The 115,343-nt window shown below is 40.7% G+C and carries 108 protein-coding genes, 4 tRNA genes and 3 rRNA genes (1 of these 115 running past the window's edge); 63 read left to right on the forward strand and 52 right to left on the reverse strand.

Annotated elements, in window-relative coordinates:
• Positions 1-42: 42 nt before the first annotated feature.
• The 7 genes from dnaA (at position 43) to FLM47_RS00035 (ending at position 9,736) form a co-directional block, all read left to right on the forward strand.
• Positions 43-1,431, forward strand: a complete 1,389-nt coding sequence (gene dnaA, locus FLM47_RS00005; RefSeq protein ID WP_024601489.1) for a chromosomal replication initiator protein DnaA — start codon at positions 43-45, stop codon at positions 1,429-1,431.
• A gap of 13 nt (positions 1,432-1,444) precedes the next feature.
• Positions 1,445-2,548 carry a DNA polymerase III subunit beta gene (gene dnaN / locus FLM47_RS00010; protein ID WP_008112965.1) on the forward strand — a complete coding sequence of 368 codons (1,104 nt, stop codon included), beginning with the start codon at positions 1,445-1,447 and terminating at the stop codon, positions 2,546-2,548.
• Positions 2,549-2,563: 15 nt separating this feature from the next.
• Positions 2,564-3,658 (forward strand): DNA replication/repair protein RecF, encoded by a 1,095-nt coding sequence (gene recF, locus FLM47_RS00015; protein WP_055013149.1) that lies wholly within the window; start codon positions 2,564-2,566, stop codon positions 3,656-3,658.
• Between the two features lie 12 nt (positions 3,659-3,670).
• Complete coding sequence (gyrB, locus tag FLM47_RS00020) at positions 3,671-6,097, forward strand: DNA topoisomerase (ATP-hydrolyzing) subunit B (RefSeq protein WP_178954438.1); 2,427 nt, start codon at positions 3,671-3,673, stop codon at positions 6,095-6,097.
• Positions 6,098-6,238: 141 nt separating this feature from the next.
• The gene (glyQ, locus tag FLM47_RS00025) at positions 6,239-7,141 is read left to right on the forward strand and encodes a glycine--tRNA ligase subunit alpha (protein ID WP_010392717.1); all 903 of its coding nucleotides are present in this window, start codon (positions 6,239-6,241) and stop codon (positions 7,139-7,141) included.
• Positions 7,142-7,143: 2 nt separating this feature from the next.
• Complete coding sequence (gene glyS, locus FLM47_RS00030; protein ID WP_178954440.1) at positions 7,144-9,213, forward strand: glycine--tRNA ligase subunit beta; 2,070 nt, start codon at positions 7,144-7,146, stop codon at positions 9,211-9,213.
• Between the two features lie 73 nt (positions 9,214-9,286).
• Positions 9,287-9,736, forward strand: a complete 450-nt coding sequence (locus tag FLM47_RS00035) for a hypothetical protein (RefSeq protein ID WP_138571045.1) — start codon at positions 9,287-9,289, stop codon at positions 9,734-9,736.
• Positions 9,737-9,970: 234 nt separating this feature from the next.
• Here FLM47_RS00035 and tusA read toward each other — a convergent pair whose 3' ends face one another.
• From tusA to fadB, 3 genes are all read right to left on the reverse strand, one after another.
• Entirely contained in the window at positions 9,971-10,210 is a 240-nt protein-coding gene (gene tusA, locus FLM47_RS00040) for a sulfurtransferase TusA (protein WP_008112953.1), read from the reverse strand.
• Between the two features lie 249 nt (positions 10,211-10,459).
• Positions 10,460-11,629 (reverse strand): acetyl-CoA C-acyltransferase FadA, encoded by a 1,170-nt coding sequence (fadA, locus tag FLM47_RS00045; RefSeq protein ID WP_178954442.1) that lies wholly within the window; start codon positions 11,627-11,629, stop codon positions 10,460-10,462.
• A 4-nt stretch (positions 11,630-11,633) separates the two neighbouring features.
• Positions 11,634-13,793 (reverse strand): fatty acid oxidation complex subunit alpha FadB, encoded by a 2,160-nt coding sequence (gene fadB / locus FLM47_RS00050; RefSeq protein WP_178954444.1) that lies wholly within the window; start codon positions 13,791-13,793, stop codon positions 11,634-11,636.
• A 303-nt stretch (positions 13,794-14,096) separates the two neighbouring features.
• Here fadB and FLM47_RS00055 point away from each other — a divergent pair, with 303 nt between their 5' ends.
• The 9 genes from FLM47_RS00055 to FLM47_RS00095 all read left to right on the forward strand — a co-directional run bounded on the left by FLM47_RS00055 (position 14,097) and on the right by FLM47_RS00095 (position 21,972).
• On the forward strand, positions 14,097-15,983 hold the full coding sequence (locus FLM47_RS00055) for a transglycosylase SLT domain-containing protein (protein ID WP_178954446.1): 1,887 nt from the start codon (positions 14,097-14,099) through the stop codon (positions 15,981-15,983).
• Between the two features lie 117 nt (positions 15,984-16,100).
• Positions 16,101-17,423, forward strand: coding sequence for a Xaa-Pro dipeptidase (gene pepQ, locus FLM47_RS00060; RefSeq protein WP_010392729.1), 1,323 nt, complete (start codon positions 16,101-16,103; stop codon positions 17,421-17,423).
• 80 nt (positions 17,424-17,503) lie between these two features.
• Positions 17,504-18,118 (forward strand): YigZ family protein, encoded by a 615-nt coding sequence (locus FLM47_RS00065; RefSeq protein ID WP_076920146.1) that lies wholly within the window; start codon positions 17,504-17,506, stop codon positions 18,116-18,118.
• 94 nt (positions 18,119-18,212) lie between these two features.
• Positions 18,213-19,664 carry a TrkH family potassium uptake protein gene (locus FLM47_RS00070; protein ID WP_178954447.1) on the forward strand — a complete coding sequence of 484 codons (1,452 nt, stop codon included), beginning with the start codon at positions 18,213-18,215 and terminating at the stop codon, positions 19,662-19,664.
• 24 nt (positions 19,665-19,688) lie between these two features.
• Positions 19,689-20,351: a flagellar brake protein gene (locus FLM47_RS00075; RefSeq protein ID WP_178954449.1), complete on the forward strand. Its 663-nt coding sequence runs from the start codon at positions 19,689-19,691 to the stop codon at positions 20,349-20,351.
• Positions 20,352-20,854: 503 nt separating this feature from the next.
• The gene (locus FLM47_RS00080) at positions 20,855-21,067 is read left to right on the forward strand and encodes a calmodulin (RefSeq protein ID WP_178954451.1); all 213 of its coding nucleotides are present in this window, start codon (positions 20,855-20,857) and stop codon (positions 21,065-21,067) included.
• A 68-nt stretch (positions 21,068-21,135) separates the two neighbouring features.
• A complete protein-coding gene (locus tag FLM47_RS00085) occupies positions 21,136-21,348 on the forward strand; it encodes an EF-hand domain-containing protein (RefSeq protein WP_008112939.1) in 213 nt (70 codons plus the stop codon).
• Positions 21,349-21,482: 134 nt separating this feature from the next.
• Positions 21,483-21,695, forward strand: a complete 213-nt coding sequence (locus FLM47_RS00090) for an EF-hand domain-containing protein (protein WP_178954453.1) — start codon at positions 21,483-21,485, stop codon at positions 21,693-21,695.
• Positions 21,696-21,759: 64 nt separating this feature from the next.
• A complete protein-coding gene (locus tag FLM47_RS00095) occupies positions 21,760-21,972 on the forward strand; it encodes an EF-hand domain-containing protein (RefSeq protein WP_178954455.1) in 213 nt (70 codons plus the stop codon).
• A gap of 85 nt (positions 21,973-22,057) precedes the next feature.
• On the opposite strand, the gene trkA is transcribed toward FLM47_RS00095, so the two are convergent.
• The 4 genes from trkA to def form a co-directional block, all read right to left on the reverse strand.
• Positions 22,058-23,434, reverse strand: coding sequence for a Trk system potassium transporter TrkA (trkA, locus tag FLM47_RS00100; RefSeq protein ID WP_054202928.1), 1,377 nt, complete (start codon positions 23,432-23,434; stop codon positions 22,058-22,060).
• An 83-nt stretch (positions 23,435-23,517) separates the two neighbouring features.
• Positions 23,518-24,813: a 16S rRNA (cytosine(967)-C(5))-methyltransferase RsmB gene (gene rsmB, locus FLM47_RS00105; RefSeq protein WP_075169469.1), complete on the reverse strand. Its 1,296-nt coding sequence runs from the start codon at positions 24,811-24,813 to the stop codon at positions 23,518-23,520.
• Complete coding sequence (fmt, locus tag FLM47_RS00110) at positions 24,806-25,759, reverse strand: methionyl-tRNA formyltransferase (RefSeq protein WP_178954457.1); 954 nt, start codon at positions 25,757-25,759, stop codon at positions 24,806-24,808. The genes rsmB and fmt overlap by 8 nt, the downstream gene beginning before the upstream one ends.
• 31 nt (positions 25,760-25,790) lie before the next feature.
• Positions 25,791-26,297, reverse strand: coding sequence for a peptide deformylase (gene def, locus FLM47_RS00115; protein ID WP_138609096.1), 507 nt, complete (start codon positions 26,295-26,297; stop codon positions 25,791-25,793).
• A gap of 119 nt (positions 26,298-26,416) precedes the next feature.
• On the opposite strand from def, the gene FLM47_RS00120 reads away from it, so the two are divergent.
• The 6 genes from FLM47_RS00120 (at position 26,417) to hemF (ending at position 31,327) form a co-directional block, all read left to right on the forward strand.
• Entirely contained in the window at positions 26,417-27,538 is a 1,122-nt protein-coding gene (locus FLM47_RS00120; RefSeq protein ID WP_138609094.1) for a LysM peptidoglycan-binding domain-containing protein, read from the forward strand.
• 28 nt (positions 27,539-27,566) lie between these two features.
• Positions 27,567-28,658: a DNA-processing protein DprA gene (dprA, locus tag FLM47_RS00125; RefSeq protein WP_178954459.1), complete on the forward strand. Its 1,092-nt coding sequence runs from the start codon at positions 27,567-27,569 to the stop codon at positions 28,656-28,658.
• 1 nt (position 28,659) lies between these two features.
• On the forward strand, positions 28,660-29,133 hold the full coding sequence (locus FLM47_RS00130; protein ID WP_010392756.1) for a DUF494 family protein: 474 nt from the start codon (positions 28,660-28,662) through the stop codon (positions 29,131-29,133).
• A 111-nt stretch (positions 29,134-29,244) separates the two neighbouring features.
• Positions 29,245-29,820, forward strand: a complete 576-nt coding sequence (locus FLM47_RS00135) for a type I DNA topoisomerase (protein WP_178954461.1) — start codon at positions 29,245-29,247, stop codon at positions 29,818-29,820.
• A 23-nt stretch (positions 29,821-29,843) separates the two neighbouring features.
• Positions 29,844-30,407, forward strand: coding sequence for an L-threonylcarbamoyladenylate synthase (locus FLM47_RS00140; protein ID WP_178954462.1), 564 nt, complete (start codon positions 29,844-29,846; stop codon positions 30,405-30,407).
• A gap of 2 nt (positions 30,408-30,409) precedes the next feature.
• Positions 30,410-31,327 (forward strand): oxygen-dependent coproporphyrinogen oxidase, encoded by a 918-nt coding sequence (gene hemF / locus FLM47_RS00145; protein WP_178954464.1) that lies wholly within the window; start codon positions 30,410-30,412, stop codon positions 31,325-31,327.
• 46 nt (positions 31,328-31,373) lie between these two features.
• Here the strand turns inward: hemF and FLM47_RS00150 are convergent, their stop codons facing one another.
• Positions 31,374-32,978, reverse strand: coding sequence for a methyl-accepting chemotaxis protein (locus FLM47_RS00150; protein WP_178954466.1), 1,605 nt, complete (start codon positions 32,976-32,978; stop codon positions 31,374-31,376).
• Between the two features lie 102 nt (positions 32,979-33,080).
• Complete coding sequence (locus tag FLM47_RS00155) at positions 33,081-33,518, reverse strand: group II truncated hemoglobin (protein WP_010392770.1); 438 nt, start codon at positions 33,516-33,518, stop codon at positions 33,081-33,083.
• A gap of 52 nt (positions 33,519-33,570) precedes the next feature.
• On the opposite strand from FLM47_RS00155, the gene aroE reads away from it, so the two are divergent.
• Together aroE and FLM47_RS00165 are read left to right on the forward strand one after the other, a co-directional pair.
• On the forward strand, positions 33,571-34,395 hold the full coding sequence (aroE, locus tag FLM47_RS00160) for a shikimate dehydrogenase (RefSeq protein ID WP_010392772.1): 825 nt from the start codon (positions 33,571-33,573) through the stop codon (positions 34,393-34,395).
• A complete protein-coding gene (locus FLM47_RS00165) occupies positions 34,392-34,646 on the forward strand; it encodes a DUF1488 domain-containing protein (protein WP_008467093.1) in 255 nt (84 codons plus the stop codon). The genes aroE and FLM47_RS00165 overlap by 4 nt, the downstream gene beginning before the upstream one ends.
• 1 nt (position 34,647) lies before the next feature.
• On the opposite strand, the gene FLM47_RS00170 is transcribed toward FLM47_RS00165, so the two are convergent.
• Entirely contained in the window at positions 34,648-35,187 is a 540-nt protein-coding gene (locus FLM47_RS00170; RefSeq protein WP_138609086.1) for a gamma carbonic anhydrase family protein, read from the reverse strand.
• A 580-nt stretch (positions 35,188-35,767) separates the two neighbouring features.
• Between FLM47_RS00170 and FLM47_RS00175 the strand changes: the two genes are divergently transcribed.
• From FLM47_RS00175 to FLM47_RS00235, 13 genes are all read left to right on the forward strand, one after another.
• Positions 35,768-37,303 (forward strand): 16S ribosomal RNA (locus FLM47_RS00175).
• Between the two features lie 76 nt (positions 37,304-37,379).
• Positions 37,380-37,456 (forward strand) — tRNA-Ile (locus FLM47_RS00180).
• Positions 37,457-37,567: 111 nt separating this feature from the next.
• A tRNA-Ala gene (locus FLM47_RS00185) sits at positions 37,568-37,643 on the forward strand.
• A gap of 304 nt (positions 37,644-37,947) precedes the next feature.
• A 23S ribosomal RNA gene (locus FLM47_RS00190) occupies positions 37,948-40,832 on the forward strand.
• Between the two features lie 137 nt (positions 40,833-40,969).
• Positions 40,970-41,084, forward strand: a 5S ribosomal RNA gene (gene rrf, locus FLM47_RS00195).
• The 16S, 23S and 5S rRNA genes sit together here with 2 tRNA genes alongside, the layout of an rRNA operon.
• 492 nt (positions 41,085-41,576) lie before the next feature.
• A complete protein-coding gene (locus FLM47_RS00200; RefSeq protein ID WP_008113289.1) occupies positions 41,577-42,509 on the forward strand; it encodes a hypothetical protein in 933 nt (310 codons plus the stop codon).
• Positions 42,510-42,534: 25 nt separating this feature from the next.
• Complete coding sequence (locus tag FLM47_RS00205) at positions 42,535-43,434, forward strand: DUF350 domain-containing protein (RefSeq protein ID WP_041709155.1); 900 nt, start codon at positions 42,535-42,537, stop codon at positions 43,432-43,434.
• Positions 43,435-43,438: 4 nt separating this feature from the next.
• Positions 43,439-45,160, forward strand: coding sequence for a polyamine aminopropyltransferase (locus FLM47_RS00210; protein WP_178954468.1), 1,722 nt, complete (start codon positions 43,439-43,441; stop codon positions 45,158-45,160).
• 80 nt (positions 45,161-45,240) lie between these two features.
• Positions 45,241-45,654, forward strand: a complete 414-nt coding sequence (locus tag FLM47_RS00215) for a YjfI family protein (RefSeq protein ID WP_008113284.1) — start codon at positions 45,241-45,243, stop codon at positions 45,652-45,654.
• Positions 45,655-45,743: 89 nt separating this feature from the next.
• Entirely contained in the window at positions 45,744-46,436 is a 693-nt protein-coding gene (locus FLM47_RS00220; RefSeq protein ID WP_055013441.1) for a PspA/IM30 family protein, read from the forward strand.
• A gap of 71 nt (positions 46,437-46,507) precedes the next feature.
• Positions 46,508-47,146: a DUF4178 domain-containing protein gene (locus FLM47_RS00225; protein ID WP_138609634.1), complete on the forward strand. Its 639-nt coding sequence runs from the start codon at positions 46,508-46,510 to the stop codon at positions 47,144-47,146.
• Positions 47,143-47,463: a hypothetical protein gene (locus FLM47_RS00230; RefSeq protein ID WP_010392540.1), complete on the forward strand. Its 321-nt coding sequence runs from the start codon at positions 47,143-47,145 to the stop codon at positions 47,461-47,463. Before FLM47_RS00225 ends, FLM47_RS00230 begins: the two co-directional genes overlap by 4 nt.
• Positions 47,464-47,526: 63 nt before the next feature.
• Entirely contained in the window at positions 47,527-47,712 is a 186-nt protein-coding gene (locus tag FLM47_RS00235; RefSeq protein ID WP_021033113.1) for a hypothetical protein, read from the forward strand.
• A gap of 15 nt (positions 47,713-47,727) precedes the next feature.
• Here FLM47_RS00235 and FLM47_RS00240 read toward each other — a convergent pair whose 3' ends face one another.
• From FLM47_RS00240 to FLM47_RS00255, 4 genes are all read right to left on the reverse strand, one after another.
• Positions 47,728-48,129, reverse strand: a complete 402-nt coding sequence (locus FLM47_RS00240; protein ID WP_010392543.1) for a hypothetical protein — start codon at positions 48,127-48,129, stop codon at positions 47,728-47,730.
• Between the two features lie 10 nt (positions 48,130-48,139).
• On the reverse strand, positions 48,140-48,658 hold the full coding sequence (locus FLM47_RS00245) for a hypothetical protein (RefSeq protein ID WP_178954470.1): 519 nt from the start codon (positions 48,656-48,658) through the stop codon (positions 48,140-48,142).
• 108 nt (positions 48,659-48,766) lie between these two features.
• Entirely contained in the window at positions 48,767-50,146 is a 1,380-nt protein-coding gene (locus FLM47_RS00250; protein WP_178954472.1) for a lyase family protein, read from the reverse strand.
• A 213-nt stretch (positions 50,147-50,359) separates the two neighbouring features.
• Positions 50,360-50,545, reverse strand: coding sequence for a hypothetical protein (locus FLM47_RS00255; protein WP_008113269.1), 186 nt, complete (start codon positions 50,543-50,545; stop codon positions 50,360-50,362).
• Positions 50,546-50,738: 193 nt separating this feature from the next.
• Between FLM47_RS00255 and FLM47_RS00260 the strand changes: the two genes are divergently transcribed.
• Positions 50,739-51,329: a DUF938 domain-containing protein gene (locus FLM47_RS00260; RefSeq protein WP_010392551.1), complete on the forward strand. Its 591-nt coding sequence runs from the start codon at positions 50,739-50,741 to the stop codon at positions 51,327-51,329.
• On the opposite strand, the gene FLM47_RS00265 is transcribed toward FLM47_RS00260, so the two are convergent.
• Positions 51,306-52,445, reverse strand: a complete 1,140-nt coding sequence (locus tag FLM47_RS00265) for a GNAT family N-acetyltransferase (protein ID WP_138609626.1) — start codon at positions 52,443-52,445, stop codon at positions 51,306-51,308. The two genes, FLM47_RS00260 and FLM47_RS00265, sit on opposite strands and share 24 nt — an antisense overlap.
• 381 nt (positions 52,446-52,826) lie before the next feature.
• Positions 52,827-53,282 (reverse strand): Lrp/AsnC family transcriptional regulator, encoded by a 456-nt coding sequence (locus FLM47_RS00270; RefSeq protein WP_010392556.1) that lies wholly within the window; start codon positions 53,280-53,282, stop codon positions 52,827-52,829.
• Positions 53,283-53,418: 136 nt separating this feature from the next.
• On the opposite strand from FLM47_RS00270, the gene FLM47_RS00275 reads away from it, so the two are divergent.
• Both FLM47_RS00275 and FLM47_RS00280 read left to right on the forward strand, forming a co-directional pair.
• A complete protein-coding gene (locus tag FLM47_RS00275; protein ID WP_178954474.1) occupies positions 53,419-54,588 on the forward strand; it encodes a monodechloroaminopyrrolnitrin synthase PrnB family protein in 1,170 nt (389 codons plus the stop codon).
• Between the two features lies 1 nt (position 54,589).
• Positions 54,590-55,714 (forward strand): aminotransferase class V-fold PLP-dependent enzyme, encoded by a 1,125-nt coding sequence (locus tag FLM47_RS00280; protein ID WP_178954475.1) that lies wholly within the window; start codon positions 54,590-54,592, stop codon positions 55,712-55,714.
• Here FLM47_RS00280 and FLM47_RS00285 read toward each other — a convergent pair.
• The 5 genes from FLM47_RS00285 to FLM47_RS00305 form a co-directional block, all read right to left on the reverse strand.
• Complete coding sequence (locus tag FLM47_RS00285; protein ID WP_178954477.1) at positions 55,698-56,186, reverse strand: RNA-binding protein; 489 nt, start codon at positions 56,184-56,186, stop codon at positions 55,698-55,700. The two genes, FLM47_RS00280 and FLM47_RS00285, sit on opposite strands and share 17 nt — an antisense overlap.
• Positions 56,187-56,727: 541 nt before the next feature.
• Positions 56,728-56,820 (reverse strand) — tRNA-Ser (locus FLM47_RS00290).
• 54 nt (positions 56,821-56,874) lie between these two features.
• A tRNA-Ser gene (locus tag FLM47_RS00295) sits at positions 56,875-56,965 on the reverse strand.
• Positions 56,966-57,187: 222 nt separating this feature from the next.
• The gene (locus tag FLM47_RS00300; RefSeq protein WP_010392563.1) at positions 57,188-57,328 is read right to left on the reverse strand and encodes a hypothetical protein; all 141 of its coding nucleotides are present in this window, start codon (positions 57,326-57,328) and stop codon (positions 57,188-57,190) included.
• A gap of 761 nt (positions 57,329-58,089) precedes the next feature.
• Positions 58,090-58,884: a YggN family protein gene (locus FLM47_RS00305; protein WP_178954479.1), complete on the reverse strand. Its 795-nt coding sequence runs from the start codon at positions 58,882-58,884 to the stop codon at positions 58,090-58,092.
• 387 nt (positions 58,885-59,271) lie between these two features.
• Between FLM47_RS00305 and FLM47_RS00310 the strand changes: the two genes are divergently transcribed.
• A complete protein-coding gene (locus FLM47_RS00310) occupies positions 59,272-59,457 on the forward strand; it encodes a PA3496 family putative envelope integrity protein (protein ID WP_008108975.1) in 186 nt (61 codons plus the stop codon).
• Between the two features lie 72 nt (positions 59,458-59,529).
• On the opposite strand, the gene FLM47_RS00315 is transcribed toward FLM47_RS00310, so the two are convergent.
• The 3 genes from FLM47_RS00315 to FLM47_RS00325 all read right to left on the reverse strand — a co-directional run bounded on the left by FLM47_RS00315 (position 59,530) and on the right by FLM47_RS00325 (position 61,111).
• On the reverse strand, positions 59,530-60,021 hold the full coding sequence (locus tag FLM47_RS00315; protein ID WP_178954481.1) for a glutathione peroxidase: 492 nt from the start codon (positions 60,019-60,021) through the stop codon (positions 59,530-59,532).
• Between the two features lie 89 nt (positions 60,022-60,110).
• On the reverse strand, positions 60,111-60,410 hold the full coding sequence (locus FLM47_RS00320) for an AzlD domain-containing protein (RefSeq protein ID WP_178954483.1): 300 nt from the start codon (positions 60,408-60,410) through the stop codon (positions 60,111-60,113).
• A complete protein-coding gene (locus tag FLM47_RS00325; protein WP_178954485.1) occupies positions 60,407-61,111 on the reverse strand; it encodes an AzlC family ABC transporter permease in 705 nt (234 codons plus the stop codon). Before FLM47_RS00325 ends, FLM47_RS00320 begins: the two co-directional genes overlap by 4 nt.
• 105 nt (positions 61,112-61,216) lie before the next feature.
• Here FLM47_RS00325 and FLM47_RS00330 point away from each other — a divergent pair, with 105 nt between their 5' ends.
• Positions 61,217-61,873, forward strand: a complete 657-nt coding sequence (locus FLM47_RS00330; protein WP_178954487.1) for a cytochrome b/b6 domain-containing protein — start codon at positions 61,217-61,219, stop codon at positions 61,871-61,873.
• A 51-nt stretch (positions 61,874-61,924) separates the two neighbouring features.
• On the opposite strand, the gene FLM47_RS00335 is transcribed toward FLM47_RS00330, so the two are convergent.
• On the reverse strand, positions 61,925-62,377 hold the full coding sequence (locus tag FLM47_RS00335; RefSeq protein WP_010392576.1) for a cytochrome c: 453 nt from the start codon (positions 62,375-62,377) through the stop codon (positions 61,925-61,927).
• A 221-nt stretch (positions 62,378-62,598) separates the two neighbouring features.
• Here FLM47_RS00335 and FLM47_RS00340 point away from each other — a divergent pair, with 221 nt between their 5' ends.
• Together FLM47_RS00340 and FLM47_RS00345 are read left to right on the forward strand one after the other, a co-directional pair.
• Complete coding sequence (locus FLM47_RS00340) at positions 62,599-64,932, forward strand: S8 family serine peptidase (RefSeq protein ID WP_178954489.1); 2,334 nt, start codon at positions 62,599-62,601, stop codon at positions 64,930-64,932.
• An 11-nt stretch (positions 64,933-64,943) separates the two neighbouring features.
• Positions 64,944-65,477 (forward strand): hypothetical protein, encoded by a 534-nt coding sequence (locus tag FLM47_RS00345; RefSeq protein ID WP_178954491.1) that lies wholly within the window; start codon positions 64,944-64,946, stop codon positions 65,475-65,477.
• A gap of 58 nt (positions 65,478-65,535) precedes the next feature.
• Here the strand turns inward: FLM47_RS00345 and FLM47_RS00350 are convergent, their stop codons facing one another.
• A complete protein-coding gene (locus FLM47_RS00350; RefSeq protein ID WP_178954493.1) occupies positions 65,536-66,006 on the reverse strand; it encodes a DUF2721 domain-containing protein in 471 nt (156 codons plus the stop codon).
• Between the two features lie 256 nt (positions 66,007-66,262).
• On the opposite strand from FLM47_RS00350, the gene FLM47_RS00355 reads away from it, so the two are divergent.
• Together FLM47_RS00355 and FLM47_RS00360 are read left to right on the forward strand one after the other, a co-directional pair.
• Entirely contained in the window at positions 66,263-69,727 is a 3,465-nt protein-coding gene (locus FLM47_RS00355) for a S8 family serine peptidase (protein WP_178954495.1), read from the forward strand.
• A gap of 128 nt (positions 69,728-69,855) precedes the next feature.
• The gene (locus FLM47_RS00360) at positions 69,856-72,027 is read left to right on the forward strand and encodes a S9 family peptidase (protein ID WP_178954497.1); all 2,172 of its coding nucleotides are present in this window, start codon (positions 69,856-69,858) and stop codon (positions 72,025-72,027) included.
• Between the two features lie 41 nt (positions 72,028-72,068).
• Here the strand turns inward: FLM47_RS00360 and FLM47_RS00365 are convergent, their stop codons facing one another.
• From FLM47_RS00365 to FLM47_RS00380, 4 genes are all read right to left on the reverse strand, one after another.
• Positions 72,069-73,556: a cell wall metabolism sensor histidine kinase WalK gene (locus FLM47_RS00365; RefSeq protein ID WP_178954499.1), complete on the reverse strand. Its 1,488-nt coding sequence runs from the start codon at positions 73,554-73,556 to the stop codon at positions 72,069-72,071.
• A 10-nt stretch (positions 73,557-73,566) separates the two neighbouring features.
• On the reverse strand, positions 73,567-74,292 hold the full coding sequence (locus FLM47_RS00370; protein WP_138605474.1) for a response regulator transcription factor: 726 nt from the start codon (positions 74,290-74,292) through the stop codon (positions 73,567-73,569).
• 89 nt (positions 74,293-74,381) lie between these two features.
• Complete coding sequence (locus FLM47_RS00375; RefSeq protein WP_178954501.1) at positions 74,382-75,104, reverse strand: spondin domain-containing protein; 723 nt, start codon at positions 75,102-75,104, stop codon at positions 74,382-74,384.
• Between the two features lie 10 nt (positions 75,105-75,114).
• Positions 75,115-75,816: a spondin domain-containing protein gene (locus FLM47_RS00380; protein ID WP_178954503.1), complete on the reverse strand. Its 702-nt coding sequence runs from the start codon at positions 75,814-75,816 to the stop codon at positions 75,115-75,117.
• Between the two features lie 183 nt (positions 75,817-75,999).
• Between FLM47_RS00380 and FLM47_RS00385 the strand changes: the two genes are divergently transcribed.
• Positions 76,000-76,365, forward strand: a complete 366-nt coding sequence (locus tag FLM47_RS00385; RefSeq protein ID WP_178954505.1) for a DUF4870 domain-containing protein — start codon at positions 76,000-76,002, stop codon at positions 76,363-76,365.
• A 75-nt stretch (positions 76,366-76,440) separates the two neighbouring features.
• Positions 76,441-76,881: a YqaA family protein gene (locus FLM47_RS00390; protein ID WP_010392588.1), complete on the forward strand. Its 441-nt coding sequence runs from the start codon at positions 76,441-76,443 to the stop codon at positions 76,879-76,881.
• Here the strand turns inward: FLM47_RS00390 and folX are convergent.
• From folX to ycaO, 7 genes are all read right to left on the reverse strand, one after another.
• Positions 76,858-77,214, reverse strand: a complete 357-nt coding sequence (folX, locus tag FLM47_RS00395) for a dihydroneopterin triphosphate 2'-epimerase (RefSeq protein ID WP_008108994.1) — start codon at positions 77,212-77,214, stop codon at positions 76,858-76,860. The genes FLM47_RS00390 and folX overlap by 24 nt on opposite strands.
• 3 nt (positions 77,215-77,217) lie before the next feature.
• Positions 77,218-77,772 (reverse strand): GTP cyclohydrolase I FolE, encoded by a 555-nt coding sequence (gene folE / locus FLM47_RS00400; RefSeq protein ID WP_008108996.1) that lies wholly within the window; start codon positions 77,770-77,772, stop codon positions 77,218-77,220.
• A gap of 24 nt (positions 77,773-77,796) precedes the next feature.
• Positions 77,797-78,516, reverse strand: a complete 720-nt coding sequence (gene folM / locus FLM47_RS00405; protein WP_178954507.1) for a dihydromonapterin reductase — start codon at positions 78,514-78,516, stop codon at positions 77,797-77,799.
• Between the two features lie 127 nt (positions 78,517-78,643).
• A complete protein-coding gene (gene nadE, locus FLM47_RS00410) occupies positions 78,644-79,480 on the reverse strand; it encodes an ammonia-dependent NAD(+) synthetase (protein WP_178954509.1) in 837 nt (278 codons plus the stop codon).
• Positions 79,481-79,553: 73 nt separating this feature from the next.
• Positions 79,554-80,186, reverse strand: a complete 633-nt coding sequence (locus FLM47_RS00415; RefSeq protein WP_075170877.1) for a YceH family protein — start codon at positions 80,184-80,186, stop codon at positions 79,554-79,556.
• A 41-nt stretch (positions 80,187-80,227) separates the two neighbouring features.
• A complete protein-coding gene (locus FLM47_RS00420; protein WP_178954511.1) occupies positions 80,228-83,566 on the reverse strand; it encodes an ATP-binding protein in 3,339 nt (1,112 codons plus the stop codon).
• A gap of 117 nt (positions 83,567-83,683) precedes the next feature.
• A complete protein-coding gene (gene ycaO / locus FLM47_RS00425; RefSeq protein WP_178954513.1) occupies positions 83,684-85,444 on the reverse strand; it encodes a 30S ribosomal protein S12 methylthiotransferase accessory factor YcaO in 1,761 nt (586 codons plus the stop codon).
• Between the two features lie 156 nt (positions 85,445-85,600).
• Between ycaO and FLM47_RS00430 the strand changes: the two genes are divergently transcribed.
• The 4 genes from FLM47_RS00430 to FLM47_RS00445 all read left to right on the forward strand — a co-directional run bounded on the left by FLM47_RS00430 (position 85,601) and on the right by FLM47_RS00445 (position 90,751).
• Positions 85,601-87,889: a penicillin acylase family protein gene (locus FLM47_RS00430; protein WP_178954515.1), complete on the forward strand. Its 2,289-nt coding sequence runs from the start codon at positions 85,601-85,603 to the stop codon at positions 87,887-87,889.
• Positions 87,890-87,964: 75 nt separating this feature from the next.
• Positions 87,965-88,813 (forward strand): MBL fold metallo-hydrolase, encoded by an 849-nt coding sequence (locus tag FLM47_RS00435; protein ID WP_178954517.1) that lies wholly within the window; start codon positions 87,965-87,967, stop codon positions 88,811-88,813.
• Positions 88,814-88,901: 88 nt separating this feature from the next.
• Entirely contained in the window at positions 88,902-90,434 is a 1,533-nt protein-coding gene (locus FLM47_RS00440; RefSeq protein WP_010392609.1) for a bifunctional GNAT family N-acetyltransferase/carbon-nitrogen hydrolase family protein, read from the forward strand.
• Positions 90,434-90,751, forward strand: a complete 318-nt coding sequence (locus tag FLM47_RS00445) for a multidrug efflux SMR transporter (RefSeq protein ID WP_178954519.1) — start codon at positions 90,434-90,436, stop codon at positions 90,749-90,751. Before FLM47_RS00440 ends, FLM47_RS00445 begins: the two co-directional genes overlap by 1 nt.
• 38 nt (positions 90,752-90,789) lie before the next feature.
• Here FLM47_RS00445 and FLM47_RS00450 read toward each other — a convergent pair whose 3' ends face one another.
• A complete protein-coding gene (locus FLM47_RS00450; RefSeq protein ID WP_178954521.1) occupies positions 90,790-91,671 on the reverse strand; it encodes a DMT family transporter in 882 nt (293 codons plus the stop codon).
• A 242-nt stretch (positions 91,672-91,913) separates the two neighbouring features.
• On the opposite strand from FLM47_RS00450, the gene FLM47_RS00455 reads away from it, so the two are divergent.
• A complete protein-coding gene (locus FLM47_RS00455; protein WP_178954523.1) occupies positions 91,914-92,297 on the forward strand; it encodes an MAPEG family protein in 384 nt (127 codons plus the stop codon).
• A gap of 75 nt (positions 92,298-92,372) precedes the next feature.
• On the opposite strand, the gene FLM47_RS00460 is transcribed toward FLM47_RS00455, so the two are convergent.
• From FLM47_RS00460 to FLM47_RS00470, 3 genes are all read right to left on the reverse strand, one after another.
• Positions 92,373-93,584 (reverse strand): TonB family protein, encoded by a 1,212-nt coding sequence (locus tag FLM47_RS00460; RefSeq protein WP_178954525.1) that lies wholly within the window; start codon positions 93,582-93,584, stop codon positions 92,373-92,375.
• Between the two features lie 9 nt (positions 93,585-93,593).
• Complete coding sequence (locus FLM47_RS00465; RefSeq protein ID WP_054202882.1) at positions 93,594-93,968, reverse strand: BlaI/MecI/CopY family transcriptional regulator; 375 nt, start codon at positions 93,966-93,968, stop codon at positions 93,594-93,596.
• 111 nt (positions 93,969-94,079) lie between these two features.
• Entirely contained in the window at positions 94,080-94,769 is a 690-nt protein-coding gene (locus FLM47_RS00470; protein WP_178954527.1) for a pseudouridine synthase, read from the reverse strand.
• A gap of 91 nt (positions 94,770-94,860) precedes the next feature.
• Here FLM47_RS00470 and FLM47_RS00475 point away from each other — a divergent pair, with 91 nt between their 5' ends.
• Entirely contained in the window at positions 94,861-95,166 is a 306-nt protein-coding gene (locus FLM47_RS00475; RefSeq protein WP_008109023.1) for a DUF6482 family protein, read from the forward strand.
• A gap of 40 nt (positions 95,167-95,206) precedes the next feature.
• Entirely contained in the window at positions 95,207-95,626 is a 420-nt protein-coding gene (locus FLM47_RS00480; protein ID WP_178954529.1) for an N-acetyltransferase, read from the forward strand.
• A gap of 38 nt (positions 95,627-95,664) precedes the next feature.
• Here FLM47_RS00480 and FLM47_RS00485 read toward each other — a convergent pair whose 3' ends face one another.
• From FLM47_RS00485 to FLM47_RS00520, 8 genes are all read right to left on the reverse strand, one after another.
• The gene (locus FLM47_RS00485) at positions 95,665-96,024 is read right to left on the reverse strand and encodes a HopJ type III effector protein (protein WP_178954530.1); all 360 of its coding nucleotides are present in this window, start codon (positions 96,022-96,024) and stop codon (positions 95,665-95,667) included.
• Positions 96,025-96,057: 33 nt separating this feature from the next.
• Entirely contained in the window at positions 96,058-97,353 is a 1,296-nt protein-coding gene (locus tag FLM47_RS00490) for a hypothetical protein (RefSeq protein WP_178954532.1), read from the reverse strand.
• Between the two features lie 1,062 nt (positions 97,354-98,415).
• Complete coding sequence (locus FLM47_RS00495) at positions 98,416-99,123, reverse strand: HAD-IA family hydrolase (protein ID WP_178954534.1); 708 nt, start codon at positions 99,121-99,123, stop codon at positions 98,416-98,418.
• Positions 99,124-99,133: 10 nt separating this feature from the next.
• Positions 99,134-100,078, reverse strand: coding sequence for a tyrosine recombinase XerC (locus FLM47_RS00500; protein ID WP_075170870.1), 945 nt, complete (start codon positions 100,076-100,078; stop codon positions 99,134-99,136).
• Positions 100,075-100,686, reverse strand: coding sequence for a DUF484 family protein (locus FLM47_RS00505; RefSeq protein WP_010392634.1), 612 nt, complete (start codon positions 100,684-100,686; stop codon positions 100,075-100,077). The genes FLM47_RS00500 and FLM47_RS00505 overlap by 4 nt, the downstream gene beginning before the upstream one ends.
• Complete coding sequence (gene dapF, locus FLM47_RS00510) at positions 100,683-101,513, reverse strand: diaminopimelate epimerase (RefSeq protein WP_008109029.1); 831 nt, start codon at positions 101,511-101,513, stop codon at positions 100,683-100,685. The genes FLM47_RS00505 and dapF overlap by 4 nt, the downstream gene beginning before the upstream one ends.
• A gap of 64 nt (positions 101,514-101,577) precedes the next feature.
• On the reverse strand, positions 101,578-102,831 hold the full coding sequence (gene lysA / locus FLM47_RS00515) for a diaminopimelate decarboxylase (protein WP_054202878.1): 1,254 nt from the start codon (positions 102,829-102,831) through the stop codon (positions 101,578-101,580).
• Entirely contained in the window at positions 102,832-103,011 is a 180-nt protein-coding gene (locus tag FLM47_RS00520) for a lipoprotein (RefSeq protein WP_010392638.1), read from the reverse strand. It abuts the gene before it with no gap.
• Between the two features lie 148 nt (positions 103,012-103,159).
• On the opposite strand from FLM47_RS00520, the gene cyaY reads away from it, so the two are divergent.
• The 8 genes from cyaY to add all read left to right on the forward strand — a co-directional run bounded on the left by cyaY (position 103,160) and on the right by add (position 112,838).
• Complete coding sequence (gene cyaY / locus FLM47_RS00525) at positions 103,160-103,483, forward strand: iron donor protein CyaY (protein WP_008109036.1); 324 nt, start codon at positions 103,160-103,162, stop codon at positions 103,481-103,483.
• A complete protein-coding gene (locus tag FLM47_RS00530) occupies positions 103,480-104,136 on the forward strand; it encodes an alpha/beta hydrolase (RefSeq protein ID WP_008109038.1) in 657 nt (218 codons plus the stop codon). Before cyaY ends, FLM47_RS00530 begins: the two co-directional genes overlap by 4 nt.
• A 23-nt stretch (positions 104,137-104,159) precedes the next feature.
• Positions 104,160-105,065 (forward strand): DUF2914 domain-containing protein, encoded by a 906-nt coding sequence (locus FLM47_RS00535; protein WP_178954536.1) that lies wholly within the window; start codon positions 104,160-104,162, stop codon positions 105,063-105,065.
• 59 nt (positions 105,066-105,124) lie between these two features.
• On the forward strand, positions 105,125-106,063 hold the full coding sequence (hemC, locus tag FLM47_RS00540; protein WP_178954538.1) for a hydroxymethylbilane synthase: 939 nt from the start codon (positions 105,125-105,127) through the stop codon (positions 106,061-106,063).
• Positions 106,063-107,901 carry a uroporphyrinogen-III synthase gene (locus FLM47_RS00545; protein WP_178954540.1) on the forward strand — a complete coding sequence of 613 codons (1,839 nt, stop codon included), beginning with the start codon at positions 106,063-106,065 and terminating at the stop codon, positions 107,899-107,901. Before hemC ends, FLM47_RS00545 begins: the two co-directional genes overlap by 1 nt.
• Positions 107,898-109,004, forward strand: coding sequence for a heme biosynthesis HemY N-terminal domain-containing protein (locus FLM47_RS00550; RefSeq protein WP_178954542.1), 1,107 nt, complete (start codon positions 107,898-107,900; stop codon positions 109,002-109,004). The genes FLM47_RS00545 and FLM47_RS00550 overlap by 4 nt, the downstream gene beginning before the upstream one ends.
• Positions 109,005-109,050: 46 nt before the next feature.
• Positions 109,051-111,717 (forward strand): ATP-binding protein, encoded by a 2,667-nt coding sequence (locus tag FLM47_RS00555; protein WP_138605425.1) that lies wholly within the window; start codon positions 109,051-109,053, stop codon positions 111,715-111,717.
• A gap of 119 nt (positions 111,718-111,836) precedes the next feature.
• Positions 111,837-112,838, forward strand: a complete 1,002-nt coding sequence (add, locus tag FLM47_RS00560) for an adenosine deaminase (RefSeq protein ID WP_010392653.1) — start codon at positions 111,837-111,839, stop codon at positions 112,836-112,838.
• 45 nt (positions 112,839-112,883) lie between these two features.
• On the opposite strand, the gene FLM47_RS00565 is transcribed toward add, so the two are convergent.
• The 3 genes from FLM47_RS00565 to ubiD all read right to left on the reverse strand — a co-directional run.
• Positions 112,884-113,297 (reverse strand): CBS domain-containing protein, encoded by a 414-nt coding sequence (locus FLM47_RS00565; RefSeq protein ID WP_054202871.1) that lies wholly within the window; start codon positions 113,295-113,297, stop codon positions 112,884-112,886.
• Positions 113,298-113,448: 151 nt separating this feature from the next.
• Positions 113,449-114,162, reverse strand: coding sequence for an NAD(P)H-flavin reductase (gene fre, locus FLM47_RS00570; RefSeq protein ID WP_178954544.1), 714 nt, complete (start codon positions 114,160-114,162; stop codon positions 113,449-113,451).
• A gap of 94 nt (positions 114,163-114,256) precedes the next feature.
• Positions 114,257-115,343, reverse strand: the 3' portion of a protein-coding gene (gene ubiD / locus FLM47_RS00575; protein ID WP_010392659.1) for a 4-hydroxy-3-polyprenylbenzoate decarboxylase. Its footprint extends 380 nt past the window's final position; only the last 1,087 of its 1,467 coding nucleotides appear in the window; its start codon lies beyond the right edge, outside the window; the stop codon is at positions 114,257-114,259.

Below are 115,343 nucleotides of genomic sequence, written 5' to 3' on the forward strand. Positions count from 1 at the left end.
TTGATGTGCGGGAATAAAAATTATATCTCTGGGAGTTTTACTGTGTATCTGTCGGTTTGGCAAAGTTGTTTATATGTATTGCAAGATGAGTTGCCTTCGCAGCAATTCAGTATGTGGGTCAGACCACTTCAAGCAGAAAGTACCGAAGATACCTTGACGATTTATGCGCCTAATCGTTTCGTACTTGATTGGGTGAGAGAGAAGTACTTAAATAGAATAAATGAATTATTGGTAGAAATTTGTGGTGTAGAAGCACCCGAGTTACGTTTTGATGTAGGTAGTAAGCCGCTATTAAATGCACAAGCTGCACCGGTGGTTGAAACACAATCAGCGCCAAGCACGCAATCAACGGCAAAACAACAACCTCGAGAACAAAAACCGGTTGTAGAACCAGCTCCTAAATCTGGTTATAAATCAAACATTAAAGAAAACTACACCTTTGATAGCTTTGTTGAGGGTAAATCTAACCAATTAGCAAAAGCGGCTGCCACTCAGGTAGCAGACAACCCTGGCTCTGCATTTAACCCTGTATTTATTTACGGTGGTACAGGCTTAGGTAAGACGCATTTATTACATGCGGTAGGCAACGGTATTATGGCCAATAAGCCCGATGCTAAAATTGTTTACATGCATTCAGAACGTTTCGTTCAAGACATGGTTAAAGCACTGCAAAATAATGCGATCGAAGAGTTTAAGCGTTATTACCGTAGTGTTGACGCATTAATGATTGATGACATTCAATTTTTTGCTAATAAAGAACGTTCTCAAGAAGAATTCTTTCATACCTTTAATGCATTATTAGAAGGTAACCAACAAATTATTTTAACCTCTGACCGTTACCCTAAAGAGATTGAAGGGGTTGAAGATCGCCTTAAATCTCGTTTTGGTTGGGGATTAACCATCGCGATTGAGCCGCCAGAGCTTGAAACTCGCGTTGCTATTTTGATGAAAAAAGCCCAGCAAAGTAAAATTAACTTACCGCATGAAGTGGCATTTTTTATTGCTAAAAAATTACGCTCAAACGTACGTGAGCTTGAAGGGGCATTAAACCGTGTAATTGCTAACGCAAACTTTACCGGTCGCCCAATTTCTATCGACTTTGTAAAAGAAGCACTGCGTGATTTATTAGCGCTGCAAGACAAACTAGTCACCATAGACAACATTCAACGTACGGTTGCTGAATACTATAGAATACGTGTATCTGATTTACTGTCTAAGCGCCGTAGCCGCTCTATAGCAAGGCCTCGCCAAGTTGCCATGGCATTATCTAAAGAACTCACTAATCACAGTTTACCTGAGATTGGGGATGCTTTTGGTGGGCGTGACCATACAACAGTACTGCACGCGTGTCGCAAAGTTAAATCATTACGTGACGAAAGCCACGAGATTAAAGAAGATTACCAAAACTTAATAAGAACATTGTCATCTTAGGGCTGACTTTATTATGCAAATAACAATATCAAGAGAACAATTTTTAAAACCATTGGTACAAGTATCGGGTGCCATTGAGCGTAAGCATACGTTACCTATTTTATCTAACGTATTGCTCGTGGTAGAAAATGGCCAGCTTTCAATGACAGGGACCGACCTTGAAATTGAATTAGTGGCGAGTGTATTTGTGGGTGACGATGTTGCCGATACTAAACTTACATTGCCGGCTAAAAAATTACTCGATATTTGTAAAAGTTTACCGGATGGCTCTGATCTTACTTTAAGCTTGCAAGACCATCAGCTACTTTTAACCAGTGGTAAAAGTCGTTTTTCATTGACCACTTTAGCTGCTGAAGATTTTCCTAATTTAGAGCAGTGGGATGGTGAGGTTGAGTTTCAACTAACGCGTTTAGAGTTGCGTAAATTACTTGAAAGCACACACTTTTCAATGGCAAACCAAGATGTGCGTTATTACTTAAACGGCATGTCGTTTGAAGTTGATAACAGCGATATAAAAACAGTTGCCACTGATGGGCACCGTTTAGCTATTGCACAAAAACAACTAGGTCAGTCGTTAAATACACAGCGCCAATTAATTATACCGCGCAAAGGCGTGCAAGAAATTATGCGTCTAATGGTTGCTGATCAAGAGCTGGTAACTATTCAGTTTGGTGCCAACCACATTCGTATTATTGATATTGAATTTACCTTTACGAGTAAATTAGTTGATGGTCGATTCCCTGATTACCGTCGTGTTTTGCCGCGCGGTGGCGATAAGGTAATTACCGCGAATCGTGAATGGCTTCGTAATGCGTTTCAGCGTGTGTCGATTTTATCGAACGAAAAGTTTCGTGGTGTACGCTTAAATTTATCAAACGGTTTATTAAAAATTACAGCCAACAACCCAGAGCAAGAGCAAGCTGAAGAAGTGGTTGAAGTAATGTACGAGGGTGATGACCTAGAAATAGGCTTTAATGTCTCTTATGTATTAGATGTATTAAATACATTAAAAACCGAAGATGTATTATTTACCCTTGCCGATTCAAACAGTAGTGCACTTATAGAAGGTGCTGGCGATGAAGAAGCTATGTACGTTGTTATGCCAATGCGTTTATAAGATCATAAATACATAATGAGCTTAAGTCATTTGAGCCTCAAATATTTTCGTAATATTGAGGCACTGACGCTAGAACCAGTTAATGGCGTTAATATAATTTATGGTGAAAACGGCAGCGGAAAAACCAGCCTTTTAGAGGCTATTTATTACCTTTCTCACGGCAAATCTTTCCGAACCTCTAAACATAAAAGCATCATCGCTCATCAACAAGATCAGTTTGTTATTCATGGCCGAAAAGCGTTACACGATTTATCTATTCCAATAGGGATAAGTAAAACCCAAACGGGTGAAACCAATTTAAAAATACAGGGTAAGGCGAGTCGAAAAGTATCTGAACTTGCTCAACTTATGCCTGTGCAAGTTATCACACCAGAAAGCTATTCATTATTTTTTGGTGGCCCTAAAGAGCGCAGAAAGTTTTTAGACTTAGGTTTGTTCCACGTGGAACATGAGTTTTTTTTCTTGTGGCAATCGTTTAATAAAGTGCTAAAACAGCGCAATGCATTGTTGAAATCTAAGCCTAAGAATTATTTTGACCAAATCAAGTTTTGGGATAAAGAATTTGTTAGACTGGCTGAACAAATAAATAAATTAAGAATCGCGTATATAACTAGGTTTAAGCAGCAGTTTTTTGATAAAATGTGTGCAGAATTAACGCTAATACGCGATCTAGAAATTAGCTTTAATGCAGGCTGGAAAGAGGCCGAATCTCTTTCTGATGCGTTAGAGCAAAGCTTTGAGCGAGATGCTCGCCAAGGCTTTACTAGTAAAGGCCCTCATAAGGCTGATTTTAGTTTTAGTGTCGCTGGCAGCAGTGTTGAGAATGTATTCTCACGCGGGCAGTTAAAGCTATTGTTGTATGCGTTAAAAGTAACGCAAAATAGTTTGATTGAGTCAGAGACAGATAAGCAATCTATATTGCTAATAGATGATTTACCTTCAGAGCTAAGCGAAGATACAAAAGAGAAAGTGGGTCAGTTATTGACACATTGCAGTTCTCAAATATTTATTTCTTCAATTTTATCTGAAAGTATTTCTGCTGTGGTGGAACCCATGAAACGAGAACTAAAAATGTTCCACGTGAAACATGGCAACCTAATAACAAGATAAGTGGGATTAACCATGTCTGAGAATTATGATTCGTCGAGTATTAAAGTACTTAAAGGATTAGATGCAGTAAGAAAGCGTCCTGGTATGTATATAGGGGACACCGATGATGGTACGGGCTTACACCACATGGTGTTTGAGGTCGTTGATAACTCTATCGATGAGGCCTTAGCAGGTCACTGTGATGATATATTTGTCACAATTCACTTAGACGGTTCGGTATCTGTAAGAGATAACGGCCGTGGTATTCCTACTTCTATACATGAAGAAGAAGGTGTATCTGCAGCTGAAGTTATTATGACGGTATTACATGCTGGTGGTAAGTTTGATGATAACTCTTATAAAGTATCAGGTGGCTTACACGGTGTTGGTGTATCGGTAGTAAATGCATTATCAGAAAAGTTAAAACTAACTATTCGTCGTGAAGGTAAACTTTACGAGCAGTTTTACACTATGGGTGTTCCAGATGCACCACTTGCAGCTATTGGTGATTCTGAAACAACCGGTACTGAGTTACGTTTTTGGCCAAGTGCAGAAACGTTTACTAACCTAGATTTCCATTACGATATTTTAGCTAAGCGTTTACGCGAGTTATCGTTTTTGAACTCAGGTGTAAGCATCATTTTAAATGATGAGCGCGAAGAAAATAAGAGTGACCATTTTAAATACGAAGGTGGTATTAGAGCGTTCGTTGAATACTTAAACCGTAATAAAACGCCTGTACACAAAGGGGTATTCCACTTTACTCACGAACGTGAAGAAGACGGTATTAGTGTAGAAGTATCAATGCAGTGGAATGATGCGTTCCAAGAAAACATTTACTGTTTTACTAATAACATTCCACAACGTGATGGTGGTACTCACTTAGCTGGTTTTAGATCTGCGCTAACACGTACGCTGAATAACTACATGGAAAAAGAAGGCTTTAACAAAAAAGCTAAAACAACCAGTAACGCAACGGGCGATGATGCTCGTGAAGGCTTAACGGCTGTTGTTAGTGTTAAAGTACCTGATCCTAAATTCTCATCACAGACAAAAGACAAGCTAGTATCTAGTGAAGTTAAGTCTGCGGTTGAGCAAGCAATGGCTGAAAAATTCACTGAGTTTTTATTAGAAAACCCAATGGATGCAAAAATTGTTGTTGGCAAAATTATTGATGCAGCACGCGCGCGTGAAGCAGCCCGTAAAGCACGTGAAATGACCCGCCGTAAAGGTGCTATGGATTTAGCTGGTTTACCGGGTAAACTAGCGGATTGCCAAGAAAAAGATCCAGCCCAATCTGAACTATACATAGTGGAGGGTGACTCAGCTGGCGGTTCAGCCAAGCAGGGTCGTAACCGTAAGAATCAAGCGATTCTTCCGCTTAAAGGTAAAATCTTAAACGTAGAAAAAGCACGTTTTGATAAAATGTTATCTTCGCAAGAAGTGGCAACGCTAATTACTGCATTAGGTTGTGGTATTGGCCGTGACGAGTATGACCCTGAAAAATTACGTTATCATCGCATCATTATCATGACCGATGCCGACGTGGATGGTTCTCACATTCGTACTTTGCTACTAACATTTTTCTACCGTCAAATGCCGGAAATTGTTGAACGTGGTTACATTTATATTGCTCAGCCTCCACTTTATAAAGTGAAAAAAGGTAAGCAAGAGCGTTATATTAAAGATGATCCAGCATTAGTTGATTACCTTACATCTTTAGCGCTAAGCAATGCAGCACTGTACACTAGTGATAGTGCTGAAGCAGTTGATGGTGAAGCATTAGAGTCAATTGTTCACGATTATCAAAACACGGTTAAAGTTATCGAGCGCTTAAAGCGTAAGTATCCGAACACAGTTATGAACCGTTTGATTTACCAAAGTGAGCTGAAAAAAGAACACCTTTCAGACGAAGCTAAGGTAGTTGCTTGGACTAAAGAGCTGGTTGATGACTTAATTGAACGTGATGAAGATGCAACTATTTTCCATGCGGGAACTGAGCACGATACAGAGCGTAACTTGTATTATCCAGTTGTGAATATTCGTCAGCATGGTGTGGATAAAGCACACGTACTTCATTATGACTTTATTACATCAAGAGACTACCAACGTATTGCTGTAACTGGTAAAAACATTGCTAATATCATCACTGAGGGTGCATATATCCAACGTGGTGAGAAAACAAAACCTGTTGATAACTTTGTGGATGCATTGGAATGGTTGATCGCAGAGTCTAAGCGTGGGATCTACATTCAACGCTACAAAGGACTAGGTGAAATGAACCCAAGTCAGCTTTGGGAAACCACCATGGATCCTAGCGCACGCCGTATGTTGCAAGTAACAATTGAAGATGCTGTTGCAGCGGATCAATTATTTGCCACATTAATGGGCGATCAAGTTGAGCCGCGTCGTGAGTTTATTGAAACGAACGCACTGCGTGTGGTTAACTTAGACGTATAAAACATTATCGTAATCACAAAAAAGGAGCCTTAGGCTCCTTTTTTATTTTTTCAAACGCACAAACTGCTTAAAACCTGAGTGTGCACAAGGTATACTGAGGGTAATTTTCACGCTACTTCTCAGATAGTAAAAAGCCAAAATATGCAAAAATATGACGTTAAAACCTTTCAAGGTTTGATCCTGGCTTTACAGGATTATTGGGCACAGCAAGGCTGTGTCATTATTCAACCACTTGACATGGAAGTGGGCGCAGGGACATTTCACCCGCAAACATTTTTAAAATCAATTGGCCCAGAGCCAATGTCGAGCGCATACGTTCAACCGTGTCGTCGTCCTACCGATGGTCGTTACGGTGAAAACCCAAACCGCTTACAACATTACTACCAATTCCAAGTTGTGTTAAAACCATCACCAGACAATATTCAAGAGCTTTACTTAGGTTCTTTAGCTGCTGTAGGTATTGATACCTTAACTGACGAAGTTCGCTTTGTAGAAGATAACTGGGAATCACCTACATTAGGTGCGTGGGGCCTAGGTTGGGAAATTTGGTTAAATGGTATGGAAGTAACGCAGTTTACTTACTTCCAGCAGGTGGGCGGTTTAGAATGCTCACCGGTAACGGGTGAGATTACTTACGGCCTAGAGCGTTTAGCAATGTACATTCAAGGCGTAGATAGCATTTACGACCTAGTATGGGCAGACGGTCCATTTGGGCGCGTAACTTACGGTGATGTGTTCCATCAAAATGAAGTTGAGCAATCAACCTATAACTTTGAACATGCAAACGTAGCCGACTTATTTGAACAGTTTGATAAATGTGAAGCTGAGAGCCAAAAGCTAATTGAAGCAAGCCTACCATTACCAGCCTACGAGCAAGTAATGAAAGCATCGCACGCATTTAACTTATTAGACGCACGTCATGCTATTTCAGTAACTGAGCGTCAACGTTATATTTTACGCGTTCGTGCGTTATCAAAAGCGTGTGCACAAAGTTATTACGATGCACGTGAAGCACTTGGTTTCCCGCTGTGTAAGGATAAGTAAGCATGTCAGCAGAAAATTTATTAGTAGAAATTGGCACCGAAGAGTTGCCACCAAAAGCACTTCGTAAATTAGCCGAAGCCTTTGCTGCAAACTTAACAGCAGAATTAGAAAGTCTAGAACTAGGTCACCAAGGTGTGAACTGGTATGCATCGCCACGTCGTTTAGGTTTACAAGTAAAAGCACTTGAAGCTAAACAACAGGACAAAGAAGTTGAAAAACGTGGCCCTGCAACTAAAGCCGCTTTTGATGCTGAGGGTAACCCAACTAAAGCAGCCATGGGTTGGGCTCGTGGTTGTGGTATTGAAGTAAAAGATGCGCAAACACTAGAAACAGATAAGGGCGCATGGTTATTGCACATAGCTAAAGTAGCAGGGCAAGAAACCAAAACGTTAATGACCGACGCTATAAGCAAAGCGCTAGCTAAACTACCTATCCCTAAACCAATGCGTTGGGGTGCGAATAAAACACAATTTATTCGTCCTGTGCATACGGTAACTATTTTATTCGGTAGTGAACTGGTTGAGGGTGAAATTCTTGGTAAGCAAGTGAGTAATCAATTGCAAGGCCATCGTTTTCATCACCCTGAAAAAATTAGCATTGATCATGCTGATGATGTGTTTGATGTACTTAAATCAGCTTACGTTGTTGCTGACTACGAACAGCGTAAAGCACAGATTCGCGCGCAAATAGAAGATGCAGCCAAAGCAGTTAATGCCGTTGTTGCTATGGATGAAGACTTACTTGAAGAAGTTACTTCATTGGTAGAATGGCCAGTAACGCTAACAGCCACATTTGAAGAAGCATTTTTAGATGTACCTGCTGAAGCGCTTATTTACACCATGAAAGACGATCAGAAATACTTTCCGTTATTAGATCAAGACGGCAAACTTTTAAATAAGTTTTTGTTTGTCTCTAACATCGAAAGTAAAGATCCTAGTGTAGTTATTTCTGGTAACGAAAAAGTAGTGCGCCCGCGTTTAGCTGATGCACAGTTCTTCTTTGAAACAGATAAAAAGAAAACATTAGAAAGCCGTTTAGAGTCTCTTGATAGCGTATTGTTCCAAAAACAACTTGGTACGCTTAAAGACAAGTCACAGCGTATTAGTGAACTAGCTGGTTACATTGCCGAGCAACTTGGTGCCGACAAAGAGCTAGCAGCGCGTGCAGGCTTATTAAGTAAAACAGACTTAATGACCGAAATGGTAATGGAATTTACCGACGTACAAGGTGTAATGGGAATGCATTACGCGCGTCACGATGGTGAAGCAGAAGAAGTTGCAGTGGCACAAAACGAACAATACATGCCACGTTTTGCCGGTGATAACTTACCAACTAATTTGATCAGCTGTGCAGTCGCCATTGCCGATAAGTTTGATACGCTGGTGGGTATTTTTGGTATAGGCCAAGCACCAAAAGGTGATAAAGACCCATTTGCACTTCGTCGTGCTGCTATTGGTGCATTACGTATCATGGTAGAAAAACAGCTACCGCTTGATATTTTAGACCTGGTTGCTAAATCACAAACTCTGTTTGGTGAAAAGCTAACTAACCTAAATGTATCAACAGATGTGTTTGACTTTATGCTAGGGCGTTTCCGTGCTTGGTATCAAGATGAAGGTATTGAAGTAGATGTGATTCAAGCCGTACTGGCGCGTCGTCCAACCAAGCCTGTTGATTTTGATCGCCGAGTTAAAGCCGTAAGTCATTTCCGTACATTAGACGCCGCAGAATCGCTTGCAGCGGCTAATAAGCGTGTAAGTAATATTCTGGCTAAAAATAACATTACAACGCAAGGTGATGTTGATCAGAGCTTATTAAGTGATGATGCTGAAAAAGTGCTTGCTTCGCAAGTTGCAAAATTTGCCACTGATTTAGCACCACTGTACAGCGATGGAAACTACCAAGAGGCATTGAGCCAATTAGCAGGCATTCGTGAGAGTGTTGATAACTTTTTTGACAATGTCATGGTAATGGCTGACGATGAAGCAGTTAAGCAAAACCGTCTTGCGCTTTTAAGCCAGCTTAGCGGGTTATTTTTAGAAATTGCAGATATTTCTGTGTTACAAAAATAACAGCTTATAGCTATTTAAAAAGCCAGCATTATGCTGGCTTTTTAGTATTCACTGTATGCAAAGGATACAAATGATGATCTCTATAAAACGAATTTTAACGTTAGCAATGGCTGGTTTACTTACGGCCTGTACCAGCCAAATTTCGATTAACGACGTGTTGCCGCAGCAAGAATTGGATCGCAGTATTTATTTAAGAGGGGATTTCACATTATGGGATGCAGAACCTCAATATCAATTTAAACAAGTCGGCCCTTCGCTTTACCAAGCCCAAGTTAAATTTTCGACCCCAGGTAAAGTGTACGAGTTTAAAATAGCCGATGCAGATTTTAGTGAAGGTTTTAACTGTGGCTACAGCGATTCACAGCCATCAGGACAAAGCCTAACACTTGGCCAATCAACGCGCGCCGATTGTAATACCATTTATAATTACTTTAGCTACACACCCGCAATCAAAGGGTCGTACATAGTCAGCATTGATTTTAGTGACTACGATAAGCCGCAAGTAACGATAACTAAGAAGTAAGAGCAGTAAGCTATAAGCAGTCAGTCGTTAGCTTAAATATAAAATAAAAAACCGTGCTTGATTTAACAAACACGGTTTTTTAATTTTTAGCTGATAGCTGATAGCTGATAGCTGATAGCTGATAGCTGATAGCTGATAGCTGATAGCTGATAGCTGATAGCTGATAGCTGATAGCTGATAGCTGATAGCTGATAGCTGATAGCTGATAGCTGATAGCTGATAGCTGATAGCTGATTACAACCCTTTCTTCACCACATATCTATACGGTGATTCTTCAACTTCTTTAGCCACTAGCGTGTGATCCATAAAGGTACAAAAGCTGGGGATGTCGCGGGTGGTTGAAGGGTCGTCGGCAATAATAAGCAGTGTTTCACCATCGCTCATTTTACGAATCGCAGCGCGTACCATCATCACCGGCTCTGGGCAACGAAGGCCGATGGCATCTAATTGGTGATCGGGGTTATCAAAGCTCATAAAAATTACCTGTAAAAATAGTCGCGGCTTGGTTAGGTCGGGTAGTTTAGCGTAAATAAAGCTGTTGGTTAACTATTTTACGTATAACAAAACAGCTCAACTTATTAATAGATAATCTGAAATAAGTTTAATGCACCCGATCATATTATTCATTTTAAACCTGCAAAAGCTGGTGGCATAAAAAAGGCGAACTAACTTGCGCTAGTTCGCCTTTTAATCACCAAGATGGTTTTACATGTTAAAAACTAATTAGTCTTGAACACGTTCAAATACAGTGGCAATGCCTTGGCCTAAACCAATACACATAGTTGCCAAACCGTATTTTGCGTTTTTGTCTTCCATTAAGTGAATAAGCGAGGTGCTAATACGTGAACCCGAACAACCCAGAGGGTGACCAAGTGCGATAGCGCCGCCGTTTAAATTCACTTTTTCGTCAACCACGTCTGCTAAACCTAGATCTTTAAGTACAGGCAGTGATTGTGCTGCGAATGCTTCGTTAAGCTCAGCTACGTCAATGTCATCAATGGTAATACCGGCTTGTGCTAATGCTTTTTTACTTGCAGGTACTGGACCGTAACCCATGATTGATGGATCGCAACCGGCAACAGCCATAGCACGAATACGTGCACGAATTGGTAAGCCCAATTCTTTTGCTTTTTCTTCGCTCATTACTAACATGGCTGATGCGCCGTCAGAAAGTGCAGAAGATGTGCCCGCAGTAACAGAGCCCGTAGCAGGGTTAAATACTGGACGCAGCTGCGATAAACCTTCAACTGTTGTCTCTGGACGAATTACTTCATCATCTTCAACAAGAATAAGTGAACCGTCAGCATCGTGACCTTCCATTGCTAAAATTTCGCGGCGGAAACGGCCTTCAACTGTTGCAGCATGTGCACGTTGATGCGAGCGGTAAGCAAACTCATCTTGTTGCTCACGGCTAATACCGTGAAGCGTTGCAAGGTACTCAGCGGTTAAACCCATAGAGCCAGATGCTTGTGCAATTGATGTAGCTAGGCCAGGGTGAAAGTCGTTACCGTGAGTCATAGGTACGTGACCCATGTGCTCAACACCACCAATTAGGTATGTGTCGCCAGCGCCAGTCATAATTGCGCGAACAGCGTCATGCAATGCTTGCATTGATGAGCCACATAAACGGTTAACTGTGGTTGCTGGCACTGAATGTGGAATGCCTGCAAGTAGAGATGCGTTACGTGCAACGTTAAAGCCTTGCTCTAATGTTTGCTGTACACAGCCCCAATAAATATCGTCAATTGACGCAGGGTCAACTGCCGGATTACGTTCTAATAAGCCTTTCATTAAATGAGCGCTTAAGTCTTCCGCACGTTTGTTTTTAAATACGCCGCCTTTTGAGCGACCCATTGGTGTGCGGATACAATCTACAATTACTGGATTATTCATGATATTAACCTTCCACCTTATAGAAAACACGGCCTTCTTCAGCCCACTTGCGAGTTTGCTCTGATACTTGGTAAATCGCACCTAGGTGAGCGTATTTGTCAGCAGTTGCTACAAAGTTAGCTAAACCTGTTTGATCTAAGTAACGGAACGCGCCGCCTCTAAATGGAGGGAAACCAACACCGTATACAAGTGCCATATCAGCTTCTTGAGGAGAAGCAACAATGCCTTCTTGTAAACAAAGTAGCACTTCGTTGATCATTGGGATCATACAACGGTCAATGATTTCTTGTTTATCAAATTCTTTTGGTGCGTCTGTAATTGGTGCAAGTAGTTCAATCGCTGTTTGGTCATGTGACTTTTTAAGACGACCGCGACGATCTGTTTCGTACTTATAGAAACCTGCTTTGTTCTTTTGACCAAAACGTTTTTCGTTAGCAAAAACAGTCACTGGGTCTTTATCTGCACGTGCCATACGCTCAGGGAAACCGTCTGCCATTACGCCAGTACAATGATAAGCCGTATCAATACCTACAACATCAAGTAGGTAAGCCGGGCCCATTGGCCAGCCAAACACGTTTTCCATTACTTTATCTACTTTTGCAAAGTTAGCGCCTTCAACCACTAGTTTGCTAAAGCCAGCAAAGTAAGGGAATAAAACACGGTTTACAAAAAAGCCTGGGCAATCGTTAACAACAATCGGTGATTTACCTAGTTTGAGGGCATAATCAACCACGGCATTAATCGTTTTATCTGAGGTTTTTGCACCACGGATAATTTCTACTAATGGCATTTTTGGTACTGGGTTGAAAAAGTGCATACCACAGAAGTTTTCTGGCTTATCAAGCGCTTCTGCAAGTAGGTCGATACAAATAGTCGATGTATTTGACGTAAGTACCGTGCCTTCTGGCATATTCTTTTCAAGATCAGCAAGTACGGCTTGCTTCACTTTAGGGTTTTCTACTACGGCTTCAACAATAATGTTGGCGTTTTGTAGGTCTGCATCGTTAAGCGTTGGCTTGATTTTGCTAAGCGTTGCTAGCATTTTTTCCATCGGCATGTGGCCGCGCTTCACTTTTGCACCTAATAGTTTAGATGCTTCACCCATACCTAAATCTAGCGCATCCTGTTGGATGTCTTTCATTATGATTGGTGTGCCTTTATAAGCAGACTGGTATGCAATACCGCCACCCATAATACCTGCGCCTAATACTGCCGCTTGTTTAATTTCTACATCGCTGTGTTTAGCAAACTTACGTGCTTTACCTTTAATGTATTGGTCTGCTAAAAAGATACCCGTTTGAGCAGCAGCTTCACTAGTACGTGCTAGTTTTGCAAAGTTGGCATTTTCAATCGCCATTGCTTCGGCGCGTGAGCTGTTTGCTGCTGCTTTAATAGTGCGAACTGCCATAACTGGAGCAGGATAGTGGCCTTTGGTTTTACCCATTACCATACCTTCTGCCATTGCAAAGCTCATGCCTTGCTCAACACGGTTTAATTTAAGCGGTTGTAATTTTACAGCGCGTTTTGCTTGCCAATCTAGCTTGCCAGCAATCGCTAATTCTAGTGTTGCTAAACTTGACTCTTGTAGTTTGTTGGCACTAACTACCGCGTCAAATGCACCTACTTTAAGGGCGTCAGCAGCGCGATTTTCGTTACCTGTGGTGATCCACATCATCGCGTTATCGGCACCAATAATGCGCGGAAGGCGCACTGTACCGCCAAAACCAGGCATTATGCCTAATTTAACTTCTGGTAAGCCCATTTTTGCTGAGTCACTTGCAACACGATAATCGGTAGCAAGTGCCCACTCACAGCCGCCGCCAAGCGCCAAGCCGTTTACAACACTGAGTGTTGGGAATGGTAAGTCTTCAATTGCATCAAAAACGTCAGTTGCATCTTTGATCCACGTTACTAATTCTGCTTCAGGCTTAGTAAAAGTAGGTAAAAATTCGAAGATATCGGCACCAATAATAAAGTGGTCTTTATCACTGGTAAAAATCATGCCTTTAATATCAGTGTTAGCGGCTAATTCTTTTAATGCTGCCGCGCAATCTGAAAGAGTTTGTTGAGATAATGTGTTTACAGAACCTGTAGCACAAAACTTAAACTCGGCGATGTTTTCCTTCACGAAGCTAACTTCAAAGGAATCGCTTTTATATAACATTATTATTCTCCCTAGTTGATGAACTAAGACTGGTACGATGAGTTCATATTCAGACCAGTGTGCTTGCTTTAAATTAAAAATGCAACGAAAAATTTATCTTGGTTACAAACGTCTGGTTAAAATATAGCTGGTTTGGTGCTAAGGTGGGTTTGAAAGTTTTCTTTATTCATTTTATTGCGCTGTCTTAGTGTTCATAGCTTGGGTTTTATTAGAATAAATAGTACAGCTGTGTATGTGCTGTTGTTTACTTACTCTTCGCCACACTTCGTCAGCCTTGAAGGTTACTATGCCCTAAAGGACATTATGAAAAAATACTTATTAAGCGTAGCGGCAGCGACTCTATTTTTCTCTTTCCCCTCTGCCAACGCAAATACCGAACTTGATGCATTTTTAGATGCAGAAAAACAAGCCCGCTATGGCGATTACAATAGCTTTAAAGAAGCGGTAGACTCATTGTCTTACCCACTTAAGCCCTATGTAGAAAAAGCCTATTGGCAGCGCTACCCCAGTTTAAAACACCAAACAGAAATAGAAAACTTCCTCACTATTTATGAACACACTCCATTAGAGTGGCCAGTGCGCAAAGCATGGTTAAATTATTTAAAGCGCAGAAATAAAAAAGCAGCATTTATTAAAAACTACCGTGAAACCTCTGACACTGAGCTTAGTTGTACCCACCTTAGTTATCAGCTTGATCTTGGTGCGCCTAAAAAAGCAATACTCTCGCAGGTAACCGATATTTGGACGGTTGGCGAGTCACAGCCCAGTGAATGTGACGGGCTTTTTAAGCGTTGGCGACAAAATGGTTATTTAACCCCTGATGTTGTGTGGCAGCGTGTTACTTTAGCGGCACAAGGGGGCTCTTATCGTTTATTGCCTTATTTAAAAACCTTATTGCCAGCCAAGGAGCGTTATTTAGCTGATTTATATTCCAAGGTAAGGCGCGATCCTAGTGCTGCTGCAGGCCTTTACCGCTATAAACGTAAAACAGCCAAAGAAGGGGAAATAGCGCTTTATGGTATTAAGCGTTTAATTTGGCGTGATAAAGAGCTGGCATTAAAGGCGTGGCAAAAAATTGAAGGCATGTTTGATTTTGCTGATGATGAAAAGGCGGATGTATATTATACCTTTGCGCTGTCGTTGGCGTCGAGCGGCCATAGCCAGGCGAGCTTTTATTTAAATAAAGTCCCTAAAGCGCGTCAAGATCGTAAATTAATGCAATGGCAACTAGCCAATATGCTTAAAACTCAAGATTGGGAAGGCATTGCTGCATTTTTTACCGGTAAAGAAAATCTTAGTTTAGGGCAACAGTATTGGCTTGCTTATAGTTATGACAAACGCGCAGAGCATGAAAAAGCTAAGGCAATTTGGAGCAAGGTAGCCGCTAACCGTGATTATTACGGTTTTTTAGCCGCTGCTCGCTTAGGGTTACCGGTTGATTTAAATGAGCTACCAGTCAATGTAAATCAAGCCTTAGTGACAAAAGTCAGTAATGCACCAGGCTTTAAGCGTGCTAAGGCACTATATGAACTTGAGCGATTTACAGCGGCCAGACGTGAATGGAATTATTTAACCAACACTTCTGAAGATGATGAAAAGCTAGCAGCGTCAGTGCTTGCGGCAGAACTTGATTGGTTTGATAGTACAATATTTACCCTAGCAAAAATAAAAGCATGGGATTATGTTGATTTGCGTTTTCCATTTGCGTTTCAAGACATGTTTGAGCGCTACAGTAAGCGTAGCAAAATAGATTTAACTTGGAGTATCGCTATTGCGCGTCGAGAAAGCTCATTTGCACCCGATGCCCGTTCTCATGCAAATGCACGCGGGTTAATGCAGTTATTACCAAGCACCGCAAAATATATTAACAAAGGCGATGTATCTAACCATCGGTTGTATCAGCCAAAAACCAATATTCGACTTGGCACCCGTTATTTACAGTATTTAAAAATGAAAAATCACGGTAATGAGGTATTGGCAACAGCATCCTATAACGCCGGGTATCATCGAATTAAGCGTTGGTTACCAGAAGAAGCGATGCCTGCAGAGTTATGGGTTGAGCTTATTCCATATAGAGAAACTCGAGACTACGTAAAAAACGTATTTGCGTATCGGCAGGTTTACCATACTCGCCTTGGCCGAGAGGGGAATTTACTCGCGCCACTATTAGAGATGACCATGGGCGGGTAGTAAAAATAAATCTACAACAGCAGAGGGATATTTACACGGTAACTATCCCTCTTTTTTGAGCGCTTTGTTTATAAGTGATAGACTCAGAGCAAGTTAAATTTAACAGATGGGTTTATTATGGAAAAATTAGCCGTATTATACGCCGAACATATTGCAACATTGCAGCAGCGTACACGTACTATTTGTGAGCAAGAAGGGTTAGAAGGATTAGTCATTCATTCAGGCCAAGCTAAGCGCCAATTTTTAGATGATATGTATTACCCGTTTAAAGTTAACCCCCATTTTAAAGCGTGGTTACCGGTTATTGATAATCCGCATTGCTGGATTGTGGTAAATGGTAGCGATAAGCCAAAGCTTATTTTTTATCGTCCAATTGACTTTTGGCACAAGGTACCTGATGAACCAAGAGATTTTTGGGCAGAGTACTTCGATATTGAATTGCTACTAAAGCCTGATCAGGTTGAAAAGCTACTTCCTTACGATAAAGCTAAATTTGCCTACATTGGCGAATACCTAGAAGTGGCCCAAGCACTTGGTTTTAGCATTATGAATCCTGAGCCAGTACTTAACTATATTCATTATCACCGCGCTTATAAAACGCAATATGAACTTGAATGTTTACGTAATGCGAACCGTATTGCGGTAGATGGCCACAAAGCGGCGCGTGATGCGTTTTTTAATGGTGGTAGCGAGTTTGATATTCAGCAGGCGTACTTAATGGCAACGCGTCAGAGCGAAAATGAAATGCCATATGGCAACATTGTGGCCCTTAACGAAAACTGCGCTATTTTGCACTACACCCATTTTGAGCCAAAAGCACCGCAAACACATAACTCATTTTTAATTGATGCGGGGGCTAACTTTAATGGTTATGCTGCAGATATTACCCGTACCTACGACTTTAAAAAGCAAGGCGAGTTTGCTGATCTAGTTAAAGCAATGACGGCGCATCAGATTGAGTTAGGCAAAAGCTTAAAACCAGGTGTACTGTATGGCGAGCTACATATTGACTGCCATAACCGCATTGCACAGTTACTAAGTGACTTTGATATTGTTAAGTTACCTGCAGCTGAAATTGTTGAGCGTCAAATTACCTCAACCTTCTTTCCTCATGGCTTAGGGCATCATTTAGGTGCACAGGTACATGATGTAGGTGGCTTTATGCGTGATGAAACCGGTGCACATCAGGCACCACCAGAGGGTCATCCATTTTTACGCTGCACTCGCTTAATTGAGAAAAACCAAGTGTTTACTATTGAGCCAGGTTTGTACTTTATCGACTCTTTGTTGGGTGATTTAGCACAAACAGACAACAAGCAGTTTATTAACTGGGAAAAAGTAGAAGCGTTTAAACCATTTGGCGGCATTCGTATTGAAGATAATATTATTGTTCACGAAGACAGCCTAGAAAATATGACGCGTGATTTATTACTCGACTAATATTTAACTAGTAACAGTTTATATTATTCACGAAAGGGGCCTGTTGGCCCCATTTTTAATTTAACAGCCAAGTAAGCGCTATGTCAGAATATAAATACCCAGCCGACGATGTTTTTCATCAAGAAGAAATTAAAAAAAGTACCTTTATTGTGCATATAGGCCACACGCCTGATTTAAACTCTGCGAAAGCCTTTATTAAAAACATTGAAGAAAAATACAGTGATGCACGCCATAATTGTTGGGCGCATGTTGCGGGTAATCCTGGTGGAAGCCATGTTTATGGTTTTTCTGACGATGGAGAGCCAAATGGCACCGCCGGTAAACCTATGCTCAACGTGCTGGTGGGCTCTGGTCTAGGTGAAGTAACTGCTGTGGTAACACGATATTTTGGTGGTATAAAGCTTGGTACCGGTGGATTAGTTCGTGCTTATGGTGGCTCACTTAATAATGCCTTAGCAAAATTACAAACAGTGGTAAAAGTACCCAGCATTGAGCTGGTTGGCTTTAGTGAATACAGTATGCAAGGCGCAATAGAACAGCACTTAAAAACCAACTTTCAGGTACTTAATATTGAAAAGCAGTTTACGGCAAATATTGAGTGGAGTATTACTATTGATAGCCGCCAAGCACAGCAAGCATGCAAAGATATTTTTGATTTAAGTCACGGCGCAGTTGAGTTAACAATCAAAGAGTAATAGTCTTACATCCATCCTATTTAATCACTACAGATTAAATTTTCGAGTCATACAGTAGTTATTTTAATTTACTAATAAAAAAGCGATACGCTCAATGCAATTTCGTACCATCATAAAAATTCTTGGCCAACTGGTCGCGCTATTTAGTATTACAATGGTGCCACCAGCACTCGTGTCTTTAATTTATAAAGATGGCGGAGGGGTACCGTTTGTTTTAGCCTTTATATTTAGCGTTATTATTGGCTTAATGGCTTACTATCCAAATAGGCATGAGCATGGTGATTTAAAAGCACGCGAAGGCTTCTTAATTGTGGTTTTGTTTTGGTTGGTACTAGGGGCGTTTGCGTCATTGCCGCTGATATTTTTACAAGAACCCAACCTCTCTTTGGCCGATGCAGTGTTTGAAGCTTTCTCAGGCTTAACTACCACAGGGGCGACCGTATTAACTGGCATAGAATACTTGCCTAAATCGGTATTATTTTATCGCCAGCAATTACAGTGGTTTGGTGGGATGGGGATCATTGTATTAGCAGTAGCCATACTGCCAATGCTTGGCGTCGGTGGCATGCAGTTGTACCGAGCTGAAATTCCTGGCCCAGTAAAAGACTCCAAAATGACCCCGCGTATTGCCGATACAGCTAAGCACCTTTGGTATATTTACGTATCTATTACTCTTGCGTGTACTTTGGCGTATTGGAGCGCAGGGATGAACTGGTTTGACGCTATATGCCATGCTTTTTCTACAGTTGCTATTGGTGGTTTTTCTACTTATGACGCGTCAATGGGGCACTTTGATAGCCCTGTAATTAACTTTATTTGTGTGTTCTTTTTAATTATAGCCGCTATTAACTTTTCACTACATTATGCCGCTGTAGCAAGCCGTAATATTAGTGTGTACATTCGCGACCCTGAGTTTAAAGTATTCTTGTGTATTCAGTTAGCGCTGGTGGTAATTTGCTTTACTGTGCTTTCGTCTCATGATATTTATGCAAATGGTGATGAAACCCTCGATCAGGCGTTGTTTCAAGCGGTGTCTATTAGTAGTACTGCAGGGTTTGCCACAGATAATTTTTCAGCTTGGCCGTTGTTTTTACCTATTTTACTTATTTTTTCTAGCTTTATTGGCGGCTGTGCTGGTTCTACCGGTGGTGGTATGAAAGTTGTTCGTGTGTTTTTGTTGTACTTGCAAGGGGTGCGCGAGCTTAACCGCTTAGTACATCCTCGAGCAATATATTCAATAAAACTCGGGCGTAAAGCCTTACCCGACAAAGTAGTTGAAGCGGTATGGGGCTTTTTCTCAGCTTATGCACTAGTCTTTATTATTATAATGTTAGCGTTAATGGGCACAGGGTTAGACAACATTACCGCATTCTCTGCGACGGCAGCATGCCTTAATAACTTGGGCCCAGGTTTGGGTGACGTAGCCTCTCATTATGGTGCGATTAGTGATGCCGCTAAATGGATACTAACAGTCGCTATGGTATTCGGCCGATTAGAGATATTTACACTGTTAGTGCTATTCACCCCAACATTTTGGCGCGGATAAGGTTTTAAATATTAGGAAGGAACTATGCAAAAAACCAATTTGGAAAAGTTAAACCAAATCGTCACAGGTGGCATAGTCGATGTAGAAATACTGACACCAACCAGTAGCCGACGTGTAAAAACGGAGTTTATTGGTTTATTAGAAAACAAATTTATTATTTTAAACTATCCCAGCGCTAAGCGACTCCCCATGGCAAGTGATTTCCTGCGTGATGGTGTTATGGTGGTGGTAAGGGCGCTTATAGAGGGCAGTGGTGGGCACATTATTGCTTTTCGTCAGCAACTTATGTCTGTTGCCTCTCACCCTGCTAAATTGTTGTTTATTCAATACCCTTCACAAGTACAGTTGTTTGCGCTTCGCTCACAAGCACGCATACCCACGTTGTTTCCTGCTAAGTTAACATTAACCGATGAGCAGCCTCCCTTTGAAGGGGTTATAAAAGACATTTCGCTCACCGGTGTTATGTTCGATATTAAAACCACCCAAGAACTCGATGAGTTAAAAGACATGCGCTGTACGGTTGTATTTGATGGCGATACTAAGCATGAGGGGCAAATATGCAGTGTAAAAAAACATGCTAGCGGTATCTGTTGTGGGATTCGATTATTTGCCAGTGAAGAGCAAATGAAAGCGTTAATGGGAGATCACTTTATTGACCCTAGTGCGCTTGAAGTTGAAATAGTTTAGGGGCATATCAAGTTGAACAAGCTTCTATTATAAGCTCAGCATACTCACGTGATTTCGTCATTTTGCAACAAATAGCCTTGTGCGGCTGTAAATTTTCAACGTCATCTTAAATTTATTTTTAAACTATTTAAAAACAGTAACTTAAATCTATTTTTTAATTATAGTTTTTTATTTATAACAAAATAAATCTCAACTAACCTTCCTTTTTGTTTAATTAACTCGCTTTGTTAGTGGTTTTTCACTGATCGTGTGGTGTTTTTATAAAAACCAACCCATTGTTTTTTAAGACTTTAATTTTATCGCTTTATTCACTGTTGCTAAAGAGCAACAAAATAACGAGTGAAATAATGCTACTTAAAGCTATTTTAAGGTTAACCCATTGAAAATAAAATACTTTTCATTGTTGGCATCGAAGTTGTAATAGTCAGGTTGTATTGAACGAAACGTGATTTGAAGTAAAACACTTAATCGCATAAAACATAAACTTTGAAGGAAGATTGATTATGAAAAGCATTAATAAAACTTTAGCACTTATCGCATTGGCTTCTTCATCAGCTGCTTTTGCAGCAAGCGATTTTGATACGCTAGACGTTGACGGCAACGGCGCGATCAGTCAAAGCGAAGCATCAGTTGATGCAAAACTAATGAGCCTATTTTCAGAGCTTGATACTGACCAAAACGATGAGCTATCAAAAGAAGAGTTCTCTAAAGCATAACCCTAAGTTATTAAACTTTGGGAGCTAAATCTCCCACATTATTTAAACGATTTTAAGGAATACTCATTATGAAAACATTACACAAAACATTCGCACTTATCGCACTTGCTTCTTCATCAGCAGCTTTTGCTGCCAGCGATTTTGATACACTTGATACTGACGGTAACGGTGCTATTAGCCAAAGTGAAGCATCAGTTGATGCAAAGCTAATGAGTATGTTCTCAGAGCTTGATACAGACCAAAACGGTGAGCTATCAAAAGCAGAATTTTCTAAAGCATAAGCTAAAGCTGGGTATATTCTGAGTTGCCAAAGACAACCTAAGTAGGCAAGGGAGCCTATGAAAAAGAATGGCAAGGACGGTTATAGCCTGACATTTCCAATAGCACAAAGCATTACATTTTGAAGGATTAAATTATGAAAACATTACACAAAACATTCGCACTGATCGCGCTAGCTTCTTCATCAGCGGCCTTTGCCGCTAGCGACTTTGACACAATTGATGTCGACGGTAATGGGGTTATTAGTCAAAGCGAAGCTGCTGTAAATGCTGATTTAACGGCCGCATTTACTGAGCTTGATACTGACGGTAATGGTGAGCTTTCTAAAGCTGAGTTTGCAAACTTTTAATTTTTAACTTTTTTCATTGCACAGGGATCTCAGAAAAGGATTTCCCTCTTTAAGGAGACTTATTATGAAAGCATTAAATACAACACTTGCGATTTTAGTATTATCATCATCAGCGGCATACGCAGCAGTAGACTTTGCCTCTTTTGATAGCAATGGCGACGGTGTAATTAGTCAGCAGGAAGCGGCTGCTAATAAACAACTCATGAACATTTTTGATGACTTAGATACTGACGGAAATGGTGAACTTTCTAAAGAAGAGTTTGCAAGAGTACAATAAGTATTACCCCATCATACTCCACTAAAGCCGCTTAATAGTCAGCGGCTTTTTTGTGTTTGTTGATTACTTAACTCAAGCAGTTTAATTATAGAAAAATAGCGCTAACTTGGAATAACTTTTCAACCACGTTAATGTGTTTCTTATCAATTAAGAACATAATTACATGATCGCCTGATAGAATTATCGTGTCGTCGTGGGCAATTAGTACATCGTCATTACGTACAATTGCACCTATTGTGGTACCTGCTGGCAATTTAATATCTGCAATCGCGCGACCCACTACTTTAGATGTGTTTTCATCACCATGGGCAACTGCCTCTATGGCTTCTGCAGCCCCTTTACGCAGTGAATACACATTTACAATGTCGCCTCGGCGCACGTGCGTAAGTAACGCAGAAATAGTCGCTTGTTGTGGTGAAATGGCAATATCAATTTCACCGCCCTGTACTAAATCAACGTAAGCACCTCGTTGAATAAGCACCATGGTTTTTTGTGCCCCCATGCGTTTTGCGAGCATGGCCGACATAATATTCACTTCATCATCGTTAGTAACGGCAATAAATACATCAACTTGTTCAATGTGTTCTTCAGAGAGCAACTCTTGATCGGACGCATCACCACAAAATACCACGGTGTTGTCGAGCATTTCAGAGAGTTGCTCTGCGCGCTCTTTACTGCGTTCTAATAATTTAACGCTGTGGTTTCTTTCTAGTGAGCGTGCAAGGCCAGCACCAATGTTACCGCCACCGGCTATCATAATTTTTTTGTACGAGCGTTCCAGTTTTTGTAGCTCGTTCATTACCGCACGAATATGTTTGGTGGCGGCAATAAAAAATACTTCATCGTCGGCTTCTATTACAGTAGTACCCTGCGGTTTTATTGCCTTGCCTTGACGGTAAATAGCGGCTACCCGGGTTTCTACATTAGGAATATGTTGCTTAAGTGTAGATAGGGCATAGCCTACCAATAAACCGCCATAGTAGGCTTTTACAGCTACTAAAGAGAGCATGCCGTCGGCAAATTGTAATACCTGCAATGCACCAGGGTAATCTATCAAACGGCGAATATATTTAGTTACGAGTGCTTCTGGGGCTATGTAATGATCGACAGGTAAATCATCATTATGAAAGAGTTTTTCGCGGTATTTTAAATATTGCTCAGAGCGAATGCGGGCAATTTTGGTTGGCGTATTAAAAATACTGTAAGCAACTTGGCATGCCACCATGTTTACTTCATCTGAGCTGGTTACGGCGATAATCATATCGGCATCTTCAGCTCCTGCGCGACTCAACACGTCAGGGTGGGCGCCGTGGCCTGCAACACCTTGTAAATCGTATTTATCTTGCAGTTCACGCAAGCGGTTACCGTCGATATCAACTACGGTTATTTCGTTTTGTTCACCCACTAAGTTTTCTGCGAGTGTGCCGCCAACTTGTCCAGCACCGAGTATGATTATTTTCATTATGTACCCGTATTATTAATACTAATTACATCAAAATAATAACTACCTCAAAGCGAGGTAGTTAAATGTGTTGCGTTGCAATACTAGGCTTTTTTAACTAATTTAGCGTAGTAAAAACCGTCACTTTCACCTGGTAACAGCTGTAAGCCTGGTGTGGTTTTTGTGTCTTCGCTGTGCAGAGGAATATGCTCCACATCGTCGTTATTAGCTAAAAACTTAGCAACTTGTTGTTGGTTTTCTTGAGGAAGTACCGAGCAAGTTGCATACACTAATGTGCCGCCTGGTTTTAACAATGGCCAAATGCTATCGAGTATATCGCCTTGTAGGGTCGATAAGTCGTTAATGTCGGATGCGCGACGTAGCCATTTTATATCTGGATGACGACGAATTACGCCCGTTGCAGAGCAGGGTACATCTAACAAAATACGATCAAACTGATCTTCATCCCACCAAGTGTGAGGTTGCGATGCATCACCACATTGTAAGTCGGCGCCCAAACCAATTCGTTCTAAGTTTTGTTTAACACGTTCTAATCGTGTGGCATCGCTATCAAGCGCGAGCACATCTGCATCGGCAAGCTCTAAAATATGGCAGGTTTTACCACCAGGCGCTGCACAGGCATCAAGTATTGCATCACCATTTTGTGGGTCTAGGTAGCGAGCTGCAAGCTGCGCTGCCGCATCTTGTACTGAACAAGCACCGGTATCAAACTCAGGAAGTGAAAACACATCGCGTGGTTTGCTTAGTTTAATGCCATCAATAAAATCAGGGTTTAGAGTGTGTTCAATATCGTTAGCGGTTAGCATTTCGCTATATTCTTGGGTGCTAAACTGCGATTGATTCACTCGCAGCCACATTGGCGCTTGCTGTTGGTTTGCTTCTAGAATGTCTTCCCAGTGATCTGGATAGGCTTCTTTTACTTGCTTTATAAACCAATTTGGGTGGTTGTATAAACATACCGGAATTTGTTTGGCTTTTTCTTCAAGCTCAACTTGCTGACGTTGAAAGCTTCGTAAAATGGCGTTAATAAGCCCTTTTAAGCCAAGAGCGCGCAATTGTTGTAACGCATTAACCGTTTCGCTAATTGCTGCATGCGGCGGTACACGCATGTGTTGTAGTTGGTAAATGCCTACATACAATAAAAACTGGAAAATACGACGTTTGCCTTTAAGCGGTTGCTCGACTAGATGCTGGCAATAATTTTCTAGGCTAGGTAAGTAACGTAATACTCCATAGCAAATTTGCTGCAGTAAGGCTTTATCTTTAGGTGATAAGCCTTGGCTAGCGAAAGGGAGTTCTTGATTAAGCGATGCGCCTTTATCAACCACGTTATATAAAGTTTCAGCGGCTAGCGCTCTGACATTGCTTACATTACTCATTATTTTCGCCTAATACGGTGCCGGGTGTGACCCAATCGCTACGACCGTTTAAAAAATCATTAATTGCCATTGGCTTTTTGCCTTGTGGTTGTAATTCGCCAATAGATAAAGCGTGTTTACCACAAGCCACAACGATACCGTTTTTATCACTTGCTAAGACAGTGCCAGATGCGCCTGATTGTTCAACCACATTTGCTTGGTATATTTTTACCGTATTACCACTCATTTGGGTAAAGCATACTGGCCATGGGTTAAAGGCACGAATGTTGCGCTCGATTTGCTCGGCATCCATAGACCAATCAATGTTGGCTTCGTCTTTTGAGAGTTTTTTAGCGTAATTGGCATCGGTATCGTTTTGTGGTTCAGGCGTTATTTCCCCGTTGGCTAAACGATTTATGGTATCGATTAATGCATCAGGCCCGAGTTCAGCAAGCTTAGTGTATAAGCTGGCACTGGTTTCAGTATTATCAATAGGGCAGCGGCTAATATGCAGCATATCGCCGGTATCTAGCCCTTCATCCATTTGCATTATCGTTACACCGGTTTGCTGATCGCCTGCCCAAATAGCACGTTGAATAGGCGCGGCACCACGCCAGCGCGGTAAAATAGAGCCATGCACATTTAAACACCCTAAACGCGGGGCATCTAAAATGGCTTTAGGTAAAATTAAACCGTAGGCAACCACAATCATGATATCGGCATTGAGGCTGTTTAATTCTTCAAGTGCCTCATCTGTTTTGAGAGATTGCGGCTGAAAAACAGGTAGCTCATGTTCTAGTGCAAGCGCTTTTACTTCACTGGCTTTTAGTTTTTTTCCGCGACCCGCTGGACGATCTGGTTGACTGTAAACGCCCACAATTTGGTGTTCACTATTGATGAGTGCTTGCAGGTGGCGTGCAGCAAAGTCCGGCGTACCGGCAAATATAATGCGTAATGGTTGTGTCACTGAGTTTCCTAATTATTTACTAAGGTGCTTATTATTGCGCTGCAAACTTCGCTTCTTTTTCAAGCTTTTTACGGATGCGTTGGCGCTTTAATGGAGATAAATAATCAATAAATAATTTACCTTGAAGGTGATCAAGCTCATGCTGAATACAAATCGCTAATAATTCGTCGGCATCAAGAACAAACTCTTTACCTTCTTCGTTGAGTGCAGCCACGGTAACAGTCTCTGCACGGTCAACTTTTGCATACGAATGAGGAACTGACAAACAGCCTTCTTCACTCACGGTAGAGCCATCTTTTTTGATAATTTGTGGATTGATAAGTACCAGTGGTTCATCGCGTTCTTCTGATACATCGATCACCACAATACGTTGGTGAATATCAACTTGCGTAGCAGCAAGTCCAATACCATTTTCGTCGTACATAGTTTCTAGCATATCTTTGACGATTTCACGTACTTGGTCGTCAACAACAGTTACTTCTTTTGCGATTGTACGTAAACGTTCATCTGGAAATCTTAAAACTTCTAACCTAGCCATAGTTACCTTTTACACTTATGCTTAAATTTAGGGTATCGTATGTTCTTATTTTAGCCATTCACGTTCCCCTTTAACAGGTTTTGATTAATAATAATGAAAAAACACTATGAGGAAGCTCAATGAAATCTCCATTCATTGCAATAATACTTGCATTAAGTGCTACTTTTCCTGTGCTAGCAGATGTACTAACTATAAAAAAAGACGCGCCTAAACAGTACGTTGTAAAAAAAGGTGACACGCTTTGGGATATCTCAGCGATATATTTAAACGAGCCGTGGCTGTGGCCTGAGTTATGGCAAATGAATCCGCAAATAGGCAATCCTCATCTTATTTACCCGGGCGATGCGTTAGCATTAATTTACGATACAGACGGTAATCCGCGTTTAGTAATTAATAAAGCGTATAGAAAGCTATCACCTATAGGGCGTATTACTCCTAAAGGGAAAGACGCTATCACTACATTACCGCTTGCGCTGATTAAACCGTATTTGTCATTTGAACAAGCGATAAACAGCGATTTGGTAAAAGAAAAACCCTATATTTTAGGTGCAAACGAAAATACTAAAACTCAAACTATTGATCATATTCTATATGTTAAAGGTAATTTAAAGCGCCATCAGGCTTATGCTATTTACCATGAAGGAGCGCCTTACACCGATCCTAAAACAGGTGAAGAACTAGCGAGTAGAGCATCTTATGTAGGTATGGCCCGGGCCTTTAGAGCTGGTGATGCCGCCAATGGCGAACCTGCCTCAGTCAGGGTTGAATCAGTAAAACGTGAAATTAAACAAGGTGACTTTTTATTACCCGCCATGGAAGGGCAGATGCTGCCAGTGTATTTTAATATGCATCGTCCTACCCAGCCGCTGCAGGGCCATGTAATTGCATCTCCTCGTGAAGTGAGAGAATTTAGCACGATGGATGTGGTGGTGCTAAACTTAGGCTCTGAGCAACAAGTTGAAGTGGGCCATGTACTTGATATTGAACGCCAATCACCTAAAGTAATTGATGGTGCTCGAGGTCCGCGCTATACCGAAGATTCAAGTCGTTTAGAAAAATTGGTATCGGCTACTAGCGAATTATTCGGCTCAGAAACTGATGAAGACAGCATAACGTGGAAAATGCCAGCTGAAAAAGTTGGTGAAATGATTATTTTTAAAGTGTATGACAAAGTTAGTTATGCGCTGATCACTAAAAATCAGCACCCAATTCGCATTGGAGATTTAGCAGTTATTCATTAAGTAGCGAGTCGGTGTTCTAGGAGGGAACATGGAACAATCGTGTGGCAAGCTAAATCATTGGCTTGCCTTTTACTTATGCAAAGGGCTAGGGATTAAAACGCTCTTAGCCCTGTCTCAACAATACAGTTTAGCATCGCTGTTTTCTTTATCACACGCTGAGCTAGTAAACATTGGTTTAACGGCTCACCAAGCTAGCAACTTACTTAACACTAACTGGCAGCAAGTTGCACATTATGAGCAGTTGATCAGCCAACAAAACATTGTTGTTATTAGTATTTTTGATACCACCTACCCAGAACAGCTAAAACAAATAGCCAGTGCGCCACTATTACTTTTTTGTAAAGGGGATATCAGCTTGCTGGCTTCGCCGCAAATAGCCATTGTTGGCAGTCGAAACGCAACGACTACAGGGCTTGAAATTGCTGCTGAGTTTGCACACCAGTTAACCCTTGCTGGCATAACAGTAACCTCAGGTATGGCGCGAGGTATTGACGGTGCTGCCCATAAAGGGGCACTGTCAGGAAATGGCAAAACCATTGCAGTGCTAGGGACAGGCGTTGATATTTACTATCCTAAACGCCATAAGTTACTCACAGAGCAAGTATTAGCAACAGGCTTATTGGTTAGTGAGTTTTTGCCTGGTACGGCTGCCAATGCGCACAACTTCCCACGGCGCAATCGTATTATTTCAGGGCTCTCCTTAGGCGTTTTAATTGTTGAAGCCGAAATAAAAAGCGGCTCACTGATCACCGTACGTTATGCACTTGAACAGAATAAAGAGGTTTTTGCGGTACCCGGTTCAATTAAAAACCCGCTGGCACAAGCCAGCCACTTTTTAATTAAGCAAGGTGCTAAGCTGGTTGAGAACGTCGCAGATATCCTTGATGAGATGAACTTTTCATACCCTTCTGGTCTAAACTATAAAGAGTTAACTGATGCTGTAACCTCAGATTGTGAGGTACTTAATAGTATTGGGTTTGAGGTGACTAGTGTGGACGATATTATGCGTCGAGTGCAGTGGCCAATTGATAAAGTACAAGCGCGATTGCTTGATTTAGAGTTAGACGATCAAATTGAGCGAGTATTAGACGGCTATATTAAATCAAGCGCTGGAGGATAATATGTTTGATATTCTTATGTATTTATTTGAAAACTATGTTCACAGCGAAAGCGATGTTTTTGTTGAGCAAAGTAAGCTTACTGATGAGCTACTGCGCGCTGGGTTTAACAAGCCGGAAATAAACAAAGCTATTGACTGGTTAGATCAACTTGCCGCATTACAATATAGTAATGAGTCGCCTTATTTATTAGCCACTGAGCAGCATGCAGTGCGAATCTTTACCGATAGCGAGTGTCGAGTTCTTGATACTGAATGCCGTGGCTTTTTAATGTTTGTTGAACAAACCGGCGTTATTAATAGCACCACTCGTGAAATGGTGATGGATCGTTTGGCGGCGCTTGATAATTCAGCCATTACTTTAGAAGATTTAAAATGGTTAATTTTGATGGTGTTATTCAATGCCCCTGATTCTCAGCAGGCGTATGAGCAAATGGAAGATCTTATTTTTGATGAGCCTAGCGAAGTGTTACATTAACCATTATTGGGTGTTTTATTATTTTCAGCGTTAACAAACCGACTGCCATAGCTTGTATCTTTAAGGGTTTTGGGTATATTAGGCGAAAATTCACCAACCACTAGGATTTACATGAGTAAAATCGATCATTCACTTTTCTCGGCCAATAAACACGCCTTAGAAAAAGAATATGATATATGCCCGCAATGTGGTTCAGAACTCGTCATTCGTAATAGTAAATCTGGGCCTTTTTTAGGCTGCGCTAGTTACCCTAAGTGCGATTTTATTCGCCCGCTTGCACATCATGATAGCAATGAAATAAAAGTACTTGAGGACAGCGAGTGTCCAGAGTGTAGCAAGCCGCTGGTGGTGAAAAATGGCCGCTACGGTATGTTTATTGGCTGTACCGGTTACCCTGAATGTCATTATATTGCCAGTGAGCATGACGATACGCCAAGTGAAGAGCCTGTGATTAGTTGCCCTAAATGTAAAAAAGGGCATTTAGTTTCACGCAGTAATAAGTTTGGTAAAGTATTCTATTCCTGCGACTGTTACCCAAGCTGTAAATATACGCTTAATCATAAACCTGTAGCTCAAGCGTGTCCTGTATGTGACTGGCCAGTTGTTACTGAAAAAAAAGCCGCGAGTGGTGTTGTGTTACAATGCCCACAAAAAAGCTGTATGCATAAGTTTGCTGCCACTGAATAACATAAATATCTCTGGAGACAATTTTGTCTGACCTTTCTTCTTTATCTGCTGCAATAACAAGCTTAGAACAAGGCGATGTTATTTTATACCCAACTGAAGCTGTTTATGGCTTAGGTTGCGATCCTGATAATCAACAAGCGGTGGAGCGTTTACTTGATATTAAACAACGCCCAGTTGAAAAAGGGCTTATTTTAATTGCTGACAATTACGGGCAATTATTAAAGTACGTGGATGACGCTAAGTTGCCCATGGACAAACGCGCTGATATTTTTTCAAGTTGGCCTGGTGCTATTACCTGGGTTATGCCTGCAGCTAAAACCACGCCGAAGTGGTTAACAGGGCAATTTGATACTATTGCAGTGAGAGTAACTAACCATCCTACAGTTAAACGTTTATGCCAAGAGTTTGGTAAACCATTGGTATCAACAAGTGCAAATTTAACTGGTCAAGCAACGGTAACAAGTATTATTGAGGCGCAGCAGCAGTTTGCAGATCAGGTTAGTTTTTATGTTGATGAACCATTAGGTGGTAATACACAACCAAGCACCATTAAAGATGCCACAACAGGCAATATATTCAGAGGTTAACTATGCAAAGCGAATTATTAAAACAAGTAAAAGCCTACTTTATGGCTTTGCAAGATACCATTTGCCAAGGCTTAGAAGCAGCAGATGGGAAAGCACAATTTGTTGAAGACAGCTGGCAGCGAGAAGAGGGCGGCGGTGGTCGTACTCGCGTTATTACCAATGGTAATGTGATTGAGCAAGGGGGAGTTAATTACTCTCATGTATTTGGTGCCTCTATGCCGGGCTCTGCCACTGCACATAGACCTGAGCTTGCAGGACGTAGTTTTCATGCGTGTGGTGTATCGTTAGTGATTCACCCTAAAAACCCACATATACCAACAAGCCATGCCAATGTACGTTTTTTTATTGCCGAAAAAGAAGGTGAAGAACCGATTTGGTGGTTTGGTGGTGGTTTTGATTTAACCCCGTTTTACCCTGTACTTGAAGATGTAGTGCATTGGCACCAAGTTGCGCACGATGTGTGTCAGCCATTTGGCGATGATGTTTATCCAAAATATAAAAAATGGTGTGACGAATACTTTTATTTAAAACATCGTGATGAAACCCGCGGCGTAGGCGGCTTATTTTTTGACGATTTAAATGAGTTAGGTTTTGAGCAAAGCTTTGCATTTATGCAATCGGTGGGTAATGGCTTTTTAGATGCTTACGTTCCTATTATTGAACGTCGTAAAAACGATCAGTACACCGAACAACAACGTGACTTCCAATTATACCGCCGTGGTCGTTATGTTGAGTTTAATTTAGTCTGGGACCGTGGCACATTGTTTGGTTTACAAAGCGGTGGCCGTACGGAATCTATTTTAATGTCGATGCCACCTTTAGCCCGTTGGGAGTATAACTATACCCCAGCCGAAGACAGCGCAGAGGCATTACTATATAAAGATTTCTTAAAGCCTCGAGATTGGTTAGCACTGGGCTAAGAATGATATGCCAGTCAATAAACGGCTTATTGACTGGCTTTTAAAATTATCGCTTAAGTTTAAAACTGCGTACCTGCTCATCTAACGAGCGAGCTAAGTTGAGTAACTCTTCACTGACTTTTTGATTTTCATCGGCATCCACTAATGATTGCTCGGCGTTATCGCTAATACCAACAACACTTATATTTATTTCTTCAGCAGCTTGGTTTTGTTGCTCTGTTGCATCGGCTATTTGTATATTGAGCTCATTTATTTCATTCATTTGCCCTGAAATATCTTTTAAAGCTTGTGCAACTTGCTGTACTTGTTGCGCTCTTTCGTCTGCCTCTGCACAGGACTCCCCCATGGTTTTAACGGTTTGCGCGGCTTCTGACTGCAGCTTATCAATGGTGCGACGTATTTCATCAGTAGATGCATGAGTTCGAGTTGCTAAAGTACGTACTTCATCAGCAACAACGGCAAAGCCTCGGCCAGCTTCACCTGCACGGGCAGCTTCAATGGCAGCATTAAGCGCTAATAAATTTGTTTGCTCGGCGATACTGCTGATCACCTCAAGTACTTTTCCCACTTCAAGCGTTTGCTCTTGCAGCTGTCTTACTTGATCTGCCGCTTGGCGTACATCTTCTGCTAATTGATTAATACTGAGTTCGGTTTGCTCTGCAACCTGCATGCTTTGTTGTGCTAGTTCATTACTGTTCTCAGATTTTTCTTGAGCAAAATGGGTGGTGTTTCTTACTTCATTGGATGAGCTTTCTAGTTCATTAATTGCTGCGGCTACCGAGTCGGTACTTTTCTTTTGTTCTAAAATAGCGCGTTCGGTGGTATCGGCCGAGGTATAAATTTTCTCTGCTGAATGAATAAGCACTTTTGAAGAGTGAGATACCTGTGCAATGTTATCTTTAAACGTAGCAATCATTTGGTTAAAGCTGGTGGCAAGCCAGCCGAGTTCATCTTCGGCGTTATCTTCAATGCGTAAGGTTAAATCTTTATTGGTAGTAGCTAAGTGCATTGCATGGCCGAGCTTTTTAAGGCGCACTATAAATATTTTTCTAAACACTATACCTAGCAGCACAAAGGCAATAATAAAAATAGTAGAAAGTAGGCTGGTGGTTACTAAGGTGTTGTAAGTTACCTCATTATCAATATCAGCTAAGGAATAACTAATTTTTACCACGCCTAGTACATCGCCTTCTTGCGCTTGGTGGCAGCCTAAACAGTTAGTACCTTTATAATCAGAGCTAGCATACATAGGACGTAGGTAGGTCATACTGCGGCTATCGGTGTTTTGCTCTATAAATAAGCTTTCTTTACCCTTTAGTGCTTCGCGTTCGTTGTTATTACTTGCTGTTTGGTTTTTATTTCCGGAACCATACAGATTATTAACTATATCGGAGCGAATAATATGAGCATCTTCTATATTAGGATGTTTGCGTAACTTTTGGCTCAATAATTCTCGATTAGCCATAGTACCGGTTAGCATCATGGTGTTTATTGAATCAAAATAATTATCGGCAAGCAGCTTAATGTTTTCTGCCACCGTATCCTGGGCGAGCGTGCGTTGTTGGCTAGCACTACTAAAAATACTGGCTATCAATACAATAACGCCAGTTAGAGCTAATAAAGCATAAATTTTATGTTGGATTGATTTCACACGTGCCACGCTTTTCTAATTATTTGATAGGGTATTATCTATATTTTAGAAAAGCGGGTTTTGACTTAGCGCAAATAATCCCCAATTAAAGAACGAGGTAGGTTAATGCTGGTTAATCATATGGCTGGCAAGCTGAGCCAGTGACTGACGTAAGCCTTCGCGTAACACAGGGTTATCTATTTCTATATCTAAGGTCTTATTCATGCAATACATCCACTGATCACGTAAGTCTTGATCAATAGGGAACGGCATATGACGTTTACGCAGCATCGGGTGGCCGTGTTTTTCTACAAATAGGTCAGGCCCACCAAGCCAACCGGATAAAAACTCAAAAAATACTTGGCGAATTCTGTCTAATGGTTGAGGATGCATATCATATAACGGTTTAGCGTATTCATCACTGGCCATTATATCGTAGAATCTATTGGCAATTGCACGCGTGGGGGCTTCTCCACCAATGATTTCATACGGGGTTTTATCTGGCGTAGGTGCTTGCGTAGTTGTAGACGGCTTTGATCTTGAAAAGAGTCTTTTAATCATAAATTTATCATCGTTAATAGGCAGTACTAAAACTGCGAAGAGGTTGTTTAAAATGGACAAATATGCGGTTTTTGGAAATCCAATCAAACATTCAAAATCTCCCATTATTCATCAGCAGTTTGCAAAATCATTGGGAGAGCAAATCGACTATCGCGCAATATTAGCACCTATCGATGGATTTGAAAAAACAGTCGCTGCTTTTTTTGAGCAAGGGGGAAAAGGCGCCAATGTCACTGTTCCTTTTAAAGAGCAGGCTTTTGCTTTAGCCGATGAACTCACCCCAGTTGCTAAACTGGCAGGCGCAGTGAACACCCTTAAAAAGCGCGATGATGGCAGTTTACTCGGTGATAACACTGATGGCACTGGTTTTGTTAACGACTTACTGACCAATAAAATAACGATAACAGGTAAACGCCTGTTGATCATTGGTGCGGGTGGCGCTGCTCGAGGAGTGATCTTACCTTTACTAGAGCAAAATCCCGCAGAGATAGTTATTGTTAATCGCACAGTACACAAAGCCCAAACATTGGCAAAGCTCTTTACTGGGCATGGCAATGTTTCGGGATATGGTTTTGACGACCTTCCTTTTACTGATTATCATTTAGTTATTAACTCAACCTCGAGCAGCATGAATAACGAATTACCTGCGTTAAGCGAAAAGCACTTAAGCACATGTGAAATGGCTTATGATATGTTTTACGCCACGCAAAATACGCTATTCATGAATTGGGTCAGCGAACACAATAAAGCAGCTAAGCTATTAGATGGCAGTGGTATGCTAGTAGGGCAAGCCGCCCAAGCTTATTATGTATGGCGAAATAAAATGCCTGAGATTGTTCCTGTTATTACTGCACTAAAGCAGGGAGTGCTTAAATGAATCAAGCAATACAGTTTATAGATCGACTCGAATTTAGAGAGCCAACTCATCAATTAGTTTTTTTTGCACAAGTAAATGGCATGCTAGTTGAGTGTGTGATTGCTGTCAGTAGTTTAAATTTAGCCGATGAGAGTCATGCAACGCGTTATTTTGAGCAATACCGTTTTGATTATGAAGAACGTGCCGAGCAGCTTATCGAAGATGAATGCTATAACTCGGCAGGTCAAATAGAAGTGAGTTTAGTTAGTTAAATTAACTAGCGTCTTCAGCTAAGTATTCATCTTTAAGCTGCACGTAATTATCAGCAGACACTTTTAAAAAGCTCAGCTCTTGCTCTGTTAATGGGCGAGCTTGTTTTGCTGGGCTACCTACATATAAAAAACCAGACTCTAAACGCTTATTAGGGGGTACTAAAGCACCGCCACCAATAATAACCTCATCTTCTACAATCACATTATCCATAATAATAGCGCCCATACCCACGAGTATACGATTACCTAATATGCAGCCATGTAGCATTACCTTATGACCAACGGTTACATCATCACCAATAATAAGTGGGTAGCCGTCTGGATTATTCTTTGTTGCTCTTGATAAGTGTAAAACGCTACCATCTTGTATATTAGTACGCTGACCAATACGAATATGGTTAACATCACCACGGGCAGCAACTAACGGCCATACACTGCTATCATCACCTATAGTGATATCACCGACTAATACAGACGACTCGTCTACATAAACAGATTCATTAAACGCAGGAGTGATTCCTTTATAAGAACGTATTGCCATATATGCACCTTTAAATTAAACATATTAAGAGTATTAGTGTAACAGTAGCGCTTATTTTAGTGCCAGCAAAGCCTATATTGATTATAAAACTACCAGTTTCACGTGCTTTCGCTCAGATACTAACCGAACAGTGTGTTTTTTTAGTTTTTCTTTAAAAAAGTACTTGCGTAAAAATCTGTTCTCCCTATAATGCGACCCCACTGAGACGGGGAACGCCAACGCATAGCGAGGCACGAACTACTCAGAGAGTTAAATAAAACTTGAGTTTAAATCATCGTAAGAAAGTTTGAAATTAAGTGTTGACTCGAAAAATAAAGGATGTATTATACGCATCCCTAGCGACAACGTCGCAACGTTCTTTAACAATATAAAGCAATCATCTGTGTGGGCACTCGTACAGATTGAGTTCTAACAGCCAAGCTACTTAGGTAGTGAGGCAAACAAATTTAGAGTCTCAATTGAAACTGAGTGACCAACAGCAATAACTACTTAGGTAGGAATTGCAGCACAGTCAATTCAATATCGAAAGATATTAAATAAATTCAGAATTCATTGAGCTGTCGAAAGACATAAAACTTTTTAATTGAAGAGTTTGATCATGGCTCAGATTGAACGCTGGCGGCAGGCCTAACACATGCAAGTCGAGCGGTAACAGAAAGTAGCTTGCTACTTTGCTGACGAGCGGCGGACGGGTGAGTAATGCTTGGGAACATGCCTTGAGGTGGGGGACAACAGTTGGAAACGACTGCTAATACCGCATAATGTCTACGGACCAAAGGGGGCTTCGGCTCTCGCCTTTAGATTGGCCCAAGTGGGATTAGCTAGTTGGTGAGGTAATGGCTCACCAAGGCGACGATCCCTAGCTGGTTTGAGAGGATGATCAGCCACACTGGGACTGAGACACGGCCCAGACTCCTACGGGAGGCAGCAGTGGGGAATATTGCACAATGGGCGCAAGCCTGATGCAGCCATGCCGCGTGTGTGAAGAAGGCCTTCGGGTTGTAAAGCACTTTCAGTCAGGAGGAAAGGTTAGTAGTTAATACCTGCTAGCTGTGACGTTACTGACAGAAGAAGCACCGGCTAACTCCGTGCCAGCAGCCGCGGTAATACGGAGGGTGCGAGCGTTAATCGGAATTACTGGGCGTAAAGCGTACGCAGGCGGTTTGTTAAGCGAGATGTGAAAGCCCCGGGCTCAACCTGGGAACTGCATTTCGAACTGGCAAACTAGAGTGTGATAGAGGGTGGTAGAATTTCAGGTGTAGCGGTGAAATGCGTAGAGATCTGAAGGAATACCGATGGCGAAGGCAGCCACCTGGGTCAACACTGACGCTCATGTACGAAAGCGTGGGGAGCAAACAGGATTAGATACCCTGGTAGTCCACGCCGTAAACGATGTCTACTAGAAGCTCGGAACCTCGGTTCTGTTTTTCAAAGCTAACGCATTAAGTAGACCGCCTGGGGAGTACGGCCGCAAGGTTAAAACTCAAATGAATTGACGGGGGCCCGCACAAGCGGTGGAGCATGTGGTTTAATTCGATGCAACGCGAAGAACCTTACCTACACTTGACATACAGAGAACTTACCAGAGATGGTTTGGTGCCTTCGGGAACTCTGATACAGGTGCTGCATGGCTGTCGTCAGCTCGTGTTGTGAGATGTTGGGTTAAGTCCCGCAACGAGCGCAACCCCTATCCTTAGTTGCTAGCAGGTAATGCTGAGAACTCTAAGGAGACTGCCGGTGATAAACCGGAGGAAGGTGGGGACGACGTCAAGTCATCATGGCCCTTACGTGTAGGGCTACACACGTGCTACAATGGCGCATACAGAGTGCTGCGAACTCGCGAGAGTAAGCGAATCACTTAAAGTGCGTCGTAGTCCGGATTGGAGTCTGCAACTCGACTCCATGAAGTCGGAATCGCTAGTAATCGCGTATCAGAATGACGCGGTGAATACGTTCCCGGGCCTTGTACACACCGCCCGTCACACCATGGGAGTGGGTTGCTCCAGAAGTAGATAGTCTAACCCTCGGGAGGACGTTTACCACGGAGTGATTCATGACTGGGGTGAAGTCGTAACAAGGTAGCCCTAGGGGAACCTGGGGCTGGATCACCTCCTTATACGATTTAGAACTTATTTGTTCGTAGTGTCCACACAGATGATTGTTAATTGTAAAGAGAACAACACTTATTGTTTGGGTCTGTAGCTCAGCTGGTTAGAGCGCACCCCTGATAAGGGTGAGGTCGGTAGTTCAAATCTACTCAGACCCACCACTTCTTCTTAATACTTCGTTGTAAGCTTCGTTGTTTAGTGAACTAAACGGCCTAAACTTACGCCTTGTCTTAAAAAGAAGTCGGTATACAAACAGTAAGACCAGCATATGTGGGGCTATAGCTCAGCTGGGAGAGCGCCTGCCTTGCACGCAGGAGGTCAGCAGTTCGATCCTGCTTAGCTCCACCACTTTACTTCTTAAAAATAAATATTCTTTTATCGGGTAGCACAATCACCTGAGAATAGAGTGTGTTTAATTTTGAGAAGTTTTTGATTCTCTGCTCTTTAAAAATTTGGAAAAGCTGATAATAAAATTCGTATGAATACATTGTATTTGTACAGAGTTTTCAAAAGTAAAAAAGAATGATAGCAGTATCATTCAGTGCCATTTAATAAACGTTTTACGTTTGTTGATTGGTATCTACTTTAGTATTCAATATTAACTTCTGGCGAAGTTAAACTGTCACAAAACAAAGACCCGTTTGGGTTGTATGGTTAAGTGACTAAGCGTACACGGTGGATGCCTTGGCAGTTGGAGGCGATGAAGGACGTATTAACTTGCGATAAGCCTAGTCAAGCTAGTAAAAAGCACTTGAGACTAGGATTTCCGAATGGGGAAACCCACCTGCTTGCAGGTATCGTTAACTGAATACATAGGTTAACGAGGCGAACGCGGAGAACTGAAACATCTAAGTACCCGTAGGAAAAGAAATCAACCGAGATTCCGATAGTAGCGGCGAGCGAAATCGGAACAGCCCTTAAGCTTATTATGTGTTAATGGAAGGCTCTGGAAAGTGCCACGATACAGGGTGATAGTCCCGTACATGAAAACGCATTTTAAGTGAAATCGAGTAGGTCGGAGCACGTGAAACTTTGACTGAATATAGGTGGACCATCATCTAAGGCTAAATACTCCCAACTGACCGATAGTGAACCAGTACCGTGAGGGAAAGGCGAAAAGAACCCCTGTGAGGGGAGTGAAATAGAACCTGAAACCGTGTACGTACAAGCAGTAGGAGCCCCTCGAGGGTGACTGCGTACCTTTTGTATAATGGGTCAGCGACTTATATTTTGTAGCGAGGTTAACCGATTAGGGTAGCCGTAGGGAAACCGAGTCTTAACTGGGCGAATAGTTGCAAGGTATAGACCCGAAACCCGGTGATCTAGCCATGGGCAGGTTGAAGATTGAGTAACATCAATTGGAGGACCGAACCCACTAACGTTGAAAAGTTAGGGGATGACCTGTGGTTAGGAGTGAAAGGCTAATCAAACCGGGAGATAGCTGGTTCTCCCCGAAATCTATTTAGGTAGAGCCTCGGACGAATACTTACGGGGGTAGAGCACTGTTAAGGCTAGGGGGTCATCCCGACTTACCAACCCTTTGCAAACTCCGAATACCGTAAAGTAATATCCGGGAGACACACGGCGGGTGCTAACGTCCGTCGTGAAGAGGGAAACAACCCAGACCGCCAGCTAAGGTCCCAAAGTCATAGTTAAGTGGGAAACGATGTGGAAAGGCCCAGACAGCCAGGAGGTTGGCTTAGAAGCAGCCATCCTTTAAAGAAAGCGTAATAGCTCACTGGTCGAGTCGGTCTGCGCGGAAGATGTAACGGGGCTAAACTATGCACCGAAGCTGCGGATTCAGAATTTATTCTGAGTGGTAGGGGAGCGTTCTGTAAGCGGTTGAAGGTGTACCGGGAGGTATGCTGGACGTATCAGAAGTGCGAATGCTGACATGAGTAACGATAATGCGGGTGAAAAACCCGCACGCCGGAAGACCAAGGGTTCCTATCCCATGTTAATCAGGGTAGGGTAAGTCGACCCCTAAGGCGAGGCCGAAAGGCGTAGTCGATGGGAAACGGATTAATATTTCCGTACTTGGTATAATTGCGATGGGGGGACGGAGCAGGCTAAGCAAGCATGGCGATGGTAGTCCATGTGAAAGTGTGTAGGCTAGTGACTTAGGTAAATCCGGGTTGCTGTTAGGCTGAGACACGAGACGAGTCACTACGGTGATGAAGTTGCTGATGCCATACTTCCAGGAAAAGCCTCTAAGCTTCAGATTATACCGAATCGTACCCCAAACCGACACAGGTGGTCAGGTAGAGAATACTAAGGCGCTTGAGAGAACTCGGGTGAAGGAACTAGGCAAAATCGTACCGTAACTTCGGGAGAAGGTACGCTCCGATTGGTGATGAGACTTGCTCTCTAAGCTGATTGGAGCCGCAGTGACCAGGTGGCTGGGACTGTTTATTAAAAACACAGCACTGTGCAAAATCGCAAGATGACGTATACGGTGTGACACCTGCCCGGTGCCGGAAGGTTAATTGATGGGGTTATCTTCGGAGAAGCTCTTGATCGAAGCCCCGGTAAACGGCGGCCGTAACTATAACGGTCCTAAGGTAGCGAAATTCCTTGTCGGGTAAGTTCCGACCTGCACGAATGGTGTAACCATGGCCACGCTGTCTCCACCCGAGACTCAGTGAAATTGAAATCGCAGTGAAGATGCTGTGTACCCGCGGCTAGACGGAAAGACCCCGTGAACCTTTACTACAGCTTGGCACTGAACATTGAACCTACATGTGTAGGATAGGTGGGAGACTTTGAAGCAGAGACGCTAGTTTTTGTGGAGTCGTCCTTGAAATACCACCCTTGTAGTTTTGATGTTCTAACGTTGGCCCCTGAATCGGGGTTACGGACAGTGCCTGGTGGGTAGTTTGACTGGGGCGGTCTCCTCCCAAAGAGTAACGGAGGAGCACGAAGGTTGGCTAAGTACGGTCGGACATCGTACGGTTAGTGTAATGGTAGAAGCCAGCTTAACTGCGAGACAGACACGTCGAGCAGGTACGAAAGTAGGTCATAGTGATCCGGTGGTTCTGAATGGAAGGGCCATCGCTCAACGGATAAAAGGTACTCCGGGGATAACAGGCTGATACCGCCCAAGAGTTCATATCGACGGCGGTGTTTGGCACCTCGATGTCGGCTCATCACATCCTGGGGCTGAAGTCGGTCCCAAGGGTATGGCTGTTCGCCATTTAAAGTGGTACGCGAGCTGGGTTTAGAACGTCGTGAGACAGTTCGGTCCCTATCTGCCGTGGGCGTTTGAGAATTGAGAGGGGTTGCTCCTAGTACGAGAGGACCGGAGTGAACGAACCGCTGGTGTTCGGGTTGTCATGCCAATGGCATTGCCCGGTAGCTACGTTCGGAACTGATAAGCGCTGAAAGCATCTAAGCGCGAAGCAGGCCTCGAGATGAGTTCTCACTAGACTTTTAAAGTCTCTGAAGGGCCGTTGAAGACTACAACGTTGATAGGCAAGATGTGGAAGTGGTGTGAGCCATTAAGCTAACTTGTACTAATTACCCGTGAGGCTTAACCATACAACGCCAAACGCGTTTTATGTGATAGTGAAACAAGCGAAGAAGTTAATAGACTAAAGTAGATTACTGAAAACTTTTATTATCAGAAATTCCAAATTTTAGTTAGTGCGTAGCGATACGGACTGACACCAAATTTGCTTGGTGACAATAGCGTTTTGGACCCACCTGACCCCATGCCGAACTCAGTAGTGAAACGAAACAGCGCCGATGATAGTGTAGCATTTGTTATGTGAAAGTAGGTCATTACCAGGCTCCAAATAGTAGAAAGCCCGATTCGAAAGAGTCGGGCTTTTTTACGTCTGCAGGAAAGTGAAAATATTAGCTATCAGCCGTCAGCTATCAGTTGCACTGCGTTAATCAGACAACCGTAGCATGGGTTGAGTATCACGAAACCCACGGATAAAAGAACACGAAGAACACGACAGAGGATGAGTCGGGCTTTTTTACGTTTGGAATAAAGTAAAAGAAGGTATTAGGTTAAAGGAAGAGAATTGATCAGAGCCGACCCTAAGGCATTCTACTGCGTCATCACAACGAAGTAGCGCACCCACTCCAAATATAGTCAGTATACAGCCCTCAGTTTTGAAGTATTACCATCAGCACTCCGTCTTTACTGATCTTAGTTATTCTCCTTGCATCTTTAAACTAGTCCCTAAATTATCATCTTGTTGCAATTTCATTGTTGGTTTAATAACTGTCCTGTGTAAAACTATCTAGGATAATTTAGTAAATCAGGTGACATGAATGTCGAATATAAAAGCTTGGAAACTTCTCAGCCTGTTTTGTTTGTTTACAGCACTGATTGGTTGTCAATCTAAAGAAGAACAGCTACAACAAACAATTCAAGAGTCCATTAAAAAGGCCGATGTCGAGCTTACTCAGCTTGGTAAAGCACTTGATAATGGTAGTATACGTAATGCGATTATTCTTAAAGAATACAGTCGTATCCTTAAACAACAGCAGCCTGAACTCAGTAAGGTTGTTGATGTCGTTAGCCTTGATGCCACACGCCAAGGAGCCCTTTATAGTGGCTTAACCCAACGTCTTGATGATATTAAGGGTAATTACTTAATTCCTCCTTACGAAGACACTTTATACAATATTGATTTATTGCGTGAGGCGGCCAAGCCAACGTTATTTTCTGATGCCTTAACCGATCCTATTAATATGCTTGCGGATATGTCGAATGGCTCTTTGGCACGAGTTGGCGCTATAAGCCAAAAAGCTGAAGGCCAAGGGGTTGGTAACCAAATGGTAGGTAATCCTAACTATGGTAATTGGCAAACGAATAGTAGCGGTATTAGTTTTTGGCAATGGTACGGCATGTACCGTATTTTGGGTGATGTATTTGACCGAGTTGAATACGGAAGTTGGAGTAAACGCCGCAAGTATAGTTACTACAATGACTATGGTCGTACTCGTTACTCAAGCCCTAAACAAATAAAAACCCAAAGTGCGTTAGAAACACGTACACGACAATCTTACCAACGCCAAGGCAAGCAGTTTACTAGTCCTTATGCGAGTAAAAAAACAGGTGCATCAGGTTTGAGTCGCAGCAGTTATACGCCGCCTAAAAGTCGCAGCAGTTACTCAAGAGCGAGTAGTTATAGCAATAATTCAGGATCGGTTCGTAATAGCAGTAGCAGAACCTCGCGCGGCGTAAGTCGTGGTAAGTAAAGAATAACGTTGGAGTTAGAATAATATGTATGAATTTAATGGAATAACTATGTGGTCTTTGCAAGCACTGTCAGTAGACTTTGCAATTATCATCTTACTGTTTGTGAGCCTAAAGTATATTAAAGGTTGGGTGTCTAATTTACATGCTAATGATGAAATTACCGAGCGAGATAACTTTGCATTCGGAATAAGCTTTGCCGCTGGCTTAGTTGCCCTTGCGATTGTATTAACGGGTGTAAGTAGTGGTGCTTTTGCTGCTACGTTACAAAAAGAAGCTCTGTTAATGCTTGGCTATGGTGCATTAGCAATTTTGCTTATAAAGCTGGGTCACTTTTTTCAAGATAAAGTGGCATTGCGTAAAGTAAGCTTACATAACGAAATAGTCAAAGGTAACGTTACTGCGTCAATTATTGATTTTGGCCATGTAGTTAGTGTTGCGGTGGTTATTCGCTCTGCACTATTGTGGGTTGCTACCGAAGGCTGGCATGGCATTCCTATTGTGATTGCCGCTTTTGTGATTGGTAGTGTGGTACTGCTTTTAGTAAGCCAATACCGAGTGCAATTATTTAAACGCACCAATAAAAGCGGTGATTGCCTACAACAAGCCATTGTTGATGGTAATTTAGCAGTAGGTGTTCGCTATGCCGGCTTTTTAATTGGTAGTGCATTAGCCATTACTGCTGCAACAGGTATTGCTCCCTATGCTGCCGATAATATTAACGCGAGTTTACTTTACTGGGCGCTAAGTGCCGTTGTTAGTTTGGTTGCTTTCATTTTACTGCACTTACTGACGATTAAAATCATTCTTGCTGGGTGTAATATTTCAGATGAAGTGAATCGTCAAAAGAATGTGGGTGTTGCCGCTATTTCTGCAGCAGTGTCATTTGCTGTCGGGATCACTATGGCCACACTACTGGGTGCATAATCACGTGTCATCAACTCAAGCTTCCCCAAGTAAATTTAATTTACTTGGGCATGATATTTTACTGATCACTGTTATGGCCGTACTCGCAGGGTGCGGCCTTATTTATGAATACTTACTTTCTCATTACGCTGGCCGAGTACTAGGCTCAGTTGAGAGTGCAATTTACGCCATGATAGGCACTATGATTGTAGCTATGGGGATGGGTGCATTTTTAGCGCGTTGGTTTAAAGATGCCTTTACCGCATTTGCCTGGCTAGAAAGCATTATTGCGCTCATAGGTATGGGCTGTATATTAGCCATTGCCAGTATCATTGCTGTTAGTTATTCACTCCCTCATTTATTCTCAAGTATTTTTAATATTCCACCTGACGTTATTCTTAATGGTTATGTGTTTCAAAAGCTGCAAGAGTGGTCTCGCTTTTTACCTTATGTATTTGGCTTAATATTAGGGCTATTTATTGGTATGGAAATACCGCTTATTGCGCGTATTCGCCAGCATGTTTATGGACGTTTTTTAGAAAATAACGCCGGCACTATATATGGGGCTGACTATATTGGCGCCGGTATTGGCGCGGCAATTTGGGTGAGTATTATGCTCGCGATGCCAATAATGCAAGCCGCTGCTTGGACAGCGCTATTTAACATTATTGCCGGCCTTGCCTTTTTATGGCGTTACCATAGCTATGTACGCTTTGCTAAGTTGCTATTGGTTTGCCATATATTACTGCTGGTGTTATTCGCTTTTATTTTGCAGTTTGGTAGTAGCTGGATGGATAATCTAAGTAACGTACTATACAAAGATAAAGTTATTTATTCCCAAGCAACGAAATACCAGCATGTGGTGTTAACCGAACGCTTAAGTAAAAATCAGCCACAGCCAATCACCGATCTATACTTAAATGGTCGTTTGCAGTTCTCTAGTGTAGATGAGCAAATATATCACTCAATGCTGGTTTATCCTGCAATGCTCGCATCTAATCGTCATGACCGTGTTTTGATTATTGGTGGCGGTGACGGATTGGCCATGCGTGATGTATTAAAGTGGCCGGTTGAGGAAGTGACTTTAATTGATTTAGATGGACAGCTACTCAATTTATTTGGTCATAAAGATAACAAATACACACCGCCTGATGATATTAAACAGCGATTAGTGGCACTCAATAATGAATCGATGCATGACCCCCGAGCAAATATTATTGTGGGTGATGCATTTTTAGAAGTTGAGAGGCTACTGGATCAGGCTAAGCAGTTCGATACTATCCTAATTGACCTGCCAGACCCTAATCATCCCGATCTGAATAAGATGTATAGCGACTATTTTTATAACCATGTGCGTCAATTATTGGCACCTGATGGTGCTATGGCGGTACAGTCAACCTCGCCTTATCATGCAAAAAAGGCATTTTTAAGTATTGCTAAAACCGTTAAAGCCGCAGGTTTTGATTATGTAGAGCAATATCAGCAAAACATCCCTTCGTTTGGCCAGTGGGGGTGGACTATTGCTACTAAAATGGGGCAATCACCAAGTGCACGTATTAGCAATATAACGGATATGCCAGTGCCATCTCGGTGGATTAGTAAAAAATATTTATTAGCCAGTTTTGCATTTCCTAATAACTATTTTGAACAAGTTAACAATATTGAAGTCAATAGGTTAGGTTCTGGTCGTTTATATGATTATTACCGGGCTGCTTGGCAAATAGAAAGTGAATTGTATAAAAATTAATAAAACACGGTTGACATAATATGTCGACCATGCGAATCTTAACTCAGACATAATATGTCAAACGACAAAAAGGCAGAGACATGGAATTAAATGAACTTTCAATAAAATTAGCGTCTTTTGAAACTGAGGGTGCTAACTTTGAGTCTTTCTTGATTGCCAATCCAGGTGAGCAAGATGTTTTACAAGTCATTGTTGATGGAAACGATGAGCTTCCAATTTTTGTTACCCAAACACAAGAGCAATTATTATGTATTAGCTACTTGTTTGGTGAAGACGAAGTAAAAAGCGAGTTACGCGACGAGTTAAACGAAACACTACTGCGTTTAAACGTACCAATTCCGCTAAGTGCATTTGCCAAAATCGATAATAAATATGCGATTTTTGGTGCACTTTCGGTAAATTCATCATTAGATGACGTTACCCACGAACTAGTGACGTTAGCGGATAACGCAATTGATGCACTAGAAGCCGTGACCTTGTATTTAAACGATTAGGATACCCGCCTAGGTAAGTGCTGATTGCTAATAGTATATGGCTCTCGCTTTACCTAATAGGATATAAACAAGTTTTTGGAGTTAAGATTATGAGTATTTTAAAAAAATTATTTACAGCGGTACGTGGTGGCGCGCGTGAAGCGGGCGAAGCAATTGTTGATGCGAATGGTATTCGTATTTTTGAACAAGAAATTGCCGATGCACAAAATGCACTAAATCGTGCTAAAAAAAGCCTGACAGAAGTAATGGCTAAAGAGATGCAAACCAAACGTAAAATTAGCGCAGTAGATGCATCAATTGCTGAGCACGAAGCGTATGCAGGTCAAGCCCTTGAAAAAGGGAATGAAGCATTAGCATTAGAAATTGCAGAAAAAATTGGTGACTTTGAAGCTGAGAAAGCCGAACACGAGCAAGTATTAGCGGGCTTTACTAATCACATAGTGACCTTGAAGCAGCAAGTTAAAGATGCTGAAAAATCAATTAAAGAAAACCAGCGTCAGCTTACTATGGTTAAAACCACAGAAAGCGTTCAACAAGCGACAATGGCTGTAAATAGCACGCTTAATACTAATAGCTCGTCGATGACATCAGCTCGTCAGTCGCTTGAGCGCATTAAGCAACGCCAACAAGACCGTACTGATCAATTAGGTGCTGCAAAGTCTCTAGAAGCAGATGTTAATGGCGATGATTTAAAAGCTAAAATGGCTGAAGCGGGTATTGGTGATACCAATCCAAAAAGTGCTGATATTTTAGCGCGCATTAAAGCGAAGCAAAATAGCTAACATTTAGAACCATATTAAAAAGGTAACCGAGTTTTGCTCCGTTACCTTTTTTGCTTACAGAGGCACCTTATATGTTTAATTTTTTCAAATCTAAAAAAAAGCCAGAACGTCAGCTTAATCACGCGAGTGACCTTAAAAAAGGTGACATGTTTACAGTGATTGACTCGTTTGCTTATCCTGCATGGCTCAAAGGCCAAACACTTCGCGTTATTGATGTGCAAACGTATCAGTACCAACATAGTAGTGATACTGAATTCGTACTTGAAACTAACACAGGCCAAGTGGTGTTTTTACAAATAGAACAAAACGATGGTGAGCAGTGGGCTAATTTCTCAATAAAGATTCAGCGTGATGATGTTGATGAAGTATTTGGTTTGGATGAGTTTTCACGTATTTTTGATGAAGAATCGTTAACGCATATTACAGTTAAAAATACGCCTGAGCGCTTAATGCAGTTTTTAGCTGGCAGTTATCAACAAAGCGAATCACCTTATGTATGTTATTTTCATAATAAAGATTTTCGTGGCCAAGCGCTACCTCGCTATGAGCAAGACGGTGGTGAACCCTGTGAAATGATTTGTTTAGCGTCACCCGATGAAGGGCATAGCGTTAATATCGAAATTTGGGAGGGAGGTGAAACAGAAGTATCACTGACATTAACTCGCCCAATTAGCGATATCGTTGACTTGTTTCCTGGAGATGCCCAGTGAGTGATGCTAAAGACAAGTGGTTGCGCCAAGAGCAAGCTGTGCGCGCCACGCAAATGGCCTTTGATTTGAGTAGTGAGGTACAAAAGTCGATAAAAAAACAAGCTATCGACCAAGAACTTACTCCCTCAGATATGATCCGCAAAATTTTAGGCCTTGATGTAAAGTCTAAAAAAACACGGCAGCGTTTATCGTTTAATTTAAATGATGATGAAATAGCGCAATTGGCTAGTCGGTTTGAAGTTGCAGTAGATGATAAAAGAGCGGTAAAGCAACAGGTAGCAGATCTACTCATTGAGCATACAAAAAAGACTAAGTAACCCTTTTGCCTTCTTTATATAAAATACTTACACTGAGGTTATTATTTCTAAAGAAGTGCAGCTGTGAATATTATATTGATTGCCTACTTACTTATGTTTGCGTTATTTGGCACAGCGGCAAGCTACTTTGTGCGTTTTATATATGCTTATTGGGTACAAAAGAACATGCCTTTGGAATACATTTTTAAGGCTGGTGTATGTATTTTCATGGTAGTGGTTATTTCGGTGTTAATACCACTATTAAATTAACACCGAAACGAACTGCTACTGGTAATTAACGGTTTTACATTGGTTATCAATACATAAAGAGTGAACTTCTAGCACTGGTGAACAGTCATCGAACTCAAGCGCAGTGTTATTTTTTTGTTCTTGCTGAGTGATTTTTTGTGCTAATTGCTCGGCATGCTTTTGAGAATTATTTAATGTTGAATACACAACATACTTACTCGGCCCCCCACAGACACGCGAGCCAACACCTAACACCTTACATTGATAACTGGCTGTGCAGCTTTTATTACTTGTAAGCTCATTAAGCTGAGTATTTAAAACAGATTCACTCGCGTTTTGAGCTGTGCTTGGTGTTAGTGCGCTACTGCAACCGCTAAGCAGCATAGTCATGACAACACTGGCAGCTGATAGTTTAATTACGGATGACAAACAACTCATAATCTAATCCTTAAAATACACTTACCGCAGAGCCTTCAAGTTTAACACATTTATTTTCAACGCACTGGGTACTAGGCGCAGTTAAATGTTGGCAAATACTCATCATGCCTTTTTGCGCATTATAAGTACTTTCCAATTGAGTAATTGTATCGCTTAGGGCTGAAACCTGTTTTTGGGGGGCGCTTTGTGTAGAGTACACAATATAATCGCTCGGTCCACCACAGGCACGGCTACCAACAGCATTCACTTTACACTGTGAACTCGTTGAACATTGCTTATCTGCTATGAGGCTGTTTAGCTTAGCTTTTGCTGTTTTAATATCATCAAGCGACACTTCTTTTGCTGCATCAGCAGGTAATGGCTGTGCTATTTTATTTTGCTTATTCGCTTGTGGTAATTTTTGTTGCGGTATCGGCGTAGACGTATTTTCTACCGCATTGGTTTTAGTTTGCTCAGTTTTATTTGAGGTTGTTTCTAAGCACGCCGTTAAGCAAAGCGGTAGCAGTAGAGCGAGTAATGGAGTACGCATAATCGTTCCTGATAGTGATGAATTATTCATCACTATCATACACTGTGCATTCATTACAGCAATAAAAACTCTACTATCAACATATTAAAGAGGTGATAAGGAGAGTTTTTAAGTTAACCCGCCTTGCGTTAATTTAGCTGGATTGAGTAATGCCTCTAATTCTGATCGAGATAGGTCGGTTTCTTGCTCAGCGATATCAATAATTGGCTGTGCTTGCTGATAAGCTTGCTTAGCAATTTTTGCTGCTTTTTCGTAGCCAATAACAGGGTTTAGCGCAGTCACTAAAATCGGGTTTTTAGTTAATGCTTTATCTATCTGAGTTTGATTAACTTTAAAGCTAGCAATGGCTTTATCTGCCAACACTTGCGCGCTATTAGCGAGTATCTCGGTACTTTGCAAAATATTGTAAGCGATTACCGGCAGCATTACGTTAAGCTCAAAGTTGCCAGCTTGGCCTGCAACCGTAATAGTTGCGTCGTTACCAATGACTTGGGCGCTAACCATTGCAGCGGCTTCTGGGATCACCGGATTCACTTTACCAGGCATAATTGATGAGCCAGGCTGTAATGCTTCAAGTTCAATTTCTGAAAGTCCCGCAAGTGGGCCTGAGTTCATCCAACGTAAATCGTTGGCTATTTTCATTTGTGCAACTGCATAGACTTTTAGCTGTCCTGATAAAGCGACAATCGCATCTTGCGATCCAATATTATAAAAAAAGTTATCGCTAGGGGTAAATTGAATCCCTACCTTTTCAGTTAGCTGTGTGGCAAATAGAGCGGCAAATTGTGGGTCGGCATTAATACCTGTACCTACTGCTGTGCCACCTTGCGCTAGCTCACAGACACGTATTAGTGCATGCTCAATACTGCTAGCTGCATGCTTAACCTGCGATTGCCATGCGCTGAGTGTTTGCTCAAAAGTTATTGGCATTGCATCCATTAAATGAGTGCGCCCAGTTTTAACTATGTGACCGATGTCTGCTTTTTTTTGCTCTAAGGCGTCTGCTAAATTTGCTAGTGCTGGCAGTAATTTTTTATCAACGCTGATCGCACTACTCAAAGCAATCGCAGTGGGAATAACGTCATTAGAGCTTTGCCCCATATTCACATCGTCATTTGGGTGAATAGCTTGGTTAGCTTGTTTTGAGGCTAAGCTCGCAATGACCTCATTAGCATTCATATTTGAGCTAGTACCTGAGCCAGTTTGAAAAATATCAACGGGGAAATGCTCATAATGCTTACCATCAATAATTTCTTGGCAGGCATGGTCGATCGCATTTGCTTTCGTTTTATCTAAATGGCCTAGTTTGAAATTGGCTATTGCAGCGGCTTGCTTGATATACGCTAAGGCAATAATAAATTGCTGCGGCATTGTGAGGCTACTGATCGTAAAGTTATTGATGGCGCGTTGGGTCTGTGCTTTATAAAGTGCGTCAGCAGGCACGTTGAGTGTGCCCATGCTATCTGATTCTGTTCTAAAGTTACTCATTAGTACTCCTATAAAAGAGAATATATGACATTTAACTACGCTATATAAAAAGATATGGTGCTGTTATTACTATTTACAACGGTATAGCTAAAAAGTAGAGGGCGTCAAGGTAAGCTAATGATGGAACAAAATAAAAAGTCGACTTAAACTGATTTTAAGTCGACTTAAATAATGTATTTATATAAACAGCCGGTTACAAGGCTAAACAGAATTTTAATTGTAGCCAAGAATAAATATTTGGTCTGTTTCATGTTTGTTTTGTGCCTTTTGAGTATTTTTTACATGAGAAAGTAAGTCGATAACCGTTGCTCTACAATCTGTTTCATAACTCGTTTTATCTAGGCTTTTGTCTGTAACTGCCATTGCAGCATCTACTGCGGTATAAGGTGAAATATACATAATGTTATCCTTTTGTAGTTTAGTACTCATTAAGTGAGTAATTTAATAAAAGCATATAGCGTACCAGCTCGGTAAAGATAATTTAACGTATTGAAATTGATGTTATTTTATTATTTTGGTCAATTTACTCACGACAGAATAGCTGAAATTTGTTTTACTATTGTGCATTCATTTGCAATTTAGGTGCATCAGTATGACCAAACCGTTTTCACAAGCCTGCGAAAATAATAAAAATCATATACTTAAGGCTTTGCAGCCTGCATTGCAAAATGCAGCATCAGTACTTGAGATAGGCTCGGGGACGGGTCAGCATAGTGTTTTCTTTGCCAAAAAATTGCCACATTTACAATGGTATACCAGTGATCGAGAGGTTAATCATCAAGGAATAAAGTTATGGCATGATGAGGTGCAACTGGCAAACTTGCATCCGCCTTTATTACTTGATCTAAACTATTCTTGGCCAGTAAATAAAGTGGATGCGGTATATACTGCTAATACTTTTCACATAGTGAGCTGGGAGTTAATTACGCGTTTTTTTGCTGGAGTAAATCAGCACTTAAACCAGCAAGGAGTGGTGTGTGTATATGGCCCTTTCAAATATAAAGGGGAGTTTACCAGCCCCAGTAATGATGAATTTAATAGTTTATTGCAAAGTCGCGATCCGCTTAGTGGTATTCGTGATTTCGAAGCGGTTGAGCAGCTTGCAGTGCAATATGGGCTTAAGTTACTCAGCGATACTGCGATGCCTGCAAATAATCAGTTACTCATTTTTAAACGGCAATAAAGTGCTACATTGTTGTTTGTAAATTTCGATATGTTGGCATTCGCGTTCTAAGTAATCTGCAATGGCATTATTAAAATCGGGGTGAACAATGTGATGGGCAGAGTAAGTGATTATCGGTTGAAAACCACGAGCGATTTTATGCTCTCCTTGTGCCCCAGCATTAAAGCACTGAATGTTATGCTTAATAGCATAATCAATCCCTTGGTAATAACACAGCTCAAAGTGAAGCGAATCTATCTCTTCACTAGCACCCCAATAACGGCCGTAAAGGGTATTATCACCAATTAAGCTTAAGGTGGCGGCAATTACTTGCTGGTCTCTTTTGGCTAGCATAATGAGCAATTTGTCAGCCATTAAAGCGTGTAACAAGCTAAAAAAATCACTGTTTAAGTAGCCTAAATGACCCGATCGTTTTAAATAAGTGCGTTGATAAAACTCACAAAAAAGCTGCATTGTAGCGGTAGTGATTTTCTCGCCTTTGAGCCATTCAATACTGATATTTTGCTCTGTGATTTTAGCGCGCTCTTTTTTAACGGCTTTACGCTTTCGGGCATTAAAGGTTTTTAAAAAATCGTCAAAATCTTTAAAGTTATTATTAACCCATTGAAACTGCACGCCGATTCTTCGCATAGCACCGGTATCATAAAGATGGGTGGCTTGTGCTTTGTCGCAAAAGTTTACATGCCAGCCTGACCATGCCTGTTCTACGCAGTGGCTATTAAGTTGCTCTGTTATGTACTTATACACTAGCTTTGGATTGCTATGCATAATACCTATTCTTTGTCCCTCAATCGGGCTAAAGGGAATACCACATAGCCATTTAGGGTAATAATCTAAGCCATTTTTTTCATAAGCTTCAGCCCATGCCCAGTCAAATACATATTCACCGTAGGAGTGCGCTTTTAAGTAGCCAGGGGCAAGCGCAATGAGTTCATCGCCTTCATAAACGGCTAAGTGATGAGGCTGCCAACCTGTTTTTGCGCTTACACATTGGCTTTGTTCAAGTGCGTATAAAAAAGCGTGTTGAGTAAAAGGATCATCGCCAAAAAAATGATGCCATTTTGTTGCGTCAATCTGGTTGATGCTATTAAACCATTGGTGAGAAAAGTGGCTCATAATAATAGCCTTATCTTGGTACTGCGAGCATAAGTACATAAGGAAAAAGAGGTGCTTAAGTTATAGCGCGTGATTATTATTAAGTTATTGATAAATTTTATATGTGGGTATGTGTTCATTTAACATAGCAATATACGCAAAGACATTCTGAGAGCTTATCGAGTTATAGAGGTTTTGCAAGATGTTGATTAAATATAATACTTTCAAATTAGCGTTGTTTTTAGGTTTGATTTTGATGGCAAAAGAAATACTGAGTCATCTTTATTTAGACTTGAGCTGCTAAGATTAGTTTATAAAAAGGTGTAATCAAAAAGCTTATACTAAAGCTAATTATTACCTAATTAACTTCGAAAATAAACGGTCCTAACCTAGGCGTATATTTTAAAGTGGTAGCTGTTTTTTACTGAATGATTGCTTTAATACAACGGTTGATTCTATGTTGGCGATACAGCTTAAGCTTCCTAGTTGGTGCTTTACAAACTGCTCATAACTTTCTAAATCCTGAGAGATAATTTTTAATAAATAGTCGTGGCTGCCTGAGATCACAGAACACTCAAGTACATGCGGTAGCTTTTCTACATGTTGTTCAAACTGTTGTGCGGCACTCACTGAATTTTGGCACAGTCGCACGAAAGCATAAACCAGTACATTAAGGTTGAGTGACTTAGGGTTAATAGCAGCGTGATAACCAATAATAACCTGTTCTTGCTCAAGCTTTTTAATGCGCCTTAGAGTAGGAGTATCCGAGAGATTAATAGTATTGGCTAATTCTGATACCGACATTCGAGCTTGAGATTGCAAGGCAACGAGTAGCTGCTGATCTTTATTATCTAACATAGTTGTAGAATCTTATTATTTATCTATCTAATGATAGTGATTATTGCTAACAATGGCTGCTTTTACTATTTTTTTTAGCGCTTTAACCTCTGGGATCTTTGTTAACATTAAAAAATAATAATAACAGGATGTAGTCATGAGTTCTTACACAGCTAAATTTGATAATTGGATTAGGTCTGAGTTTGTTGCCCTAAACTCTCAATTAGAGGAGTTGTATTGGCAGCAAGCAGATAAGGCAAATGTTGAAGGGGTCGGGGATAACTTAAAGCAGACTTTGAAAGAGCAAGGTAATGCGTTGATCAGAGATTTATTAGCCGAAGGTAATACCGACGAAGGGTTTGATAGCGCATTTGATTTACTTGGTAATGTAGGCTTGTTTATGGCGGCTTGTCGTAGACATGAAATTACAGAGCCAAGCAGAGAGAATAGTTCACCGCTGATAGAAGCATCGGCGCTTGCTATGCATATTGGTGCTTCTATTGGAGTAACCCCTCGTTTTGCAACCGCACATTTAACCACCCATAATAAAGCCATTAATGGCACCTATAAACGGTTTACAAATCTTGATGATGAAGCCCTTTTTTTAGATTACAACACCCAAGGTATTTTAGCGTATAAACGTGCGAGTGATGCTTTACTAAAAATATTGCCATTAGGCATTTCACATCCCGTCACTGCTGAACTACTTGAGGTGGTTAAAACGGCACTTATTGATGTAATAGCGTCGAATAATGCCTTGTATACTCAACTTGATACCGAGCGTTTTTTTAATTGTGTACGCCCATACTACAAGCCTTACCGGGTAGGTAAAGAAGTTTACCGTGGTGCAAATGCGGGAGATTTTGCCGGCATTAATGTTATTGATATGCTGCTAGGACTTTGTAGTGCAAATGAGCCGAGTTACTCGCAAATGCTGGTGGATAAATTTTTATATATGATGCCAGAAGATCAACAAATATTGCGAGAAGCCATGCGTATGCAAAGCTTTATGGATGACTTCTTAAAAGCCGAGCAATATAAACATACAGAGTGGTTTCAAAAGCACGGCAAACTATTTATACAAGTGTGTAAATTACATGGTGACACCGCTATCGGTCATCATAACCAACTGGTCGAAAAGTTTATTGCCCAACCGTCAGAGCAAATGCAACAACAGCATATTAATAAAGTCACTGCCAGTGGACCGCCTTTGCCAGTATTACTCGATTCCTTAGCTAAATTAAGGGATAGACGTGCAGCAGCTAAGCGAGACGATATTAATACGCGTTTTGATGACTTAAATACGCTAAAACAGTGGATTAACTAATATGGCTAAAAATGATTTTTGTATGCCAAGGGGCTGCTATTTATTAAGCCACTCTGTTGGTCGACCTTTAAAAAGTACTTTAGAAAATGCTACTGAGCAGTTTTTTACTCCTTGGCAGGAAAGTGCCAAAGAGCCATGGCAGCAATGGCTACCAGCTATAGAAAATTTTACGGGTGCATTAGGGCGGCTATTTAATGCGCCAATTGAGCAGTTTTGTCCTCAGGTTAACTTATCTAGTGGTTTAACTAAATTGCTTATGTCGCACCCCGTATTTAATAAACCACAGTGCACGGTATTAATGGCGCAGGCCGACTTTCCAAGTATGGGGTTTGTAATGCAAAAAGCACTCCCTGCATGTGCAACAATACGTTTCATCCCCGAGCATGAAGATCTAAGTGATAGGCAGGTATGGCAGCGATATTTAACCCCAGAGATTGATGGTGTGTTTGTGAGTCATGTTTATTCTAATACGGGTGTACAAGCACCTCTAAACGATATTGTGGCGCTTAGTAAAGCGACAAACACACTCTCAATAATTGATGTGGCGCAATCGGCAGGGGTTATTCCTATAGACCTAACGGCGTTAAATGCCGATTTTATGATTGGCTCAAGTGTGAAGTGGTTATGCGGGGGCCCAGGAGCTGCTTATTTATGGGTAAATCCACAGCAAATAACGCAATGTGAACCAAAGGATGTTGGTTGGTTTTCACATCAAAATCCATTCGAGTTTGATATTACGCATTTTCAATATAACGCTAAAACACTTAGGTTTTGGGGTGGTACGCCTTCTATACTCCCTTATGTTATTGCCGCTGATAGCATTGAATATATTGCCCAGTTTGGTGTGGATAAAGTAAGAGCGCATAATTTGGCGTTGTTAACGTTACTTCAGCAGCAGCTAGCTGCTTTTTTAGTATCGCCAAACGATAAAGATCAGTGTAGTGGTACCGCTATTTTAGATTTTGCAGAGCATCAACAAACCGTATTAGCGGCATTGGAGGCAGCAAACATAAGTGTGGATGTGCGCAAACTCGGTATTCGTATTTCACCGCACATATACAATACAGTGTCAGAGATACAAGCGTTTATTGCTACGGTGAAAAAGGTAATTAAGGCTGCTGATTAAGCTGTTGTTTTTTTTGAGTGAGTGCCGCTATTTGTTGTTGTGCTTGTTTTATTTGCGGTTCAAATCTTTGTTTAAGTACCGCAGTTTCTGTAGCAATTGCATCTGCAATCGAATCAGCGCCTAAACGATTTGCTTTATCTTGGGTCATGTAACCGACTTGCTGTTTCTTTTGTGCGTATTCTTGTTGGTATTGCTTTATTTTAAGCTCAAGCTGCACAATATCGCGCTCTATTTGTTGCACCTCAAGGTAGTCATCAACTGAGGTATCGATAACTAGGGCGTTTTCAGATTGCAATGCATTGGTTTGCATAATGTTGACGTTTTTAAGCGTGATCACTTTAGCGTCTTTAGCGCATGGAGTTTGACTGAAAGTCGGCACCCCTTTAATGGTGCATTTAAAAACCGTCACTTCATTTGCCATGCTGACAGTGCAGGCACCTAAACAACACAGTAGTAATATTAGCTTTGCCATGGTTAAACCTAAGCTGGTTTAAAGTACCATTTATAATGCACTAAGTTGTAACACCATACAATTTGTTTAATTTAATAGCCTAAGTCAAGTACGCTTTTCAAAACGAACAATTCCATAGGTTGTTAAAAATTTAGGCACAAAAAAACCACAATTAAGTGGTTTATATTCAGTAATGGTGGAGAGGGAGGGATAGGCTTGCTTACATCCATGTAATCAATCGCTGCGCGACGCTTGCAGCGGCCTAAACTATTCCAGACACTTTATCGAACCCAGTCGAGGGCTCTCACCCTCCCAATTAGCAGCAAAGCTTATTTTTGGGCACAAAAAAACCACAATTAAGTGGCTTATATTCAGTCATGGTGGAGAGGGAGGGATAGACTTGCTTACATCCATGTAATCAATCGCTGCGCGACGCTTGCAGCGGCCTAAACTATTCCAGACACTTTATCGAACCCAGTCGAGGGCTCTCACCCTCCCAATTAGCAGCAAAGCTTATTTTTGGGCACAAAAAAACCACAATTAAGTGGTTTATATTCAGTAATGGTGGAGAGGGAGGGATTCGAACCCTCGATAGAGCTACAAACTCTATACTCCCTTAGCAGGGGAGCTCCTTCGGCCACTCGGACACCTCTCCGACGCATTATTCTGCGTGTTATTAATCGGGATAAAACCAATTAATAAAAATAAGTGGTGGAGAGATAGGGATTTGAACCCTAGAGGGGCTATAAACCCCTGCCGGTTTTCAAGACCGGTGCATTCGACCACTCTGCCATCTCTCCACGTCGTGATGCAGGATAATACTTAGGTGAGTAGTCTGTGTAAATAGCAAAAAGATCGTTTGCTTAAAAAGTGAGCGTAAATGCGGTTTTTTTTATAAATAATGAAGATTTAAGGTGATTTTTAGCTATGAGGTGGCTGGCAGCAAACTGGAGGAGCTAAAGAAGAGTCTTCATTTAGAGGTTGGGTGTTTGCTGCAACAATACAAAATCATGGTTGGGTGATTATTTGTATTGAATTGCACCGCCAAGTGCTAATTTTTTTCCGTAACGATTAAGTTTAGCTAGCATTTTTGCTTTGCGATTAGTTGGCTTAACGGCAACGTGAGTTGTGGCTGTTTGGTTAAGTGTATTAATTGGATTCATTTTATTCGCTCCGTGGTTGTGTCTGTTGAAAACATGTGCATTTTGCACGCAGGGTGGTTAAAAATAAAGCGATAAAAATTGCTGGTGAAGCATTAGTTTTTTTAATCCGAAACTGGTTTATTAATTTATCGTTCAACTACTGATTTATTATTTTTTGTATAATTATTCATCCTGGCTCATTGCTATGTCGCTTTTATATGGGGTCTTTTCGATTTTTTTGAGTTTAAACTGTTTATAAAAAGAGTTTTTTGAATATTTATTCAGATTAAATTATTTTGTATTGGTTGGGCTTAGTTTTGCTTTATTCAAAGATTTAACATGTTATTTATAGGCGGTTAATTATTTATCAGATAAGAGCAGTAAATAAACGATAAAAAATAGTGTTGCGAAGTTTTTAAATTATAAAAAAAGTGCCTAGGTTACTAGGCACTTTGGAGTTAGTTGCGTTTTAAAGCGCTTCTAACCGGGGAGCGCACCATCTCATGGATATAAATCTAAAAAGATGGGTTTAATTATATTTGCAATTAGGGCTTACAATCATCAGCTTGGGCGGTATTTTAAGTGATCTAGAGCGAAGCGAAGATTATACTTTGGTTTGTATTTTACTATGAAGCCACAAAACAATGCTGCACAGCAAGAGTAGATCCGCTCAACGGTCTATTATTTGAGTTAAATGGTTTTAAGTAGGATATAAAACGCAAAATGCGGCATAGCTTAAAAGCAAATGTCGCAAAGGGAGATTAATGTGGGGTATTACTCTATTAATGCTGTTTAATAGTAAATAACTCATAGCCCTTAAGTGCAGGAACTTGAGCGGTTAGTTGCGTTTCTTGTTGCGCTATTTCAACAAAGTCATCACATAATGAATTTGCACGCTTTTCTAGTGTTTTGGCATGCAGCTCTACTTTTTCTTCTATTTGTGCGCCCATATTTTCCATGCGCTCTTCAAATGCTTGCATGTCACCGCCTGAACTCATTAACTCAGAGCCCAATGCCACTAAAATGCTGCCCATTGATTCCATTACTGCTGATTCAACCGCTGTTTCTATTTGCTTTTCAAACTGCTGTTCAAAGTTTTCACCAAATTGAGTAAAGCTTTGTTGACCCATTACAAAAGTACCTTGCTGATAAAAGGTGCTTTCGACTTCTTGATGAATATCGTCCATTAAGGTTGAAATATTATCGAGGCCGTCAATATTAAACGCATTGGCAACTTCTTCTAATGCGACACCTGCAATTTTAACCCCTTCAAGGGCAATATTGGCCACTTCAGGTAATTGTACGCGTAAATTGTCTGTGTAGTCGGTCATTGCTTGGCGCTGTGCACTATTTAATGCTACTTGCTCGCCATTGATAGACAGCTCACCTTCAGCGGTAAATAGCATGCGCTGATTATTGGCTTTAAAAATTTCTAACTCATTGGGTTTGATGCGTACATCATTCTTAAATTCAACGTTACATTCATCGTTACTAAATGAAATTGAAGAGTCGTTCGTGTTATGAGCCATTGCTACTGGGGTGCACATTATTGCGCTAACTAATAATAATTTTTTCATGTTTATTCTCTGTTTTTTGCTGATGATAATTTACTTATAACAAGTTTGGTGCCAATTATTTTTAATATTTTAAAACAATGACTTGAGATTCTTTGAATGCTCTAAAGTCGAAAGTGTACTCATTGAAAATACTAAAATGTGGTCAAAATAACCAACAATTAAATGCTAATAAATAAAATTTATCGATACGATAAAAAACTCTCACTTTCCACAATTCAAATTTAACGCTATTTATTCACAATACTGACACAGAGACTATTTAGGATAGCTATGTGGCTTTATTTTGACGTAAATTTGTACAGCTAATTTATGTTGAACATTTTAATTTCACCAATTATCGCGATATAGAAATCCGTAATTGGTCTCAAACACTTTATGGAGTGGGTTGTGGGTAAGACATTTAGTTACGATGCGCTAGATGATGATTTTGTTGAAGACGAATACGAAATGGTCGGGCGTAATCAACACGACAAGAAAAAGCAAAAGGTGAAAAGAAAGTTAGAGGATTACCTTGAGCAAAAACGCTTGCGTAAAAACCTAGGTGAAGATGACTTAAACGATTATATTGATTAGGCTGTCGCTAGTACAAATAAGCGCTGTAGTTGGCAATAAAGAGGCTTTGTGCCTCTTTATAGTTTTTTGGGGTTAAGCCTTAGCTGCGAGTAATGCTTTTTCAATTACTTTTTCTAGTTTTTCAGGTTTGGTAATGGGCGCAAACCGTTTAATGGGTGTGCCATCTGCCGCTACTAAAAACTTAGTGAAGTTCCACTTAATTTTTCTTGTTAAAAACCCCGGGAGTACAGATTTTAAATAGCGAAAAACTGAATCTGTATGTTGGCCATTTACACTCACTTTTTCTGCGACTAAAAAATTAACCCCGTAATTTATTAAACAACCTTGCGCTATTTGCTTAGCGTCGCCAGGCTCTTGTTGACCAAATTGGTTACATGGAAAGCCTATAATGACCAAACCTTGGCTTGCATATTTTTCGTGTAATGCTTGCAATGATTGATATTGATAAGTTAATCCACATTCACTTGCGGTATTTACGATTAATACAACTTTGCCTTCAAACTCTTTAAAGTCGATTGGCTGGCCTTGCAGACTAGTAGTCTTTAGTTGATGGAATGGGTGCATATAAATACGCTTATTATTTGTTTATTTTGCATAGTCTAACCTTTGTGTGATGATCTACAAAGTCTAAGTCACTTCTAGAGCGCTTGCTGCTAATTTAAAATTAAAAACAGCCCCATTCCGGCCAAGGTCGTTAAGTAAATATTATGGGTTTTGTAAGCAACAATAACAGCAACGATAGCTGCACTGAGATAAGGGTTTTGCCAGTTTAGGTTTATACCTTCGTCATTTATAAATACAATTGGCACCCAAATCGCCGTTAGTACCGCAGGTGCACTAAAGCTTAAAAATTGCTGCATTTTTGGCCCTACTTTAAATGGTAAGGCGCGGTGTAAGAATAAATAGCGAGTAAAAAAAGTAATACATGCCATTAGTAAAATAGTGGTCATCATCTTTTGTCCTCCTTATTTTGCACTAATCGGGTAACAACGTAACCTGCGCTCATTGCTAGAAGCGCAGAGCATACTAACCACAATTCAAAGCCTGTGCTTTTTAATAAAGTGGCACTGATCCCTGCAACAATAACAGTGACTAAAGTAGCTAAGTTTTTTATCCCTGGAACTACTAAGGCAATAAAAGTCGCTGCAATTGCAAAATCGAGTCCTAGATTGGTGAGGTCTGGGAGCATAGTACCGGCTACAATGCCAATCAGGGTCCAAATATTCCACGTAATATAAAAGCTAAAACCTGCGCTCAATGCATAAATTAAACGGATTTTAGTACGATAGGCGCGCGGGTGGTGCGAAAAAGCAAATAGTTCATCAGTTAACACAAAGCTGACAGGCAGGCGCCAACGCATGGGCTGCTCAATTACTTTGTGACGAACCGCCAAGCCATATAAAAAGTGGCGAGAGCTAATAATAAACGTGGTAAAAAGAATGGTTAGTAGAGGGGTGTTACCAGCAATGAGCTCTATTGCAACCAGCTGTGCCGAGCCCGCAAATACCAGTAGTGACATGGCTTGAGTTTCAAAGGGAGTAAAGCCGTTTTGTATTGCCAACGAGCCACATAAGATACCCCAAGGAATAACCGCTAAACACAGCGGTAGCATATCTAAAAAGCCTTTTAATACTGGTTTTTTAATTGACTGCATGTGTTTGACTCTGTGCATAGGTGGAAAGACTCATCGGGATACCTTAATATTGAGAAGCTAAAATAGTTAGCGTTTTAGATGATACTTTTTTTTAGGGAAGGTGCAATGTTTAAGGTAAAAGTGTGGGATGGCTTTGTAAGAAGCTTTCATTGGTTATTAGTATTGAGTATTGCTGCGCTTTATTTTAGTGCAGAAGAGGGCATGATCGAACTTCATTTTGTGGTTGGCTTTTTTACTTTAGCGCTTATTTCAACACGGATTATATGGGGCCTATTTGGCAGTAAAACAGCAAAAATATCGGTATTACTGCACTCTCCTAAATCGGTGCTTGCTTCTTTTGCTGGCAAAAAAACAAATGAGGTGGGCCATTCTGCACCAGGTAGTTATATGGTGTTATTATTTTTTATTCTGATCATAGCGCAGCTAGTAAGCGGTTTAATGAGCAGTGATGGTATTTTAACAGATGGCCCGTTAGCGCAGTATGTATCGAGTGATACGATTGATTTGGCCAATTGGCTGCACCATATTAATTTTGATATTTTATTTTATGCGATTATTTTGCATGTTGTGGCTATTATTGCTTACAAAATTAAAGGCAAGCCTCTGGTCAAAGCAATGATCACCGGTAATAAAGCACTAGCAACAAAAAGCTCAGAGCCAGAGACAAAGTCACCATGGGTTGCATGGGTTATATTTTTGGTACTACTGGTTTTATTAATGAGTACCTGGGGAAGTGAGCATTTAAGTTATTTGCTTAGTTAAAAAAAGTGGCGCTAATACAGCGCCATTTTTGTTCTTAATACACCGTATATATTAGTCTTTGAATTGCTTATGACAATCTTTACAGCCTTTAGCCCATGCACCAAACGCTTTACCAATAACAGCTTTGTCACCGGTTTGAGCTGCTACAGCAAGTTCATCAGCATATTGTTGAAATGCTGTCGCTTTTTTCATAAAAGTATCGTTTTCAGACCATACCGCAGGAAGTGCTGATGTATCACCCTTATCAGTACCTGCGTAAAAAGCTTCCCAAGGCATTTTAGACAATGCCGCTGCGTTATTTGCACGCTGCTTAAATTGCTCTGCATCAAAAGGAATTTTACCCTTAAGCATAGCACCCATATCGCCTATTTGAACTGAAATCATAGAGAATGCAGCTTGGCGATACTCAATCGCATCACTCGGCTCTTTAAATGCAGAATTTGCAGACACGCTAAATGCGCATGTAGATAGTAACGCCCCGATAAATACTTGCTTCAATTTCACTTTGCTCTACTCCTTTGACGGTTATTTGATTATCTTTGTATCTTAGCTCAGGCTTTAGTTCAAGGGAATGCATAGATTATTACTTTGATATAAATTGACGGACCTTGGAAATAATCAGTTTTAACTCGTCTTTTTTGTGAATGTTTGTAAATACCTTGTTGTTGATGGTGTTGGGGTTGTGTACATTCGGTTATCATAAAAATAACCAATTAAGAGCATTTATGAAAAATAATATTTTTAAGTTGTCAGCGTTGTCTGCTGCAATAGTAATTTCGCTATCAGGGTGTGGTGGAAGCGATAATGATAATAACAATAAAGCCCCAGTTGTTACTGATGTAGCACCAAAAGCGAGTGATGTTGCTGTAAGCGATCAAAAACAATGGATCCCAGTAACTGCCGAATTTAATGCAAGTGACCTTGATGGTGATACATTATCATTCAGCTTTACTGAAAACGGTGAAGCTGTCGTTGCTGAAGACGGCGTGTTCATGTTTAGCCACGGTGCATTAACAGTCGATGGTACATCATTTACTTACGTGCCAGTCACAACTGAAGACGCAGTAATCGATTACACGGTGACAGCTAACGGTAAAACAGCATCTGCACAAATTATGGTTTCAGGTACTATTGGTGACCCACTAGCAAATCAACAATGGCACTTGAATAATACAGGCCAAAAAGCTTACGCCTTAAGCGATGAGATGAAACAAGGCCTTATTGATTTATATGTTAATCAACGTGGTTTTACTGAAGAAGAGGCACAAGCACGTTTTGATGAAGACTTCGCTAAGTCAGAAGCTGAAGAGCTTGTTGTTGGTGAAGACATGAACGTAGCAGCTGCTTATGCGCAAGGTGTTACAGGTGCGGGCATGACTGCTGTTGTTGTTGACTCAGGTATGGAAATTCGCCACGAAGATTTAATTGATAACGTATTGCCTAACCGCTCTTTAAACCTGGACGCAGAAACATTAGACCGTACTGACCCTACAAGCACATCTAACAGCGGTGACCATGGTACTAGTGTTGCAGGCTTAATTGCAGCAAAAGGTTGGAATGGTAAAGGCGGTCGTGGTGTTGCACCTGATACAGGCTTAATTGGTATGAACTACCTTGGTGGTGAGAAAGTAGCGCAAACTGATCTACTTGTACATGGTTTCCCTGGAAGTGGTATTAGCACGTCTGAAAGCATTTCGGCGTTTAACCGTAGTTACGGTATTACATTCCCGACATTTATTGCTTATTCAGAGCTTGATGAAACAATAGAGTCTTACCCAAATCTTTACCTTCGTGATGGTAAAGGTGCACTAAACATGAAATCGAGCGGTAACTCTTTTGTTGGTGATGAGAGCGAAGGTTCATTATGTGAAGATAACGGTGCTAACGAGTTAGGGTTAACTTGTTATAATGGTGCATTTGAACCTAGCCAAGGTCATCCTTATTACTTAAGTGTCGCAGCTGTAAATGCAAATGGTAAGCACACTAGCTACTCAACTGCAGGTGCTAACTTAATGGTTTCAGCGCCAGCGGGTGAATATGGTCGTTGGGCTCCAGCAATGGTTACAACTGATCAAATGACTTGTATTAATGGTTATTCAGGCTTCAATGGCCGTTCTATCACCGCTTGGGCTGCAGCCTATGGTGAAGAGTTTGCTGCAAGCCAATACCCATTTAATTACCCAGGGCATGAAGATAACGCAAGTTGTAACTACACATCTACATTTAATGGTACATCGTCTGCTGCGCCAAATGCATCAGGTGTGGTATCGTTAATTCTTTCAGCCAACCCTGAACTAACTTGGCGTGATGTGCGCCATATATTAGCATCAACCAGTACTTTAATTGATGCAGATAACGCAGCTGTTAATTTAACTGTAGGTGAAGGTGAGTTTGTTGCTCATGACGGTTGGGTTGAAAATGCTGCCGGTTATAGCTTTAATAACTTATATGGCTTTGGTCGAGTTGATGCTGGTGCAGCTGTTGCAATGGCTAAATCTTACGAAGCTTCATTAGGCGAGCAAGTAATCACGAATTGGAAAGGTTTTGGTTCAGTTGTTGCTGAGGATGCACTAGCACTTGAAATCCCAGATAACAACGCATCGGGTTTAACACAAGAAATCGAAGTGACTGAAGAGCTGAATATTGAAGCAATGCAGTTTAAGTTTGATGTTAGCAACTCTGAGATGGTCTTAGATTTAAGCGATGGTACACAAACATCTGCTGGTAACGATTTAGCGATTGAAGTTACATCACCAGCGGGTACCCGTAGTGTGTTATTGTCATCTAAACAAGCACTGTTTTACCCAGCATACAGCTTCACTAATGGTTGGAGCATTGGCTATGTATTAAAAGACGCAGTTATGCTTTCAAATGCTTTTTACGGCGAGTCTACTAAAGGTACTTGGAAAATCCGCTTACTAGATACAAGTGCAGATAGCTTTGCATTGAGTGACGGTGGCGATAACGGTTTAAGTGCAATTGGGATAAGCAATAATAGCTCAGCGAGTGTTCTTGAAGGTGTATCTCTTCGCGCATTCGGTCACGCAGGTCAAGAGTAAGGATTATAAAAATGAAATTTAATAAATTAATCGTATTAAGTGCTGCCGCGTGTATCTCATTAAGCGCAACAGCTAACACTAGCTTTGATAAAGAACTTGAGTTACCTAAAAAGCAGGTTGCTAGCTTAAAGTTTGATAAAGCCGACTTTGGTTCTTATAAAGTAGAGAAAGGCTTACGTTTAGTGCCGTCTAGTGTTGCAGCAGAAGAGCATGTAGTGATGAAGAAGGGCGATATGTCAATTGTTAATGTTGCTACTGACTCAGAATTAGTTACTAAAGGCTCTTTAGTTCGCAATATTCTGACTAATAACTTAAGCACATTATCAGGAAACATTACTATTCTGTTAAAAGACGGTAAAACTGCAAGCGATGTTGCATCAGCAACGGGCTTAAAGGTAGTATCTGTTTTCCCAGGCACTAAGATTGCGGTTATGGCTGTAAATGAAGGACAAGATATTTTAGCGGCTTCAGAGCAGCTTAAAGCATCTGGTTTTTCAAAAGAGGCTAGAATTGAAGTGTTAGAAACTATCTACACTGTGCAATAATTTATTTTAAATCAATAATAAAAAGCCCCGTGTAACTTTAGTTACACGGGGCTTTTTATTAATCATTCATATCAATATCGGCAAATATCATTCCTCGACGCATACTGCGGGTTGCCAAAAAAACCTCGCCAAGTAATGACATAAATGCACATATTAGCAATGCCATTGCACCAACAAAACAACTACCAATAGTAACGCCTAAATTAATCGACTGTATGTGCGATAAAAATAACAGCATAACCACGGCACATACTAATAATGCGCTTAAGACACTTAAGCTGAAGGCTATGTGGATACATCGAGAACGTTTTAGGAGCGCTCTTAATTCTGTGGTTAAGGATAAGTTAAACTCCTCATCCGTACTAACTTTTAATTTTCGTTCTAACTGTCTGGCCCTGTCTGTAATACGTGCTAAACGGTTGGATAGCACCCCAAGTGTTGCTGCAATACCCGTAATTAAAAAAACAGGGGCAACGGCTGTTTGAATGACTTTAGCCATAGTTAAAATATTAATTACATCATTGTTCATTTTTTTCTCAGTGTTTACATTTTTGTTTACATTTTTGTTTACATTTTTGTTTACATTTTTTTACAAAGTTAGTTGCTTCTTTTTGGTGTTTTAAATCAGTTGTTTACGCTATTTTTGTAAGGTGTTCTGTTTTTTATGTAATTTTAATGTAGCAATGCTGTTGCTCATACAAAGGTTGGCGTTTTATATTCGGTTACATAGCCAAAGAATTAAATATAGCAAATACAATAATACATAACCTATCTTAGGGGAAACAATGTCTAACAATATAATTAAAAGAACAGCAATCGCGACAGCTGTATCAAGTGCACTTGTGGCAACGATTGCTAATGCTGCGACTTTGCCTGACGCTACAATGACCAATAAATACGCAGAGCAAATTAAGGAAATAGCTGCTGATAAAAAAGCACCTTCTGCACATATGATCGTTCTTAAGGCAAAAACGTCTGTCGATGCAGTTGCTGCTGGGACTTACCAATCATCTTCTAATCGAGAAATAACGGCGCAGATTGAGCAGCTTCAAGATATGATGACTGTTGAGTTAAATAGCTTAGATTTTAATGCAAAAGTAATTGGTAAAACTAAAATTTTAGCACCAACCTTAATTGTTCAAGCAACCCCAGAAGCGTTAGCTCAAATTTCAAAAGATGATCGCGTTGCTAAAGTTTTACCAATGTTCGATCGAGAAATACATGTTGCTGCGAGCTCTGAATATATCAATGCTAAACCACTTATTACTGATGGTATTGCAAGTGGTAAAGGCCAACGTGTTGCAGTGCTTGATACAGGTATTGACTATACGCATGAGGCATTTGGTGGTGAAGGTACAGTTGAGGCTTACCTAGCTGCACAGGCTGATCCAACGTCAGTTGCATGGCCTCAAGGTATCGTGCAAGGTGGTTACGATTTTATTCGTGATGATGCAGATCCTATTGAAAATGACGCGGCTAACTCTCCATCAACGGGTGATCCAACAAATCACGGTACATCATCTGCAAACTCAGTAAACGGTATTGCACCTGATGTTGAGTTATATGCATATTCTGTATGTGGTGGTGGTTGTCCAAGTGCAGCACAAGCAGCAGCATTAGAAGCGGCAATGGATCCTAACGGTGATGGTGATATTTCAGACCGTGTTGATGTAATGAACATGTCTCTTGGAGGTGAGTTTGGTGACACTTACACTGGTGGTGGTACACAATACTTAGTTCAACGTGCAGTTGAGTTAGGCGTAAATATGGTCATTTCTGCTGGTAACGATGGTGACAACCCGTTCCGTATTGGTGGTCCAAGTACTACACCTAATGCACTATCTGTCGGTGCTATGACTCACCCAGCAACTGAAGTTGGTATTGCTGAGGGCGCTATTGCAGGCCTTGAAGGTAATATCCAGCCATCAGGTTTTGGCCCACAAGAAGCCTATACTATTTCAGGTGCTGATATTGATTTAGTTTACCCTGAAGCAAATCAGGATGGTTGTGTTGAGTTCTCTGCGGATGTGGACTTTACTGGCAAAGCAGTATTAATTGACCGAGGATCATGTAACTTTACTGATAAAGTTTTACATGCTCAGGCTAAAGGTGCTGAGTTCGTAATGATTGCAAACAATGTAGATGATGGTACTCCTGCATCTATGGGTGGTTTTGATGCTGCAGTTACAATTAAAAATGTAGGAATTAATTTTGCTGCAGGCGCAGCATTAAAAGCTCAGCTGGCTGCTGGCGGTCCTGCAACATTTGATATTAGTGTTGAATTTAAAGCAACAGCTGGTGCGGTTGCTACATTCTCATCGCGTGGTCCTTCGATGGATGGTTTATTAAAACCAGAAATTACAGCGCCAGGCACAAGTATTGATGTAGCAGCAGCAGGTACTCAAACGGGGACTAATCCTGTGTCGGGTACGTCATTCTCAGGTCCAATTACAGCCGGTGCGGTTGCTATGATCCGTGAAGCACATCCAGAGCGCAATGCGTTTGAGATTAAAGCAACAATAATGAATGCTGCGAACTTAAATGTAACCAATGAACCTCTTGATATAAACCCTGACTCAGAGCTTGCACCAATTAGTATGATAGGTGCTGGTTTGGTTGACGTTACTAAGGCGGTTAATCTACCAGTTGCGGCATGGGTGCATGACGGAAAGTTTGATACTAAACAAGCTGCGCTTTCTTATGGTTTAGTGAGCCTTGCAGAAACAGGCTCTATCACTAAAACGGTAACCGTTAAGAACTTCTCTGCAGATGCAAAAACTTATAATCTTCGCACAGAAGCGCGTTATCAAAGTGATATTGATACTAACGCAGTTAGTTGGGATTTCCCTGAGTCTGTAACAGTTCCTGCAGGTCAAGCGATTAACTTTGATATTACAATGACGGTTGACCCAACTAAATTACCTGTATGGGAATTAGAAAACCCATTCAGTGCAGATGACATTGCAGCAAGAAGTGCAGCATTAACATCAATCGAATTTGATGGTGCGTTAGTATTCGATGACGCATCTACAGATAGCGATCATGATTTACACCTTGTTTATCATGCAATGCCAAAGGCGGCGACTGAATTAAGTTACTCACCTGAAGTTGTTAATAATGAAATGGCATTAGTTATTGAAAACACAGGTCAAACAGAAATTACGCCTCAAGCTGAAAGTGTAATTGCAGTGGGAACAGAAAAAACAATTGAAGAGGCTGAGTTTAATATCCTGTCTACTACTTTCTCTGCGTTTAATTCAGAAGCGTGTGATTCAGGTGTATTTATAACTTCTTCCATTCAATTGCGAGATCCATTAACACATGTATTCCAAGCTGGGTACAGAGTTGAAATCGACACAGATAATAACGGTGTCTCAGATCAGTATATGCAAAACTATAACGATCGTGGTCGTCAGACTGCATTCCCTGGTCGTAGTCGTACTCTAATTGGTACAACTGATGGTGCGGGTAATGATACGTTGGCATGGGCTACTCCGCTTTACCATGCGGCAGGTGAAGATACAATTACCTTCTCTGGCTGTTCTGAGTTGATGAATATTGATGCAGCAATGATTGGCGAGCCAATGAACTTTAAGGTATCAGTGGGCTACCCTAGCTATCAAACAGGTGTTTACTTTGAAACTGATAGTGTAACAGGTTCAACGGTATTTGGTGTACAACCTCAGGTACAGATTACTTCACTTGAAACGGGCGAAGCCGTTTCTTCAATTATGCCAGGAGAGAAAGCGGTTGTTTCTGCAAGTGGTCCGTTTGCACTATCGCAAGGTTCAGGCACTAACCTTATTAAAGTTATGGCAGCTGAAGACCTAGAATTACCAGACGTTGAAGCACCAAAACTGGTTGGTGGTGAGTTTAGTGTTTCAGAAGATGCAGCGGATGGAACCGTAGTAGGTGCGCTTACTATTGAAGAGTCAGAGTTAGATTTGGCCATTTCAGAGTATTACGTACAATCAAATACAAATATTGGTCTTGCTGTTGATGCAGATGGACAAATTGTGGTTGCAGATACAACTTTATTAGCAGGTGATACATCTGCAGAAATGGAAGTTGTTGCTATTGATGTTCGTGGTAATGTATCTGAACCTGTAATGGTAGCGGTTAGCATTACAGCGCAAGTAGCACCTGTTGTTACTCCAGAACCAGCGAAGAAAAGCTCTTCAGGTTCACTAGCCTGGCTAACATTACTAGTTGCACCGTTTGCATTTATGCGTCGTCGTAAGCAAAAGTAATGTACTAACTTAAATGTTTATAAAAGGGAGCTTCGGCTCCCTTTTTACATAGCTTCACAAACTAAATCTCTGTGCTATTAAATATTAGGTATATTTAACAAAAATAAAAACTACAGAGATTCTGATCAATGAAACACACTCCATTTGTTCTTACTTTTATATCCTTAGCTATTTTAGGGGGGTGTAATAAAGCCCCTGACGCTGAGCAATCAGCAAAGGTTGAAAATGTAGCTGCTCAAACCGAAGTCATGCCGCCGATTGCGAAGAAAGTGCCATATGAAATGACAATCCATGGCGATACTCGCATCGATAATTATTATTGGATGCGTGATGATGAGCGTAAAGCTCCTAAGGTAATTGGTTACCTTGAGGCTGAAAATGCTTACACAGATGAAATGCTTGCGCATACAAAAACGTTACAAACTTCGTTATTTGAAGAGCTAAAAGGGCGAATTCAAAAAGATGATGATTCAGTGCCAGTTAAAAAAGGTAACTATTATTATTCGTCGCAAACTCGCGGCGATAATGAGTATGCTACTTACTTACGCAGTAGTGATTTTGCAGGCACCGATCAAGAAGTTATTTTAGACGTAAATGAATTAGCTAAAGGCCATGACTATTTTGCGGTTAGTGGCCTAAATGTAAGCCCAAATGATAACTTAATGGCGTATGGTGAAGATACGGTGAGTCGCCGTGTTTACAATATAAAAATTAAAGATTTAAACACGGGCAAATTACTAGAAGACACGCTTGAAGGCACTAGTGGTTATGTTGTGTGGGCGAACGACAATAAAACTGTTTATTACATTAAAAAAGATGCGCAAACCTTACTCGGTTATCAAGTTTATCGTCATACGCTTGGTACATCACAAAGCGATGATGAGCTTGTATACGAAGAAAAAGATACGAGCTATTACACAGGTATGAGCAAGAGCAAAGACGGCTCAGAAATTTATATTTGGCATAGCAGTACTGATGCATCGGGTTTATCAGTACTGAGTGCAAACGATGTAAATGCTAAGCCAAAGCGTTTAATTGAACGTGAAGCCAACCTTGAATACAGCATTTCAAAATTAGGTAATACTTATTACATTGTGACTAATTTAAATGCGGTTAACTTTCAGCTTATGAAAGTTGATATTGATAAAGCCGGTGATAAAGCAAATTGGCAAAGTGTGATCCCTGCTCGCGAGGATATTAAACTCGAAGACGTTGAGTTATTTGATGACTACTTGGTATATCAACAACGTGAAATGGGTCAATCAACACTGATTGCGCGTAATTTAACATCAGGCAAAGAGTTACCACTAAGCTTTAACGACAGTGCGTACACGATTAATGCGTACGGTAATAACGAATTAAACAGCGATACGCTACGTGTGTATTACACCAGTATGACGACACCGGGTTCATCTTATGATGTCAATTTGGCCACTGGCGAAAAAACATTATTAAAGCAACAAGCGGTATTAGGTGACTTTAACGCAGAAAACTACGCGTCTGAGCGTATTTTTGTTACAGCACGCGATGGCGTAAAAGTACCGGTGAGTTTGGTGTATCGAAAAGAGCTATTTAAAAAAGATGGCACTAACCCATTATTGCAATACGGCTATGGTTCGTATGGTGCAACAATGGATCCTAGTTTTTCTTCTGCACGATTAACGTTGCTTGACCGTGGTTTTGTATTTGCAATTGCCCACGTACGTGGTTCGCAAATGTTAGGGCGCCCGTGGTACGAAGCGGGTAAATTACTCACTAAAAAGAACACGTTTAACGACTTTGTAGATGTTACTAAGTCATTGGTAGCTCAAGGGTATGGCGATAAAGAGCAAATTTTTGCCCAAGGTGGCAGTGCTGGTGGTTTATTAATGGGCGCAGTGGCAAACCAAGCGCCTGAGCTATATAAAGGTATGGTGGCTGCGGTTCCATTTGTTGATGTGGTTACTACTATGCTTGATGAGACTATTCCGCTTACAACTAACGAGTATGGTGAGTGGGGTAACCCTAACGAGAAAGAATATTACGATTATATGTTGTCGTATTCACCATACGATCAAGTTAGTAAACAAGACTACCCTAATATGTTAGTAACAACAGGTTTGCACGACTCACAGGTTCAATATTTTGAGCCAGCAAAGTGGGTTGCAAAACTGCGTGACTACAAAACAGATGATAATAAACTACTATTTAAAATAGACATGGAAGCCGGCCATGGCGGTGCGTCTGGTCGTTTTAAACGCTTAGAAGATGCCGCGTTAAATTATGCATTTATGCTTGATTTAGCCGGTATAAAAAAATAGCCACACCCAAATTCAACTAAGTAATGAGCCAAGGCGTAACGTTAAGTTACGCCTTTTTTTTGTGGCAAATTAAAGCTAAAAATAGTGCCTTTGCCTATCTCACTTTGAACATTTATTTCACTGTCCATAAGCTTTAATAGTCCACGACAAATAGCAAGCCCTAACCCACCTTGTTGACGGCCCGCTTTATTAGAATTACTAGCTTGGTAGTGGGGATCAAAAATAGCTTGTAACTCATCATGTTTAATACCAACTCCGGTATCCGAAACTTGCACAAATAATTGATAGTGGTTACTTCGTCTTACGCTAACCTCAATACTGCCACCAAGGGGAGTATGCCTAATTGCATTATCGATTAAGTTACTTAAAACGCGCTCAAGTTTGGCTATGTCGGCGATGACAGGGAAGTCACAAATTTCTGGCTCAACCGATAAATTAATGCCTTTTTGTTGCGCAACAATACTAAACTTAGCAATACAATCGTAAATTAGCTCTCCTAGGTTAAATGTTTCTTTATTAATGTTTATTTGGCCATTTTCTAAGTGAGCAAGTTCAAAAATTTGCTCTATAAGTTGCTTTAGCTGTCCACAGTTATTTAATGAGACTTGCAAGTATTCTTGCTGTTCTTGTTTACTTAGTTTGTCACCTGACTGATTTAACACTTCTAAAAAACCTTGTAGAGAGGCTAGTGGTGTTCGCAGATCATGGGAGAGGTGAGTAAGCAGCTCTTTACGTTGTTTATCACCTTGCTCAAGTGCTTTAAATTGCTCGTTTATACGCGTTATCATCGCTTGAATACTTCGACCTAGGCTGTGGACTTCGTTGCTTTTTTGATTTGAATAGTGACTTAGTTTTGTATCGGTTAGGCTATAGTTAGCAGCCTCAATATTGCTCACATCTTTTGCAAGACGTTGAATAGGGCTTGTGAAAAATCGCAGTAAAATAAGCATCGCAATAAATAAAAAAATGAGTGTTGAGCCAAGCCACATAGCAGCCACTAATAACGAGTCGTTACTTTTTATATTATTGAGTGAGGTGTCGTATGCCTCACCACCAATAATTATATATAAATACCCTTGTAATGCATTGTTGTTAAATACAGGCGCCACAGAAAATATTTTTTGTTGCTGTGGGTCTCGTGGGTTATCACCATAAATAGGTGTTGTGTTTGGGTGGGCAATCAGCTTTTTTAGCGGCTCTAAATTAACGTGTGAGCGCTTTACTTTTCCGGGTTCTGCGGAGTAAGTCAATATTTTTCCGCGCTGGTCTACAAAGTAAAATTCAAAGGCAGGGCCTAACAGCATTAGAGTATGAAACAGGTTTTCAAGGGCTTCGTAATCGTATACGCCTTCTTTTATTAATGGATTGTCTTGTACTAAATGTTCAGCCAGTGCTAAATGTAAGTTTTGTTCGCCATGGTGTTTGGAGTTGAGTTCTAATTGTTTACTCCAGCTATAAACTAGCGCACAAATAAAACAAAAAATAACGGCTAACGACACTGCTAATTTTTGGTACAAAGAAAGTTTCATAATAAAAATCTTAATTAAGTTGGTTTGGGTTGAGTTTGTATCCCACACCCCAAACGGTTTCTATAATGGGAGTTGGTTGATGTAATTCGAGCTTTGCGCGCAAGCGGTTAATATGCGAATTAACCGTATGTTCGTAGCCGCTGTGTTGGTACCCCCATACTTTATCGAGCAGTTGTTGGCGGCTAAAGACATGATTTGGGTGACGTGCAAAGTACACAAGCAAATCAAATTCGGTGGCGGTTAGGTTAATTGCCTGTTCAGCTAAGTACACTTGATGAGAGTCAAATTCAATGTGTAGCGAGCCAACATGAAGCGTTGTTTCGCCCTTAATCGTATTCTGGTTAGTATTTTGGCTCGCGAGCAATTGTGCTCTGTGTCGCAGTTGGGTTTTTACTCTGGCTTGTAGTTCACGTGCAAAAAAGGGTTTACAAATATAATCGTCGGCGCCCATTTCTAGGCCTATAACTCTGTCCATATCGCTACTTAGTGCTGTTAGTAAAATCACTGAGATAGTTGGATAGTGTTCTTTTATTTTACGACATAAACTCAATCCATCCATTTGCGGAAGGTTTATATCCAGTAAAATAAGCCCGTAAGATTGTTTGGCTATTTTTTTCAAAGCCAGTTCAGCACTTACAACATGATCCACATGTAAATTTAGCGATGTAAGCTGTGTGGTAATTAATTTACCAATTTCTCTGTCGTCTTCAACTATGAGTAACTTTTCATGGCGCATCATTTATCCTCGTAAAAAAGGGGGGGCTTCCGTGCTCCCCAACTTCCCCATTAAAAGCTGGTATATCGAGGTTGATATTGATAAACGAATTACTGAGTGCGGGTAATAACCACTTTTGCTAATGGGTTATCAAATTTATGTTCAGGGCTAAGCACTGAGCCAGACAAACCATCTTCATTTGTAACTACACCTGGGTGTCTTGCTACAAAATTAACATCATCACGGGCTTCATTAAAACCTTCTCCGCCATCAGCAGGACCGGGTATCGTACCAGCTGCTTCTGTATTTGATTCAGTACCTGCATCATAAGCAACGGTAGTGCGAGTTAAAGAGTCGCCGACGGCTAATGAAGATACATCTAAAGCACTAAGACCGGTAAACCCATCATTTGTATTCACCATCATAGTGGCAAGCGACAACTTAAGTGCCTCAAGTGAGTCTGTGGTTAATGTAATCGTGGTATTAGCACCAGGTCCAACAGGACCTTCGCTTGATGCGTTGGCTATAGCGTTTTCTAATGCAAGCAGTTGGCTGTTATCGCCTCCTTCAGCTATTGCTTCTAATGCAATTGAGGCCGCATTGCCAATTTGCCAAAGAGTGCCTTCAGTATGTGCAATAACAGCAATAGGCGATAGTGGCTGCCCCGCGGTTAAATTGCTGACGGTAACATCAAATGTATAGCTTACAGGCTCAGGAGTTGGCGGTGTGACAACCTGAACAGGTTCGTTTCTGTCGTTATCGCCGCAGGCTGCAAGTGAGGCTGCAAGTGCAACAACCACGATGCTTTTTTTAAAGTTATTTAAAGATGCCATGATAACGCTCCTACTTAACCGTAACGGTTAGCTTAGCTACTGGGTTTAACCATCTGTGAACCGTATTACTTAAATCGCTATTACCAGCGGTTAAATCGTCGTCACCTAACGTGCCTGGATGAATATGTACGTTAATATTGCTATCGGTACTTGTTAAGCCAGCGCCGCCTGTGCCCGCGTCGCCACCTGGGGCTGCAGGAATACCTGGCGTACCCGGTGCACCTGAGCCATCGACAATGAGTTCATTATTGTGCTCAGTGCCTGCATCATATGCATTTAAGTAAACAGTATAAGTGCCTGCTTCGGTTGGGATTTTCCAGCTATCCAGGCCAACAAAGCCATCGTTTGTAGGCAGTAACATAGCGGTTACTGAGAGGTAGTCATTACCATCGGTTGTCATTAGTGTGGCCATGGTCGATGATGATGGCGCTAATAAGCCTCCTGCTGGGTTTGCAGCCATGTCGCTACCTGCTGCAGTAGCTTGTGCCATTAGTTCTGCAATGTTGCCACCTTCAGCCATTGTTTGTAATGCAGTAGAAGCTTCAGTTGCAACTTCAAAAAGCTTATCTTCGCTGTCGTGTGCTGTAACTAGCAGTGGGGTAAAGTGAATGCCTTGTGTTAGGTTGGTTATTGCTAGGTCTAACTCTGCAGCTATGGCTGACTGGCTAGCTACTGCTAAAAGAGTTGCAAGTGTAAATGTTGAAGCTTTCATTTTTATTTCCTGTATGTGATGATTCGAGATAAGTATTGAACAATCGTCTCCAGAAACTCTCACAAACTTATCACTTTTTTATCACAGAAATTTAGGTTGTGATTTTTTTACAAATAAATAGATAAGTGGTGTTATATACCTGTGTATAATTAAACCGGATTTTAAAAATTAAAGGATTGTGCTATGGAAGAAAATCAAGAAATTAAAGTCGTTAATAAAGATGACCGAACTTGGGCAATGCTATGTCATTTAAGTGCATTAGCTGGGTTTATTGTGCCATTCGGCTCGGTGTTAGGCCCCCTTATTATTTGGCTAATTAAAAAAGATGAAATGCCTATAGTTGATATACATGGTAAAAAAGCGCTTAACTTTCAAATTACTATGGCTATAGCTTATTTTGTATGTTTTTTACTAATTTTTGCAGCTGTTGGTTTACTACTGTTACCTATGGTCGCTATCTTTTCATTTGTGATGGTGGTTATCGCAAGCGTAAAAGCCAACGATGGCAAAGAGTTTAATTATCCCCTTAGCTTAAATTTAATTAAATAAGCGTTTTGATTTAAGTTAAAAAGTCGTTCAAACCCAGCTTAATGGCTGGGTTTAGTTTTTAGTCATAAGGGAAAAATGCTCTATATAACATTATTTTTTACAGCATTTATATCGGCTACGTTATTACCCAGCTCGTCTGAAGTATTGATGGGTGGGATGATAATGCAAGGTAATACTAACTTATGGCTAATTTGGTTTGCAGCAACCTTAGGCAATGTATTAGGCAGTTGTGTTAATTATTGGCTTGGAACACAAGCATTACGCTTCAAAGATAAAAAATGGTTTCCAGTTTCTGAAAAAGGGCTTAAAAAAGCGCAAAAGCAGTTTAATAAATATGGAGTATATAGCTTACTGTTTGCGTGGTTACCTATTGTTGGCGATCCACTAACTGTTATTGGCGGCGTGTTTAAAGTGCGCTTTAGTATGTTTTTAGTGCTAGTAACACTCGGCAAAGGGCTACGTTATTTAGCTGTAATAGCCCTTGCCGTTGGATTATTTGTGCCAGTCCAGAGTTAGCGACACAGAGTCTGCAAAGCGCAGCGCATGAGGTTTATCCACTCGGGCTTTGGCATAATTTACACTTGGGTGCGAGTGGCAAACAGCAAGAATTTCAGCAACTAATTTTTCTAACAATAAAAAGTGACCCTGTTCAACTAAGCTAATTACTTCTTTAGTAATTACCTTGTAGTTAAGTGCTTGTTCTACTTCATCAGTTTCACAAGCTTGATCAGCCGGATAATGAATTTCTAAATTAATGACTACATCTTGTTTTTTTTCACGTTCATCAGGATTAAAGCCAATAAACGTGCGTAGCCGTAAGTTAGTTACATTAATTATTGCGTTTGCCATAGGTTATCCTTTGATCAGCTGTAAAAACTCATTACGTGTTTTCGGATCGGCTCTAAAGTTACCAAGCATAACCGAAGTACGCATACTTGAGTTTTGCTTTTCCACGCCACGCATCATCATACACATGTGCTTTGCCTCAACAATGACGCCTACACCTTTGGCACCGGTTACTTCCTCAACCGCTTTGGCAATTTGATGGGTTAGCTGTTCTTGAATTTGAAAACGGCGAGAGAACATATCCACAATACGTGCAAACTTAGACAAACCTAACACTTTGCCATCAGGGATATAAGCAATGTGACAGCGGCCAATAAACGGTAATAAGTGATGCTCACACATAGAGTAAAGCTCTATATCTTGTATCAACACCATATCGTCAGCATCTGAGGTAAATACTGCATTGTTAGTGATTTCGTTAAGCGTTTGGCGATAACCTTGAGTTAGGTACTCCATCGCTTTTGCAGCGCGTTTTGGAGTATCGAGCAACCCTTCACGTTCTGCATCTTCACCGACTGCGGTTATAATTTTTTGATAGCTTTCTTTTAATTCGTTATGCATAAGTTTCTCGTTTATTTAGATGACTTACTTAAGATGGCGACCACCATCAACAGGTAAAGCACGGCCTGTGATGTAATGGCTGTTTAGTAGTAGGTCGATACTATTGATAATTTCTTGGCATCCAGGTTCGATACCCATTAATGATTTTTTTAAAGTTTTAGCGCGATACTGCTCATCATCATGTTGATTAAAAATAATTAATGATGGTGCGACGGAATTCACTTTAATATTCGGTGCATATTTAGCACTAAATGATTTGGTTAAGTTATCCAAGGCGGCTTTGCTGGCCGCATAGGCTAAGTGTTTTGGGCTGCCAGTTTCCACTACGTAATCAGTTAGATGAATAATGTCAGCGGGCTTAGTGTGAGACGCCTGATAATTTAATAGTAAATCTGCACAGCGTAAGTTTACCAAGTACGGTGTTTTTGCATGAATGCGCATCATACTGTCAAACAGCTGCTCAAACTGAGGGTTGTTAGCTTCACAGTCCCAGCTTGATGCATTATGAATTATCGCGCTTAGTGAGTCAGTCTGTGCTTTAAGTAATGTAATAAAAGTATTAATACCCTCATCAGAACTAAAGTCAGCATAAAGACAAGTGGCCCCTTTTTGCTCTAGCAAATCTACCGCTTCATGGCGGGTACGATAAGTAATAATGACCGCTTGCCCTTGGGCTATAAAATGCTGTGCAAGCGCAAGTCCAATACGTTGTCCTGCACCAGTAATCAAAATAGGGGGGGTCATAAAATATAAAACTCTCTGTTGGCAAGCGTTAAGGTTAACCGTTAAAATTTAAGCCACTTATTTTCACGCCATTTTTTACGTAAAATATAAGCGGCTCGATCAGTTAAATCACACTTATAATATTGATTTAAAAAGCATCGTATATTGTTGGAATAGGCTGGCGCTTATGTTGCGTGCGTTGGTAAATTGCAATCAGTGTTTGTTCCACATGCTCGGAGACTGGTTTACCTTCTAAAAAGTCATCAATTTCTTCATAGCTTAAGCCTAATGCTTCCTCGTCAGTCAAACCTGGTCTATCACTTTCTAAATCCGCAGTAGGTGCTTTTTCAACTAACAAAGCAGGTGCACCTAATGCTGTTGCCAATGCTCTAACCTGACGTTTAGATAGACCAAACAAAGGGGCTAAATCGCAGGCGCCATCGCCAAACTTAGTATAAAAACCGGTAATGTTTTCGGCGCTATGGTCGGTACCTACAACGAGCCCTTGGCAAAACCCAGCAATTTCATATTGTGCAATCATGCGTTGGCGTGCTTTCACATTGCCTTTAATAAAGTCTATTTTTTCTTGTGTTGGCAATGGCTTATTATTACCAGCTAAAGTTGCCATTGTTTGCTCGTGCAGTGCGTCGGTTGCAGGCTGAATATTAACTGTCATACGGGTGCTGGGCTTAATAAAATCAACCGCCATTTGTGCTTCGCTTTCATCTGCTTGCACTCCATACGGTAAGCGCACAGCAATAAATTGATACTGTGTATCTTGGTGTTCTTGATTAAGCTCATTAACAGCAAGTTGGCATAATCGGCCACAGGTTGATGAGTCTACACCGCCACTAATACCTAGTACCAGTGAAGTTGAGTATGCGGCTTTTAAACGTGCTTTAATAAAATTTACTCGGCGTTTAATTTCAGCGTTAACATCAATACTAGGCTGAACTTTCATTTCAGCCATAATTTCGGCGCGCATGGCCCGCTCCTTAAAGTTAAAAAGTTTTAATGCTCAAAAAAGAATAGCTATTATGTGATTTCAAATTACACAATTAAAGTCCTATATACTCTTTTATTTGTTTAAGTTGAGCTTTTAGCTCGTTAATTTCAGCGAGTATCTCATTGAGCTCTTGGTTTTTTAACTCGTCTGTAATGGTTTGTGTTGCTGTTGGCTCATCGTTTTCTGCAGAAGGTGCTGTAAATAAGTGGATATAACGGCTATCACGCTTACCAGGCTCACGGGGCAGCTTTTTAACATGGCTATTTTCAATCAATTGTTCAAGCGATGTTTCAACGTCGTCAACATTGGTAAAGTCAGCTAAGCGAGCACAACGGGTTTTTAATTCACCGGGTGTTTGAGCTCCCCGCAATAATAATAAACATATAATGGCGCGTTGTTGTGCGTTAAATTGTAAGTGACTAAATTGTGTATTACAAAAGCGATGGTCGTATTTAGATACACGTCCACTGAGACCTTCATCTTCTGTTACCAAGCGTAAGTCGATTAATTCGGCAATGGTAGCCTGAACTTGCTGTTGGCTTAATTCGAGCACAGGAGCGCGATTTGATTTTTGATTACAAGCATTCGTTAAGGCATTTAATGATAGTGGGTAATGTTCAGGCGTTGTTGTTTGCTTTTCCAATAAACAGCCAATAACTCTTTGTTGTTCAACTGATAACTGCATAATATCCCTTACTTCATCGATTCTATTTTAAGCTTACACTGTTATTTAGCGCTAAGCCATTGTTGCAATTTAGCATGCATAGCAGGGCCATCGAGAGGTTTACTTAAATAGTCGTTCATACCGGCATTTAAACATTTGTCTTTATCTCCGCGCATTGCATTAGCCGTTAGTGCAATAATGGGGATGGTTTGATTCTCTTGACCCGCAAGGCCCTCTCTAATAGCCATGGTAGCTTGGTATCCATCCATAATAGGCATTTGGCAATCCATTAAAATAAGTTGATAAGTGTTTGCGGTTGCTCGGTTTAATTTGGTTAGGGCGTCTTTGCCATCTTCTGCAATATCAAAGGTAAGCTCAGCTTGTTTTAATAATGCACAGGCAACCACTTGGTTTACTTTGTTATCTTCTACAAGCAACACATGGCCTTTCGCTTTTTTTTGTTTATTAATCGCTGGAGGCAGCGCTAACTCTTTAGGTTGTGCTGCCAATGTACTTTTTACCAGCGTGTTATATAAATCAATAGCAGTGAGAGGTTTAAAAATTAAGGCTGCTTCATTGTTTCCATAAAATAAATTGCTTTTTGAATAGCTCATTGGGGCCATAATCAAAATATGGCTTTTCACTAAAAAATGTTTCAACTTTTCAGCCAAAGGGTGTGCTACAGGCTCCAAAAAGCTTGTGTCAATAATTGCTACATCCGGTGGCGTTTGTTGATGATTACTTATATAAGTTTCAACCTCTTCATAATCACATACTGCACTGACATCTGCGCCCCATAGCATTAATTGCTTCTCGATGATGGTGGCATTCATCTCGCTATTATCAACAATGAGTATTCGCTTTGCTTGTATATGTTGACAATCTAAATCAAATGCTTGGTCTATCACTGAGGTAATGCTGACTGAAAAAGTAAAGGTACTGCCTTCATTAGGTGAGCTATTTACACTTACCTCGCCTCCCATGAGTTCGCACAGCTGCTTAACTATTGCCAACCCTAAACCTGTACCGCCATATTGGCGGGTTGTTGATGCATCAGCTTGAGTAAAAGAATCAAATAACTGTTTTTGCTTCTCTAAACTAATACCAATGCCGGTATCAATAATCGCACATTCTAAAGTCGTATCATCGAGAGTTTTTTCAATGGTAGCGGTTACCAGTACTTGTCCGTTTTGAGTAAATTTTACGGCATTGGCAATCAAGTTATTTAAAATTTGTCGTAATCTATTTGGATCACACACAATCTCACTGGTGCTTACATGCGTAGTATCTAAAATTAATTGGGTGTTATTGCTTTCGGCCTTGAGCGCAAACGACTCAATAATCTCGCCTAGTAATTGTGGTAGATTAAATTGAATGCTTTCTATGTCTAACTTACCAGCCTCTATTTTAGAAAAGTCTAAAATATCATTAATAATCCCTAATAAAGACTCTGCTGACGATTGGGCAAGCTTTATATGATGACGTTGTTGCTGATCAAGTGAGGTCGCCTGAATGATATTAAGCATACCTAACACTCCATTCATCGGGGTGCGAATTTCATGACTCATGCTAGCTAAAAATTCACTTTTAGCGATCACCGCCTGTTCAGCGGCTTCTTTTGCCATTACTAGTTCAGCTTCGGTTTCTATGCGCTGTTCACTAGAGTGAAGACTTCCTATTAGCGCGCCGATAGCAATTAAAAAACCTTCTTCGTTTTGCGTCCATGATCTAACCGTTGCTTGTTCTGCGCATACAACACCAATAGAGCCGCTGCCTGCGGGGATCATAACACATAGCATTGCTTTAATAGGTGATGGCTCGAGGTAGCTTTTTGCTATGGGTGCGAGACAAGCTTGTTGCTGTGCGTCTTGAGCGCTAAAAACGGCTTTGTTTTCTAGGGTGGTAAAAAAGTCAGGGATGTCGTGCTGGCGCCAAGGCGTATTATTATCACTGTTATTTTGGCTATAACTCGCAATGGGACTAAGTTGAGTTTTGTATTTATCAAACAAGCGAATGCTTACTGTATTCACTTTAAGTGCACGACACACCGCACGAGTAATAAGCTCTTTTGATTCGCTTAATTTACCTTTTAATATGTGGTCGCTAATAGTTAACGACGCTAAGGTTTCATTAAAACGAGCTATTTTTTGATCTTCTATTGCTACCTTTTTACGGGCATCAATATTTTGTAGTGAGCCGAATATTCTGTTACAACGCCCATTTTTATGCTCGGCTTCACCATGTATGAGTGCCCAAATCACTTCGCCGTTGGCATTAATAACTTCCAGTTCGGCCTCGTAGCTTTCACCATATTTAACCGCCCTGGAAATTAGTTCAGCCGCCTTATCTCTGCTTTTACCCTCTTTAAAGTAATATAAATCGGATGACCATTTAGGTTGCTCATCTAAAGGGTATTCAAATATCTTTTTGGTCATGTCTGACCAAAATACCTGCTTTTTTTCTAAATTAAATGACCATGCGCCCACTTGCGCTAGGTTACTCATGACCTCGAGCATTTTTTCGTTTTCGTGTTCTCTATTGAGCATTTTTAAAAACAATAAAAACGCAAAAATAAGCAAACTCAAAATAACAATAATAACGATACGTAACGGCCAGATAGACGACGATGCCGGTTGCCAGCCTGTTTTTGGCACTACATAGAGCTGCCAAGCTCCGCCTTGAAAGTTTAGGTTAAACTCAAGCGGGTTTTGGCTGGTAATTTCAGGGTCACCAAAGAAAAACTCACCTTGTTTACCTAAGCCATTGCGTCCTTGAATAGCAACGGTGTATTTTTTTTGTAATTCGAAAATTCCAGCGTTGTTATAGACTTTTTCTATATCGAGTACCACAGAAAGCAGCCCCCAAAAAGAGTGGTCTTCAGGTAAATAAACTGGCACTCGTGCAATCAAAGCTTCACTGCCTTGAACTAACGTGAGCGGTCCAGCCATTACAATAGTATTAGTGTCGCGTGCTTTAATAGCATCATCGCGTTGCGCTTTATTTTCTAAAAAATTGAGTCCAATGGCTTTTTCATTCCCTTTAAGCGGGTAGGTCATTGTAATGACCATATTAGGTGCAGCACCAATATTACGTAGTTCGTTAGAGGTGTTAAACAGTGGAGCGGCAATTTGCCCAAAACGTGTTTGGCTTAAATTAGGCTCGGCAGCAACGGCTACAGCCAAGCCTCGTATTAACTGAATATTAGATACCAAAATAGCTTCAAGCTGAGCTCTGTAGGTACTTACTTGAGAAAGTACTTGTAAACGGTAAGCATCTTTTGCCCGATTATAATTAAGCCGTTCAAGCACTAAGCTTGTTATTGCAATTAAAGTGATTGCAAATAAAAAGGTAAGCTTAAAATTATAAATGGATGTGCGTTTACTTTTGCGCTGTTGCCACATAAGGTGTAATTAAATTGTTAATATAGAAAGCTTAACTATAGCTAACTAACACTAGAAACAAAAATGGCGCAGTTAAATATGCGCCACTTTCTTTTTAACTATAAACACGTTTAGATATTATGAATCACTAACTTCGCGTGCCCAATGATGCTGTTTCGCAACATGTAACTTGCGGTAGCCATCCAATAATGCGGCGTGCTTTTTAAAGCCTTCAAGCGATAAACCTGGGAAAGTTAAGCCGTTAAAGCGTGTACGACCTTCTGCAATCTCAATTGCAAGGGTTACATTATTAGCGCCAAACATCAGTCCTAAGGCGTCTTGGTAGCTTGTATATTCACGTTCGTCATCGTATTTAATTTCTAAAATAGCTTTTAAACAACGGAAATGACGCATCGCGTCTTCATTAACTTGGCCGGTATGTAAAATCCAGTCAACCCAATCAATCGCTTCTTCGCTGCCTGCGGCTAAGCATAAGTGTGCTTTCAGTTCACCAATACGTAGAGTATGCCAAGGCGTATCGGCATCGGTTGCTAAGCCAATGAATTCAGCAGCGCGAATAATATCGCTATGACCAGCTTCTTCTAGGTTTTCGTAAATTTCCATCAGTTGCTCAGTGTCATATTGATCAAGTGATAAGAAAGTTGCGCGGAATTTAGCGCCTTCGTTGTTATTACGCCAAATAAGCTCATCTACCGGATAAATATCAGACATACCAGGCACTAAAATACGACATGCATACACATTTAAGTGGGTGTAATCCATGATGTAGATATCATGGCCCATGCTGTGAATTAAATCAGTACAGAAGTTATATTCTTGCTCAGTTGAACCACTAAAGTCCCAATGTACAAATTCAAAGTCTGCTTCAGAACGGAAAAAGTCATGAGAAATTAAACCGCTTGAATCAATAAAGTGCAGTTCAATGTTTTCAGGTGTGGCTACTTCGTCGTTGTCAAAAGTGGCAGGTTGAAATACGTCTAGTTGATCTAGGCGACGACCTTGCAGTAGCTCAGTTACCGTACGTTCAAGTGCCACTTCAAATGAAGGATGAGCACCAAAAGAGGCAAATACAGAGCCATCTACTGGGTTGATTAGCGTAACACTCATTACAGGGTATTTACCGCCAAGTGAGGCATCTGCAATACGTAAGTGGAAGCCATGGCTACGCAACTCTTCACAGGCTTCATGAATTTTAGGGTATTGTTTTACCACATCTTCAGGCACGATTGGTAAGCTAATACCTTCAGCAATAATGCGATTTTTAATGGCGCGTTCAAATACCTCAGATAACCCCTGTACACGGGCTTCAAATTTAGTATTACCAGCACTCATACCATTAGAAACAAAAATATTACCAATCACGTTCACCGGAATATAAATATCTTGGCCGTCGCGCTGGCGGGTATAAGGCACAGTACAAATACCACGTTCAAAATTACCAGAATTAAAGTCATAAAGGTGTGAGGCAGTTAATTCACGCTCAGGGTCGAAGTAATCCCATAAGCTTTCATCCATAATCCCTTGTGGTACTTGATCTTCTGCTACTTTAAACCACTTTTCGTTCGGGTAATGAGTAAAGTCACCATTGGCAAATTCTTCACCTAAGTAAAAATCAGCAAAAAAGTAGTTACAGCTTAAACGCTCAAAATATTCACCTAGCGCAGAAGCGATAGAGGCTTTATCAGTAGCACCTTTACCGTTAGTAAACATCACACCACAGTCGCTATCTTTTATATGAACTGAATAACAGTTTGCTACAGGGTTAAGCCATAGCGCTTCTTCAATATTAATATTTAGCGCTTTTAGCTTGTTTTGCATGGTAGAGATAGACGATTCTAAATCGCGGTCTTTACCTTTAATAAATGTTTTTTCAGTCATTTTGATCTCAACTAGGTCTGCACAATACATGAACTGTGTATTATCGTGGATTTTGATGTTTATTTCACCCTTTACCCGCTTTTCGTAGCGTTTTTAATAGAACGATTATGAATATATGCTAATAATAGTTTATTGAAAAAGCTAAAGGGTATGTTTATGTTTAAAGTAATCAAACGGTTGCTATTAATTGTTGTGGTTTTAGCGCTTGGGGGGACTGCTATTGTATACGGCGTGTTGACTCTAAGTTTACCTACTCTTGATGGTAAAGGCCGAAGCGATGCGGTAACGCAGCCAGTTAAAGTTGCTCGAGATACGCTTGGCCAAGCTGTTATTACTGCAGTAACTCGCCACGATGCTGCCTATGGCTTAGGTTATGCTCACGGGCAAGACCGCTTTTTTCAAATGGATTTACTTAGACGTAATGCCGCAGGTGAGCTCAGTGAGCTATTTGGTAAAGCCGCGCTCGCTCTTGATAAAAAAATGCGCTTTCATCAATTACGTAAACGTAGCCAAACAATTTTAAAAACTCTCCCCCAAGCCGATAAGCAACTACTAAAAAGCTATGCACAAGGGGTAAACGAAGGACTTGCGCAAGTAGGGTACCCAAGTTTTGAATACCTACTTACAGGGGCTGAGCAACAACCATGGCAAAGCGAAGATAGTCTGTTAGTTATTTTTAGCATGTATTTAGATTTACAAACCGCTACCTTTGAGCGCGACCAAGCTTTAATTCAAATACAGCAGCAATACGGTGCAAAAATGGTTGAATTTTTAACCCAACCAAGCCAATACCAAGCAGCATTAGATGGCAGTATTTTAACACCTTATTCTCAAACTATACCTCAGTTACCAACGCAGCCATTAGCGGCGATTAAAAGCATTACTGCTAATTTAGAAGTAGGCAGTAATAACTGGGCAGTGACCGCAGATCTAACTAATACTCAAGCTGCGATGCTTTCAGATGATATGCACTTATCAATGGCGGTGCCGGTTATTTGGTATCGAGCGCAGCTTAATTACACTCATAACAATCAAGCGTATCAGGTAACCGGTGTTTCGTTACCAGGAGCACCTGCCATTGTGGTTGGCAGTAATAATAAAATTGCATGGGGATTTACTAATGGCTATATAGATACAGCCGACTGGGTTGCACTAACGGATAGCAGTAAAACATGGCAAGTAAATGAAGTGATTACCTTGGATAATGGCAACGATGAAATCTATCCCTTAACGCTAAGTGAGTATGGCCCTGTTAAATACATTAACAATCAGCCTTATGCCCTAAGTTGGGCTGCGCATCAGCCGTATGCCGTTGATATGCAATTGTTACAGCTTGAGCAGGCTGAAACAGTGGATGATGCCCTTAATATTGCAAGTAACGTGGGTATTCCGGTACAAAACTTAATGGTGGTAGATAGTCAAGGCAGTGCAGCTTGGAAACACATGGGCGGTATTCCTGCACGAACAGTACCCAGTGAGTTAGCCATTAATGAAAATGAATATGCAGCAACTTGGCAGCAAAATGAAGTTATTCGCCCGTTTGTTAAAAACCCTGAGAGTGGGCGTCTATGGACAGGGAATTCACGAGTGGTCTCTGCTGAGGATAATGCACGTTTTGGTAATGGCGGCTATGCCCTAGGTGCTCGTGCGACGCAAATACGCGATCGGTTGTTTGAAAAACAGCAGTTTAACGAAGGCGACTTTTACCAATTACAGTTAGACAATCAAGCGCGTTTTTTAACTCCTTGGCATAGCTTATTACTTGAGCAGTTAAAACAGCAGCCAGAACACTATGCAGATTATATCAATGCACTGGATAACTGGCAGCAATGCGCCTGCTCAACCTCCGTTGGTTATACTTTAGTTAAAACGTATCGTGATGAACTAATAAATATTTTATTTAGTAGTATTGAAGCCAGCCTCAATCAGCAGGATGGTACATTAAGTTATGTAAAACGCGATTTGGAGCCCGCTGTTTGGCAGTTAATAAAAGCGCAGCCAGCAAGTTGGGTTAACCCGCAATTTACGAATTGGGAGCAGCAATTACAGGCAGCTTTTGAGCAAACTCTCACGCAGTTAACAGCAAAGTTTGGTAATAACATTCAAAACTGGCAATGGGGTAAAGTAAACGAATTAGCGATTGAACACCCATTTGCTAAACAAATACCTCTATTGAGTAAGCTACTAAATATGCCTACCGCTCCAGGGTTTGGTGATAGCTATATGCCTGCCGTACAAAAAACCAGTTTTGGCGCATCGCAGCGATTTATTGCCCAGCCTGGATATTTAGAAAGTGCCATTTTAACAGTGCCTGGAGGGCAATCAGGGCACCCACTTTCTGAGTTTTATCGAGCCGGTTTTGATGAATATGTAGAAGGAAAGCACACCCCATTGTTACCGCAAACATTCATGCATCAAATTGAAATAGTGCCTATCAACGACTAGCTTTGGATGCAGAGTGAGCTAAATAAGTTGCTATCACGTTTTATAACCATGATTATTAATTATAGGGTTACAACAATGAAAAAATTACTACCGGCATTAATAACGACTTTACTACTAAGCAACTACGCGGCGGCGGATGACAACCCAGTTACAGCTAAGCAACTGAGCGAGCATGTATACGTCCTATACGGACAAGGTGGCAACATTGCAGCCTGCGTAGGGGATGATGGCATATATATCATTGATGATCAGTTTGCCAAACTCTCAGACGATATTAAAAAAACCATTAGCGACTTAAAGCCAGGCAGTGCAGAGTTTGTAATTAACACTCATCATCATGGCGATCACACCGGTGGTAACGAAAACTTTGCTAAAGCCGGAGCCCATGTTATTGCCCACAATAATGTACATAAACGCCTAAAAGAAAAACATGGCGAAGGGTCGGATTACCTACCACGAATTAGTTTTGGTGATGATTTAACACTGCACTTTAATAATGAGCAAGCGCATGTTGTGCATTATCAACATGCCCATACCGATGGCGATGCGGTGATTTTTTTCAATAATGATAATATTGTGCACATGGGAGACATTTATTTTAACTTTGGCAGCCTACCGTTTGTTGATGTAGACAGTGGGGGTAGCGTTGATGGTGTTTTAGCGGCGGTTGATGATGTGATTAATCAGATTGATGATAAAACCCAAGTTATTCCTGGTCATGGCCCGCTAAGTGACCGTTCAGGACTGATCACGTATCGTAAGCTGTTGCAACAAGCGAAAGATGTTATGCTAAAAGCAATGCAAAATGACGCCAGTTTAGAGCAGGTACTTAAAGCAGACCCATTGTCAGAACTTGGTCTTGAATATGCAAATTGGTTACCTAAAGAGCGCGTAACCACACTTTTTTATCGCAGTTTAAAGTAGCGCACAGCGCGAATAAAAACGCATAAACCTAATAAAGCTGAGCATGTGTTCAGCTTTTTTAATTCTTACATGCCCCAAGGAGTTGCGTATGTCGGCAGAAAAAACCCATCTTGAAATTTGTAACTTAACCCGAGAACAATACCCACAAATTAAAACCTTGATGGACGAAGCTTACCCCGACCTAGGCGGCGCATGGCCAAGCCATACTATTTTTAGACTCATCGATCAATTCCCTGAAGGGCAAATAGGTATTGTGGATGATGGCGTGCTGGTGGGTTTAGCGCTGAGTGTACAGGTAGATTATGCGCGTTTTTCAAACCCGCATACCTATGAAGATATTGCCGACGGCCACGACCGCGTATTTAGCGACACCACAGGGGATGCTTTATACGGTTTGGATGTTGCTATTAGTGAGCAATACCGAGGCATGCGTTTAGGGCGTCGTTTATATGATGCGCGAAAAGAATTGTGCCGTCAGTATAACTTACGCGCTATTTTGGCGGGTGGGCGTATTCCGCGTTATTACAATCACAGCAGTGAAATGACCCCGATGGAATACATTGCTAAGGTCGATCAAAAAGAGCTGTATGACCCCATACTCAGTTTTCAATTAGCCAATGACTTTCAGGTTAAACGATTATTGAAAAAATACTTACCTGAAGATCAGGAGTCGGTCGGTTATGCCACATTACTTGAGTGGAATAACATTATGTATGAGCCAACCGACACCGTTATTGAGTCAACTAAATCAATCGTACGGGTAGGGGCTGTGCAATGGCAAATGCGCTGTGTTGAATCGGTTGAAGAAATGCTTAAGCAAGTTGAATACTTTGTTGATACGGTATCTGATTACAAAAGCGATTTTATTTTATTCCCTGAGTTTTTTAATGCGCCACTGATGGGATTAACCGAGCAAAGTAATCAAACCGAGGCAATTCGGTATTTAGCCGAATACACTGAGACCTTTAAAAACGCCATGTCGCGTATGGCGATAGAATACAACGCCAACATTATTACCGGCTCAATGCCGCTTGCCGAAGACGATAAAATATATAACGTTAGTTATTTATGCCATCGCAGCGGTAAAATAGACGAGCAACGTAAAATTCATATTACCCCGCATGAACAAAATGATTGGGTGATCCAAGGCGGTGATAAAATTGCTGTATTCGATACAGATGCAGGCCGTGTAGGTATTCAAATTTGTTATGATGTCGAATTTCCTGAGTTGTCACGTATTTTGGCCACCCAAGGTTTGGATATTTTATTTGTGCCATTTTGGACTGACACTAAAAATAGTTACTTGCGTGTACGCCATTGTGCCCAAGCACGTGCCATTGAAAACGAATGTTATGTGGTTATTGCAGGCTCTGTGGGTAACTTACCTGAAGTAGAAAGCTTAGATGTGCAGTTTTCACAGTCGGCGGTACTAACCCCATCGGACTTTTCATTTCCGCACGATGCCACACTAAATGAAGCCACCACCAATACAGAAATGTTATTATTTAGCGACTTAGATATGGATAAGTTAAAAATTCTTCACAGTGAAGGGACAGTGCGTAACTTAAAAGACCGCCGTCACGATTTGTATGAAGTGATATTGAAAAAGAGAGATATTTAATGGCGTGGATGTATTTAATTATTGCTGGGTTACTTGAGATTGGCTGGCCTATAGGGTTAAAAATTTCTCAAACCCCTGAAACTCGTTGGCAGGGCATCGCGATTGCCATTGCGTTTATGGTCGCGAGCGGCTTTATGTTGTGGTTGGCGCAAAAGCAAATATCTATGGGCACGTCGTACGCAGTATGGACAGGTATTGGTGCCGCTGGTACGTTTTTAGTGGGTATATTATTTTACGGTGATGCCACCACGTTTGGTCGTATTGCTGGTGTGTTAATGATTATTTGCGGTGTGATCACCCTAAAAATTAGTCATTAGTCATTAAAAAACAAGCGCAGGTTGATACCTGCGCTTGTTTAGCTGCTCGGCAGCATTACCAATATCGCGGCCACTGCAATCAATAATAGCCCAGCGCTATCTTGGCGTTTTAGCGGTTGTTTTAACCATAAAACAGCAATTAACATCGTAAAAAATACTTCTATCTGGCCGAGCGTTTTTACATAGGCAACATGCTGCAAGCTCATTGCGCTAAACCAACCTATTGATCCCAAGCAACTAAATATACTCACCGTACAAGTCATGCCCTTATGCTGAAACATAGTTTTAAATGTATCGCGTTCCTTTAAGGCAATATAAATACACAGCATCAGTGTTTGTAAACTAATAACAAGCAATAAAACCCATGCAGGCGCATACGGAAAAGCAATCCCCGAACTCAAGCTGGCTTCTCTGATCCATGACGATGACAACGCAAACGAAGTGCCGCAGGTAAGTCCTATTAATGCTGTTTTTAAGCTAAAGTGTTTCACATTGGCGATACCACTTAATAGCAATACCGCAATTGCACCAATAAACACGCCAAACCAACCAAGTAATGAAAGCGTTGAGCCAAAAAACAGCAACCCGAGTATGGCCGCCATAAGCGCTTCACTTTTAGCTAGGCCGGCGCCTACAGCAAAATTATTCATTTTAAATAATTTAACCATGAGTCCCGTGGCAATAATTTGCACTATGCTGGCACCAATAATGTAGCTAATAAATAAAGGGTTGAATGAAGGAAAGGGAGCATCTTGGTAATAATAAAGCGCATATAAATACAGCCCAGCAATAGGGCTTGCCATAATAAAGCGGGCTAATGTAACGCCAGCAATGCTCACATGAGTGCTTAATTTACTTTGCAGAGCATTGCGCCATGACTGCATAAATGCAGCAAAAATAGTCAGTAAAATCCAAATCATCTTAAACAACATACAATAAGCGGAGGAGTAATTTAGCAGTACTGTGACATGAAAGCGATCATCAAAAAGGCATAATGAATATTCATCACCTGCGACAATTTGCCACAGTGACGCACTGCTTAAATCGGCTATAGTGTCTGGGATGTTACTGCTAGCCGCCAGAACTCAGGTTATTTATATTTGGCGGCTTTTTTCTATTTGCTGTGTTATTTTGAGTTATAAAAAATAACTTGAGAATGATAATGACGACTTTATTGGTTTGCGCCTTAATTGCAGTGATCATGCCTTATGTTGCGAGAATCCCAGCTATTATAGAAATGAATAAGCTCGGTGGTTACGATAATAAACATCCGCGGCAACAACAAACACAACTTACAGGACTCGGAGCACGGGCGCTGGCTGCTCATCAAAACTGTTTTGAATCGTTAGCGGTTTTTGCCGTTGCTTTGGCTGCTGTATTAGGCACAAACAATGTTAATGCCGTAACCGAAACTTTAGCGATGACGCATATTGTAGCGCGTATTTTATTTTGTACTTTTTATTATTTAAACCTCGATATTATTCGCTCGATCACTTGGCTGGTAGGCATGGGAACCGCTATTGGCATGATCGCCGTCAGTTTATAACGAGAATAAGCAAAAACCACAAAGCAAGCAGCCTAAAAGGGTGCTTGCTTTATAGTCTTAAATAACTCAATAGCATTAATGCGATACTTTAATTCGCTCTACCAAATCACTTTTTGCAACTGTACTATTAAGTGCAAAATCAAGTTGTATCAGTACGTTCTGTTGCCCTATTGATGAAGGCGTATATTGCCATTGCATCAGTGCTTTTTTTGCCTCTTTATTAAAGACTGCTTCTGGCTCAGCTTTTACAACAGTAATGTTAGCTGTTTTGCCTGCTGGGGTTATGTCGTATTTTAATACCACTGAACCGCTAATGCCTTGTTCCGCCGCTTGTTTTGGGTAAAGCGGTTCGATTCGCATCACGGGAGCGATAGATGTTTCTTTTTTAGCTGATGCTTCAGGTTGCTTTGCTACTGCTAAGCCACTGAGCAAGCTTGCTGCTATAAGTAACGCGCTTCCTTTTGCTAGGCGCGAATGTGCGCCGTTATGTTTGATATTAGTAAGTCGTTGTAACATGGTTTTTTTATCTCCGTAGTGTGAATAAGCCATCAGACCTGCTGGCGCATTGGCAGCGCAGTTTACTAAGGCTTTGCTGTATAAAATTTGTTGCTGTGTGGTTTTATTACTTAGTACCCGTTCATCACAAGTTAGCTCCTGCAAACGTCTACAGCTTGCGTATGCCATCCAAGCTAAAGGGTTAAACCACATTAAAATTGTAGCCAGTAATAGCAGCGCATTTGTTAGGTTATCTTTGCGTTTTATATGCACATTTTCGTGCTCTAAAATAAGCGCCAATGTGGCTTTATCAAACAGAGTATTGTAGTTGTGTGGTAAAACTAGCTTGCTATTTAGTACCCCAATTACCATAGGTGTTGCCACTTGATGACTAGTAAAGGTTTTTACCCCTGAGCTTATTTCTGCTTGTAAATTTGTTACTTCACAAAGCTGTAGGTTGCTTACAAATCGGCGGTGAATAATCCAAGTGGCGAATAAAAGCAGTGCCGTAATAACTACATAAAATAGCGCCCAGTTAATACTAATAGTGCTTATTAATGGTTGATTTGGAGTAATGATATAATGACTAATTGGACTGTTTTGTAATGGTCTAATTGCATTGGGTAAATTAGCGACAAGCAGCGAGGCTGGTATTAACCACACTAATTTATAAATAAGCTGCGAACCAATTGCTTTTAAGCCAAAGCGCTCAAGTAAAACAAATCCTGCAAACAACAGACTCAATAATAGTTGTTGCTCTATTAGCCAATTAAAGCTTGTTTGAATAATCATGAGAATCCCTTACTTTTGGTTTTTTTCCCAGTCATCTATGACTTTTTTAAGCTCGTTTATATCTTGTTGAGAGAGTTTTTCTGATTTTGCAAAACCACTTACCAACGGAGCTATGCGGCCACTAAAAAAACGCTCAATAAAGTTCTGGCTTTCTTTTTGGGTGTAATCAGCACGATTTATACAGGGGGTGTAAATATATTGGCGGCCTTCTTTTTCGAAGCTAAGCGCTCCTTTTTTAACTAATCGACCTAGTAAGGTTTTAATGGTTTTTTCGTGCCATTGTTTATCATCACTCAAGCGCTCAATAATTTGGCTGGCATTAGCGGGGTAGCTAATCCATAGCGCATCGAGTACTTCAAATTCTGCTTTTGATAATTCGATCATTTTATTGCCTACAAGTGTAATCTTTAATTTAAGACTACACTTGTAATCTATTTTTGCAAGTTTATTTTATATTTTTTAATCGCATTAAAGTGAGGGGGTAGCGTGAGCTTGTTAGCCTAAAATGTCGCTTTTATTAATTTTTATAAACTGGTTTTCAGGTAAATTTAAATGGTCTAACAGTAATTCACTTATTTGTACGCGGTATAAATCAATCACTTTGTAACCACAGTAATGCGCCATTTTACGAATTTGTCGATTAAGTCCTTGTTTTAAAATAATACTAAACTGATTGTCAGTGATTTTAGTCACCTCACACGGCAAGGTCATTTGCTTGTCGACAGGGACGCCTGCAGCCATTTTTTCGCAAAAATCCGCATCTAAAGGTTTATTGACGGTTACTAAATAGCGTTTAGGCTGATGAAAGTCAGGGTGGATCAGCTGGTTACAAAAATCCCCATCATTGGTCAAAATAAGCAATCCGCGTGAGTCTTTATCAAGGCGACCAATAGGGTATACCCGTGTTAGTTGCGGTAAATGATGAATAAGGCTGCTTGGGTCGTGCTGATTGAGTTTACAATCAATTCCTAGAGGTTTGTGATAAGCAAAGTAGACTAAATCGGCCGGGCCTTTAATGGCTTGGCCATTAACAATGACACTGTCGTTTTCGTCCACATGATCAATATGATTTGCGGGGCGATTATTAACCATGACCACACCTTCATCAATCAAACGCGAGGCTTGTTTGCGAGAGCACACGCCGGCATGCGCTATGTACTTTGCGAGTCGAATTTTTGTATCCATGATAGCGCGTAATTAAAAAAATCTGATCGCGATTATAGCAAAGCTGCGTATTGATTACTTGGACAGTTAATTTAACAGTAGGTAGGTTAATATGGGTATTCAATTTTCAGAACTAAAAAAGCATCAGCCATTACAAAAAGTGGTGGTTCATTCACTGGAAATGGCCTTGTATCAAGTGTCTGTTGTCATTAATAATGTTGAATACTATGTACAAGAAAGCGATGGTGAATTTGTAAAGGCGGTCAGCCCATTACATATCCAAAAGCGCTTTGAAGACATTGCCTACGCGCAAATGATGCTTAGGCATACCAGCGCTTATGATGAAATGTGTGGTCAACCGGAAAAAATTTCTAGCAATATGCTTGAAGTTCCCTTTGGACAAAATAACCTGTTTTAACATCAGGTATTTGCTAAAATAGGTCTATTTGGAATAGCCAATGTACCTATTGCAGGCAGAAAATACTGAGCAATTAAACCAAGCACTGCGTGTTAATATGCTTGAGTTTAATGCTCAACACTTCGACGTAGAGCGCCAAGCTCTCGGCTTTAAATATCTCGATAAACAGCATGAATTAGTTGCCGGTATAAGTGGTCATGTATTTGGCAATTGGCTGCTAATAAGTTGGTTGTGGTGTGCTGAATCGGCACGAGGCAAAGGCTTGGCTAACTCGTTATTAACATCACTTGAAAATGCGGCAATTGAAATGGGTGCCGTTCAAGCTCAGCTTGACACCTTAGATTTTCAAGCCAAACCTTTCTATGAAAAGCGTGGTTATCAGGTTAAATATCAACTTAACAATTACCCGCTTAGTGGTACGCGCTACTTTATGGAAAAGCCGCTGGTAGCGGCTAAATAATGCTAGGGTCTAATCCACAAAGGTCAACAGACCCTATGTTATTCTTTTGTGGTTAAAGGCGTGCCATCAAAGCTAATGCCTAAAAACGGTGTTGCTTCTGGTGCTAACATAAACGTACGAATATTCATGTGATCATCGGCATTTGGGTTGTCTAGTACATCTTCACGGTAAAATTTACCAAAACAATCTAAGGTATTTTGTTTACTAAGACCGTTGAGCTTAGCAAATGCAAAAATTTTGCACGAACCATTATTTTCACTCGCAGAGCTTAATAACCCATGGTTATTAAATCCACATGCAGTAAAGTCATAATGTGCTTCAATCACCGCCATTGTGTTGGTAAATTGAATTTTTTTTGGATTGTTTGCTAGTTGCTGTAAAAAGTCTAGTAGTAACATTTTTATCCTTTTAAATATAAAGTTATGAGAATATTAAAAATCGTTGCTAGTAAGCTCTGCATTTAAAAGCTTTCCATCATTAATATAGAAATAACCATCCCAGTATTGTGACGTAAATTCTACTGAATCAAAAAGCTCATAGTAATCACCTAACTGTGCAAGGTTTGCAACAGGATCTTTGTACTTTATATCCGAAAACTCCCAACTATTTCCTTGCTTAAAATAGTCCGCTAATGCCGCGAGTTTTATATTATTAGTAGAGATAGGTTCAAAAAGTTTTAGCTTGGCAATAGAGTCAGCTTCCTCATATAAGAACTCGCTGCATGGAGTAACATTGATATTTTTTTCAGAGGAACTGATTAGTTTTAATGATGTGTTTAAATTTTTATTAAAATTACCATCGGCTTTAGCGGTAAAGCTTTTAATACAGTGCTTATTGAATGCGACTTTGCCTATTAGCTGCCCTTGGGAAAGTCCTATCAGCCTTTGTTCTATTTTTGTGTCTGATGACTTGTAGTATGCGGTTTCAACATTTACAAATTTTTTCTTTAATGCCTTTATTTGTAGAGGCGTTATAGGAGCCGCTGCTTCTACAACCACATCATTATTGAGTTTGATTTTAAGCTCTTTATTTTCCAGTGTGAGCACATTATTAATTTGCATGGGCAATAAATTTAAATGAAACTGATAGCCTACCAATTGATTATTAATGAAATGCAAAGCATGGTTTCTGCCATAAACGCGGATTAATTTGTTTTCGCTTTTGAGCTCCAAGCTGTGTAATCCTAGTATATGAGCTACTTCCTGCGTACTTTGACCAAATTTTGTGCCAAAGAAGAAATTTGGCTTAACTAACTTACTATCAAACTCTTTAAATAAGGGTTTTTTATTTTTAAAAGAAATTGTTATTTTATTTTCTGTTGATTGCAGGATGCCAAATAAGTGCTCTCCTTCAATAAAAACAGCTTTTGACATTGCTTGTTGTTCATTACAGTTTTTAGACGGTGTAAAATAAGCTGTATAATGTAAGTGTCTTTTGTCTGAGCTAGAAAGGTTATTTTGATTAGTTTCTCGTATAATTAGAAACTTTTCTTTAATATGAATCTGGCTATCACTCGATTTCTTTGTGGCATTTTTAAACTTAGATAAAGCTTCGGCTCTTAAGTCTTTTTGTGCTTTTGCTTCGTCATCTGACTTTGATAACGTTATCTCAGTTTTAATGACCAGAGTGTCTGAAGTGTTTTCACAGCTTTTATCTTTTACAAAGTAAGTTGTGGCTTGAGCGCTGCACTGCCAAATGCAAAGAATTAAAAATAAAATAATACGCATAAACTTCCCTATTTATAGTTATTTGAAGCTTAACTCTAACTCATTTTTTTGTTGATTTATATTAAAATTAAATCGCGATAAAAAGTTCATCCCTAATAAGCCTTGGCCGTGGATATTTTCGATACTGAGCACTTCAAAGTCGTAAATTAGTTGCTCACCTACTTTAAAAGACTCAACTTGATAGCGCTTAACTTAAATTTTCCCATTTGCAGTGTTTACTGTTACATCGTTTAAATAAAGGGCCTCGGGGGAAGTTGGCTAATAACATTACTCGAAAGAGAGGTAATACTTGCGCCGGCATCTATCATTAATTTAGCTCGTTACTAATTAAATAATGCGCGCCGTAAGGGGTAAGAGGAGTAAAGCCACCTTGCGATTTAGAGTAGTTAATGCGCTTATAAAGTCGCTTTGCTGGTAATAGACACGAGTACGTACGTATAAAAAATTGCTATTGTTGTTTTGATAATCGAGAGCCAGATTTGGGTTTGTGCGATAATTTCTTGCCAATTTTGTTGCTCACTTAAACTATGAAGTTCGGTTTTTGTTAAATTTCCCAAGCGCACATTTAAAGTGCTTTGATGTTGCTCATTTTACAACGGTTGTAGTTCAAACAGCGCAATGATTGCATTTTGAATTTGCTCATCATTTATTGAATAATCGATCTGTAATATAAGTAATTCTGTATTGTAAGGGTCTTGATTTAATAGTGTGTTTAACAGTGCTTCGCTAAGAACTAGGTTAGCATTTAGCCACGTTTTTAATTGCAAAACCCATGAAGAGTAAATTGTGCGAGCAAGGGCTGAGGAGCGTTGCTTTAGTTGCTGGTAAGTATTAAAAGCCTCGTCAAACTGGTGTTGTCTAAATTGTTGTTTAGCTTTAGCAAGTAGCTCATTTTGAGACGCTTTAAGCGCTTTTACAGATGAGTTTTGGATTTCTTTTTTGCTGACAAAAGCTACTTGTTCTGGCCATAATAGATAAGCATTGAGGCTAAGTTAACCAATTAATAGTAAGGTTATTAACTTGGTATAATGGCTCATCTTAAACTCTTAGTTGTATTTTAGTTTATTGAATAAAGTGCGCTAAGTCATGAATCGTCGTAATTTCAATATCAGCCAGCCCTTTATAGGCATAGGCTTGTGCTTGATTATTTAACCATACAGACTGACAGCCAGCATTGTTAGCACCTTGTACATCGCTATCAAGGCTATCACCTATGTGTAAAATATCACTGTTTTTGATACGTAAATGTGTTGCGGCTTGATCAAATAATGTTGTGTGTGGTTTGGCTTTACCATGGAAGCCAGCTTGTAACACCAGTTCAAACTTACCTTTTAAATTAAATCGCTCAACCTCGACATTACCGTTAGTAATGGCAATCAATTTGTAGTGTTGACTTAGTTTATCAAGCAATATTAGTACGTCTTCACTCACCGTAATATTGCTTCGCTCATCTGAAAATGCTTGATACGCCTTATTTGCATGATGCTCTATTTCATCACCTTTAAAACCTAATTCAGACAATACTAAGCGCAAGGTATGCTTACGCCATTGTGTGACGTCATCAATAAGCTCTGGCTGCTGTAGTGCTGCGAGTTCACGGCATTGCTGCCAAAACTGTGGTCCTTGTTTTTTGTAGCCTGGTAGCGCATTTAAATAATCAATTTGCGCCTGAACGGCTGCGGTTATGATAGGGCGGTTATCGTACAAGGTGTCGTCTAAGTCAAAACTCAGCACAGAAAAAGGAGAAATTGCGCGATTAAATCGGATCATAGTTGCTGCTCTAATCGGTTCTTTTTTTAGCACGTGGGTGGGTGTTATCGTACACCTTAGCTAAGTGCTGAAAATCTAAATGAGTATAGACTTGGGTTGCAGATAAACTACTGTGGCCTAATAATTCTTGCACTGCTCGTAAATCCCCAGACGACTCTAAAATATGCGACGCAAATGAGTGGCGTAATTTATGCGGATGAACTTGCGAGCTAATACCTTGCTTTATCCCCCATTCTTGCATACGCAAACGAACTTGGCGTACAGAAATACGGCTTTTTTTGCTACTCAAAAATACTGCATGTTCATCTGAGCCCATAAATAGTGGGCGAACTGCTAGCCAATTGTTTAACGCCTCAAGTGCTTTAGAGCCAACCGGTATTAGGCGTTCTTTGGCGCCTTTGCCTCGCACTAATATTTCACCGCTACGAGTGTTTATATCTTGCATGTTAGCGCCAACTAACTCACTAATGCGTAAACCTGATGAATACATCAGTTCCATCATCGCTTTATCACGAATGGCAAGTGGATCATCATCGGGTATTTCGAGTAAACGAGCCATTTGGTCAACATCAAGATTTTTAGGTAAAGGCCGCGCAAATTTAGGGCCTTTTATGCCCTGTGCCGGATTATGGTAATGCGCTTGCTCAGTAATATTTTTTGCTTTTAAAAATTTATACAAACTACGTATGCAGCTTAATTTTAAGCTGATTGTTCTGCCACTTAATTGTTTTGCCCGCAGTGCCATACTGTAACGACGAATATGCTCACTTTGTACCGCAAACCAATTATCGCACAGTTTATTAAAATACAAGGCGGCAAAACCTAATTGGCTGACATACTGATTAACGGTGTGCGCTGAATATTGACGTTCAAATTTTAAGTAATCACTAAATAATGTAATGGGTGTACGCCAGCTATCGCTTAAGTCGCTTATATTTGGCGCGTTATCGCTCATGCCAGTTCCAGTAACCGTATTTGCAATGAGCGCACAAAATCTAATACAAATAAGTTATCTTGTGAGGGCTCAAAGTGGTTTTCATCGTGGCTGCCAAAAGCCAAAATTGCGTAGGGGTTACTCGGCTCACCAATTAAATAAAGTGCGGTCGATTGGGTATCATTGTTGAAGAGTAAGTCGCGTTCTTGCTGATTTACACGGCCTAAATAATGATTACTATCTGACAGTCTATGCTTTACTAACTCTTCAAAGGCATTATCGTATCTAACGAGTTTGCATTCATTAATAGTCGGGCTCATACAAATAATATTGCGTAAGTTACTGGCCAGTGTATTAAAGTCGTAATTACTCCACAGCTGTCGGTGACATTGGCTAAATAAACGATAAACCAGTTCATTCTGGGTCGCATTTTTGCTCATGCTGTCTATTTGATTTTTTAGCTGTGTATTGTGCTCGCGTAATTGGCGCTGCTGAATATGCACTAATGAAGTAGCACCCTGTACTTGCTGTTGTAACTCAAGTTGCGCTAACAGCTTAGGTTGCTCAATTAAAAAATCAGGATGCTGTTGTAAGTAATCTATTACTTGCTGTTTAGTTAATTCACTCATAGTGCCACTTGCCCATCAAATACATGTTCAGCGGGACCTGTCATACGCACTGGATGGCCCTCGCCACTCCAGCGCACTTGTAAGCTACCGCCGGGTAAATCAACTTGTACTGTACTGGTGAGCTTATTTTGGATAAAACCAATCACCATGGCAGCACACGCGCCGGTACCGCAAGCAAGTGTTTCGCTTACACCACGCTCCCATACTCTGAGTTTAATGTGCTCTTGAGAGATAACCTGCATAAAGCCAATGTTCGCGCGTTGTGGAAAACGCTCATGGTTTTCAAGCAACGGGCCTAGGGTATCCACTTGGGCTGTTTCTATATCGTCTACTTCCATTACGCAATGAGGGTTACCCATAGATACGGCACCACTAAAAACGGTATGCTCTTCTGCGCGAATAATATAAGTCAGCTCACGTTTGGTTGCTTTGAGTGGAATTTTATTTGGCTCAAAATTAGGGTGACCCATATTAACGGTTACTTGACCGTCTTTTTCAATATACAGGGTGAGATTACCAGACTTAGTCGACACGCTGATTTTATGTTTATTGGTTAAGCCTTTCATGCGTACAAAGCGGGCAAAGCAGCGCGCACCGTTACCACATTGTTCTACTTCGTGGCCGTCAGCGTTAAAAATACGATAGTGAAAATCGAGATCGGGTGAGTAAGGGGCTTCAACCATCAGTAGTTGATCAAACCCAATGCCGAAATGGCGATCGGCCAGCTTTTTGATTTGATCACGAGATAAAAAAACGTTTTGTGTAATGTTATCAATCACAACAAAGTCGTTACCTAAGCCGTGCATTTTGGAAAAATTAACTAACATAGCGCTCTAATTCGGTTTTGCTCTGTGCTAATCATGCCACAGAGCAGCTAGTTGGCAAAAACGTTTATGGTAAAACTTTCTCACCTTGGTATAAGCTTTCGATAGTTTCGCGTTCGCGAATAAGGTGATGTTGCTCACCATCGACCATTATTTCGGCAACTCGTGGACGTGAGTTATAATTTGAGCTCATGGTAAAACCATAGGCTCCAGCGCTTCGCTGTACTAACAAATCACCTTGTTTGAGTGCCAGTGGTCGGTCTTTACCTAAAAAGTCACCGGTTTCACACACCGGCCCAACCACGTCATAGTTGTGTGTAGGTGTTTCGTCATCACGCACTGATACAGGAATAATTTTTTGCCATGCTTGATACAGTGATGGGCGTAACATGTCGTTCATACCCGCATCTACAATCGCAAAATACTTGTCTTGGTTTTGTTTAATAAACTCAACTTGTGTTACTAAAATCCCCGCGTTTGCGGCAATGGCTCGCCCGGGCTCAAAAATCAGTTCTAGGTGACGGTAATTTGCAAGGCGCTGCGTTACTTGTGCTGCATATTCACTTGGGTGTGGAGGTTGTTCGTCGTCGTAGGTTACTCCAAGGCCTCCACCTATATCTAAATGGCTTAGCTCAATACCTGCATTTTTTAATTCATCAATTAATGCCAGTAGTTTATCAAGCGCCTCTAAAAACGGTTTGGTTTGTGTAAGCTGTGAGCCAATATGGCAATCTACGCCAACAATCGTTAAGCCAGGTAATGATGCCGCATGTTGATACACACTTAATGCAGACTCGATTCCAATACCAAACTTATTTTCTTTAAGTCCAGTAGAAATATACGGATGTGTTTTGGCATCAATATCGGGATTAACACGAATAGAAATTGGCGCGTCTAAATTAAGCTCGCAGGCCACTTCTGAAATGCGCTCAAGCTCTGAAATTGACTCAACGTTAAAGCATTTAATACCTAATTCTAACGCATAAGCAATTTCGTCAGCCGTTTTAGCAACCCCAGAAAATACCACTTTGTTAGCAGCGCCTCCGGCTTTTATCACCCGTGCTAATTCGCCTTTTGAGACAATATCAAAACCCGCTCCAAGTCGTGCCAATATGTTTAACACCGCAATATTTGAATTTGCTTTAACGGCATAACACACTAGGCTTTTGTGATCTTGAGTCGCATTAGCAAACGCTAAATAATGGCGTTCAAACGTGGCTCTGGAATACACATAACACGGCGTACCATAGTGCTGTGCAATGGTTGCTACGCTGACATCTTCAGCAAATAGTTGGTTGTTTTTATAATTAAAAAAATCCATTTACTGCTCCTGTTGTTGTTCGGCGGGTGTTTGTTTGTTAGGAATGTCAGTTGGCTGGTTTTGTTCAGCAGGCTGCTCGGGTAAGTACAGCGGGCCGCTTTGGCCACAGCCAGCTAATGCACACAACAATACGGTGCTGATTAATAGTTGTTTTAATTGTAAGGTATATGTCGCTTTCATTAGATTAATACGGTTGCTGGCTTTATAATCGCAGAGTAACAGAATATCTAAAAAATGCAGCTATTCGCGGATGATTTTATTCCTGTTACACTAGCTCTATAAACATGCACCCATTATTTAGGCGCCTCGCCTGCAAAGGAAATTAACGATGACTGATCACGAATATCACCAGTTAGCAGAAGCTCTTATGTTCACTATTGAAGAACAAGTTGATGATTGTGAAGCAGATTTAGATTATGAATCTGCTCAAGGTATTTTAGAAATTATTTTTCCAGATCGCAGTAAGATTGTGATTAATAAGCAAGCACCTTTGCACCAAGTATGGGTAGCAACAAAATTTAATGGTCACCATTTTGAAATGCGTGATGGGCAATGGATTGATAACCGCTCGGGTGCAGAGTTTTGGAGCTTCATTAACGAAGCGTCTACACGCCAAGCGGGTCAAGAAATTAAATGGCAATCAACACTATGAGTTTAGGGTTTGTAGAATACCCAGCGCAAAGCGCCCATAAAGCCACGGTGATTTGGCTGCATGGCTTAGGTGATTCAGGTGATGGTTTTGCACCTGTTGCCCCGCAGCTCGACTTACCTACTGAGTTAGGAGTGCGTTTTATTTTTCCGCACGCGCCTATGCAGGCTGTTACAGTTAATGGCGGTATGCAAATGCGCTCATGGTACGACATTAAATCTATGGATTTAGATAAACGTGCCGATGAGCAAGGGGTTAGAGAATCAGCTGCAAAAGTTGAGCAACTCATTACACAAGAAATTGCTAACGGCATACCTGCCAGTAAAATTATTTTAGCGGGCTTTTCGCAAGGTGGCGTTGTATCGCTTCATTTAGCACCGCGTTTAGAACAAAAGCTGGCTGGTGTAATGGCGCTGTCAACCTACATGTGTGTGCCACATAAATTGGCAGATGAAGCAAAACAAACACAGTTAAATATATTTATGGCTCATGGTAGCCAAGATGACGTTGTACCGCATAGCGCGGGTAGAAGTGCGTTCGAAGTATTATCAACGCATAACATGGATGTAAGTTGGCAAGAATACCCAATGGGGCATCAGGTTTGTACACAAGAGTTACAAGCTGTGCGCCAATGGTTAATTTCTCGCTTAAGTTAGTTTAGGAGCCGCTGAGGGTCAAAATGAGTCAAAAAATAGTAATAACAGCAAATGTAAAACGTGAACCACAGGTAAGCGAACCCAACGTGAGCTATGAGTGGCATTGGCGTCGGATTGTGAGTATTTCTATGTTGGTGATTATGATCTCTGCAGCGGTTATTTACGGCCTGTCTAGCGCCGTGAATGCTGATCAAGGGACGCCGCATCCTAATGAGCAGCTTGATTTTACTGAGCAACAAACAGCAATTGTGTCGCTAAGCGATGATAATGCAGCACCAGTAGAGAGTGAAAAAGCCATAGATGCAGATGAGGAGCAGGCAAGCAGTGTCGCGATTGCAGACCCTAAAACCTTTTCCTCAGTTGAGCAAAAATCAGCTTCTATTACTGAACCGGTACCATCGGAGCCTGAAGTTCAACAAAGTATTATTAAGCAAGAAGTAGAGCCAACGATCACTGCTGAGCCTGAAGAAGCAACCATTGCAGCAATAGACACTCAAGCCCCTGAAATTGAGACTGTTAGTGCAAAGCCAGTTGAGCAAAAGAAATTTGCTGCATCTGCACACATTGCTAGTGTAGCTGTGGGAGCCAAAATAGATACAGCCACAATTAGCCGTGCAGTTCTGACTCGCAGTGTCAGTAACCGTGAGCCAACCAATGTATTTGCCGCCGATGTGCGTTTAAATCAATTTGAAGAGTCGCTGTCATTTTTTAGTGAGCTTAAAAACTTACAGGGCCAGCAGGTAAAACATGTGTGGCTATTTGAAGGTGAAGTAATGGCTGAAGTGGCACTTAAGGTCACTTCTCCGCGTTACAGAACGTACTCAACTAAAAATATTATGGATACTCAATTAGGGCATTGGCGCGTTGATGTAGTTGATGAAAGCGGGCTGCTCATCGCTCAAAAAGAATTTAGAGTTTTAGCAAATTAAATAGCCTTAGATTGAATAAGTTTTAATTCTAAAAGCTAGTAATTATTAATGGATATTTTATGACTGAAAAAACAAAGTTAGTTCGCATTGCCACTCGTAAAAGTGCATTGGCACTCTGGCAGGCTGAATTTGTAAAAGCGCAGCTAGAGCATTTTCATGATGACGTGCGTGTAGAGCTCGTGCCAATGTCGACTCAAGGTGACATTATTTTAGATACACCACTAGCTAAAATTGGCGGCAAAGGTTTATTTGTAAAAGAGTTAGAGCAAGCCATGTTAGATGGCCGTGCAGATATTGCAGTGCATTCAATGAAAGATGTGCCGGTAGAATTTCCGGATGATTTAGAGTTACACACTATTTGTGAGCGTGAAGATCCGCGTGATGCGTTTGTATCAAATAACTTTGCCAATATTGATGCGCTACCACAAGGCGCTATTGTGGGGACTTCAAGTTTACGTCGCCAGTGTCAAATTAGAGCGATGCGTCCGGATTTAGAAATTCGCGACTTACGTGGCAATGTAAATACACGTTTAGCTAAGCTTGATAGCGGCCAATACGATGCCATTATACTCGCAGCTGCAGGACTAATTCGTTTAGAGATGGGCGAGCGTATTCGTGACTTTATTGAACCAGAAGTCTCGTTACCTGCTAATGGCCAAGGCGCTGTAGGCATTGAGTGTCGTATAGACGATAGCGTGACAAAAGCATTGTTAGCGCCGCTTGAGCATAACGAAACACGTATTCGTGTTAACGCTGAGCGCGCAATGAACCGCCATTTAGAAGGGGGTTGCCAAGTGCCAATTGGTGCTTATGCACTGGTTGATGGTAACCAAGTACATTTACGTGGTTTGGTCGGTGCGATTGATGGCAGTGAAATTTTACGCGATGAAATTAGCGGTCACGTTGATGATGCTGAAAAGCTAGGTATAGAGCTGGCTAAAAAACTATTAGCACAAGGCGCAGATAAAATTCTAGCTGACGTATATCGAGACGCATAATGAAACATATCTTGATAACTCGGCCCGAAGGAAAAGGCGCAGCCCTTGCACAGCAACTTGAGCAAGCGGGTTATCAAGCGTCTTTATATCCTGTTTTAAAAATAACCTACTTAACGCCAACAAACGTTGAATTAAGCCCGCTGGTGAACGCTGACAAAATTATTTTTGTTTCACAGGATGCGGTGCATGCATTAAATGCACTTAAGCCTGCTATTAATACCAAAGCACAGTTTTATGGGGTTGGGCAACAAACAGCTGATACTATTTATGAAGTATTTGGTGTGCGTGCCGCACTACCAAAACAACATGACTCTGAAGGGTTACTCGCACTTAAGTCTTTGGCTGATGTTGACGGCAGTAATATTGTGTTAGTAAAAGGGATTGGCGGGCGACCTGAAATAGCAAAAACCTTGAAGCAACGTGGTGCTCATTTAAATAATTGTGTGGTGTATCAACGTAAACCAGTAGAGCCTAGCTCAGCTAACTGGATAGACCACTGGCAAAGCCAGAATGTACACGGTATAGTCATTACAAGTAATGCTGCAGTTGACGCCATATTTAATACTATCTCGGCGGCGCAACTAACATGGTTACAACAGTGCGAGTTTTATGTTGCCAGTGAGCGCATTGGTGCTTATTTACAACAACAAAAAATAAATTCGACCCATATACACACTGCGGCAGGAGCTAGCGACCAGGCTATGTTTACCTGCATTAATCAGCAAGGTAGCAAAATGAGTGAACAGTCAGCGACGTCAAAAGTAGAAAAAGAAGCGAAGCCAACAGCAAATAGCACCTCAAATACGACTAAAAGTGAGTCTGCAAAAGTGAATAACCAAACGCAAAATATTCCTCAAAAAGTAAGTAAAGTAGGTAGCGTTGCGTTAGTGATTTCCTTGCTTGTTGCCAGTGGTGTGGGTTATGAATTTTATCAAAAGCTTAATGCCGGTAAAGTGCAAAATTTAGCGGTTAATGCATTAACAGAGCAAAATAAGATATTGCAGCAAGAGCTGCAAACGCTTAAGTCTGAGCAACTCAGTTTGCAACAAGCGTTGCTTAATAGCGAAGAGCAAATCGCTATGGCACTCAATGAGAACTCTGTAAAAAATCAACAAGTATTAAAAGCCGCACTGCAAAAGGTACAGCAAAGTGGTAATACATTAAATCCACAAGAGGTCACCAGCTTGCAACGCATGGCTGAATTTAAACTGTGGGCAGAACAAGATTACCTAGGCACAAGTGCCGTGCTTAAACGTTTAGACTCATTATTAAGCGATCATCCAGGTACGCTTGAGTTACGCCAAGCAATTACACAAGACATACAAACACTCGACAATATTAAACCCGTTGCGACAGAAGCGATTTATTTACAATTAAACAGCGTAATAAAGCGTATTGATGACTTGGTATTTAATGCGGTTAATTTGCCTGAAGAGGCGAGTATAAGTGATGAGAATGCACTCTCTGAAGATGTTAGTGATTGGCAACAAAACATTCGTAATAGTTGGAATAAAATAGTCGATAGCTTTATTACTATTCGCCATCATGAAGGCGTATTAATTGAGCCACTATTAACTGACCGAGAGCGTCATTTAATTACCCAGCGCATCAAGCTTAATATTACTCAGGCGCAAGACGCATTAATGGGTAAACAAGCTAGTATTTATTTTAACGCTTTGAATGATACAAAACGTTTGGTTAATGAATACTTTAAACAAGATGACGATGCAACAAAAGTGGTAATACAGACGTTAGCCAATCTTGAAAAAGAATCGCTTAACTTTAACCCTCAAGTAACACTGCAAAGCACTCAAAAAGTGAAGGAGTGGGCACAATGATAGGGCTGATTATTTTTATTGTCGCTATTGTGTTGGTGCTAGCGATTACTCCCTTTGTGTTAGATGAAAAAGGCTATGTGCTGATTTCATTTAACAATACCACCATAGAGGGGACGATTGTTTCATTTTGTATAATGGCAGCACTGAGTACGGCAGCTTTGTATTTAACTTACAAGCTAGTGCGTTATTGTTTATCTATTTATAGAAACACTAAGCATGGTTTTTTTGCGCGAAGCCAAGAGCGTAAACATGCGGCTATAGAGCAAGCATTGTGGAGTCTCATTAATGATGATTACGAACAAGTAGAAAGTGCGCTATCAAGTAATAGTGTGCCTGCTAAATTTACCGATATACGTTTAGCGTTATTAGCAAAAACCGCACTGGCAAATAACCAGCCTGATAAAGCGCTTGAACGTTTGTTTGAAATCAGCCCAGAGCAACAACTTAAAGTGGCTAAGTTATGGTTAGCTAGTGGCGACAGCAGTGTAATTGAACCGCAAATACGGGTGGCAGCAGAATCTAAAAAAGCCACGGTGCTTGATTTGAAGTTGTACACCGAAGTTTTAGTGCAGCAACAGCATTTTAAATTGCTTGAAGATTTTTTACCGCGTTTATTGCGCAAAAACGCCTTGAATGATACCCAGTGGCAGCAAGTGTTTTTAGCTTATTTTGCTGCGCAAGCAAATGATGAGTTAACCGCTAAATATCAACATTTAGGTAAAAAGTTGCAGGCGCATGCGCATACGGCTTATTTAACTCAAATGGCTAAAGTAGGGCAATTAGCAAGCATCGAAAATGAGCTAGTTAAATTACTCAAGCAAAAACAGCATGAACAACTGGCTCACATTTTAAGTGAAGCTGTACCAAGTAATGCTTATAAGTTGCAATCAAGCATTCAAGAGCGACTGAAAAAAGATGAGCATAATAATGCGTTACTATTAGCGTTAGCGTGTTTAGCTAATGCGCAAGGTGATTATGACTTAGCCGCACGTGTTTTTGACAAAGCACTCAATAGCGAAAATAAAGCACAGTACCGACAACAAGCGATATTAAGTTATAAACACAGTGCACAATTAGATAAGGCACTTGTACTCTACCAATAATCAATTATAGTTATAAATCAATAATAAAAGCGCAGGAGCGACGGTTGTGAAAAATGTATTTACATTATCTTTTAGCCTCGCATGCGCTTATTTCTTTAGCGGTTACCTGAGTAATTTTTTATTCGCCGTTAATGGTTATGCGGTTGCCTCTTGGCCTCCAGCCGGTATTGCGCTGGCAAGCTTTTTACTATGGAGGCGCCGTGCTTATGCGGGGATTTTTGCAGGCGCAGCGTTTGTTAATTTAATTCACTTAGACAATGCTGCTGATATTTTAAATTGGCAAGTCTTATTGCAAGCTATTGCCGTCAGCTGTGCTGTTTTTTTTCAGGCGTGGCTAGGTGCATTCCTCATTATCAGAGTCATTAAAGTCCCCCTTAATTTATCTTCTCTTAGACTTAGTATTCAAAGCTTGGTGATTGGTGGGCCACTATGTTGTGTAATAGCGGCAGGTGTTGGAACCAGTCTACTTTTTTTCAATAATATAATTAGCCCACCTGCTGCGCTTAGTACCTTTATTACCTGGTGGATAGGTGACTCAATTGGCGTACTTGTTTTTACTCCATTGGTATTGGCCATATTTAACTATTCGCAGTTACGTCATCGGCTACAGGTTATTTTGCCTGCGTTACTTATTTACGCCATTATTAGCGTTAGCTTTTATGGCGCAGCAAGTGTAAAAAAACAAAAAGACATTCAAAAGCAAGAAGATAAAGTGTTGATGGCACAAAGTGCCATTAATCAAAAGTTAGATGAAGTGGCTGCTCATCTATCTTTGTTAGGTGCATTTTTAGCAAGTAGTGATCAGGTTATTCTCGATGAGTTTAATCATTTTACCTCTAAGCAGTTGAGCTACAATGAAGAAATTTTAGCGTTAAATTGGGTGCCAATGATCACAGCTAATTCTATTAACGAACCTGCCCAATGGGACAAAAGTGTCGTTATAAAGCAAAGGATGGCGAATGGTCAATGGCAACCCGCGCTCTTTAGCAATACTTATTACCCCATAAAATATATTTACCCCATAAAGAATATGCAAGATCTGCTGGGCTTTGATTTGAACTCTGATTTACATATTCGTGATGCACTCAATAAAGCAAAAATTCTTAATGAGCTGGTATTGAGTGAGCCATTTAAGCTAGCTCCTGCAGACGAGGAATTAAGCGTGCTTTTTATTTCTCCTGTCTTTGGTGCTCCTGATATTGAAGGTGACTTTAAAGGGTTTGTAATTGCCTTGGTGAGTTTAGCTAAGTTGTCTGAGGCACTTTCGTTTGATAGCGGTAATGAAGTTGCGATTGGTTTTACTGATATCAATAAAGCAGATAATAAACAGGCTCTTTATAGCGTTGAGCATGACTCAATGACGTTGCTAAAAGATTATCAGTTGTTAATTGGCCATAGGTTGTGGCAAGTAGAAATATACCAACCTAAAACGCAATCAACCTGGCTAATTTATTGGCTAGCACAGATAGTAGGTATGCTATTTGTTTGGCTATTGATTATGTTTTTAATTTCAGTGGTCGCCACCAATGTTCGTATACGCGAACAAGTTGCAAAGCAAACACTAACTTTGCGTCAGGAAAAGCAGAAAGCGGATGAAGCCAGTGAGATAAAAAGTCAGTTTTTAGCTAATATGAGCCACGAAATTCGTACCCCAATTAACGGTATTAAAGGCATGCATTACTTAGCACTGCAACAGCAGGACTGGTCATTAGCAAAAACTTACATAGAGCAAGCTGACGGTGCGGTCAGTGTCTTATTGAGAGTGCTAAATGATGTGCTCGATTTTTCAAAAATGGAAGCGGGCAAGCTTGAGTTAGTACAAGAGTCTGTAGAGTTAAAGTTATTGGCAAAAGAAGTTATGAGTTTAATGCATTTTGAAGTTAGTAATAAGCCCTTGTCACTACAAGTTGAGGTTGATAATGATGCTCCTTTAGTTGTTAATACCGATCCTATTCGTTTAAAGCAGGTGCTGCTGAACTTATTAAATAATGCCGTTAAGTTTACTGCTAAGGGTAGTATCACATTAAAGATTTGGCAGTCAGCAAAAATGACTTATTTTAGTGTCAATGATACGGGGATTGGAATTAGTGAGGAGGCACAAAAACAGCTATTTAACCCATTCTCTCAGGCTGATAGTTCAACCTCACGCCAGTTTGGTGGCACAGGGCTTGGTTTAAGTATTTGTAAAAAATTAGTAGAGCTGATGGGAGGAGCAATTGATTTAAAAAGTAGTGAGGGTCACGGCTCTACTTTTACCTTTAGTTTACCGCTCCATTCTCCGCTACCTAAAGCACAATATTATTCAGGTAAGTTAGATAAAATAGATATAAGCAACCTATCACTGGCGAAGTATCGCTTACTACTCGTTGAAGACAACCCATTAAATCAACATGTGGCCACCGCTATTTTAGAAACCAAGCAGGGTGTTGTAGATATTGCTAATAACGGACTTGAAGCGATTAAAATGCTAAGCGATAAAAGATACGACTTAGTATTAATGGATATTCAAATGCCACAAATGGATGGCTTAAAAGCAACAAAAGTGATTCGTAATGAGTTAGGCTTTTTAGATTTACCTATTATTGGCCTATCTGCTAATGCGCACGAAGAAGATGCTAAAAAAGCGATTAACGTCGGAATGGATAACTATATAACTAAACCTATTGATGCAGATGCACTGTTTAAAATGATTTGGTTTTATTTATCACGTTAACTCTTTTTATATAAAAAGCAGACATAAGACCTCCAAGCGCTATTTTAAGTATTCTACACTTGAAATATTACTGTACCTGCGTATCATTCGCGCAATTTTAATTCAACCGAGTAGCTATTATGATCAATAGAAAAATACCTTTGCTAGATATTCACCGTCATTTAGATGGTAATGTACGCGCGCAAACCATACTAGAACTTGGTCGTCAGTTTAATATCGCTTTACCAGCGGACAATGTTGAAGCACTTATTCCCCATGTTCAGGTTATTGATCCTGAGCCAAACTTAATGGCATTTTTACAAAAGCTTGACTGGGGAGTGACGGTACTAGGTGATTACGATGCCTGTAGACGTATTGCGATAGAAAACATTGAAGATGCACAAGCGCAGGGTCTTGATTATGTAGAGCTGCGTTTTAGTCCTTATTATATGGCTCAAAGCCAAGGATTACACCCTCAAGGCGTTGTTGAAGCAGTGGTTGATGGTATCCGAAGTGCAACAAAAGATACTGATATAAAAGCAAACTTAATTGGTATTTTGTCTCGTACATACGGAGTTAAAACCTGTCAGCACGAGTTGGACGCGTTACTTGCCTTTAAAAATGATTTGGTTGCAGTGGATTTGGCCGGTGATGAGATTGGTTATCCTGGCGAGTTGTTTGTTGATCATTTTAAGCAAGTACGTGATGCATATTTGGCTGTTACTGTGCATGCTGGTGAAGCGTTAGGTGCTCCAAGTATTTGGCAAGCATTAAACGAGCTTGGCGCAAGCAGAATAGGCCATGGTGTTAAAGCGATTGAAGATCCAAAACTAATGGATTATTTACGCGATAACCGTATTGGTATTGAATCGTGCTTAACCAGTAATATTCAAACCAGTACAGTGAATGATTTAACCAAACACCCACTTAAGCAGTTTTTAGATCATGGTATTTTAGCTTGTCTTAACACGGATGACCCAGCTGTTGAAGGCATTGAAATTGAGTACGAGTACGCAGTGGCAGCACCAAAAGCAGGTTTGTCACAAGCTGATATGGAAAAAGCGCAAGCGAATGCGCTGGAAATTGCCTATTTAAGTGACGCTGATAAAAATGCACTTAAAGCTAAAGTCGCACAGCGTTAAATTGTCTATATAATTAAAAATGCCACTGTTTACAGTGGCATTTTTTTATATGTGCGCATTACAACTAACGTAATTATTATAAAGTGCTTTTAATATATCGGCACGGCTAATCATACCTACCACTACACCGCCATCGATCACGGGATAATTTTTAGGTTTACCAGGCTTCATTTGTTCTGCTAATTCCATAATATTGGTATCGCCGTGCACGGTTACCACATCTGTTTGCATCAACTGCGATACTTTAACCATACCATCACAAAAATAACTACTTTGCATTAAGGGTTTAAGTAATTCTTGCTCTGAGATAAAGCCAACGAGCACCTTATTATCATCAAATACCGGCGCGCCTAGTAGTTTAAATTTTTCTAGCTCTGCTATGGCTGTGGTCATTTCTGTATTAGGGGTGATATGAGGCAACTTATGTTGCATAAAATCTTTTACTTTTGTATTTAACATTTAGGTTTCTCCCGCTTAATGTTCTGTACAAAGTATGGTTTATAGATTGGATTTTAGGAAATTGTTTATGTTGATGAGCTTAATAGGTAATAACAATCACAGTTCTAGCAATTAAAACAATTAAGGCACCCTAAGGTACCTTAAACTGGTGTTACTTTATGAACGCGAATGCATCTGCGTACATGTTTTCACGAGTAGCGCCATGATTTATAAAATCATCACGTACTATGCCAATCATGTCAAAACGACCTGCCATGTAAATATCGTAAGGTTCTAACGAGATGATATCGTTCATCACCGCTTTATGAACATAACCAGTGTGGCCAGTCCAGTTGTCGGTAGGATGCTCTACGACAGGAATAAATTTAAAGTTTTCACGGCTATCTGCCCATGCTTGCATTTCGGTATGTGCATACAGCGCCGACTCTTCTTTTACGCCCCAGTAAAATAGCACCGGGCGCTCACAGTTGATTTCAGCTAAATGCTCGGCCATTGACTTTGCGTAAGAAAAACCAGTACCGCCGGCGAGTAAAATAATTGGACGCTCGCACTGCAAACGCAGCTGAGAAATACCTAAACCTGCTTCAATAGTTACGGTTTGGTTCTCGTTGTGGGCACTACGAAGGTGTTCTAATGATTGCATCGCGTAAGAGTCTGCGTTTGATGCGCCAATGTGTAATTCTAATGCATCAGTTTGTGAGGGGCGACTCGCGATTGAAAACGCACGTTTATCTTTTTCACCTAAAACCAACTGTAAATATTGACCAGCTTCAAATGCTACAGGCTGTTGCGGCTTTAAAATAACTTTATGAACAAATTCTGTGAGTGGGCTGATAGAAACAACTTCAGCGAGTAATGTTTGCATGTTTTACCTTAAATTAGCGGATACGCACTTTATTTGAGCAATAATAGCATATCCGCAGGGTGAGTTTACAGCCTAGAGCCCTAGACCAAAGTCGTTAGAGAATATCTAAACTATCCCAAAGCTCATCAACACGATCTTTAGTGGCTTGATCCATTACAATAGGTTCGCCCCATTCTCGAGTTGTTTCACCAGGCCATTTATTTGTTGCATCCATACCCATTTTTGAACCTAGGCCAGATACGGGCGATGCAAAATCTAAATAATCAATTGGCGTGTTTTCAATTAACGTCGTGTCGCGCGCAGGGTCCATACGAGTAGTGATAGCCCAAATTACATCGTTCCAATCTCTAGCGTTAATATCATCATCACAGACAATAACAAACTTAGTGTACATAAATTGTCGTAGGAATGACCAAACCCCCATCATTACGCGCTTGGCGTGACCTGGATATTGTTTTTTCATTGTTACCACGGCCATACGGTACGAACAACCTTCTGGCGGTAAATAAAAATCGACAATTTCTGGAAATTGCTTTTGTAAGATTGGTACGAATACTTCGTTTAATGCCACCCCTAAAATAGCCGGCTCATCCGGCGGACGGCCAGTAAAAGTACTATGGTAAATAGGGTCTTTACGATGTGTAATATGAGTGACCGTCATAACTGGGAAGTCGTCGACTTCGTTGTAGTATCCTGTGTGGTCGCCATATGGACCTTCCGGCGCCATCTCTCCAGGCATAATATGCCCTTCAAGTACGATTTCTGCACTGGCTGGTACTTGTAAATCATTCGAGATTGACTTAACTACTTCAGTTTTACTACCACGTAGTAAACCTGCAAAGGCATATTCGCTTAACGTATCTGGAACGGGGGTAACAGCACCTAAAATAGTCGCAGGATCTGCACCTAATGCCACCGAAACAGGGTAGGGCTGACCAGGGTGTTCTTTACACCACTCTTGAAAATCAAGCGCGCCACCGCGATGAGATAACCAACGCATAATGATTTTATTTTTACCCAATAGCTGTTGACGATAAATCCCTAAATTTTGGCGCTTTTTGTGAGGTCCTTTGGTAACGGTTAAACCCCAAGTAATCAAAGGTGCAGCATCGCCAGGCCAGCAGTGCTGAATAGGAAACTTAGTTAAGTCAACGTCGTCACCTTGTAAAATAACTTGTTGG

Origin of the sequence: Pseudoalteromonas sp. Scap06 (assembly GCF_013394165.1) — a bacterium.
Classification (GTDB): domain Bacteria; phylum Pseudomonadota; class Gammaproteobacteria; order Enterobacterales; family Alteromonadaceae; genus Pseudoalteromonas.

Bases quoted from the DNA above. Each gene is read 5' to 3' on its own strand.
- FLM47_RS00285 (WP_178954477.1), bottom strand. From the start codon at position 56,186: ATGGCAAAGCTAATATTACTACTGTGTTGTTTAGGTGCCTGCACTGTC.
- FLM47_RS00215 (WP_008113284.1), top strand. From the start codon at position 45,241: ATGGAATTAAATGAACTTTCAATAAAATTAGCGTCTTTTGAAACTGAG.
- trkA (WP_054202928.1), bottom strand. From the start codon at position 23,434: ATGAAAATAATCATACTCGGTGCTGGACAAGTTGGCGGCACACTCGCA.
- aroE (WP_010392772.1), top strand. From the start codon at position 33,571: ATGGACAAATATGCGGTTTTTGGAAATCCAATCAAACATTCAAAATCT.
- FLM47_RS00430 (WP_178954515.1), top strand. From the start codon at position 85,601: ATGTTTAAAGTAATCAAACGGTTGCTATTAATTGTTGTGGTTTTAGCG.
- FLM47_RS00225 (WP_138609634.1), top strand. From the start codon at position 46,508: ATGTTTAATTTTTTCAAATCTAAAAAAAAGCCAGAACGTCAGCTTAAT.
- nadE (WP_178954509.1), bottom strand. From the start codon at position 79,480: ATGCGCGCCGAAATTATGGCTGAAATGAAAGTTCAGCCTAGTATTGAT.
- FLM47_RS00245 (WP_178954470.1), bottom strand. From the start codon at position 48,658: ATGCGTACTCCATTACTCGCTCTACTGCTACCGCTTTGCTTAACGGCG.
- FLM47_RS00500 (WP_075170870.1), bottom strand. From the start codon at position 100,078: ATGAGCGATAACGCGCCAAATATAAGCGACTTAAGCGATAGCTGGCGT.
- FLM47_RS00445 (WP_178954519.1), top strand. From the start codon at position 90,434: ATGGCGTGGATGTATTTAATTATTGCTGGGTTACTTGAGATTGGCTGG.
- FLM47_RS00415 (WP_075170877.1), bottom strand. From the start codon at position 80,186: ATGCAGTTATCAGTTGAACAACAAAGAGTTATTGGCTGTTTATTGGAA.
- FLM47_RS00465 (WP_054202882.1), bottom strand. From the start codon at position 93,968: ATGATCGAATTATCAAAAGCAGAATTTGAAGTACTCGATGCGCTATGG.
- folM (WP_178954507.1), bottom strand. From the start codon at position 78,516: ATGACCCCCCCTATTTTGATTACTGGTGCAGGACAACGTATTGGACTT.
- FLM47_RS00550 (WP_178954542.1), top strand. From the start codon at position 107,898: ATGATAGGGCTGATTATTTTTATTGTCGCTATTGTGTTGGTGCTAGCG.
- FLM47_RS00320 (WP_178954483.1), bottom strand. From the start codon at position 60,410: ATGATGACCACTATTTTACTAATGGCATGTATTACTTTTTTTACTCGC.
- FLM47_RS00300 (WP_010392563.1), bottom strand. From the start codon at position 57,328: ATGAATCCAATTAATACACTTAACCAAACAGCCACAACTCACGTTGCC.
- FLM47_RS00480 (WP_178954529.1), top strand. From the start codon at position 95,207: ATGTACCTATTGCAGGCAGAAAATACTGAGCAATTAAACCAAGCACTG.
- fadB (WP_178954444.1), bottom strand. From the start codon at position 13,793: ATGTTATATAAAAGCGATTCCTTTGAAGTTAGCTTCGTGAAGGAAAAC.
- FLM47_RS00505 (WP_010392634.1), bottom strand. From the start codon at position 100,686: ATGAGTGAATTAACTAAACAGCAAGTAATAGATTACTTACAACAGCAT.
- folE (WP_008108996.1), bottom strand. From the start codon at position 77,772: ATGCATAACGAATTAAAAGAAAGCTATCAAAAAATTATAACCGCAGTC.
- FLM47_RS00440 (WP_010392609.1), top strand. From the start codon at position 88,902: ATGTCGGCAGAAAAAACCCATCTTGAAATTTGTAACTTAACCCGAGAA.
- FLM47_RS00135 (WP_178954461.1), top strand. From the start codon at position 29,245: ATGAGTAAAATCGATCATTCACTTTTCTCGGCCAATAAACACGCCTTA.
- lysA (WP_054202878.1), bottom strand. From the start codon at position 102,831: ATGGATTTTTTTAATTATAAAAACAACCAACTATTTGCTGAAGATGTC.
- hemF (WP_178954464.1), top strand. From the start codon at position 30,410: ATGCAAAGCGAATTATTAAAACAAGTAAAAGCCTACTTTATGGCTTTG.
- FLM47_RS00255 (WP_008113269.1), bottom strand. From the start codon at position 50,545: ATGTATATTTCACCTTATACCGCAGTAGATGCTGCAATGGCAGTTACA.
- folX (WP_008108994.1), bottom strand. From the start codon at position 77,214: ATGGCAAACGCAATAATTAATGTAACTAACTTACGGCTACGCACGTTT.
- FLM47_RS00485 (WP_178954530.1), bottom strand. From the start codon at position 96,024: ATGTTACTACTAGACTTTTTACAGCAACTAGCAAACAATCCAAAAAAA.
- FLM47_RS00380 (WP_178954503.1), bottom strand. From the start codon at position 75,816: ATGAAAGCTTCAACATTTACACTTGCAACTCTTTTAGCAGTAGCTAGC.
- FLM47_RS00375 (WP_178954501.1), bottom strand. From the start codon at position 75,104: ATGGCATCTTTAAATAACTTTAAAAAAAGCATCGTGGTTGTTGCACTT.
- FLM47_RS00065 (WP_076920146.1), top strand. From the start codon at position 17,504: ATGTCAGAATATAAATACCCAGCCGACGATGTTTTTCATCAAGAAGAA.
- glyQ (WP_010392717.1), top strand. From the start codon at position 6,239: ATGCAAAAATATGACGTTAAAACCTTTCAAGGTTTGATCCTGGCTTTA.
- FLM47_RS00055 (WP_178954446.1), top strand. From the start codon at position 14,097: ATGAAAAAATACTTATTAAGCGTAGCGGCAGCGACTCTATTTTTCTCT.
- FLM47_RS00435 (WP_178954517.1), top strand. From the start codon at position 87,965: ATGAAAAAATTACTACCGGCATTAATAACGACTTTACTACTAAGCAAC.
- cyaY (WP_008109036.1), top strand. From the start codon at position 103,160: ATGACTGATCACGAATATCACCAGTTAGCAGAAGCTCTTATGTTCACT.
- fadA (WP_178954442.1), bottom strand. From the start codon at position 11,629: ATGAATAATCCAGTAATTGTAGATTGTATCCGCACACCAATGGGTCGC.
- FLM47_RS00200 (WP_008113289.1), top strand. From the start codon at position 41,577: ATGTCGAATATAAAAGCTTGGAAACTTCTCAGCCTGTTTTGTTTGTTT.
- FLM47_RS00355 (WP_178954495.1), top strand. From the start codon at position 66,263: ATGTCTAACAATATAATTAAAAGAACAGCAATCGCGACAGCTGTATCA.
- dprA (WP_178954459.1), top strand. From the start codon at position 27,567: ATGGAACAATCGTGTGGCAAGCTAAATCATTGGCTTGCCTTTTACTTA.
- FLM47_RS00075 (WP_178954449.1), top strand. From the start codon at position 19,689: ATGCAAAAAACCAATTTGGAAAAGTTAAACCAAATCGTCACAGGTGGC.
- glyS (WP_178954440.1), top strand. From the start codon at position 7,144: ATGTCAGCAGAAAATTTATTAGTAGAAATTGGCACCGAAGAGTTGCCA.
- def (WP_138609096.1), bottom strand. From the start codon at position 26,297: ATGGCTAGGTTAGAAGTTTTAAGATTTCCAGATGAACGTTTACGTACA.
- FLM47_RS00545 (WP_178954540.1), top strand. From the start codon at position 106,063: ATGAAACATATCTTGATAACTCGGCCCGAAGGAAAAGGCGCAGCCCTT.
- FLM47_RS00350 (WP_178954493.1), bottom strand. From the start codon at position 66,006: ATGAACAATGATGTAATTAATATTTTAACTATGGCTAAAGTCATTCAA.
- FLM47_RS00520 (WP_010392638.1), bottom strand. From the start codon at position 103,011: ATGAAAGCGACATATACCTTACAATTAAAACAACTATTAATCAGCACC.
- FLM47_RS00325 (WP_178954485.1), bottom strand. From the start codon at position 61,111: ATGCAGTCAATTAAAAAACCAGTATTAAAAGGCTTTTTAGATATGCTA.
- FLM47_RS00120 (WP_138609094.1), top strand. From the start codon at position 26,417: ATGAAATCTCCATTCATTGCAATAATACTTGCATTAAGTGCTACTTTT.
- FLM47_RS00460 (WP_178954525.1), bottom strand. From the start codon at position 93,584: ATGATTATTCAAACAAGCTTTAATTGGCTAATAGAGCAACAACTATTA.
- FLM47_RS00090 (WP_178954453.1), top strand. From the start codon at position 21,483: ATGAAAACATTACACAAAACATTCGCACTGATCGCGCTAGCTTCTTCA.
- FLM47_RS00085 (WP_008112939.1), top strand. From the start codon at position 21,136: ATGAAAACATTACACAAAACATTCGCACTTATCGCACTTGCTTCTTCA.
- FLM47_RS00450 (WP_178954521.1), bottom strand. From the start codon at position 91,671: ATGATTTGGATTTTACTGACTATTTTTGCTGCATTTATGCAGTCATGG.
- FLM47_RS00470 (WP_178954527.1), bottom strand. From the start codon at position 94,769: ATGGATACAAAAATTCGACTCGCAAAGTACATAGCGCATGCCGGCGTG.
- fre (WP_178954544.1), bottom strand. From the start codon at position 114,162: ATGCAAACATTACTCGCTGAAGTTGTTTCTATCAGCCCACTCACAGAA.
- dapF (WP_008109029.1), bottom strand. From the start codon at position 101,513: ATGTTAGTTAATTTTTCCAAAATGCACGGCTTAGGTAACGACTTTGTT.
- FLM47_RS00035 (WP_138571045.1), top strand. From the start codon at position 9,287: ATGATCTCTATAAAACGAATTTTAACGTTAGCAATGGCTGGTTTACTT.
- FLM47_RS00155 (WP_010392770.1), bottom strand. From the start codon at position 33,518: ATGATTAAAAGACTCTTTTCAAGATCAAAGCCGTCTACAACTACGCAA.
- add (WP_010392653.1), top strand. From the start codon at position 111,837: ATGATCAATAGAAAAATACCTTTGCTAGATATTCACCGTCATTTAGAT.
- FLM47_RS00070 (WP_178954447.1), top strand. From the start codon at position 18,213: ATGCAATTTCGTACCATCATAAAAATTCTTGGCCAACTGGTCGCGCTA.
- pepQ (WP_010392729.1), top strand. From the start codon at position 16,101: ATGGAAAAATTAGCCGTATTATACGCCGAACATATTGCAACATTGCAG.
- tusA (WP_008112953.1), bottom strand. From the start codon at position 10,210: ATGAGCTTTGATAACCCCGATCACCAATTAGATGCCATCGGCCTTCGT.
- FLM47_RS00220 (WP_055013441.1), top strand. From the start codon at position 45,744: ATGAGTATTTTAAAAAAATTATTTACAGCGGTACGTGGTGGCGCGCGT.
- FLM47_RS00535 (WP_178954536.1), top strand. From the start codon at position 104,160: ATGAGTCAAAAAATAGTAATAACAGCAAATGTAAAACGTGAACCACAG.
- FLM47_RS00170 (WP_138609086.1), bottom strand. From the start codon at position 35,187: ATGGCAATACGTTCTTATAAAGGAATCACTCCTGCGTTTAATGAATCT.
- FLM47_RS00490 (WP_178954532.1), bottom strand. From the start codon at position 97,353: ATGCGTATTATTTTATTTTTAATTCTTTGCATTTGGCAGTGCAGCGCT.
- FLM47_RS00475 (WP_008109023.1), top strand. From the start codon at position 94,861: ATGGGTATTCAATTTTCAGAACTAAAAAAGCATCAGCCATTACAAAAA.
- FLM47_RS00385 (WP_178954505.1), top strand. From the start codon at position 76,000: ATGGAAGAAAATCAAGAAATTAAAGTCGTTAATAAAGATGACCGAACT.
- recF (WP_055013149.1), top strand. From the start codon at position 2,564: ATGAGCTTAAGTCATTTGAGCCTCAAATATTTTCGTAATATTGAGGCA.
- FLM47_RS00340 (WP_178954489.1), top strand. From the start codon at position 62,599: ATGAAAAATAATATTTTTAAGTTGTCAGCGTTGTCTGCTGCAATAGTA.
- FLM47_RS00250 (WP_178954472.1), bottom strand. From the start codon at position 50,146: ATGAGTAACTTTAGAACAGAATCAGATAGCATGGGCACACTCAACGTG.
- FLM47_RS00565 (WP_054202871.1), bottom strand. From the start codon at position 113,297: ATGTTAAATACAAAAGTAAAAGATTTTATGCAACATAAGTTGCCTCAT.
- FLM47_RS00305 (WP_178954479.1), bottom strand. From the start codon at position 58,884: ATGAAAAAATTATTATTAGTTAGCGCAATAATGTGCACCCCAGTAGCA.
- FLM47_RS00330 (WP_178954487.1), top strand. From the start codon at position 61,217: ATGTTTAAGGTAAAAGTGTGGGATGGCTTTGTAAGAAGCTTTCATTGG.
- FLM47_RS00260 (WP_010392551.1), top strand. From the start codon at position 50,739: ATGACCAAACCGTTTTCACAAGCCTGCGAAAATAATAAAAATCATATA.
- FLM47_RS00280 (WP_178954475.1), top strand. From the start codon at position 54,590: ATGGCTAAAAATGATTTTTGTATGCCAAGGGGCTGCTATTTATTAAGC.
- FLM47_RS00275 (WP_178954474.1), top strand. From the start codon at position 53,419: ATGAGTTCTTACACAGCTAAATTTGATAATTGGATTAGGTCTGAGTTT.
- FLM47_RS00095 (WP_178954455.1), top strand. From the start codon at position 21,760: ATGAAAGCATTAAATACAACACTTGCGATTTTAGTATTATCATCATCA.
- FLM47_RS00130 (WP_010392756.1), top strand. From the start codon at position 28,660: ATGTTTGATATTCTTATGTATTTATTTGAAAACTATGTTCACAGCGAA.
- FLM47_RS00370 (WP_138605474.1), bottom strand. From the start codon at position 74,292: ATGCGCCATGAAAAGTTACTCATAGTTGAAGACGACAGAGAAATTGGT.
- FLM47_RS00360 (WP_178954497.1), top strand. From the start codon at position 69,856: ATGAAACACACTCCATTTGTTCTTACTTTTATATCCTTAGCTATTTTA.
- FLM47_RS00270 (WP_010392556.1), bottom strand. From the start codon at position 53,282: ATGTTAGATAATAAAGATCAGCAGCTACTCGTTGCCTTGCAATCTCAA.
- FLM47_RS00345 (WP_178954491.1), top strand. From the start codon at position 64,944: ATGAAATTTAATAAATTAATCGTATTAAGTGCTGCCGCGTGTATCTCA.
- FLM47_RS00165 (WP_008467093.1), top strand. From the start codon at position 34,392: ATGAATCAAGCAATACAGTTTATAGATCGACTCGAATTTAGAGAGCCA.
- dnaN (WP_008112965.1), top strand. From the start codon at position 1,445: ATGCAAATAACAATATCAAGAGAACAATTTTTAAAACCATTGGTACAA.
- FLM47_RS00080 (WP_178954451.1), top strand. From the start codon at position 20,855: ATGAAAAGCATTAATAAAACTTTAGCACTTATCGCATTGGCTTCTTCA.
- FLM47_RS00240 (WP_010392543.1), bottom strand. From the start codon at position 48,129: ATGAGTTGTTTGTCATCCGTAATTAAACTATCAGCTGCCAGTGTTGTC.
- FLM47_RS00530 (WP_008109038.1), top strand. From the start codon at position 103,480: ATGAGTTTAGGGTTTGTAGAATACCCAGCGCAAAGCGCCCATAAAGCC.
- FLM47_RS00315 (WP_178954481.1), bottom strand. From the start codon at position 60,021: ATGCACCCATTCCATCAACTAAAGACTACTAGTCTGCAAGGCCAGCCA.
- FLM47_RS00205 (WP_041709155.1), top strand. From the start codon at position 42,535: ATGTATGAATTTAATGGAATAACTATGTGGTCTTTGCAAGCACTGTCA.
- FLM47_RS00265 (WP_138609626.1), bottom strand. From the start codon at position 52,445: ATGAGCCACTTTTCTCACCAATGGTTTAATAGCATCAACCAGATTGAC.
- ycaO (WP_178954513.1), bottom strand. From the start codon at position 85,444: ATGACTGAAAAAACATTTATTAAAGGTAAAGACCGCGATTTAGAATCG.
- rsmB (WP_075169469.1), bottom strand. From the start codon at position 24,813: ATGAGTAATGTAAGCAATGTCAGAGCGCTAGCCGCTGAAACTTTATAT.
- gyrB (WP_178954438.1), top strand. From the start codon at position 3,671: ATGTCTGAGAATTATGATTCGTCGAGTATTAAAGTACTTAAAGGATTA.
- FLM47_RS00390 (WP_010392588.1), top strand. From the start codon at position 76,441: ATGCTCTATATAACATTATTTTTTACAGCATTTATATCGGCTACGTTA.
- FLM47_RS00365 (WP_178954499.1), bottom strand. From the start codon at position 73,556: ATGAAACTTTCTTTGTACCAAAAATTAGCAGTGTCGTTAGCCGTTATT.
- FLM47_RS00495 (WP_178954534.1), bottom strand. From the start codon at position 99,123: ATGATCCGATTTAATCGCGCAATTTCTCCTTTTTCTGTGCTGAGTTTT.
- FLM47_RS00420 (WP_178954511.1), bottom strand. From the start codon at position 83,566: ATGTGGCAACAGCGCAAAAGTAAACGCACATCCATTTATAATTTTAAG.
- hemC (WP_178954538.1), top strand. From the start codon at position 105,125: ATGACTGAAAAAACAAAGTTAGTTCGCATTGCCACTCGTAAAAGTGCA.
- FLM47_RS00455 (WP_178954523.1), top strand. From the start codon at position 91,914: ATGACGACTTTATTGGTTTGCGCCTTAATTGCAGTGATCATGCCTTAT.